A 115,343-nucleotide genomic window follows, 5' to 3' on the forward strand; every position below is an offset into this window, starting at 1 on the left:
GTTTGAAGAAGAAAAAGAAGAAAGAACTTTAATCATTATGCCGAGATTGGTAGAAGAAATTATGAGAGAAGAAGTATTCTCTCAGGACATTCCTTTTATCTTTTCATCAGCGACTTTATCTGAAGAACAATCGTTTAACTATATTGCCAAAAGCTTAGGGGTCGATGATTTTCTTTCCTTCACAGTAGAATCACCATTTGATTACGAAAATAATATGACTGCCTTGGCACCATTCTTTGAGACAGGTGACCATCAGCAAAAAATGGATTATATGATTGCGCAATTAAATAAGATGCAAGGCGGTAGTTTACTTCTTTTTTCAAAGAAAGAAGAGTTAGCATTGTTTAAAGACTATGCAGAAGGAAAACTTAACTACCCGATTTATTTTGAAGGAGAAGCAGAAATTAGTACGCTCGTTTCAAAATTCCAAAATGAAGAGCAGTCCATTCTTGCGTCAGTGCATTTATGGGAAGGTTTGGATATTCCTGGTGTATCGCTTGAAAATGTCTTTATCTATTCATTGCCTTTTCCACCTAATGACCCAGTGTTCCAATCAAAAAGAGAACAAACAAGCAAGGCTTTTGAAGAGGTGGACATGCCTTATATGTTGCTGCGCATGAGACAAGGAATTGGCCGTCTTATTCGTACAAATGAGGATCATGGTACAGTGCATATATTACTCGAAGATGATCAACCTGGAGATGTGAAAGATAAAGTGTTTAAAATCCTTCCTGTGGAAGTGAATATACGGTAAAAATGAAAAAGGAGAGACTTGTCTGGTCTCTCTTTTTTGTTCTACTGGTCGATTTTTATTACTATATGGATCGTTTAATGATTCTTTTCTTAAATTTAAGCGAAAACACGAATGATTAACTTAGAATGAAGCGCTTTTAGGCCAATATAGTGATATTAAACAACAAGTTTTATAGAAAGGAATATGCTAAAATAAACCTAGAAATAAGAAGGGGGAAAGATGAAGATGAATGCGACGATGTTAAACATTGAAAAAGAGTTTTTAGCGTTTGTTAAAAAAATGATGGCTTATAAAGAGGCTGTTTCACTCATGTACTGGGATTTAAGAACCGGTGCGCCGAGAAAAGGTGCCGAGCAACGATCTGAAACGATCAGTATGTTATCTTCTGAAATCTTTGCAATGTCAACGAGCGAGGAGATGGCAGCATACATAGGTAAACTAAGTAATGAAGAGGCAAAAAAAAGTCTTTCAGAACGGACAAATAGATTGGTAGAAGAATGTAAGAAAGATTATGACTTAAATAAGAAAATACCTGCAGATGAATTTAAAGAATATGTTACCATTCAAGCACATGCAGAAACGATTTGGGAAGAAGCGCGAGAAAAGTCTGATTTCGCAATGTTTTTACCCTATTTAGAAAAACTTGTGTATTATAATAAACGTTTTATCGGTTACTGGGGATATAAAGAACATAAATACGATACATTATTAGATCAATATGAACCAGGGATGACAGTAAAAACCTTAGATGAAGTGTTTGGTAAGTTACGTCAATCGATTGTTCCATTAGTGAAAGACATCGCTGACTCACTGAATAAACCAAATACAGATTTCCTTTATGATACTTTCCCGAAGGCAAAACAAAAGGAATTCACACTGCAAATTCTTGACCAAATGGGTTATGATTTTGATGCAGGTCGTCTAGATGATACGGTACATCCTTTCGCCACTGGTATTAATCCTGGTGATGTCCGTATTACAACGAGATATGATGAGAACGATTTTCGCATGGCTGTATTTGGTACGATTCATGAAGGTGGACACGCCATCTATGAGCAAAATATTTCTAAGGAGTTGGTAGATACACTCCTTTGTGATGGCGCATCAATGGGAATCCATGAATCGCAATCACTGTTTTACGAAAATTTTGTTAGTCGTCATCAAGGGTTCTGGAAACATAATTTTGAACTGCTCAATCAATTTGCCCCAGATCAATTTGACGGCATTACATTAGATGAATTCTATCATGCGATTAATGAATCTAAGCCATCTATGATTCGTATAGAAGCAGATGAATTAACTTATCCGCTTCATATTATGATTCGTTATGAACTAGAAAAGGCATTATTTAATGATGAAATCGAAGTGAAAGATTTGCCGCAATTATGGAATGAAAAATATGAAGAATATTTAGGGATTACGCCTAAAACTGATGCTGAGGGTGTCTTGCAGGACGTTCATTGGGCAAGCGGAAGCTTTGGATATTTCCCATCCTATGCGTTAGGCTATATGTACGCAGCACAATTAAAACAAAGTATGTTGAAGAGTATACCTGAGTTTGATCAATTGTTAGAAGAGGGCAATCTTACCCCGATTAGAGAGTGGTTAACTGAGAATGTCCATCGCTACGGGCGTATGAAAGAGCCTTTAGAAATCATTCAATCGGCAACTGGAGAAGGCTTAAATGTACAGTATCTTATTGACTATTTAACAGATAAGTATCGTGCAATTTATCAACTAAACTAGATATCGCTAGAAACGGGGAGTGGAAGATGAAACGTATTCTGCCCTTTATAATGATTGCGGCTGGAGCAAGTTTATGGGGAATTATTGGCTTATTTGTGAAGGGATTAGCTTCTGCTGGTTTCACTTCAATGGAAATCGTAGCGATTCGCGCTATTTTTGCTGTTTTATTTTTATTGCTGATAGGTTTTATCCATTATCGCCAAGAGATGAAGTTACACGCTGTAGGTGATGTACGGTACTTCCTTGGTACAGGCATTTGTAGCATCGTGTTATTCAATTTTTGTTATTTCACGACTATGAGTGAGATGAGTATATCCATGGCAGTTATATTTCTTTATACAGCACCTGCATTTGTGACGATTCTATCATTTATGTTTTTAAAAGAGAAAATGACAATAAACAAAATCATCGCGGTTATAATGACAATGGCAGGCTGTATATTAATTGCAGGGTTAGCTTTAGGAGAAAGTCAAATAACCATTTTAGGTATTATTACTGGTTTAGGCTCTGGTATTGGTTATGCGCTTTATACAATATTTGGTAAATTCGCACTCAACCGCTATTCTCCGTTTGCCGTAACATTTTTTACTTTTGTTATCGCAGCTGTTGTGCTTATACCAATAACAAGTTTGTGGGAGAAAAGTACACTCTTTATGCAAACTGATGTCATGCTTTTAAGTGTTGGCCTAGGGCTTATACCAACAGTACTTGCTTATATTCTTTATACAAAAGGGTTAGAGAAAACAGAAGGAAGTACAGCAGCAGTCATTTCCACAGTTGAACCTGTGGTTGCTACAATAATGGGTGTATTATTATTTAATGAAAGCCTTGTTTGGTTACAAGTAGTGGGTGCTTTGTTTATTGTCGGTTCAGTTGTTGTGGTGAACTTACCGCAAAAGAAAAGGAAGCACTATACAAGCGATGAAATCACCCAATAATGAAGCTTATTAAGGTATTTAAACATCTGAACCTATTCATTGAAGTAGGTTTAGATGTTTTTTTTGTTAGAAATGATATAGTTTGCAGAAATATCAAGAGTAAATATGATTTTAAGAGAAGGGAACATTTTTATCCTTAAAAATGGTTATTTCTTTATATAAACGGAGTAACGGAAAATGAGATTTTAGAAAATTACCAATAATATACGAATGATAATTACAAGAAATTCTCTATTGTTCGTTTTTTCTATCATTATCCTATTGAATTTTTGAAGTCGCATGATATAATGATAGTAATTCAATTTAAATAACTTAATAGTTGTCATTCATATAATAGCGGAAATATGGTCCGCGAGTTTCTACCGAATAACCGTAAATTATTTGACTATGGGTGAGCAAGTGGAGGAGTAGTCTTTTATCTGCTCTTGTTTCCACACCTTTAAAACCTAAAGGTCCTTGCTGCACTCAAGTTGAAAGTGAAGCGGATGACTTTTAGGTTTTTTGTATTATAGCCAAGGGGGATAATTATGGAGCTGCTTAAAGAAAAAATCAAACAAGAAGGAAAAGTACTTTCAGATACTGTTTTGAAGGTAGATTCTTTTCTTAATCACCAGATTGATCCTGAGCTTATGTTAGAAATAGGCAAAGAATTTGCAGCTCGGTTTAAAGATGAAGGCGTGACGAAGATACTTACATTAGAATCTTCAGGAATTGCTCCAGCTGTCATGACTGGATTATATTTGAATGTACCTGTTGTCTTTGCTAGGAAGAGAAAATCTTTGACATTGGTTAATGATTTGTTAACTGCAGAGGTGTATTCATTTACAAAACAAGAAACCAATGAGATTTCAGTATCGCAAAAATTTATAAGTGAAAATGACCGTCTGTTGATCATTGATGACTTCTTAGCAAATGGGCAGGCTGCTCTAGGCTTAGCGGATATCGTGGACCAAGCGAAAGCATCTATCGCTGGTATGGGCATTGTCATTGAAAAGGGATTCCAAGATGGAGGAAAACAATTACGCGAAAAAGGTTATAAAGTTGAATCTTTAGCAATTGTTCAATCACTTGCGGATAGCAAGGTTACTTTTACACAAGTTGAAGAGATGGAGGAATCCTCAAAATGAATCAAAATCCGTTGAAATTAGCTTCCCTAGGAATACAACATGTGCTCGCCATGTACGCTGGAGCAGTTATTGTCCCATTGATTGTTGGTGGTGCCCTAGGTTTAACAGCAGAGCAATTAACCTATCTTGTATCAATTGATATTATGATGTGTGGGATTGCCACATTATTGCAAGTTTGGAAGAATAGATTTTTTGGTATCGGTTTGCCGGTTGTTCTAGGTTGTACATTTACAGCAGTAGGGCCGATGATTACAATCGGTGGAAACTATGGTATTACATCCATTTATGGTGCCATTCTTGTATCTGGATTATTTGTAATATTGGTTGCTACTTTCTTTGGTAAATTGGTTAGATTTTTCCCTCCTGTCGTAACAGGATCAGTTGTGACAATAATCGGATTAACTTTAGTTCCTGTAGCTATGAATAATATGGCTGGCGGGGAAGGTAGTCCAGATTTTGGTTCAACGGAAAATGTTATTTTAGCTTTTTCAACGCTTCTTGTTATCTTAGTTTTGTATAAGTTTACAAAAGGCTTTGTACGTGCTATTTCGATTTTAATTGGTATTATTGTTGGAACAATTATTGCTTCTATCATGGGAAAAGTGAATTTTTCAGCGGTTGGGGAGGCGTCATTCTTCCATATGCCACAGCCATTTTATTTCGGAATGCCTACCTTTGATTTGATTCCGATTCTTACAATGATTCTCGTGGCAATGGTCAGCCTTGTCGAATCTACGGGTGTATATTTCGCATTAGGTGATATTACGAATAAAAAATTAAAAGATAAAGACTTAGCAAACGGTTATCGTGCAGAAGGATTAGCGATCGTTTTTGGTGGTATTTTTAACGCATTTCCCTACACAACTTTTTCACAAAATGTAGGTTTAATTCAATTATCAGGTGTAAAGACCAAAAATGTTATTTATGTTGCTGGTGCATTTTTAGTCATCTTAGGGTTAGTACCTAAAATCGGTGCATTAACAACAGTTATTCCATCTTCTGTGCTAGGTGGAGCCATGCTTGCTATGTTTGGTATGGTTATAGCATCAGGAATTAAAATGTTAAGCAAAGTAGACTTTAACTCACAAGAAAACCTACTCATTATCGCTTGTTCTGTTGGTCTAGGTGTAGGGGTTACATTTGTTCCAACGATCTTTGCGAATCTACCAGAAAATATCCGTATTATTACTGAAAGCGGAATTGTGGTTGGGAGTTTAACGGCAATTATTTTAAATATCGTTTTTAATATGCTTGGAAAAAAGAGTGGAGTAAATGAAGAGGAAGTTGAGCAAGCGAAAGCTTCTTAATAGGTAATGAAAAGCAGCTGAATTCAAGTCAGCTGCTTTTCTTTGCTTTAAAAAAAGACGGTTCAAATCCGATTCATTAAAACTCGGTTTGATTGTTCATTTTTGATACAAAAATGGATGATAGCAGAGGAAAAAGGATTTGCTCGTACATCTAAAGGAAATCCATCCAAGATATCCGAGCAAAACTCGTTTTATTAGATATGTACTACGAATTGCTGATACATAAGAAATTATAAACGACATACCTTTGCCTTTTGTTTCATCTATAATCGGCAAAAGCCTTTTCTGTTTAGTTATTAATGTATTTTTCGAACACTGAACCGAAGTCTTTTTCATGTAGTTGATTTTTACTTGAGTCAAGCCAATTAAATGAAAATTCTGTGAGGGCTTGGAATTGTTTTGCTAGATCTTGTTCACCGATTCTCGAATTATGTAGAACTTGCACAGCTTTATCAAGGCTATCATTGGCCATTTTTAACATAATTTTGTTTTCATACACTTTTTCAGCAATATATAATAAGGCCTTATATAAATCTTTCAATTCATCTACTTGTTTTTTATCAACATCAATACTGAATGGGACACTACCAAGATTAAATTTAATCTCTACATCTAAATCAATCTTACCAGCTGTTTCTAACTTTACGTCACTGACGTCAAATTGGAAGTAAGGATAACGCTTCATGACTCTTTTTGAAGAGATTGCGTTTTGCCCGTCAATATGAATTAAACCTAAGTTAGTAAAGCAATATTCATCACTTTTCGTCATGATAAGAAAATAGATTTTTTCATTATCTTCATGACGTACAAAATCATCTGATTGTGTTTTATCAAAATCCTCTGGTTTTATAATTTTTCCGATATCTGATAAGCCTAATGCATCTGAAGCAATTTTTTTAAACATTCTAATACGCCCCTCTGTTATATAATTAGTCGATTGTTTCCAACTTTCATTATAAGGGATATTGCATTATATTTGCATCACAGATTTGTAAAATTTTAAATAAGTATGAAATCAATTAAGGTAGAAAGAGAGAATGAAAGAAACTGTGAATGCTTAATAGCGATTTACTTAATCAACTTAATTAATAATTCGAGTTCGTTCCAGTTGCACCAATCGGGTTTGAATCTAATAATCTGTCCCCAATAATTAAGTTTATATCAATCCTACTATAAATTCCTTTGATCTCTTTATCTATATCAATTGTAAGTAGGGTGAAATGTAGCAGTTAAATATATCCCCAGTAAACAGCGACTACCCAAAATGAATAGTCGCTGTTTAATTACTGAGATTCTACTTCTTTTTGCTTCCAGTAATATTCACTAAATATATCGGCAAAGGCATCTGTACTATTATCAAGTTCTTCACGGTTATTGTCGACACCGCCGACTTCTAGGAGAATGGCGCGATCAGATAAGTCTTGGTTGTAGACACCATTGCCTACTGAGTAATCTTTCTTTAAGACTCCTCTACTTAGACCAGGGTATTTTTCCTCTACTGCTTTATTAAGATCTTCTGCCAGTTTTAAATTCTTTTCGTAATTCTTACTCTCTGCACCGACCACAAAGAAGAGTCGAGCATAACTTTTACCATTAATGTCAATAGTAGTGACATCTTTTCTCTGTGAATCTCGATGAATATCAATAATGTAAGATAAGTTTTTATTACTAGCCATTGCCTCAGAAACGAAATCTCTTGCCCTTGTATAAGCATCATTATGCTGTAATCCTTGACTATGCAATGCTTCTGTCATATTTGTTCTGTTATGTTCAACGCCGATACCCTCAGCATGTAAATCTTTTTGTAGTTTAGAACCAACTGAGATCACATTATACTTTTCATCATTACTTACAGCGTCGTCTGCTGTCTGTGCTTCTTTTATAAATGGAAGGTAAGATTCATAACTATGTGAATGATAAATATACACATTTTTTTCTTTAGGTGATGTTGTTCCATCCTGCTCGTCATCGTTATTATCATCATCGTTTCCGATAGTCTCTTTGTCTTTTATTAATTTATCCATTGGTACGTTTGTTGACTCAATTGGTAAAGTTGTATAATCTGTTCCTTTTCCAGCGATGTGAATTTTGCCATCGAAAAAGGAGAATAAAGGGAGTTCTCTACCAAGGAATGTCCGTGGATCCTCAGGCGTAATACTTGTTGCAAACTTAAAAGCAAGGTCAGAGATAGCCACTTCTTCAATCGCATCCTCACTAATAAAACTTTGGTTAGCACTTTTTAATAAGTGTAGATAAATGGAATGCGATTGAGGTCCATTGATGACAGAACTAGCAATATCAGAAGACATCTTTATTGTGACGAGTGCGACGGTACTTGCTAAAAAGATGCAAGCAATAGTAATGGAGAGAGCAGTAGTGTTAATAAATAGAAATAACTGATAGCCTTGTGATTTTTGCATATCATCCATCCTTTCTATTAAAATGCTTATGAAGAAAAAGAGAGAGATATGCTAAATTTAAGACTATCAATTTTGCCTTTTATAAAAAAATAACTATTTGTGGATATAAAAATAGTAGAGGTAATGGAAGGTTACAAAACTGCCCTTATACCCAAGTTGGAATAAAAAATGGGTGTATCTTCTAAGTCACTCAAAGTGAAAATGGAGTTGAGAGCCTCGCAAATTGGATTTGGACGTCAATAATGAGAATCAATTGGTGCGACTTAAAATGAACGTGAGCGTAAATGAGTAGCGTAAATCAATTTAAGCTACTAAAAAGAGGGAACGAGACAAGATGAGTAGGGAAAAATAAAGATAAGCTACTAAAAAGAGAAGAACCGACAAGATGAGTAGGGTAAAATCAATATGTGCTACTAAAAAGAGGAGAAGCGACAAGATAAGTAGGGTAAAACCAATATGAGCGACTAAAAAGAGAAGAATCAACAAGATGAGTAGGGTAAAATCAAAAAGCGCTACTAAAAAGAGAAGAATCAACAAGATGAGTAGGGAAAAATCAAAATGCGCGATAAAAAGAGAAGAATCAACAAGATAAGTAGGGCAACTCCAAAATGCGCTACTAAAAAAAGGAGAAGCGACAAGATGAGTAGGGTAACCCCAAAAAGCGCGACTAAAAAGAGGAGAATCAACAAGTTGAGTAGCGCGAAATTAACCCCTGCTACTAAAAAGAGAAGAACCAACAAGATAAGTAGGGCAACCCAATTCCCGCTATAAAAGAGAAGAACCAACAAGATAAATAGCGCAAACCCCGTTTAGTATAAAACCTCCTTTTAGAAGGCCACCATTGATGTGACGGACCTTGACAAACATTTGAAGGGGATTGATTCCATATGGGAGAATCAGGCTTGAAAGCTTGATAGGGTTAGCCTTTTTTACGGGCTTGTTGAGGTTGCGTGGGGGATAACTAACGGTCGTATCTGATTAATGTTAGATCATCAACGCTGTACAAGGTAGATAATCTTAGCAGCATTTAGGAAAAAAACAGCAATGAAGATCGAGCACAAAATAGTCACTCATCTATGAGATTAAGTCATGGTATAAGAATAGCTTTAGGAAGTGAACGATTAACTAGAAAAGAAAGGAGGATGATGAAGTCCTCTATCTCGATAAGTTAGGTTTTATATATAGCCAGAGGAAGGGGGGAGAGTCTTTTTTGAATAATTTTTATATTGCTCAGGGTAAATGATAATGAAAAACCTCCCACAACAATCGAGTGGGAGGTTTACTGCATTATTTCTCTTCTTTTAATTCTTTACCCATGCCTTTAAGGAAATGAATACCGAATCCGATCGCGCGATTAATATCAGGGTCATTTAAAACTTTGGCCAATTGCATAATACCAATTTTCTTTTCTTCATGTAAAAAGTTTTTTCCTTCGTCCATGCCTGATACTGCACTTTTAATGAGTTTTGTTGTTTGTTCAGGGTCAGCTTGCATAAGTGCACCAGTTGCACCCATTAATGTGTTAATCAAGTTGGTTACAGGTTCTTTTGTTACTTGACCAAGTGCTACTTTAGCAATTTGTTCTTTCCCTTTTAACATGGAATTGGCTGCATCAAGCATACCTGCTTGTTGTAATTCGCCAATAAGAGCCATGATGCTTTGTACTGCTTGATCATTTTCAGTGAGTAATGATTTTAATTCGTTAAGCTTTTGCTCTTGTTCAAGGGCTTCATTTCTCTCACGATGAATCTCAGTAATAGGCGCTGCCATAATGAATCACCTCTCCAATCTTTATTGATCTGTTAAATGAACATAGCCTTCGCGATTCCATTTACGTTGAACTTCCACACCGTTTTGTGGATTGCGTTTTTTATTACGCGGGTTCGTTTTTGGTAATGGTTTGTCGCCGGCTTTGTTATTTAAAATTTCCATACGAACTTTCGTTTGTTTATAAGCCGGTGTACGCGTTCGTTTATCATATAAAGGACCAGTTAAGAAATTGATAGCTGAATCCTTATCAACTGAATTCATTGGTAAGTACAGTTCGTTTTTCTTCACTCGGTCTGTAATTAGAACATTCAATTTAACTGCACCAAATGGAGAGACGAGTCTTACTGTCGAGCCATCCGAAAGTTTTCTTTCTTGTGCTAGTTCTTCTGATACTTCCACAAACACATCTGGTACTTTTGCATTCAGGCCTCTTGACTTATTGGTCATATTTCCTTCATGGAAGTGTTCAAGCATACGCCCATTATTAATATGGAGGTCATATTCTTCAGGGAAATATGCAGGTTCTGCCCAATCAGATAAGGCGAAACGCGCTTTTTTGTCTGGGAAGTTAAAACCATCTTCATATAACAATGGTGTGCTTGCTCCATCAAGACTTCCCCATAAGAAGCTACCCCAACCTTCTAGTACATCATAGCTTGCTTGAGAGAATAGTGGTGCAAGACTTGCCATTTCAGCAAAGATTTCACTAGGGTGTGTATATGTCCAATTTGCCCCTAGGCGATTAGCTACTTCTTGAATAATCCACCAGTCAGGTTTAGAGTCTCCTAATGTTGGTAACGCTTGGTACAATCTTTGTACACGACGTTCAGTATTTGTAAATGTACCTGTTTTTTCGAGCGATGGTGCGGCAGGTAAAATAACGTCAGCGTATTGAGCTGTGCGAGAGAAGAATATATCTTGAACAACAAAGAAGTCAAGACTAGAAAGTACTTTATCTACATGGTTCGCGTCAGAATCAACAAGTGCCATGTCTTCACCAACAAGGTACATTGCTTTCATTTCATCTTTTTCAATCGCTTGTAACATTTGAATATTATCTAAACCTGGTGTACCTGAGATCTCAACTCCGTAAGCTTTCTCAAACTTCGCACGAGCGATATCATCGGTAATATGTTGATAGCCTGGTAACCAAGTAGGTAAGGTACCCATATCACATGCACCTTGTACATTGTTATGTCCACGCAATGGATAAGCTCCAGCACCTGGGCGACGATAGTTACCTGTTGCTAATAACAGGTTAGAAATAGCAGCTGAAGTATCAGAACCACCAGTATTTTGCGTGACGCCCATACCCCAAAGGATACAAGTACCGTCAGCATCACGAATCATTTCGGCCATTTCGATGATTTGTGATTGTGATAAACCAGTCGTTTCTTCAGCATATGCTAACGTATATTTCTCTAAAACTTCATTAAAATCATCAAAGTAATTGACATTTTCCTTAATAAATTCAGCATCATGCCAACCTTGATCAATCATGTATTTGGTTACAGCCATCAACCAAACTTGGTCTGTTCCTTGTTTCGGACTGATAAATAAATCAGAACGTTCAGCCATCTCATTTTTACGCAAGTCTGCAACAATTAGCTTTTGACCGTGGTATTTATGCGCTCTTTTCACACGTGTAGCGAGAACAGGGTGACCTTCTGCTGGGTTTGCACCAACAATAATGACAAGACCTGCATCAGCAATATCTTTAATGGTTCCAGCGTCACCGCCCATACCTACCGTTCTAAATAAGCCATCAGTGGCTGGTGATTGGCAATAACGAGAGCAGTTATCGATATTATTCGTTTCAAATACTTGTCTAGCTAATTTTTGTAATGAATAGCTATCTTCATTTGTAATTTTTGAAGAAGAAATAAAGCCAATTGAATCTTTGCCGAATTCTTCTTTAATACTACCTAGTTTACTAGCTACTAGGTCTAATGCCTCGTTCCAACTAGCTTCTACAAAGCGACCTTCTTTTCTAATCAATGGTTTTGTAATTCTTTCTTCAGAATTAACAAAATCCCAACCGAATTTACCTTTGACACAAGTGGAAATCGCATTTACTGGTGCATCGTGGCTTGGTTGCACTTTCAAAATTTCACGGTCTTTTGTCCAAACTTCAAACGAACAACCTACACCACAGAAAGTACAAACGGTTTTCGTTTTTTCGATTCTTTCTTCACGCATCGCAGCTTCAACTTCTGATACAGCAAAAATCGTGCCATAGTTCGGTTCTACTTCTTTTACAAGGTCAATCATTGGTGTCATAATCTCATCATCAATCTTTGTCATGAAACCTGCATTACCGAGCATTGATTTTTCCATTAAGGCATTACATGGACAAACCGTTACACATTGTCCGCATGAAACACATGACGATTCATCAATGGATACACCTTGGTCCCAAATAACTCTTGGTCTTTCTCTTTCCCAATCAATTGAAAGTGTTTCATTTACTTGTAGACTTTGACAAATCTCAACACATTGGCCACAGGCAATACATTGATTTGGATCATAACGATAGAAAGGATGCGACATATCGACAGCCGATTTATCTTCTTTAGGCGTATAAGGATACTTTTGATGCTCAATCTCTAATAATTCAGCTGTATTATGGACTTTACAGTTGCCGTTATTATTATCACAAACTGTACAATACAGTAAATGGTTTTCTAAAATACGGTCCATCGCTTCTGTTTGTGCCTCTTTGGCACGGTTTGAACTTAAGCTAACGCTCATACCACTTTCTGCTACAGTCGAACATGAGCGCATAAGTTGACCATTTACTTCTACAATACATGTGTCACATGTTTGTATTGGGTCTACCTCTGGTAAATAACAAATCTGTGGATGTTCAATTTGATTTTGATTAATGATTTGGAGAATGGTTTGCCCCTCATGCCCCTCATAATCCACACCATTAATTGTAATGTTTACATTGGAAGTCAATTTTGTTTCCCCCTTACACTTGATCAAACAATGGTTTAAAGAGAATAAAGTGAGTGTTTCTGCTTAAACCAATAAAAAAACCACCATGTACTATACCGCTTACAAAAAGCGAGCATAATCCATGGTGGAATAGTTAAATAACAACGCTTGCTATTATACCAATCCATACCATTTTTAGTATGTAGAAAGTACCATTGATAGAAAGACAACATGAAAATATTACCCCTCCAACAATTCCACTAGTTATTATAGCGCTAAAAATTAAATTTAACAATAATGAATTTAATCTTATAACGATTACAGTTCAATAGGGTAATTTTGGTATTTTGAAACATTAAAGCAATCATCGTGCAATTTTTTTCCTATTCGCAGCCCCTTTCATTTTTTTTTTGCTTGTACTATGATTATACAATTGAGACAGAATCTTATATAAAGGGGTAAAGAAGATGTCAAAAATGGTGCATGAGTTTAATGATATCATTCGTAAATTAAGAAAAGACTTATTTGGTAAGGGACCGGAGAAAATTCACACAGTGTTTGTAGAGAATATGGCCGTTTCGACTTTATACGGTAATCTCACACCGACAGAACAATTTATTTCTCGTACAGAAGATGGCAAAGAAATGGTGCATTCAGCAAGAACAAAAATGATTCAAGATGTATATGCTGAAGGTACGCCAGAAGGAATGGAAGAACTGGTCGGCGCGACGCTGTTACATTTGTTTTCTGATATTAAAGTGGAAGAAAATATGGCGATATCTGTATTTGTATTCGATAAAAATATCATAGATTCATAGAAAGAGGAGAAAAGATGAAGCAAGTGGAAACGAGTCGTAAAATCATACGAGTGACTGGAAATAAAGCTGAAAAAATAGAAGATACCATTGTTACCGAATATGCTGTAACGGTTAAGCTGAATGGAGAAGAGCTAGTCACAATGGTATGTACACCAGAATATATTGAGGACATGGTTATAGGTTATCTTGCATCAGAAGGTATCATAAGATCTTACAAGCATATTAAAGATATATGGGTACAAGAAAAGGAAGGGTTCGTTCATGTTACAACTGATCGTACAAATCCTTATATACAAAACTTCCAAAATAAAAGATATATTACTTCTTGTTGTGGTATGAGTAGACAAGGCTTTGTTTTTGTTAACGATGCATTAACAGCTAAAAAAATGGAAGATGTTAACATTCAATTAACTGTCAATGAATGTAATCAGTTAATGGAACAATTACAAGCTTCTGCGACTACATTTAAACAAACAGGTGGTGTACATAGCGCTGCGCTTTGTGACAAAAATGGGATATTATTAAGCAGAATGGATATTGGTAGGCATAATGCGCTTGATAAGATATATGGTTATAGTTTACGAGAGGGTATCAGCATGAAAGGGAAAATCATTGTTTTCACAGGAAGAATCTCTTCGGAAATACTTTTAAAAGTAGCAAAGATTGGTTGTGAAATGATTCTCTCAAAATCTGCACCAACAGAGTTTGCTTTGCGCTCAGCAGAGGAATTAGGAATTACGACTGTTGGATTTATTCGTAATGGCAACATGAATATATATACTTATCCTGAACGAATCCTCTTATAAAAAAATACTTCGCTACACGAAAAAAATAAAAAATAGTCTAGTAAAAGTTTTTGTTTTTTGGTAGCATATAGTTTGCAATGGGTAAATGGAAGTAAGGCAAGTACTGTTTTATCTCTTTTTACAACAAACAATATAAATATGATGACTGATACTTCTGTAGGTGATTGCAGAAGGGTTAGGCAGCATTCTTTGAAATCCTTTACAAAAGTAGGGGGTGTCTGAGTGCTGCCTTTTTTATTTAGGGGGTAGTTAGAATGGGATTTAGTAAACCGCAAGAAATTATGGAACAGACGATTGCAACAGGTGTTGCAAAAACGAAAACACCACTTTTGTCGCTGTTGGTTTTAGGCTTTTTAGGTGGGGCATTTATTGCACTAGGATTTTTATTAGACATTCGTGTTATTGGAAATTTACCGGCAGAGTGGGGAAGTTTCGGATCGTTTTTAGGTGCAGCAGTTTTCCCTTTAGGCCTTGTATTAGTAGTATTGGCTGGGGCTGAATTGATTACAGGTAACATGATGTCAGTTGCGAGTGCTTTGTTCTCAAAGAGAATTAGTCTTGGGCAATTATTAAATAATTGGTTTTGGGTGTTATTATCCAATTTTGTAGGGGCACTGTTTGTTGCTTATTTCTTTGGACATGTCGTTGGATTAACAGAGACAGGTCCATATCTAGATAAAACAGTAGCGATTGCTGGTGCAAAAATTGATGATACATTCTTACAAACATTTGTTTCAGCGATTGGTTGTAACTGGCTCGTATGCCTAGCTGTTTGGTTAGCTTATGGTGCTCATGATTTTGCAGGTAAAATTTTGGCTATTTGGTTCCCGGTTATGGCATTTGTTGCGATTGGATTCCAGCACGTTGTTGCCAACATGTTCGTTATTCCAGCTGCGATTTTTGCAGGTTCGTTTACTTGGATAGATTTCATTGGTAATATCATACCTGCCTTTTTAGGTAATGTAGTTGGAGGGGCTGTTTTTGTTGGCCTAGCTTACTTTGTCTCCTATAAACCAAAAAATGAAACAAATGCTCAGTTGAAAAAAGCTTCATAATAGAAACACAATCATCATAGCTTACATAAAATAATCTATTAGAGATATTGGATGTGAGCAAATGCAGCAATATTATTGTGATTATTGTAAAACGCTATATAAAGAACAAGGGGTTTGCCGTGTTTGTGGTCAAATCATTGATAAAACGATTATCATTGATGTGCATAAGCAAGGCAATAAATAAGCAAATATAATTGGTAAAGTTTGCGTAATGCCAAGAGAGCCACTTTAAGATATGATAAAAGGGCACAGCAACTCCTTCAAAACACATCTTTCTGAGCCGAATGAGATAACTCATTCGGCTTTTTTTAATGCAAAAAATGAACGAGAAAGATTAAAAACCAATCAATGCATAAATATCCTTATTAAGGAAAAAATACCCGTACATAGATAGAAAGGGAGTTCCTTATGCCAGCTATTTTATCCATCTCAGAAGTACCCCCACCAAATGGAATTACTCAAAATGAAGTGGTAGCATTTGCACGCCACTTATTTGGGCAATCTTTCAAAGATATCGATCGTTTACTAAAAGTATTTCAAAATGGACAAATTGAAAAACGTCATTTTGCCAAAGAATTAGATTGGTTTAAAGAGGACCATAGCTTTGCTGATAAAAATGATGCCTTCATTGAAACGGGAGTTAAACTTGGGTGTGAGGCGATTGAAAAATGTTTAACAACGAGGGAGTTTCTAAATCAACCTATTAAGTATCAAGAGATAGATGCGATTTTTACGATTACTAGCTCAGGTTTAGCTACACCATCGTTTGAGGCAAGAATAATGAATCTATTACCCTTTTCTGAGCAAACAAAAAGGATCCCAATATGGGGTTTAGGCTGTGCAGGTGGTGCATCGGGTTTATCGAGGGCTTATGAATATTGCTTAGCTTATCCAAAAGCAAAGGTTTTAGTATTAACAATTGAATTATGCAGTTTAACTTTTCAAAGAAATGATCGCTCTAAGAGTAATCTTGTTGGTACTTCTTTATTTGCTGATGGTGTTGCCTGTGCATTAATCGCAGGTGATGAAAGTGGTTATCGAAAATATCAGAAATTGCCTGCCATCCCCCATATATACGGGACACAATCAACGACAAAAAAGGATTCGCTTGATGTAATGGGTTGGGACGTAAAGGATGATGGTTTATATGTCATATTCTCAAGAGATATTCCCACAATTATTGAAGGCTGGCTGAAGCCAAATGTACAGAAATTCTTAAATCAATTCTCATTACAAATAACCGATTTGCAACATTTTATTGCTCATCCAGGTGGAAAAAAAGTGATTGATGCTTATCAAGCGTCTTTACACATTCCTGCTGAGATGACCGCCACTTCATTAGATGTTCTAAGGGAGTTCGGCAATATGTCATCAAGCACAATATTATATGTCTTGCGAAGGTTTTTTCTACTTGGAAAAAAGGATGATATAGGTTTGGCAACTGCCTTAGGGCCAGGTTTTAGCTCGGAATTACTTTTATTAAAATGGAGGTGAATTAAATGTTTTTTTATTTTCTTCTATTTGTTATTACTCAACGGTGTATAGAGTTAATCGTCGCAAGATTCAATGAGGACTGGATGAAAAAAAGAGGTGGCATTGAATTTGGTCAAAGTCATTATCCACTAATCGTTATGGTACATAGTTTGTTTTTTATTGTTCTAACAGTTGAGGTAATTGTGTTCGGCAAAGGATTATCTCCTTATTGGTATTATTTACTGCCATTATTTATACTCACACAAGTAATAAGAATATGGGTGTTATCTTCCTTAGGGAGGTTCTGGAATACAAAGATTATTGTTTTACCTCATGCAAAAGTGGTAACTAAAGGACCATATCGTTGGCTAAAGCACCCAAACTATACAGTCGTTGCCATGGAGTTTCTTATTATGCCTCTATTGTTTCAAGCTTACTATACTGCACTTGTTTTCACTCTGTTGAATTTCTTTATTTTAGCCATTCGTATTCCAGTTGAGGAAGAAGCATTAAAAGCATTAACGAAATATGAAGAAGCCTTTCCAATGAAGAGAGATGAAGAAATAGGAAAAATTTGAAAAAGGTTTATTTTAGTATTGAAAATCATTCTCGATTATGATAAATTATTAATTGAAGATGATACTTATTCTCAATTAATGAAAGGCGTGATACATTTGACAGCTCTTTTTGTGGTTGGCACTATCGCTGTATATGGTGCAGTAATGAAATATGTGTTGAATGGTGTTACAAAGTCAGAAGCAAAATCTTAAATTAGCGTTTACCCCTTTATTACATATAGGAAGAAGCCTTAGTGAGTGAGGCTTCTTCTTTTTTTTGGTGAAAATACCAATTTTCCTAACGAAAGGTTCACTTTACCCCATATTTATAATATATTAATACCTATATAGGAAAAAAGCTTGCGCAATTGTAATAGTAGTAAATTGATGTGACAAGGGGATTAATTATGGTTCAAACAGTGGGTAAACAACTTAGTCAAAATGAATTAATTGAAAGAATAGCAGCCTTATCATTGTTTTTTGAACAAAATGGAGATAATGTTTCTGCTTCAAGAGCAAGAGACCTCGTCTATAAATTACGAGATTCACAATACGCGATTGCATTTTGTGGACATTTCTCTGCGGGTAAATCGAGCATGATCAATAAAATTGTGGGAGAAAACTTACTGCCATCCAGCCCTATCCCAACAAGTGCGAATTTAGTTAAAGTGAAATCTGGAGAGGATTATGCCAAGGTGTATCTAAAGGAAGGGATGCCAAAGCTCTATCCTGCACCTTATGATTATGAAAAAATTAAAAAATATAGTAAAGATGGCGACCTCATTCATACTGTAGAAATTAGCCATTCGGAAACAAATTTGCCAAAAGATACGGTTATTATGGATACACCAGGAATTGATTCAACAGATGATGCACATAGAATTGCTACTGAGTCGGCTCTACATTTAGCTGATATGGTCTTTTATGTGATGGATTATAATCATGTGCAATCAGAACTCAATTTCTTATTCACTAAAGACTTAACTGCAGCGGGTAAACAAGTATACTTAATTATCAATCAAATAGATAAACATCGAGAAGAAGAATTAAGTTTTCAACATTTTACTGAAAGTGTAAAGGATTCTTTCGCCTCGTGGGGCGTTCAACCTGAAAGAATCTTCTATACATCGTTGAAGAAACCAGAGTTACCACATAATGATTTTTCTGCTCTTCAGAAATTCATCTACGAGCAAATTGGCCAAAAAGATAGGCTCTTACCACAATCTGTTCTTCACTCATTACAGAAGTTAACTGAAGATCATTTTATCTACTTAGAAGAAAAAGACGCTCATGACATAGCAGCTAATGAGGAAATTTTAGCAGCTCTGCCTGAAGATGAACGAGCGCTCGTATTTGAAAAGATTGAACAATTACAGTCACATAAACAAGCATTGCAGCAAAAAAAATATCAGGCAGAAATTGATTTGAATCATGATATGGAAGATATCTTAAATAATGCTTATTTAATGCCGTTTCAAACGAGAGAATTAGCTGAGAATTACTTAGAATCGATGCAACCTGGCTTTAAAGTGGGCCTATTATTTGCGAAGGCTAAAACTGAACAAGAACGGAGTACAAGGCTAAGTCTTTTATATAACGATTTAAAGGAAAAAGTCCAATCGCAAATTGAATGGCATGTGAAAGAGTTATTCTTAAAAAAATTAAAAGATGATCACATACATCATAATGAGTTACAGTCACAAGCTCAAAACATTCATATCAATATACCAGAAAGCCTGTTAAAGACAGCTATTAAAGAAGGGGCGAGGCTCTCAGGTGATTATGTTTTGCAATATACAAGGGATGTGTCTGATGCTGTAAAAAAGGAAACGAAGAAACAAATAATCAACTGGAAAGAGTTGTATTTGAAAGAGTTAGAAGAGTTAGCTAATGAAAAAATTCTCGCAATGAAAGATGAATGGGATGCTTATGCTCGTTTCGGTGAGGCACTTAATATATTACAGGAAATTAAAGCAAAACAATCAGAGCAAAAAGCAGAAATTAAGAAGCTATTGGCAGGAGAGCTAGACCATAAAAAAGTTTCAGCTTCCGTCCAAGAGTTAATGAGACCAAAGGATGAAGATGTCCAAATTATTCGTGAAGGTGAAGAAGAGTTTGTTGATAATAAACAAGTAGTGACTACTCATTCAATTGTTGAAAAAGAAATGAACCAAGAAAATAATCATGAAGCTGATATCGAGGCACTAATTAGTAAGCTCGAGCATACCGCAAAAGAGTTACGAGATATCCCAGGTTTCCACAAAATATCAGCAGAGCTATTAGAGAAAGCTGACCGACTACAATCACGTAGTTTCACTGTTGCTTTGTTTGGTGCCTTTAGTGCTGGAAAATCTTCGTTTGCCAACGCATTAATTGGTGAAAAAATCTTGCCGGTATCGCCAAATCCAACAACTGCTGCCATTAATAAAATTATGCCTGTTACTGCTGAGTACCCTCATGGTACAGTTAAGGTATTTGTAAAAAGTGAAAAAGTCATGTTTGCAGATATTAATCGTTCACTACAAGTCTTTAATCAACAAGCGCAATCATTTAGTGAAGCCATAGGGAAGATAGATGTGATTTTAAAAGAGCATCACGACTTTGATGCACATGAAAAAACGCACTTTGCCTTTCTTGCAGCCTTTGGCAAAGGTTATAATAATTTTCAGGAAAAGCTTGGGAAAGAAGTGATCACAGACCTCACAGAACTAGCAGATTATGTTGCTAAAGAAGAAAAATCATGTTTTGTTGAGATGATTGAAGTATATTATCAATGTGATTTGACTGACAGAGGCATTACACTCGTTGATACTCCAGGTGCGGATTCCATTAACGCACGTCATACAGGAGTAGCTTTTGACTATATTAAAAACTCAGATGCCATTCTTTTCGTGACGTACTATAATCATGCTTTCTCCAAAGCCGATCGTGAGTTCCTTATACAGTTGGGCCGGGTTAAAGATGCGTTCGAACTTGATAAAATGTTCTTTATTGTCAATGCCATTGACCTTGCAAGTGATGAAGAGGAGAAAAACGATGTCTTGCAATATGTTCATGATCAGCTCATTCAATACGGCATTAGAAGACCAACATTACATGGGTTATCGAGTTTACAGGCATTATTCGAAAAACAATCAGGCGAAGAACATTCTTCTGGAATGAAGGATTTTGAAGAAAGTTTCTATCGTTTCATTAATCACGATTTGATGTCACTTTCATTATCTGCTGCTGAACTTGAGTGGAATCGAGTAATGAACCAATTGCGCACATTTATCGAATCTTCTAAAGAAAGTAAAGAAGCCAAGTTAGCAAAAAGAGAACTTCTGACGAAAGAACTAGCGATTATTAAAGAGAAAATTGCTAAAGATGATCTTGATTTATTAACTCAAGCATTAAATCAAGAAGCGGATGAACTAGTGTTTTATATCAAACAAAGAGTTTTCTTACGATTTAATGATTTCTTAAAAGAATCTTTTAATCCAGGACAATTAAAAGAGGATGGCCGTGATATGAAAAAAGCGCTCCAAGTAGCTTTGGAGGACTTTTTACAAAGTTTCGGATATGACTTTGCCCAAGAATTACGAGCGACGACCATTCGTCTAGAAGTATTTATAGGAAAGTTATTACAACAAACCTACGAGAAACGAAGTAACCAAGTAAACCAATTGAATCGCGATGTAACCTTTAGTCGTCCAGAAAATCCTTCTTTTGAAGGGGTGAATTTTGAGTCTGCTTTCAGTAACGTGGATCGCACTACATTTAAAAAAGCAATGAGTTATTTTAAAAACCCTAAGAACTTCTTTGAGAAGAATGAAAGAAAATTACTAGCAGAAAGTCTTGAGGAAAGCTTGCAAGAACCAACAGATGTATATTTACATGAATCATCTAAACAACTCAAAGATTATTATGATGAAAAACTTTCAGCCGTTTATCAACAACTACTGTCTGATTTAATTGCTGAATCAGAAGAGTATTATAAAGGGTTGTTAGCAACATTATCTCAAGACTTCCCAATTGAACAGCTAGTTGCAACAGAAGAACGTCTGAGGGCCTATTAAGGCATTGGAGGTGACATGCTTGAAAGATGTGAATGCCTTTCATGTATGTGCAACTTGTGTAAACTTCTTAGCCGTTAAAAATGAAAATAGAATGAGATATTTTTGTGAACGTTTAGGTTATGAAACGATGCCTAATTACAAGTTTAATTGCTGGGAGCCTAAGGATCATGTGAAAAGACTTATTGAAAAAAGAAAGGGTGACGGGGATGAACAGCTTAGTTAACGTAGAATGGCTCTTCCAACATCTAAAAGATGTGAGAGTGATTGATTGTAGATTTAACCTCGCTAATCCTGAAGAAGGAATTGAGCAGTATCGCACCGGTCATATTCCCGGCGCTGTTTATTTTCACCTAGAACAAGATCTATCATCAAAAGTAGAAAAGCATGGGGGTAGACACCCACTGCCTTTAGCAGAGCAATTTGTCCAGAAGGCAGAAGCGGTCGGAATAACGAATGATACAAAAATTGTCGTTTATGACAACGGGGAAGGGTCATTTGCTGCTCGTTGTTGGTGGGTGTTTCACTATTTTGGTCATGAGCAAGTATATATTTTAGATGGCGGCTTTAAAGAATGGCTAGCTTCAGGTCATCCTACTGAAAGCAAGGTTCAGTCATTTGGTCGCGGCGAATTCACAGCAACCATTCAAACGGACATGGTTGCCGATTACAAACAAGTAAAAGAAGCAATTGAGTATTCGAATAATGAAGTGGTGTTAATTGATTCAAGAGAAGAAAAGAGATATCTCGGTTTGATTGAACCGATTGATAAGAAAGCAGGTCATATACCTGGAGCAATGAATAAAGTTTGGATGGACACTTTAAGTGAAGGCAAGTTTAAATCAATTGATGAGCAAAAGCAACGGTTTTCAGAAATTGAGAAAGACAAGCATATTATAGTTTATTGTGGTTCAGGGATTACGGCCTCTCCCAATTATTTAGCATTAAAAGAAGCTGGTTACAAAAATGTAAAGCTCTATCCTGGTAGCTTTAGTGATTGGATTTCTTATGACGAGCATCCCATTGCTACGAAAGAGAATTAATTTTTTATAGGGAAATCCGACCTCGTTGTCACCTTAACTGGTTGCGATGACAACGGATTTTCCTCTTTTTTTGCAGCAATAAATCCGTTACTGAGCGAAAACCATACATTTTTTACATCTATGTTATAATAATGATACTTTAGATGGAGGAGGAACAATTTTGAACGAAAATCAACAACCACAAAACCCGCGATTCCTTCTTGTAGATGGGATGGCTTTATTATTTCGAGCTTATTTTGCAACAGCTGTTACTGGTCAATTTATGTATAACTCTAAAGGAACGCCAACCAATGGCATATATGGATTTATGAAGCATTTCTTAATGGGTGTGAACCATTTTAACCCTAGCCATGTTGCCGTTTGTTGGGATATGGGCAGTAAAACATTCAGAACAGATATGTATAACGGGTATAAATCAAATCGACCGGAAGCACCGATTGAATTGGTCCCACAATTTGAGCTGGCGAAAGATATGGTCGCGAGCTTTGATATTCCAAATATCGGTGTGACAGGTTATGAAGCAGATGATTGTATCGGCACGCTTTCACAGGTTTTAAAAGAAGAAGCAGAGGTTGTGATTCTTACAGGGGATCGTGATATTTTACAGGTATTAGATAAGAATGTATCGGTTGCCCTTTTGAAAAAAGGGATGGGTAATTATGAAGTCCACACACCAGATAGCTTTTATGAAGAGAAAGGGATACAACCAAGGCAGTTAATCGATTTAAAAGCATTTATGGGTGACCCAAGCGATAATTATCCTGGGGTAAAGGGGATTGGTGAGAAGACTGCACTAAAACTCTTACAAACATACGAGCATATAGAAGGCGTATTAGAGAACATCGAAGCACTAACAAAAGGGCAAAAAACTAAAATCGAGCAAGATTTGGACATGCTACATTTAAGTAGACAATTAGCAGAAATTAAATGTGATGTTCCTGTTGAATGTACTTTATTAGAAGCTGAATGGAAATATAACGTAAATAAAGTTAATCAGAAGCTAGAAGAAATTGAACTAAGAGGTATTGCTAAATTACTGCGTCAACCTGCAGTGATTTAACGTTTAAGTCATTGGGAATAGTCATTCCTGATGGCTTTTTTTGTTATATTAAATTGCGTTTTTCCCACCTAAACTTTCCGGTTCATCGTATATTGCACTTCCTCTCAATAAATTTACCAAAATTATTATAGCAAGTATTTAAGAAACTAACACAAAATGTATGATAGATCATCCATTTAAAGGAGACGTTATGATGAATTATAATGCTGGTGATATTGTTTATGTTTTTTATCGTAATCCGCATACACAAGATGTAGCTAATATTCAGGCTGCTGCGGTCGTCAATAACCCAGAGCGACCAGGTGAGTTAGCATTGTTTTTATATGAAAATTATTATCCATTAACAGAGGAAGTGGCTGTTTTCTCGAATGAAGCAGAAGCATATGAAACATATGGGAGCTATTTTAATGATACCCTCCAAGGAGGGATAGACGATTGAAGCCATTCGAGCCAAAACTTGTTTATTTTGAACCGAACGCGCTGGATTATCCACTTGGCCAACAATTAAAGAAGCGGTTTGAAAGTACGGATGTAGAAATAAGGTATACAACCTCCCATAATCAAGTCAGAAATTTACCAGGGGACAATGATTTTCAAAAATATCGTGTCGCTAAATCTACGTTAGTTGTCGGTATAAGGAAAACGTTAAAGTTTGATACATCAAAGCCCTCAGCAGAATATGCGATTCCATTCGCGACTGGATGTATGGGACATTGCCATTATTGTTATCTACAAACAACAATGGGAAGTAAACCTTATATTCGCACATATGTAAATGTAGACGAGATTCTAACTGCTGCTGATGAATATATGGCGGAAAGAGCACCAGAAATAACAAGATTTGAAGCATCTTGTACATCAGATATTGTTGGCATTGACCATATTACTCACACATTAAAAAAAGCGATTGAACATTTTGGGCAATCAGAATATGGTAAATTGCGGTTTGTGACAAAGTTTCATCATGTCGATCATTTATTAGATGCGAACCATAATGGTAAAACACGTTTTCGCTTTAGTGTGAATGCTGATTATGTGATTAAGTTTTTTGAACCTGGAACATCAAGATTGAAAGATCGTATAGAAGCTGCTGGTAAAGTGGCGAGAGCTGGTTATCCACTCGGTTTTATTGTGGCACCTATTTATTTACATGACGGTTGGCAACAAGGATATTATGAAATGTTTGAACGGTTAGAAGCCGAGTTGCCGATTGAAGCAAAAAAAGATTTAACTTTTGAATTTATTCAACATCGTTTTACTAAGCCGGCGAAACGAGTAATTGAAAAAAACTATCCAATGACAAAACTTGAACTAGATGAGGAAAAAAGACGATATAAATGGGGAAAGTATGGGATTGGAAAATATGTTTATAAAAAAGAAGAAGAGGAAGATATAAAGGAGACGCTCTATCAATATATGGTAAAATTCTTTCCTGAAGCAAAGTTAGAATACTTCACTTAATATTGTAGAAACTTGTCGGAAAATAAGCTAAAATATAGGTATTGAGTAGGAGAAAAAGAGGGGACTGGCGCGACCATTGAAATCGTTAGAAGAATATTTATGCCATTTAGAAGGTAAAGGATTTCAGCTTGAAGAAGATAGTATAGGCTTTATATACTTCGGTAAACATTACACAAATGCACCAGATGAATTAGTTAATACAGCAATAGAGATGACATTAAAGGCGCAAAAATCATTTGATGGCAGTTTTTATTTATCACTGTTAGAGCGTTTTATGGGAAATAATATACCGAACCGCAAGGAAGCAATTAACTATATGAAAAAGAGTTTGCATATATCTATTTAAAACATAAAAAATGAACAAGCATGATGTGGAGGCTGAACTGCGCCCCAATTTTTAGACATATGAGCTAACAATTGGAGGTACAGTTCATTTTTTATTCGATTGAATTCTCAGTAAAACGTTCTTTTTGTGGCCACTCAGCTAATATCATACCAAGTAGGATGAATAGGCAACCAAATATGGCGATGATCGATAAACGGTCTCCAGCAAAGATATAGCCTGTCAGTGCAGCGAAAACAGGCTCCATTGCAAATATAACAGCGACTCTTGTTGGAGAGGTGAATTGCTGGAAGTGTGTTTGTGCTAAAAAGGCCAGCCCTGTAGCTAAAATACTTGTAATGAGTAAGGCGAATATAACCTCTTGCCTGAATAATAATTCACTATCGTAAGACCATCCCTCATAGAAAAAACCTGATAAAATAGAGAGTAAACCCACAGTTGTTACTTGGATAATAGTTAAAATAATAGCTGAATGAGCCTGTGCAAATAAATTTGTTAATATAATATGGAAAGCAAAGCCTAATGCACAAATGAATACAAAACCATCACCTTTATTAAATGCAGAGATATCTTGTGCTGTTAGTAAGTAAAGTCCTAATGTAGCGACAAATACGCCAATAAAAGCATTACGAGTAATCTTTATGTTTAATATAAAAATTGATAATATAGGGACAAGAATCACACTCAAACCAGTAATAAAACCTGCTTTACTAGAAGAAGTATAATGAAGCCCAATTGTCTGAAATGTATAGGCGATAAAGAGACACAAACCTAACAAGATACCTGCCATTAGTGTACGTTTAGTTGGTCTTTCCCACTGCTTCCTATAAAAAATAATCGCCATTATGGTTAAGAAAAATGCAGCAATAAGAAAGCGAATACCATTAAATGAAAAGGCGCTAAGAGATTGGAGAGCATTTTGTATAAGAACGAAAGTAGTGCCCCAAATGAACGCAACAAGTAGAAGAGAGAAGTCTGCCGTTTTAGTTGACTGCCACATTATTTTTTATTTCTCCGAATAGCCGCTCTTGCCAATTCGTCCGCCGTTTTATTTTGCATACTTGGTATCCACTTCATAAAGAAAAGATCGAACTGCTTACTTAATTCAAGTGCCTCATCAAGAAGGGGAGCAAACTTTTTATTACGGGCAAATTCCTTTTCCATACTCGCATTTACCACTTGTGAATCCGTGCGAAAGGAAACGGTTCGATAATTATTTTCTATGCAAATTCTTAATGCTAAAATCAATGCTTGAAACTCTGCTTCATGGTTCTCCATATTTCCAAGTGGAATACTATGCCTCTCTACATTTCCGTTCGCTTTTATAAATATACCTGCACCACTCGGACCAGGATTACCAGCACTTGCACCGTCTATATATACTTCAATCAATGCAATTCCTCCTTTTGTGATAAAATAGTGGGAGTTCTTTGTAATGCGATGAAGGAGAAATGTTCATAATAATCGTATAACATTAAAGAGATATTTTGCTACAGAAAAACATATGATGAAAAATACAAACTACAAGTAAGTGTAGCATACAAGCACCTTATTTTTGAATCATCATTTTATTAAAAGGCGTGTTAAAATAAATGAAATATCAATTGATTGCAGCTTATAAACTAAAAAATAACGAAAGCTATTTATTTTCTTCCGAATGGTTAGATGGTGAGTCTGCCCTTGATATAGGAGAAGAGTTTTCTCATCATCCTAAATGGACGGAAATAAAGTGTTTGGATGAAAACGGTACATCTTGGACCATAAAAGAATTAAATAAGCTATTAGAAGAAGTAGAAGAAGAACCGCATGATTTAGTGATTTATTTTGATGGTGGCTTTTATGACGAAACGAAGACCTCAGGCTTAGGGGCCGTTATCTACTATCGACAAGGAAAGAAAAAGTATCGTATAAGAGCCAATGAATGTTTTCACGAGTTAGAATCAAATAATGAAGCGGAATATGCTGCCCTTTTCTTTGCTCTTTCACAATTAGAAGAATTAAATGTCAGTCGACAGACTTGTGAAATAAGAGGAGATGCAAAAGGACTATTAATGCAATTAGCTGGCGAATGGCCTTGTTATGAGAAAGTATTAAATGATTGGTTAGATCGGATTGAGGAAAAGGTGAGCCTATTATCATTAAATGTAACGTACACTCCTATTGTAAGAAAAGAAAATCAAGAAGCACATAAGTTAGCGACCCAAAGTTTAAACGGGAAAAAAATCTATAGTAAAATGCAGTTGTTATAGGAAGGAAGGTTTATTGTGGATGAGAAAAAGAAATTAGTAAAAGAGGTTGATCAAGTCATTGATTTTTATTGTGAGGATTGTTTTTTATACAAATATCATCGCAAAGAATATGGACGAAACTTTGCTCACCGATTTTGTATAACCAAATGTACCGTAGGAGAAAAAATCCAAAGTATTGGCAAAAATTTTACATAATAAAAGGCTGGCAATTTTGCCAGCCTTGATTATATACAGATTAAAGTTTTACAACGTTAGCAGCTTGAGGTCCGCGGTTACCTTCAACGATTTCGAAAGAAACTTCTTGACCTTCTTCTAAAGATTTGAAGCCTTCGCCAGTGATAGCTGTGAAATGTACGAATACATCGTCTCCACCTTCAACTTCGATGAAACCGAAACCTTTTTCATTGTTAAACCATTTTACTTTACCGTTTTGCATGTGAACTTTTCCTCCTAAAACTTTGAAGGCTCCAAGCCTTCAGAAAAAATTTTCATCCAACATAAACATACTGCAATATTGTCATGGAATATAGGAAATATATTCTGTTAAATGATGTATTAAATATACAATACTAATCGAATTCCGTCAAGAAATCTGAAAGTTTTTTCTTTAAAATATTGTAAAAATTTCAGTTTTTTCAAAAGGGTGTGGATGAGCACTACTATGTTGGGTTATCAAATAGATATTTTGGTGATAGAAGTAGCTTTTTTTAGAAGAATATAACCATCCTAAATGATTGGTTGAAGTAAGAATGACAAGCTTAGATACATGTTTTGTATTATGCGTTATTAGGAAGAAAGTGTCATAATTAAACGCGGCATTCATATGATAGGTAAATCAATCAAAGAAGGTGGCCATATGTATCGTTTTCGCATCGATGAGAGGGAGTGGATTTTGCGTTTTTCTATTAATGTGGATGCTGATGATATAGAAAAGAATATTATTTTTCAATCGATTGTTAAAATGGGACATGAGATTTTACACTACAATCATGGGGATTCCTTTATTTTATATGACAAAGATATCGGTGCGATCATTTTTTCAATTGAGACGATCCCATCATATATCCTCACCGTTGCCAACATTATAAATGAAGTCGATTGGTTTCAAATAAAAAATGGAATCGTTTCGAGGAAAAAAGATCAGCAGTAGTGATACTTTAGTCTCTTATGAGAAAAAAATTGTTCTGAAGTTGATAAACGAACCTTAGTTTGATGCAGTTAATAATATAAATGGAGAAACCCGCTGTTTGCGGGTTTTTTCTGTTTTGTCATGTTTACTTATTGACGATTTTTTCACCATGAGTTAAAATGTTGCACATAGGAAACTTTTATAGATTTAGTTAAAAAAAGTGTATCGATTAAAAAAGTATGCATATAATCAAATAAGGAATATAAAGGGAGAGAAGGGTAGAGATGAAAAGAATATTAGTTACTATGTTTAGTTTAATGGTGCTTACAGCTTGTTCAAGTAATGAAGCAGGAAATACCGAAAATGATCAATTGAAAGTAACAACGACTATTGCTCAAATAGCTGATGGTATTGAGCATATCGGTGGTGAACATGTGGAAGTAAATAGTCTGATGGGACCAGGCACAGACCCACATCTTTATAAGGCTACGCAAAGTGACATTAGTCTTCTTCAAGATGCAGATTTAATTATGTATAATGGCTTGCACTTAGAAGGCAAGATGCTTGAAGTGTTAGAGAAAATGGGCGAGAAAACCACTGTTGTGGCAGTAGGCGATTCATTAGAACCATCTAACTTACTAGCGGATAAAGATAATCAAAATGCGGTAGACCCACATATTTGGTTCGATATTGATTTGTGGATAGAGGCATTGACTACAGCAAAGGATGCATTGATTGAAGTAGATCCTGAAAATAAAGATGATTATGAAGCGAATGCAGAAGCATATTTTACAGAGCTGAGAGAATTAAAAGCATATGCTACTGAACAAATTCATTCAATTCCTGAAGCGAAACGTGTTCTAGTCACTGCTCATGACGCTTTTAATTACTTTGGTAATGCTTATGATATGGAAGTTATGGGTTTACAAGGGTTAAGTACAGACGCTGAATATGGTTTAGGGGATGTGCAACATTTAGTGAATACAATTGCTGATAGAGAAATCAATGCCGTTTTTGTAGAGTCAAGTATATCCGAACGTTCAATTAATGCAGTGATTGAAGGAGCGAAGGAAAAGGGCCATACGGTAAGTATAGGGGGAGAATTATACTCGGATGCTATGGGAGAAGAGGGCACTGAACTGGGCACTTATGTTGGTATGTATAAACATAATGTAGATACGATTGTTCAATCATTAAAATAAAGATTGTTTTTATGTAAGTGTATATAGGAGTGATTAGAGTGACAAATCCAATAGAAATAAGAAATTTAACTGTAGCCTACGATAAAACAGCAGTACTAAAGGATGTTCAATTCTCAATACCAAAAGGCAGTTTAACTGGAATTGTTGGACCAAATGGTGCCGGAAAATCCACTTTGATTAAAGCGATATTGGGCCTAATTCCTAAAGTGTCAGGTGAGATTAAAATATACGGAAAACATTACAAAGCAAAAGATCGTCTTGTTGGTTATGTGCCCCAACGAGGGTCAGTGGATTGGGATTTTCCAACAAGTGCATTAGATGTTGTCTTAATGGGAAGGTATGGCCATATCGGTTGGTTTAAACGACCAGGTAAAGAGGATACGATACTCGCAAAAGAAAGTTTGAAGAAAGTGGGAATGGATTCTTACGCCAATAGGCAAATAAGTCAATTATCCGGGGGGCAACAGCAAAGGGTATTCTTAGCTAGAGCGCTCGTTCAAGACGCACAAGTTTACTTTATGGATGAACCCTTTGTCGGTGTGGATGCAGCAACAGAGAAAGCGATTATACAATTATTAACAGACCTTAAAGATCAAGGGAAAACGGTCATTGTTGTTCATCACGACCTACAAACAGTTGAAGAATACTTTGACCATTGTATTTTATTAAATAAAGAAGTCATTGCATCTGGTGTCACTGAAGAGGTTTTTACAGTAGAACAATTACACCAAACATACGGGGGCAAGCTAGCTTTTTTAGATAAAGGAAAAGTAATGGTGGAACAAAAGAGGTGACATGAGTGATGGAACAAATAGGGCAAATGCTACTAGCAGCAAATACGCAGTGGGTGTTAATTGGTACGCTTCTTCTAGGGTTAGCTAGTGGTATTTTAGGGAGTTTTGCCTTACTAAGAAAACAAAGCTTAATCGGAGATGCTGTTGCACATGCTGCATTACCAGGAATATGTATAGGGTTTATGTTAACAGGAGAGCGGTCGCTCATCATCCTTTTAATAGGAGCAACCGTTACAGGTTTAATAGCTGCTTATTGTATTCAATACATTGCCTCCGCGTCTATTTTAAAAGAAGATACGGCCATTTGTTTAATTCTATCCACGTTTTTCGGCGTAGGTATTGTCTTACTAACGAAAGTACAGCAAATGCCTTCTGGCAATAAGAGCGGTCTAGATTCTTTTATCTTTGGTCAGGCAGCAGGAATGGTTAGTAGTGATGTGAAATTAATGGCAGGGGCAGCAGCATTATTACTTATGGTGACCATTATTTTCTTTAAAGAATTTAAACTAATTACCTTTGATGCGGAATTCGCTAAAGGCTTAGGTTTACCGGTTAGCGCGTTAAACTTTTTATTTATGACCCTTTTAGTAGCTGTTGTTGTAATCGGTATCCAGGCAGTCGGTGTCATTCTGATGGCGGCATTACTTATTACACCTGCAATATCCGCCCGTTATTGGACGAATTCACTTAGTAAAATGGTCATAATTTCTGGCATATTCGGAGCGATATCAGGTGTGATTGGAACTTTAATTAGTTCACTAGATAGAGGGATTCCAACTGGCCCCTTTATCGTAGTAACTGCTACGATTATCTTTTTTATATCCATTCTGTTTGCACCTGCCCGTGGTATCATCACGCTTAAAATCAAACGGAGAATGACCAATCAAAAGCTTCTTCGTGAACAAGGGCAGGTGAAGTAGATGAGTTATGAAATTTGGATTATTATTGTCGCATCATTAGTGGGCATTACTTGTGGTGTAATCGGCTGTTTCCTTATTTTACGGAAGTTGGCGATGCTTGCTGATGCAATTAGTCATACGGTCTTGTTGGGGATTGTGCTTGCTTTTCTAATCAGTCAATCAATGAATGGAATTTATATGCTCATCGGTGCTGCAATAGTTGGTTTATTTACGGCTATGCTTATCCAATTTCTTAATCATAAAGGCATTCAGGAAGACGCATCAATTGGCGTCGTGTTTACCTTCTTTTTTGCTATTGGCGTGATACTTATTACAGTGTTTGCTGATAGTGTTCATTTAGATGTCGATCATGCTTTAATGGGTGAAATTGCCTTTGTTCCATTCGACATGGTGGAAATCGGTTTTTTACCACCGCTTCCAAAAGCATTCATCATGTTATTGAGTATACTGATACTAAATATTATTTTAATGATGTTATTTTATAAAGAACTAAAAATTACATCTTTTGACCCTGCCCTTGCAGCGGCTATTGGTATTCCAGTTATGTTTATTCATTACTTATTGATGGGCATGGTTTCAGTATCAACTGTCGCTTCATTTGATAGTGTCGGTGCCATACTTGTCGTAGCGATGTTAATAGCACCAGGTGCTTCTGCTTATTTATTAACCAATAAACTAAGTCATATGCTGTGTTTAAGTGCATTCTTCGGAGTACTAGCAGCGATTAGTGGTTATTATGTAGCTACCTGGATTGACAGTTCAATCTCTGGTTCAATGGCGATGATGAGTGGGGTTCTATTCGCGCTCGTGTTTATCTTTTCACCAACAAAAGGACTGTTAGGTAAAAAGATGAATCATAAACGTTTTCGATCAGAATCTACTGCCCCTTAAATCGTGTTCATATGTGAGAAAGGCTGTTATTTAAAATAGCAGCCTTTATTCTACTTTTGTTATATAAGAGTTTACGAACGGGAATGTAATAAATCATTTATAGTAATCCCTCTTAAGTATATCGTACTCTTACTTCTTGCTTTCTTCACATTTTTTAGTAAGATAGAAACATAATATTTTGATAGAAAAGAGAGTAAGAATGAAACTAATTATTGCAGAAAAACCAGACCAAGGAGCTACACTCGCTTCCGTTTTCCCCAAAAAGAAACACCAAGGCTATATCGAAATTCTTCCTAATCCAATTTTGACAGATGGTGGCTTTATCACATGGGCTATCGGGCATTTATGTCAACTCTCTCCTCCTGAAGTGTATAATACAACTTGGAAAAAATGGACATTAGATACACTCCCTCTTCTACCTAACCAGTTTCAGCACGAAGTCTCCAAAGATAAAATAAAGCAATTCCAGGTTATTAAAAAGCTCTTATCACATCCAGAGGTGAATGAAGTCATTCATGCGGGAGATGCGGGGAGAGAAGGAGAACTGATAATAAGAAACATATTGCGTCAAGCAAAATCAAATTTGCCAATGAAGAGATTATGGATTTCTTCATTAACGCCGAATGCCATTAAAAAAGGCTTTCAACAGTTATTAAATGAAGAAGAAACGAGAAACCTTTTTTTCGAAGCTTATACAAGATCATGTGCTGATTGGGTTGTCGGAATGAATGCTTCTAGATTATATACGTTATTATTACAACAAAAAGGATTCTCAGATGTATTCTCGGTTGGTAGAGTACAAACACCTACATTAGCATTGATTGTAAAAAAGGAGCTTGAAATTGAATCATTTGTTTCTGAACCTTTTTGGGAAGTAGAAGCAACCTTCAAGATCACCGGGAAAAAATATAAGGGGAAATGGGAAGATAAGGGTAATAGTCGTATTATGGACAGCGCATTAGCTGAGAAAATTGCTTTGTTTTGCCAGGGGAAGGAAGCAACAATAGCAGATATAAAAAAGGAAAAGAAAGAATTCCTACCGCCTCAATTGTATAATTTGTCAGCACTTCAAGCAGAAGCGAATCGGCGTTTTAAATTCTCACCTAAGAAAACACTTGATATTGTTCAAAAGTTATACCAAAAAGGATGGGTTTCTTATCCTCGTTCCGATTCAAGGCATATTACCACGGAGGAAGCAAACACATTACCACAAATTTTGGCTCGTTATGAAAAAATAAAGGATTTTGAGGATTTCTTTCCTTTACCGTTTTCCTCCATCGTTCAGAATAAGCGATATGTGGATGAAAAGAAAGTCACTGACCATTATGCCATTATTCCGACTGAGCAAATTCCAGACTTCTCCAAACTTGCATCGGAGGAGAAAAAACTTTATGACCTAATTGCGAAAAGTGTCATCGCTGCCCATCATAAGAAAGCAATAATCGAGTACTCGACAATTAAAACCTTGGTTGATGAGCGAGCGATGTTCATTTCTAAAGGAAAAGTAATTGTTGATCAAGGCTATCGCCAAGTGATTTCTCCAGTTGAGAAAGATAAAGATGTGAATCTTCCCTTATTAGATAAGGGAGATAAAGGAATAACAGAAAAAACAGAAGTAAAGGAGAGTAAAACACAGCCTCCTAAAAGGTACACTGAAGGTCAATTAATAACGTTGATGAAGACAGCAGGAAAACATATTGATGATAAAGAACTGGAACAAGTATTAACACAGACAGAAGGACTTGGAACTGAAGCAACAAGAGCGGGCATTATTACGATGCTAAAAGATCGTGGTTATATTGATGTGAAAAAGAATATGGTCTATGCTACTTCAAAAGCCAAGGTTCTCATTATTGCGGTTGGTAAAGAGATATTAGCGTCTCCTGAAATGACGGCGAAATGGGAGCAACGCTTAAAGCAAATCTCTAAAGGAGAGGCATCACCTAAACAATTTATGGATCAAACAAGTCAAATGGTCCATCATTTAATTGCGGCTACGAAGGAAGTAACGAATGAATGGATATTCTCTGAAGAAGATAAACAACAATTTATCCCAAAAACATTTAAGAAAAAGCGACAATCCTCATTAGGCAATTGTCAATTATGTGATGGTCAAGTAATAGACAAGGGTAAATTTTTTGGTTGTAGCAACTATCAGAAAAAGAATTGTACATTTACCTTATCTAAGAAAATTCTCGGTAAGTCAATGACACAAAAAATAGTGAAACAACTATTGAAAAGTGGTGAGACTGATGTGCTGGAAGGTTTCCAAGGGAAAGACAAATTGTTTGCAGCAGCATTGATGTGGGATAAAAAGGAAAATAAAATTAAATTTAAGTTTCCAAACTAACTCTTTCCGTCTATTCCCATATCTTCCTTGTTTCATGAGGATTCTTATAGTAATATTTTAAGTAGTGGTTTTTCATTTGCGTTATAACAGCTTATGAAACCACTATCATTATGCTTTTTTTGAACAAGTAAGCGGCTATACTGTATGTAACAAATATCGTTTATCATAGATGTTAGCCTTTTTTGGGAGGATCCACATGCCAACACCTAGTATGGAAGATTATATAGAACAAATCTATTTATTAATTGAAGAAAAAGGCTATGCACGCGTTTCTGATATCGCAGAAGCACTATCTGTCCACCCTTCTTCAGTCACTAAAATGGTGCAGAAATTAGATAAAGATGAATATCTCGTATATGAAAAATACCGTGGTTTAGTATTAACGACAAAAGGAAAGAAAATAGGCAAACGCCTCGTATACCGCCATGAGTTATTAGAGCAAATGCTTCGAATTATTGGTGTGAAAGAAGAACATATCTATGAAGATGTTGAGGGAATTGAGCATCATTTAAGTTGGGATGCTATTGACCGCATTGGTGATTTAGTACAGTTTTTCGAAGAGAATAAAGATAGAGTAGAGTCATTAAGAGTGGTACAACGAAAAAATGAAGAAGAATAAAAGCAGAGTTATGGAGGGTGGATAACTCTGCTTTTTTTACATTAATATAGACAGAAAATTAAATTTTTTATATCACATAATGTAAAAATAGGTATAAAGAGAGCTAGGTGAATATTTGATGGCTGAATTTGATTGGAAAAAGGCATCGGCTACAGAATGGGATAAGCGATCGGATAGTTGGCATAAGAGATCAGCAAGTATGTGGAATGAAGGGAGCCGCAAGGAAATTATCCCTTTCTTCCTGCAGTACTTAAAGGCGAATAATCATGTATGTGACCTTGGTTGTGGTGATGGAATGGGGGCTTATAAGCTTTCAACACATGCCATCAATGTAGTCGGGGTCGACGTATCTAATGAAATGCTTATAAAAGCAAATCGGGTGAACCAAACGAATGATAACCAATTCATCAAAGGGGATTTAACAGAACTCCCTTTTGTTGAGCATCATTTTGACGGGGTGTTGGCAATAAATTCTATGGAATGGACAGAAAATCCGTATAATGCAGTGAAAGAGGCTGTGAGAATATTGAAGCCGGGTGGTTATGGGTGTTTTGGGATACTGGGACCAACTGCAGGACCTAGAAACAATAGTTTTCCTAGGTTACTAGGAGAAAAGGTCATTTGCAACACGATGATGCCATGGGAGTTTGAACAGCTAATGCAAGGGCTCCCAATGAAAAAAGTGGCAGAGCAAGGTGTTTATAAAAAGGCTGCAGAGTCATTACCTAAAGGCGGATTACCTCTTCCATTGCAGCAAGCATTATCATTTATGTGGATTTTTATTTTCCAAAAGGAGTGAGCTTATGAGTAGGTACTCATTATCAGAGTTTGTTGAGAAAACAGAGCAAGAAGATAGAGGTCAGGGATTATTTGAGTTAGAAACGGATCGGTTATTAGAAGTGAACTTACAACAGCAGATTTGGGCAAAAGCTGGCTCCATGATTGCGTATGAAGGTCAAATCAAATTTGTTCGCGAAGGGATTTTAGAACATGGAATTGGGAAAATGTTTAAACGTGCTTTCTCTGGGGAGAGCACAGCTCTTATGAAAGCAACTGGCAGGGGGAAACTCTATTTAGCGGATCAAGGAAAGAAGATTTCTATTATTCGCTTTCATAATGATACATTATGTGTGAGTGCCAATGATTTATTAGCGTTTGAGCCAAGTTTGAAGTGGGACGTCAAGCTTATGAGAAAAGTAGCAGGCATCGTTTCAGGTGGGTTATTCAATATTCGCTTAGAAGGAGAGGGAATGGCTGCAATAACGACTCATTATGAACCACTAACACTAAAGGTAACTCCTGATAAACCGGTATTAACAGATCCCCATGCAACGGTCGCTTGGTCTGGCCATTTGCAACCGGAATTCGTTGCGGATGTCTCATTCAAAACATTTGTAGGCCGTGGTAGCGGTGACTCAGTGCAAATGAAATTTTCAGGCGAAGGTTTTGTCGTTGTCCAACCGTATGAAGAAGGTGGCTATGTGCAGCAGAATTAGTTTACATGCAATGGATGTTTGTATAAGGGTATTTAAAAGGGCCTCAAAAGAGAGGCGCTGCTCATGGGCGATTTAAAGTGACAATAGGGAGTAGAGCAAAAAGGGGAAAACACCGCTTTTGATTAAGGAAAATGACCTGATCATAATGCAATAACGAAACTCAGATCTTAAACTACTGTTTCCCAAGGGGAGGAATTAAGAATCTCTCAATAATAGTTCTCCTATTGCAAGAAACGGAGTAATCAAAATTATTGCCGAGATGCTATTTTGACCGTTTTTGTCAGAGTAGAATCCTCTTAATTGTCAACGGCATAGTTCTTCAAAATCAATTCCCATTCACAATGTATGCAAAATAAAAAGTAGCCAATCCGTATATTCTACGGATTGGCTATTTTTAATCCCATTCATAAGGTGTTTCTTGATAAACATAATAATTTAACCAGTTGGAGAATAATAGATGGGCATGCGAACGCCATTTGTTTTTTGGTGTCTTGGTTGGGTCATCATTGGGATAATAGTGATTCGGAATGGTTATGGGCAATCCTTTTGCTCGATCTCGCTCATATTCTTCAGCAAGTGTCGTTGCTTCATATTCAAGGTGACCGGTAATCATAATTTGTTTACCTTCATTGGCGCTCATAATAAAAGCACCCGCTTGAGGTGATGCAGCAAGAACCTTGACCTTACTATGATTCTTTAACTCTTCTAATGATATATCCGTATGCCTTGAATGGGGTGCGACAAAAGAGTCATCAAAACCGCGTAATAAGTTTTCTGACCAATTTTCTACATCATGGTCAAACACGCCGAAACATTTTTCCGGTAGCTCAAACTTATCAATATTGAAATGATGGTAAAGTGCTGCTTGTGCGCCCCAACAAATATGGAGTGTACTCGTGACATTGGTTTTTGTCCAGTCCATTATTTCTTTTAACTCTTCCCAATAATCGACTTCTTCAAAGGAAAGTAATTCAATCGGAGCACCCGTAATAATCATGCCATCAAATTTTTTTTGTTTGATTTCAGAAAATGTTGAATAAAACTGCTCAAGATGTATGTGGCTTGTATTTTTTGATTGATGTGTAACTGTTTTCAACAAGGTAATATGAACTTGAAGCGGTGTATTACCTAATAACCTTAATAAATGGGTTTCTGTTTTTTCTTTTTGCGGCATGAGGTTTAGTATAAGTATGTTTAATGGGCGAATATCTTGCCCCTTAGCGCGACCTTCATCCATAATGAATATTTGCTCTTCCTCGAGAATTTCCCGTGCTGGAAGTCCTTGTGGAATGGTAATTGGCAAGTGATCATCCCCTACTGTGTGAAATTTCAATAAACTTATTATAAAGACGTTTAACTTATTGAGCAACCTGAAAACCTTAAAATTATAATTAATTTGAAAATTTCTCGTCACATATCATTATTTAGATTTAGGAAGTGATACAATAGTAACGCTTGCAATGACAACTGGTATAGAGGAGAGGAAAAGCGATGGGGAAATATGTGAAGTCAGATATTGAAATTGCTCAAGAAACAACGATGAAACCAATTCACCAGATTGGGGAAAAGCTCGGACTTACAGCCGATGATCTAGAGCAATTTGGTAAATATAAAGCGAAACTTACAGCCGAAACACTTAAAAGAGTGGAAGATAAGGAAAATGGGAAATTAATTCTTGTTACAGCCATTAACCCCACACCTGCAGGCGAAGGGAAATCAACTGTTACTGTAGGTTTAGGTGATGCATTAAGTCTGTTAGGGAAAAAGTCGATGATTGCCATGAGAGAACCCTCTCTAGGTCCAACAATGGGCATTAAAGGTGGTGCGACAGGAGGGGGATATTCACAAGTCGTACCGATGGAAGATATTAACCTTCATTTTACAGGTGATATTCATGCGATTACTACAGCAAATAATGCCTTATCTGCCTTAATCGATAATCATATCCAACAAGGAAATGATCTTAAAATTGACCAGAGAAGAATTATTTGGAAAAGAGTGATGGATTTAAATGATCGTGCGCTAAGAAATGTCATTGTTGGTCTGGGGGGACCTGCTCAAGGTATTCCGCGAGAAGATGGTTTTGATATTACAGTGGCCTCTGAAGTAATGGCAGTACTATGTTTAGCGAAAGACCTACATGATTTGAAGAAAAGATTAGGCAAAATGATTATTGCTTATAATATTAACAAACAACCGGTTACGGTGGCTGATTTAGGTGCTGAAGGTGCTTTAACCCTTTTATTAAAAGAGGCGATAAAGCCTAATTTAGTACAAACTCTTGCACATACACCTGCACTTATACACGGTGGACCATTTGCGAATATTGCACATGGTTGTAATAGTGTGATCGCGACAAACACGGCATTGAAGTTAGCTGATTATGTTGTAACAGAAGCGGGATTTGGCGCCGATTTAGGAGCAGAGAAATTTTTACATATAAAAGCGAGAAATATGGGTGTAAGTCCTGATGCAGTTGTCATTGTGGCGACGATTCGTGCACTTAAGATGCATGGGGGCGTCGCTAAGGAAAATCTCAGCTCAGAGAACACGGCTGCACTAGCAAAAGGATTTTCTAATTTAAAAAAGCATGTTGAAACAGTTCAGAGTTTCGGATTGCCTTTCGTTATTGCACTTAATCGCTTTAATGGTGATTCTACAGATGAAATTGAGACTTTTAAAGAGTTGTGTGAGGAGCAAAATATACAATGGTCACTAACAGAAGTGTGGGCAGAAGGAGGAACTGGTGGCTTACAGTTAGCAGAGAAAGTGTTAGAGCAAATTGCAAAAACAGACCAATCGTTTACGCCACTTTACCATTTACATGACAGCTTAGAACAGAAAATTGAAACAATTGCTAAAAATGTGTATGGTGCAAGTGGAGTTGAGTTTACATCGAAAGCAAAGAAACAATTAGCCGATTTTGAACGCTTTGGCTGGTCTCAGCTCCCTATTTGTATGGCTAAAACCCAATACTCATTATCCGATGATGCAGCAAAATTAGGTCTTCCTTCTGACTTCACAATAACTATAAGAGAATTAAAGCCCTCTGTAGGTGCCGGTTTTATTGTGGCATTAACAGGAGCGGTTATGACAATGCCTGGGTTACCTAAAGTACCTGCAGCGATGCAAATGGATGTGGACCAACAAGGACAAGCGAAAGGATTATTTTAATCAATATAAAGGGGAACTGATACATTGTTTGACCCAATAGCTTTTGATAATATGAAGGTTGTTTTAGAGGGGCATATTTATGATTTTGATTTAACGGGTGAAATGAAGATAATCGATCGAAATGATTGGATGAATCTAGCAAAATTTAGCCGACGCTATGACATCACATTTACGGATACAACCGTTACTAGCACTTTATCAGCAAAAATTACCTTACAGGCCAATTTGCAGCAAATTACGGCAGAGTTGCAACCTGCGCACCCATTTACAAATGAAATCGGTGCTCATCTATCCATCACTTTTATCCTGCAAAAACAGGAAAAAAATAAGTTAGAATCAGCTTACGAGCAAGTCGTTAAACAATGGGGGAATCGCCGTACCGTTCAACAACGATTAATGAAGGTAGAGAATGAATGGACGCAAGAGATAGTGGTCAATTTTGACAGACTGATAACAGAAGAACAATTAGAAGACTTACTTGATTTAATTGACCACACACAACAAACATTAATAGTATTAGATCAATATTAGAGGTTTGAGACAATAGGTGAGATGGTATTCTTACACGGCAACGCTAAAAAGCGGAGCTTAGTAGAAAAATCCAGTTCCTGTTGTCTCGACTTTTTTTATAAAAAATTGTATGAGTAAAGTTGATAAGCATGAATATATCACGGATCGCCATTTTTCATGTTACAATTAGCTATTAGAATAGTTAATAGCCTAACCGCAATATAGCTGGTTTAGATAGATTAATGAATGGATGGTCGAAATGAAAAATATATCTTTAGAAAATATAACAAAAACTTACGGTGAAAAAGAGCTATTTAAGCAAATTAATTTTACTATCGGAGAAAATGACCGCGTCGGCTTAATTGGTGTAAATGGAACAGGAAAGTCATCACTGTTAAAAATCGTCGCTGGTATTGATTTGCCTGATGCTGGAGAGATTATTGCGCCTAAGGATTATTCAGTCTCCTATGCTGAACAAGAACCTAAATTAGACGAACAATTGACTATACTTGAACAAGTATTTGCAGGCGATTCTCCTTTACTCGTTCTTTTAAGAGAGTATGAGCAAGCATTAATCGCTTTGAATGAACATCCAGATCATAGCGAAGTACAGGAGCATCTTTTCCAATTACAAAAAAAATTAGATGCTAATAATGGATGGGAAGCAAGTACAAATGCCAAAACCATCCTAACAAAACTAGGTATTGCCGACTTTGAAAAAAAAGTTGGTGAATTGTCAGGCGGACAAAAAAAACGGGTAGCGTTAGCACAAACGTTGATACAAGATAGTGATTTATTAATTCTCGACGAGCCAACGAATCATCTTGATCATGAATCGGTTCAATGGCTAGAAGAGCATCTTACCCGATACCGGGGAGCGATTCTGCTTGTGACACATGATCGCTATTTCCTTGATCGTGTGACAAACCGGATGTTTGAACTTGATGCGGCACAATTATACAGTTATAAAGGTAACTATGGAGCATTCCTTGAGGCGAAAGCGATCCGAGAGGAGAATGAGGCGGCTGTAATTGATAAACAACGGAATTTATATCGTAGAGAGTTAGAGTGGATGAGACGCGGTGCCAAGGCGCGAACTACCAAACAAAAAGCGCGCATAGATCGTTTTGATCAATTAGATGAAAAATTGACAAATGTTACTTCAAGTGAAAAATTAGACATGTCTTTAGGTGGTAGTCGTTTAGGAAAGCAAGTATTTGAGTTGAAATCAGCGACAAAATATTATGGTGATTTAGCTATCCTAAAAAACTATGACCTGCTAGTGAAACCAGGTGACCGACTAGGCATTATTGGTCAAAATGGGACAGGAAAAACCACTTTTCTAAATATTTTAGCCGGCAAGTTACCGTTAGACAAAGGTGAGAGAATCATCGGTCAGACGGTTAAAATCGCTTATTACACACAGGAAAGTGAAGAAATGGATGAGAGCAAAAGAGTGATTGAATACTTAAAGGAAGCGGCCGAAGTAATCGAAACCACTGACGGAAAAACGATATCTGCTGCACAAATGCTTGAGCGTTTTCTGTTTCCACCTTTTATGCATGGTACATTAATTAGAAAACTTTCAGGTGGAGAAAAACGTAGATTATATTTATTGAAAATCTTAATGACTTCACCGAATGTGTTGCTTTTAGACGAGCCGACAAATAATCTTGATACACAGACGTTAACGGTGCTAGAGGATTATTTAGAAAGCTTCGCTGGTGTGGTGATAACGGTTTCACATGATCGTTATTTTCTCGATAAAGTCGCCACTCAATTACTTGTATTACAAGGAAATGGGGAAATAACTAGTTATTATGGGAATTATAGTGAATACCTTGAAAAATCAAAACAAGCATCAAGTAAAAAAGCGGAAGAGAAAAAGATAGTAGAAGTAAAGGAAGAAAGTAAACCAAAAAAGAAAAAGCTTTCCTATAATGAAGCAAGAGAATGGGAGCAAATCGATGACAAAATGGAAGCGATTGAAAGTCGTTTGAAAGAAATCGATGAGGATATGAACAATATTGGTAGTGATTTCGAGAAAGCTCAACAGCTCATGGATGAACAAAAAAAGCTAAATCATGATTTAGAATATCTAATTGAACGTTGGAGTTATCTGTCTGAATGGGCAGATGCTTAATCAATGTAGATAAATGAAAGTAGACGATGATTTATGTTAGAATAATTATCATGAGAGAATAATTAAAGTAAAGGGTGATTTCATTGATTATAAAAGCGATTGAACCTACACCAAGTCCAAATACGATGAAGGTGATCTTAGATAAAGAACTGCCTATGGGGACAAGCAATAATTACAAAGTAGGTCAGGCTGAAGGTGCGCCGGAAGTTATAGTTGATATCTTAAAAATAGATGGGATTAAAGGTGTCTATCATGTAGCCGATTTTCTTGCAGTCGAACGAAATGCGAAATTCGATTGGAAAGATTTACTTCCTCAAGTGAGAGCAGCCTTTGGCGAAGAAGCTGAGAGTGCTGGGGGAACGGAAGTAAATGAACATTTTGGTGAAGTACAAGCTTTTGTGCAAACGTATAAAGGCATACCGATGCAAGTGAAATTAACAGATGGTACAGAAGAAAAGCGCTTTGGCTTACCGGAACTTTATGTTAAAGCTGTAGGTGATGCACAAGCACCTGATGATAATGTAGTCATGGTAAGAAAGTGGAAAGAACTAGGAGTGCGTTATGGTGAATTCGAACAAGTAGGTAAAGAAGTAGTGGATGAAATTTTAGCTGCATACCCAGAGGAAAGAGTAAAAACACTCATCACTGCAGCCCAAAGTCCAGAATCAGAAGAAGCATTGGCACCAAGAGTCCGTCTTAAACTTACTCCAGCTGATTTAAAAGAGGAGGACTGGCGTATACGCTATCAAAAGCTTGAGCAAATGGCTGATCCTTCCTTAGATGATTTAGATGTACTTGACTTTGCCCTTCAAGATGAAAAAGCGTCTGTGCGAAGATTAGCAACTGTGTACTTAGGGATGATTGAAGACGTTCAAGTGCTACCTTATCTATATAAAGCGCTAACAGATAAATCGGTCACAGTGAGAAGAACGGCGGGGGATTGTTTATCAGATCTAGGCTTCCCAGAAGCTTCTGAAAAAATGATGGAAGCATTATCTGATAAAAGCAAGCTGGTTCGCTGGCGTGCAGCAATGTTCCTATACGAAGTAGGCGACGAAAAAGCGCTTCCTGCCTTAAAAGCAGCTGAAAATGATAATGAATTTGAAGTAAGTCTGCAAATTAAACTAGCAATTGAAAGAATTGAGCAAGGCGAAGAAGCAAAAGGATCTGTATGGAAGCAAATGACAGAATCACGAAAGAATGGATGAGTTAGAAGGACACCTGCATGCGCAACATGCAGGTGTCCTTTTTCAATCATTATCAGTATACGATGAAGAGTAGTTAAATTTTTTTGTGTTAGAACTGAGCATAAGCAGGGTTCAGTACAAAAGAAACGAGATCAAAAAGTAGAGATAGAGACATAGATATAGAAGGTTTTTACATCAGCAGGAATAGTGTTATGTCGTGTTGTGTGCGTGCCTGCATGAGTTGAGTGAAAAAGAGTGGGTGAACCGGAATTGCACGTCGACCAGGTTTGAAAAAGGGAATGAGAGCTATGCAAACAGGTTTTGCAAATTACTCAGGTTTGCAAATAGGGTAGAGAGCAGTGCAAACAGGTTTTGCAAGTCACTACTCAGGTTTGCAAGTGAGGTTGAGCGCTTTGCAAATTGGATTTGGAAGTCACTCAGATTCGCAAATGAGGTTGAGAGCAGTGCAAATTGGATTTGCAAGTCACTCAGATTCGCAAATGAGGTTGAGAGCAGTGCAAACAGGTTTTGCGAGTCACTCAGATTCGCAAATGAGGTTGAGAGCAGTGCAAACAGGTTTTGCGAGTCACTCAGATTCGCAAATGAGGTTGAGAGCTATGCAAATTGGATTTGCGAGTCACTTAGATTCGGAAGTGAGGTTGAGCGCTTTGCAAATTGGATTTGGAAGTCACTCAGATTCGCAAATGAGGTTGAGAGTTATGCAAATTGGATTTGCAAGTCACTCAGGCTCGCAAATAAATTTGAGAGCAGTGCAAACAGGATTAGCAAGTCACTCAGGCTCGCAAATAAGGTAGAGAGCTATGCAAACAGGATTTGCAAGTCACTTAGGCTCGCAAATAAGGTAGAGAGCTATGCAAACAGGATTTGGAAGTCACTCAGATTCGCAAATGAGGTAGAGAGCTATGCAAACAGGATTAGCAAGTCACTCAGATTCGCAAATGAGGTTGAGAGCAGTGCAAACAGGATTTGCGAGTCACTCAGATTCGCAAATGAGGTTGAGAGCAGTGCAAATTGGATTTGCGAGTCACTCAGATTCGCAAATGAGGTTGAGAGCTGTGCAAATTGGATTTGCGAGTCACTCAGATTCGCAAATGAGGTTGAGAGCTGTGCAAACAGGTTTTGCAAGTCACTCAGATTCGCAAATAAGGTAGAGAGCAGTGCAAACAGGATTTGAGTAATAAGAGCAGTTTCAAATATGATTAGAAATATATCTGAACGTCTAGGGTTTAAACAAGAAGGTATAAACTGTGACGCTGTGTTCATCAACGGATGTTCTAACAATACTGTCCATTATAGTTTGCTTAGAAAAAAGAGGAAGGGCAATCAATAGTCACTTCGGATAGTAGCAATTTTTATGGCTAATTGACTAACCTCAGGCAAAATTTATAGTAAGACTATTCAAATATGGGCTCTTTCGTTTGTTAGTTAATTAATGTGTCTGGGTATGCCTCAATTTGAGACGTGCGATACCACCGCACTTTTGGTGTTATCTGAAAAAAACACATACATCAACACCTCAAAAAAGGTGGAATCCAGCCATAGACTTAGAAGCATCCTCCCAGTCATAAATATCTTGGATTTCCAATTATTCAATCGTCTACCATGAGCTATTCCTTTTATATCGGAGAACGATAACTTTGCAATATAGGCTTGAAATATAGTATGCTTACTGTGCAATCATTAGTAAAGGAGGGAAATATTTATGTCTATGGCTTATGAAGAGTATATGAAACAAGTTGTGAAGCCGATGAGAGCTGAGCTTGTTCAGGCCGGTTTTAGCGAATTAACAACTGAAGAACAAGTAAACGATTATATGGAGCAAGCAGAAGGTACAACATTAGTTGTCGTGAATTCTGTTTGTGGCTGTGCAGCAGGATTAGCAAGACCTGCAGTGACACAGGCTGTATTAAATGCAGAGAAAAAACCAGACAATTTAGTGACAGTTTTTGCTGGTCAAGATAAAGATGCAACAGCGAAAATGCGTGAATATTTCACAGGTATTGAGCCGTCTTCTCCATCTATGGCCCTTCTTAAAGGGAAAGAAGTGGTACATTTTATTCCACGTCATGATATTGAAGATCACTCTATGGAAGAAATTATGCACAATTTATTAGCAGCGTTTGATAATAAATTATAAAAAGGATCACACGATAAAAGGTGATTGAATGCAGCAGTTAGGAGCACTCTTATCCTGACTGTTGCTTTTTAATTTCAATAAAATAAGTAGGTGTTTTGATGTTTGTTACAACATCAGCAAGGACAAATCCTGACGAAACCAATAAGGCAAAACAGGTAGCAATGACGCTGAACCTTCCCTTTTTACATAGAAGAAAAAGAACAATAAAGAGTATGGTCAATCAATACGAAACGAACGGAATTGTCGTTGGAAAAGAGCGAATGGAACTATATAAAGTAGGTGAGGAAAGACCTTTTTTCTTTCATCCTAGTTCAGCAATGTTCCGCCTTAAGCGTTTGCAAAAAGGTGAACATGATCCTTTGATAGAAATTTGTCAACTAAAAGCGGGTTCTTCTTTTCTTGATTGCACACTTGGGCTAGCTTCAGATAGCATTGTGGCAAGTTATGCTGTAGGTGAGACCGGGAAGGTAATTGGGTTAGAAGCAAGTAAGGTGATAGCGTATTTCGTTGGTCAAGGTCTGAAAGAATGGCCAAATGATAACGTAATCATGAAAAACAGTATGGAAAGAATCGAAGTAGTTCATGATTTAGCCATCGATTACTTGATATCTGTACCTGATTCTTCCTTTGAATGTGTCTATATTGATCCCATGTTTGAAACAACGATAAAAGAATCGTCTAATATCAATGCATTACATTCGATTACATACAAAGGTGATTTAACTGATGAAATGATTATTGAGGCGAAGCGCGTGTCTAAAGAAAGAGTGGTATTGAAGGATCATTTCCGTAGTGAAAGATTCCAAGCCTTTGCATTTCAGCAAATCAAACGTAAATCAGCGAAATTCCACTACGGTGTGTGGGAAAAAAGATAAAAAGATTGCTGTTGCCTTCCTAATGGCTACAGCAATCGAAACGAATGGTAAACGTTTTTTAATCAGTGATGCACATATAAACAAAGTAAGCAAGTAGTACTAAACCACCAACAAGCGCAATCCAACTAGAATCCATTATGTACCTTCCCCCTTCTTATATTCTTATTTGTATATATCCCCCAAAAAAGCAGCAATTAATCATGAACCAATGCCCAAAAAGTGATAAAATATGGTAGAATAAAAGAAAAATTTTGTGAGGCAATGAACATGAATATTCAAATGGCAGCGAGAATGGAGCAATTCCAAGAGAGTATTTTTTCGGAACTAGCTGAAATCAAGCAACGGAAACTAGAAGAAGGCATAAAAATAATCGATCTTAGTGTCGGTAGTCCCGATTTACCACCTCCTCCCATTATAACAAAGATGATGGGCGAAATGGCAAGTGATCCAAAGCTTTATGGTTACACATTAAAAGGGATTCCAGAGTTTCATGAGGCAGTGGCGAATTATTACAGTAGAAAATACAGCGTAACCCTTGATGCGAAGGAAGAAACCACGTTACTGATGGGCTCACAAGATGGTTTGGTCCATTTACCAATGGTGCTTTGTAATCCTGGTGATATAGTACTCGTTCCAGATCCTGGTTATACAGCGTACGAAGCAGGTGTGAATCTTGCAGGAGGGCAAATGTATCGTATGCCGTTAAAAGAAGAAAATGATTACTTACCTTCTTTCGCTGATATTCCAAAAGAAGTTAGTAAAAAAGCAAAGTTAATGATTCTAAATTATCCTGGAAATCCGGTTCCTGCCCTGGCGACAAAAGAATTTTTTGGACAAGCAATCGATTATGCGAAAGAAAATGACATTGTCATTCTCCACGATTTTGCTTACTCTGAATTATATTTTGAAGAGGCGCCAATTAGTTTTTTATCAGTTGATGGTGCGATGGATGTAGGGATTGAAATGAACTCGTTATCTAAAAGCTTTAATATGGCAGGGTGTCGTGTGGCTTATGCTGCAGGAAATCGTAAAGTTATTTCTCTTCTAAGTAATCTAAAGTCTAACCTTGACTATGGCGTTTTTTATCCTATTCAAATGGCTGCTGTACAGGCGTTAGCTGATGATTCGTCCTTTTTAGATGAATTGAGAGCGGTCTATAAAAAAAGAAGAGATTCTTTTGTTCTTGGATTACGAGAAGTAGGTTGGGATGTGGCTTTACCTAAAGGGTCGATGTTCGTATGGGGGAGATTACCGGTTGGAATGAAATCTAAGCCATTCGCACTTGAATTAATTGAAAAAGCAGGAGTTGTTGTAACACCTGGAATTGCCTTTGGTGAATGGGGCGAAGGTTATGTACGCATGGGTATTGTCCAATCAGAAGAAACATTATTAGAAGTTGTTTCCCGTATTGAGAAAAGTGGCATTTTTAAATAAATAATGACAGTCATCTGAGGAGGAGATACACTTGCCGAGTTGGTTAAGAAAATCATTAGTGGTGATGGTGACAATCTTTACATTTGGATTGGTGACACCAACGAGTTTATTACCTATTCAGCATGATGAAGATAAGTCGCCAAGAAAAGCAGTTTTAGCTGAAAGCTTACCAGATGTAAGTGTAGAAGAAACTTCACAAGTTTCGAGGGAGGATTTTATAAAGGAAATGGTTACTTCCGCGGAAAAGCATTCATTCGAAAAGTTTGGTGAAAAAATTAAACCGGTCATTGAATCAGAATTTCAAATCGTCATACTCCCTAATATAGAAAAGGCGATTTCAGAAGTTGCAGAGCAGTATACAGAGGAGAATCTGCATCATTTGAGTATCACTGAAACGGCCTCTGCGGGCGTTTCAGAACGAATTTTTCATATAGCAGATGAGACAAAGCAAAAAGATGTCATTCGTTTTCATGTCAGAAGAGATCATCCACCGCAGCAAGGTTATTGGTTTAATTTCCATTATCATACTGCCTATGATCAATTCCAAACTCACCATGAACTTGGATCCATCTATTGGGATAAAAATACCCCGCCAAAATGGATGAGTTAATTTCAAAAATTGAAACTTTTCTAGTACATATTCGTATATACTAGGTGAGGAACGATAGTATATAAAGTTGATCAGGGGGAAAAATTCACTATGGAAATTATCGATGGAATCCTACATACCTATTCTAGTTTCTTTGATTGGGATATGTGGGTTGAGGCATTATCTCGACCAGATGCATGGGTGCTGATTGGCACATTGGTCATTTTAGAAGGCTTGCTTTCAGCCGATAATGCGCTTGTCTTAGCAGTAATGGTTAAGCACCTACCACCAAAACAACGAAAGAAAGCACTTTTTTATGGGTTACTTGGCGCTTATTTCTTCCGTTTTTTAGCGATAGGTGTAGGTGTATTTTTAATTAAATTTTGGTGGATAAAAGTGTTAGGAGCCGCTTACTTAGGCTGGTTAGCTATTAAATATTTTATCGACAAAAAGAAAGCAGAAGAAGCAGAAGACGAAGAAGCGTTGGAAGGAATCAATCAACGAGGCTTATTAATTCGTCTGTTCGGGACATTTTGGGGAACAGTTATTGCCGTTGAATTAATGGATATTGCTTTTTCAATTGATAGCATTTTAGCAGCACTAGGTGTGAGTCAAGAAATATGGGTACTTCTTGTTGGTGGTATGCTAGGTATCATTATGATGAGGGGTGTTGCAGGAGTATTCTTAAAATTAATTGACCGTGTACCTGAACTTGAAACAAGCTCTTATATTCTTATTCTATTAATCTCTTTAAAGATGTTGTTAAGTGCAGGAGGTATTCACATTGATCATATGTATTTCTTTGGTGTACTTGTGATTGTTTTTGCAATTACTTTTATTGTACATGCGAAGAGAAAACGTACTGAAGCAGCAGGCTCATAAGAAAAAGGGATGAATTGCTTCATCCCTCTTTTTTCACTCCATCAATCTCTTCCAATATCTGATAATAATTGCAATTATTTCTGGGTCCCCTCAATTAAATTTTTCCGAAATTAAAAAAAGGAGTTGGCGTATGAGGTTATTTACAGATTTATCTCAAGCTGCACTAGATGAGTACTTTTTTAAAGAACCGACGACATTTAATAAATACACACCGAAGAATGAGCTTGCATATGCATTAGCAGCTACCCTTTATATGCCTGCAACACGTCCTGCTATCCATCAAGATTTGATTAATAAAAAGCACGCTGGTCTAACATCAGTTGTCATTTGTTTGGAAGATAGTATTGGTGATCTGGAAGTGGAAGTAGCGGAAAGGGGGTTGCAGCATTCATTACATAAACTTCGACAAGATATTTCTAGAGGCTTTATTACATTAGAAGAATTGCCATTGCTTTTTATTCGTATAAGAAATAAAGAGCAGTTAGTCCGGTTAATCACTTTATTTAAAGAGGAATGGCAGTTACTAACTGGTATTGTCATTCCAAAATTCTCTTCAATCGATGGTGAAGAAATGCTGCAACTCGTAAGTGATTTACGAAATAGTGGCCATGAATTATATGCGATGCCAATCCTTGAAACGAAAGAAGTTCTATTTAAAGAAACAAGAATGGAAGAGTTAAAAAAACTAAAGGGAATATTCGATAAGTACGCTCATTTTATTTTGAATATCCGGATTGGGGCGACAGATTTTTGTGGACTATTAGGAATAAGAAGAAACACATCCACTTCAATATATGATATTGCTGTATTGAGAGATTGTTTAGCAGACATTATGAACTTTTTTCAAAGGGCACCTAATCATTACTTACTTTCTGGACCTGTTTGGGAGCACTTTGTTTCTAAAGAAAAAGTTAACTTACTAAGTAATCAAACGGAGCAAATCATGGAATCCTCGTCATTTATGAACAAACTGCCGAAAGAGATGAGAGGATTCATAGCAGAAATATTGCTCGATATTAGTAATGGTATCATCGGAAAAACGATTATACATCCCACGCAAATTACGCCGGTACAAGCTTTAAACACTGTGACTTATGAAGAATACAATGATGCAATGGATATATTAAATCATTCAAATGGGGCCCATGGTGTGATGAAAAGTGCCAGTCAGAACAAAATGAACGAAATGAAGCCCCATTATGATTGGGCAAAGAAAATAGAGTTAAAATCAAGAGTTTACGGGGTGCTAAATGAACAATACAACACAATTGATTTCTTCCAACAGTTATCACATGATAGACGTCATCGAGCCCATGCAGGTGAAGCTAAATATCAACTATAATCCTTACCATTTTAAATTCGATGAATTATTCCAGATGGCAGCAAGAAAGAATAAAAAAAGATCCTTTTTATTCGTTAGTAAAGTGCTAGGAAAACATCTGCCTATCTCGCCGGCAAAAGGGTTAGCAACGGGACTGTTATTAGCAGAAAGCTACCTAAAGGATGTGGAAGGGAAAAAGCTTTCGCCGTCATCACCCTTTGTGGATGTACTGAAAAATAAGCAAACGAAATTTAGTGATTCAGCATTTATTGGCGATCAATATTCCCCCATCATTATTGGTTTTGCAGAAACTGCGACAGCGCTCGGTCAGGCATTTTTTCAAGCGTTTAAGAATGCAGATTATTTTCATACAACGAGAGAAGATCTTTTAAACGTTGATTCGATCATTCATTTTGAGGAAGAGCATTCACACGCTACTTCTCATCGTTGTTATATCGATGCCAATTTGTTGCAAAATAGTCGGGAAATTATATTAGTAGATGATGAAGTGACGACTGGAAAGACAGCGCGAAATATTATCACATCATTACATGATAAGTTTCCGAGGAAGCATTATACTGTTGTTTCTATTCTTGATTGGAGAAATGAGACCAACAAGAATGCATTTATTGAATTAGAGGAAGCGTTAGATATCACTATACGTCATATATCCCTTCTTGCTGGAGAGGTTGAAGTAGATGGGAACCCCGTTATTAAGGAGGAAGAAAGTGTAGACCTGTACCATCCATCTACAGAAATGGATGAAATTTACATAGAAAAAGAATTACCTATGCTGTTTGCTTCTAAGTATTATCCTACGACAAATCAAAAGTCTCCCTTCCACACTGTTCCTTATATTGCTGAGAGTGGTCGATTCGGTTTGGATAGTAAAGTGAACGTTTTATTAAATTCAAAAGCAGAGAAGGTTGCAACATTTCTTGATCAAAAAAGAAAGGGTAAACATATTTTATGTATCGGCACAGGTGAGTTTATGTATTTGCCAATGAAAATAGCTAGCTTAATGGAGGGGAGTGTAAAGTATCAAAGTACAACCCGTAGCCCTATTCATGTCCATAATAAACCATCCTATGGTGCACGCTTTGGTATGACTTTTCCTAGCCCTGAAATGGAAGAAGTGGTGAACTATATCTATAATATTCCACCGGAAACATATGATGAAGTATTTATCTTTTTTGAAAGATTAGTAGATGAACAGGTTTTAAGCAAGTTTTTACAACAGATAAAGATACCAAGTATTCAAGTCGTCTTTTTGAAAGGAGTGAGGTGATTTGACTATTGTCGCCAGGCAGCCTATGTTTGGGTCATATGACCCGAGAGAGGTCACCTTTCTTTTAAAGGATTTAAGTCATATCCGTTTAGAAGATACAACAGAAAACAGAGAACACGCCATTCAATCAGGTGCTCATTATAGTGAAACCTTACCAATAGAATACCAGCCACCAAAAGCGTATATCGATCTTTTCTTTCGTTCTTTAGACGAATTTAAAGAGAAAGTGTCTTTAAGTATAGCGGTTGTAGCAGAACAGATTTATGCAGCTAAAGGCAAACAGACAGTTTTGGTTTCACTAGCGAGAGCAGGTACACCAATAGGCATTTTAATCAAAAGATATTTGTTTTTTAAATACCATGTAGATTTGCCACATTATAGTATTTCTATTATTAGAGATAGAGGAATCGATGAAAATGCCCTTCACTATATTTTAGAAAAACATTCAAAGGGAATGATTCAATTCGTAGACGGTTGGACAGGAAAAGGTGCCATTTCGATAGAATTAACAAATGCATGCCACTTATTCTTTCATAAATATGGGGTGAAAATTGATGATACATTGGCTGTTTTAGCTGACCCTGGCCATTGTACAACCGTATTTGGAACGAGGGAAGACTTTTTAATTCCGAGTGCTTGCTTAAATTCGACTGTCTCTGGACTTGTCAGCAGGACGGTCTTAAATAATCAATGGATTGGTGAAAAGGATTTTCATGGGGCGAAATATTATCATCATATGATTGATGAGGATTTATCAAACATCTATTTAGACACAATAACTCAACAATTTCAAAAAGTTGTTTCTATAGCAAAGCAGGAAGCAAGTAAAATAGTGGATGGAAATTACGGAGCGACCTTTTCAGGTATGAATGAAATACTAAGAATCCAAAAGGAGTTCGGGATCGAATCTTCTCATTTCGTTAAACCAGGTGTAGGTGAAACGACGAGAGTAGCTTTAAGAAGGGTACCTTGGAAAATACTGATTAAAGATAAAAAGAGTCCTTATCTAAAGCATTTGTTTGCACTTGCTGAGGAGAGAAAGATTGAATTGGTTCATTATCCACAAATGAGCTATACATGTTGTGGGCTAATTAAGAAGGTTATCCAATGAGAGGAGGAATTTTTGCCTCAGATTTAGATCGGACATTAATCTATTCAGAGACAGCGATATCGCAATTGGAAGAAATTCCAAGTAAAACTGCAACCGTTGTTGAATATAAAAATAATAAAGCTTTATCTGTGATGAGTGATCGTGCCATAAAATTATTACAACAAATTCGCAATACCCTTCTGTTCGTGCCAATTACTACACGAACACGGCAACAATTTGAGCGGATTGAATTTCCTTTTAGCCATCGTTATGCAGTTGTTGCCAATGGCGCACAAATTCTATATAATGGTCAGCCTTTGCTTAATTGGGAAGAAAGTATCAAGCGAGAAGTCTATGATAAGAGTGGAACGAAAGAGAAGCTATTGAATCATTTATTCCCATTTAAGATAGAGGGTAGATTGCGTGAAGCAGATGGTTGGTTTTTCTACTATGTGCTAATGGAAACATTGTCAGATTGCCAATTGGCTGAAATACGCCTAACTGCAGAAGGGCTTGGATGGCGTATTTCTTTGCAAGGTAGAAAATTATATTTTATACCCAATGCGATTAGCAAAGGTAGGGCACTACAGTATATCGTAGAAAATGAAGGGGCCCAATATTTATTCGGTGCAGGAGATTCATTATTAGATTATGACTTTTTAAAAATTTGTGATGAATCATTTGTTCCTGCTCATGGAGAACTGGCTCAACATTTAAAAAAGTCTTCTCATTGGTTAACAAAGGAAAAAGGGATGCTGGCAACAGAAGAATTCCTTACTAAAATACTTCAGACAGTTACCAATCCTGCGGACCAGAGCGAAAGATCCGATTTACAACAGAAAATACAACCAATCCAGCTGTGATAAAGAAAATAAAGATCATGCTCGTGTAGAAAATGGACTGGTGAACTGTATAGGTGAATAATGAAAGAAAGGCTGCCAAAAAGAGTAAATCAAGCATTATAAATATTGAGGAATTTAAAGTTTGTTCTAGTATTTTTAATTCTGAATCGATATTAGGTAACTTGGAACGCTTCGCTAACATTCTCATTTTTAATCCATCCTTTGATTACATTTATCCTTTCGTTTGAAGCAAATACAGGTATCCTTAGTAATGCAACTATATGCATAACCACAGTAAATGGTGAAAATGGCAGAAGCCCTTATTCAATAGCTTCATATCGTAACTAATTATGTTAAGATGAAATGGATACGTGTTTATAATCATTGTTTCTAAAACAACAATATATATACAAATTGAACCTGTAAGACGAATGTATTAAAGGGAAGGGATCAGTCAATGAATGTCACTCATAGTCATGTGAAAAATATCCGAATGGCAGTTACATATGAAGGGTATAAAGAAGCATTAAAAACGCCACTAAATGAAAGGCCGATGTATGAGGTGGCCAATCGTACACTTACTTATAATCAAATCTTTCTCCGGTTATTAGGTGTACCATTAGACGAGGATGCCTATTATAATGAACTGTTTGACCTAGCTCATGATCCAACGTTCGATATTTCAGTAATCGGTGAAGACCATTTAGACAAATCGATGAATAATGAACATTTTAAGTCTATTCAAAAGGTTATTAATATCCATAGAGATCAGCAGCTTTCAATTAATCGATTTGTGGCATTTTTAGATGGGGAAGGATTACTACTTCGTTCAGAACTACCAGCTATTCAGCGTAAAATCCGCGAAGCATTAATGGAAACATTACAACTTTTCTCTGATAAAGAGGAAGGTGGGCTTAAGCATAATGATTTGCGTAGAATCTTAACAGATCTTATTAAATGGTCTCATAACCATTTGGGAGAAAGCTTAACCAACGCTGATTTAACAGTAAAGCTCCCGAAATTTATTTGGTATGGACCTTATAAAAAAACGCATGCTTACTTTATTTACTATTTACTTTCGCTCGGTTGTGATGTGATTTACATATCACCTAGTGGAGAAGATGCGTTTGCCTCGTTTCAATTAGATTGGGCAAATACTCCGGTGCATCATTTTCAAAATAAGAATGAGGCTGAACCTTTTCCAACTGAAAAGCGACGAAGAAAATCGACCGTTGCCTATCGTGCATCAAAAGAAATAGAATCAATACTTAATCAAGATGGATCAGGTATTTTTAAGCCATGGCAATTACGAGAATATTTGCCCGCGTCGCTTACGTTGAAAACAACTTATGATGAACTTTTTCTACTTGTTAAAGAAAAGGCGATGATTCGCCCTAATTTTGAAGTGGCAGGCAAGGTTGTGAAAATTCCGCACGTATTTGCAAAAATTCAAGGTGTCAGTAGAGACCGCAAAGAATACTGGGAAAGGCTTCACACACTTGAGGAAAACGATCATAGTTATTTAATCCGCTCTTTTCCTTTTTCAAAAGGGGTGAGCAGCGATTATCGCTACCATTATCGTAATGCACTTGATCAAGACGGATTAGTTGATCCAGATAAAGTGATGAATGCTCATTTTTGGACTTACAAGCATTTACCTAATGGCTTACAGCAAGGGATAGCCTATGCGATAAGAAAAATTTGTGAAAAATCATTATTAAAAAAACAAGCAAATGAATCTGAAGAAGATTTAAAGGTTTATATTTTCGCTCAAAGTATGCAACTCCAAGCTAAGATGCTTCAACTCATTCAACGTTTTGATTATTCACAAGATGTACCTAAGCTTATCTTATATAACAACGAATTAAATGGCTTAATGAGTCGCCATGATGCCGTATTGCTACTTTTAATGAATCAGTTCGGTGTGGATATCACTGTTTATAATCCAGCAGGACATAATGATATTGAGAATTATATTGATGAGCGTTTATATGATGTTCATTGGTTGGAAGATGTCATTTTTGAATTAGAGTATAAAGAACCATCTTTCATAAAATCTGCACTAACTAAAATTTTCAAGAAGTTATAAAGGAGTGAAATAAATGAATTCATCTGGTATGCAAACGAATTTGGATGTCATTTCAACAAACCCAGAAGACAAGTTAACAGAAGCATCTGCAAGTCAAATTAAACTAGCTTTAAGAGAAAATAAAGAGGTTCAACAACTCTCTGCCTCAATAGACGAGCGCGATCAAATTCAAATTTTAGAATTTGGTAAAGAACCAGCTGAGGAAATATCCAAGTTTTCTGATCAAATTCTCGGCAATATGAGAACAACAAAAGTAGAGGATTCCGGAGAATTATTGAAACAGCTAGGAAAAATTATGGATCAGTTTGACCCGAAAGATTTTGAGAAAGAAAAGCCAGGTTTCTTTGATAAACTCTTCAAAAAGGGCGAAAAACTCATTGAAAAGCTGTTTGGAAAATACCAAACAATGGGCAAGGAAATCGATAAAATTTATGTTGAAATCTCTAAATATCAAAATGAAATGGTTGAAGCAACTACTACGTTAGATAGGATGTATGAGGAAAACTATCAATATTACCTTTCACTTGAACAGTATGCTGTTGCTGGTCAGATGAAATCTGATGAACTGAAAGCCAATCAATTGCCACAATTAGAGCAAAAAGCAATTGCAGGTGATCAAATGGCCTCTATGCAATTAGATACTCTAAGAAATGCAGTCGAATTATTAGATCAACGAGTGTATGATTTAGAAATGGCGAAAATGGTTGCATTACAAACGGCACCACAAATCCGCATGCTTCAAAGAGGGAATACGAAATTAATTGGGAAAATTAATTCAGCTTTTGTGACGACGATTCCAATCTTCAAAAATGGTCTTATTCAAGCGATGGCAGCGAAAAGGCAAAAGCTCGTTGCTGATTCGATGAGTGAATTAGATCGCAGAACAAATGAAATGTTAGTTAGAAATGCGCAAAATATATCACAACAAAGTACAGACATTGCAAGACTTGCTGGTGGACCAAGTATTAAGATTGAAACAATTGAACAGTCTTGGGATATCATCATGAAGGGGATGCAAGAAACAAAGTCGATTGAGGAAGAGAATCGCAAATTAAGAGAAGAAGGAACGAAAAAATTAGAACAATTGCAAGATAATTTTCGCAATATGAAGAACAAGAGATAAAAAAACAAAGGGGAGATAAACAATGGCGATTAGTTTACAAAAGGGACAAAGAGTAGATTTAACAAAAGGGAATCCAAGTCTTTCAAAAATACTTGTTGGTTTAGGATGGGATCCAGTAAAGCAAAAAAGTAGTGGTGGACTATTAGCTGGTCTCTTTGGAGGCGGTGGGGGTGTCGATATCGATTGTGACGCTTCGGTTATTTTGCTTGGGGATAACGATAAATTACGTAGCAATAATGATGTCATTTATTTTGGTAATTTAAAAAGTGGTGATGGAAGCATTCAACATACCGGTGATAATTTAACAGGCGATGGAGATGGTGATGATGAACAAATCCTTATCGATTTGAGTCGTATTCCAAGTCATATCCATAAACTTGTATTTGTTGTTAATATTTATGATTGTGTAAAACGAAAACAACATTTTGGTATGATTCAGAATGCTTTTATTCGCATTGTCAATTCAAATAACCATCAAGAGTTAATTCATTTTAACTTAACGGAAAATTATGATGGGAAAACAAGTTTAGTTGCTGGTGAGATTTACCGCCATGGTCAAGACTGGAAATTTGCAGCGGTAGGGAATGGTACGCAAGCTGCTAGCTTAAGCGATATTGTTCGTTCTTATTCATAAGTGTGTGAGATTAAAAGGGCTGATCTTTGATTAGTCCTTTTTATATTTAATGAAAATCTATGATATAATTAATAGACTAGTAATGATACGATTAATGATAGAAAAAGGAGGAACAGCTATGAAAAAGTGGATATTTACAGGCTTATTTTTAGTTGTTTCCTTAACATTAATGGGAAGTTCACAAGCCGATATCGGTGCGATTCAGTTAAAGAACTATCCATATTCTTCAGACCTAAAGCAAGCAGTGGATCTCACATCAGAAGATTTGTTAGGAGAGATTGTCTTATTACCAACAGAATCTTTTGATGAAATAGAAGCAGCGGCCATCATATCCCGCTTGGACCAATTACCGTCTACCTTATTACAAAAAATAGACAATCAAAATATTAAGATTAAGCTTTTTTCAGGCAGGTTGACAGAGAATCCTAGCGTAAGACATCTAACTGGAATGATTCCACGTGGATATACTTCATCAACGACATGGGATCAAGTTCCAGGCATTGGTGGAGGGAAAACAGTGCTTGTAAAAATAGGCTATAGTGACCAAGGGATGGACCATGGCTCCGTTAATTTGGAATTGCATGAGCTGGCACATTCCATTGATCGTTATATCTTTGAGGAAATCCGTTCGAATAGCCAATTTATTCGTATTTGGCAAGAAGAGCAACCACAATTATTTCCAAATGATTCCTATTTCTCTACGTTTTCCGAAGAATATTTTGCTGAGAGTTTTGCCCTTTATTTTTTGAATGTAGAAACGAGAAGTTACTTGTATGAAAATGCGCCAAAAACGTTTTCTTTTATTAGACAAATGGCGGGCCATAATCATTAAGATATAAAGTTTAAGAGGTGAGTATCATGGAGAAACATCCAGAACAGGCATATTTAGACATGCTACAACATATTTTAACAAATGGACAAAAAAAACAAGATCGTACTGGTACTGGAACTTTAAGTGTTTTTGGCTATCAAATGCGTTTCGATTTAAGTCAAGGATTCCCATTATTTACAACAAAGCGTGTACCGTTCCGTTTAATTGCAAGTGAATTACTCTGGTTTATTAAAGGTGATACAAACATTCGCTATTTATTGCAGCATAATAACCATATTTGGGATGAATGGGCATTTAAAAAATGGGTTGAATCAGATGAATATAACGGTCCTGATATGACAGACTTTGGTAGACGTTGTTTAATTGATAGCGAGTTTAATGAAATCTATCAAAAAGAATTACAACAGTTTTGTGAAAGAATCCTTACTAACGATGAGTTTGCAGAAAAATACGGAGATTTAGGAAATGTATATGGAAAGCAATGGAGAAATTGGACTGCTTCAACTGGCGAAGAGCTTGACCAGTTAAAAGATGCGATAGAACAGATAAAAAATAACCCTGACTCAAGACGAATCATTGTGAATGCATGGAATCCTGAAGATGTGATCAATGCAGGTGGAAAAGGAAGCAAAGCCGCATTACCTCCTTGTCATGCCATGTTCCAGTTTTATGTCATAAATGGAAAGTTGAGTTGCCATCTATTACAACGCAGTGGCGATACCTTCTTAGGGATTCCATTTAATGTGGCTTCCTATTCGTTACTCACTCATTTAATTGCTCATGAGTGTGGTTTAGAGGTTGGTGAGTTTGTTCATACAATCAGTGATGCCCATATTTATTCGAATCATCTTGAGCAAGTACAGGAACAATTATCAAGAACACCAAAGGCATTGCCGCAACTACGAATTGATAACAATAAAACCTCGATTTTTGATATAGAAATGGAAGATTTAGCAATTGAGGGCTATGATCCTCATCCAACAATTAAAGCCCCAGTTGCCGTTTAAGTAGAAAAAGCACTCTTCATGGTATGAGTGCTTTTCTTTTGCTGAGAAGCTTTATTATTGGATTTTCTTTTCAAGTGCAGAGAATTATATTAAACTTATAATTAATTGCTAGTGCCGATTGGAGGATATGAAAATGATTTCATTAATTTGGGCAATGAGTGAGAATAGAGTGATAGGAAAAGATAATCAGTTACCGTGGCATTTACCAGGGGACTTGCAGTTTTTTAAAGAGACGACGTTAGGTCACCCTGTTGCGATGGGGAGAAGAACATGGCTCTCACTTGGAAGACCACTACCAGGAAGAGAAAATATTGTCATTACTAGGAATACAGATTTTTCTCCAGAGCAAGCAACAGTATTAAATTCGATTGAACAATTAATTACATACAGTCAAGAAAAACAGCAGGAAGTTTTTGTCATTGGTGGAGCGCAAATTTATCAATCTACTTTACCTTATGCAGATAAGCTCTATATTACTAAAATTCATGCTGAAATCGAGGGTGACACAAGCTTTCCATCATTCGACCTCACTGAATGGAAACAAGTGTCCGTCGAGAAACGAAGCAAAGACGAAAAAAATGCTTACGATTACGAATTTCAAGTGTATGTTAGAAAATAAAATAGACGGCTTCTTTATGGAGTCATTAAAAACACGAAGAGGCTTCGTGTTTTTTTCATGGTCTCCTATGAAGTGTTTGCTCTTTATCTATTTGCCTACCCTAAAACAGGCAGGGAGTAAGAAAATGCATTATGCGACGTAACTATAAACGTTAAGCTATCAATCTTTTATTTTGATTATTTAAGAATGTCCAAAAACAATTATGTGTTATGGGTGGGTACGCCTACAGTTTTCTTTTTTCTGGTGATTCTTGTAAGAAAAAATAATTTGTACCAGTTGTCTCCTTTTTTCTTCTGACTCTTGCACGTAAAATGACATTGCCAATTTGCTCTTATACCATGAATAACGAGAAAATCACACTTGAAAAAGCGTTTATCCAGTTTTTACTTCTAAAAAGGCGTGCAACCCATTATTGGTCGGTAACAATTTTAAGTGTATGTACTCCATGTCTTATGTCCGATTCACTATAATCTCCTCATCAATTTTTTTCTAGGAAGTAAATGATTAAACCTCCATTTATTGGAAATGAAAAATCAGAAATAAAGTAACCGTTTTCATTTTTAAAAAAACATGAATTTTTAAAAAATTGTGCATCAATCTATTATTCTCATGTTATAATGTACAAATTACAAAAGGAAAAGGGATGAGTTGACAAATGGAACAGAGAGCAGTGAAAGAGAAAATGGTGCAATTGGAGGATATCTTGATTGCGTACCAGCACTTAAAGGATATCGTTGCCCATACACCGCTGCAAAAAAATAATCGCTTGTCTGAAAGATATGAGTGCAATGTGTATATTAAACGGGAAGATTTGCAACATGTACGCTCTTTTAAACTAAGAGGTGCCTATTATTCAGTGATGTCATTACCAGAGGAACGTATAAAGAACGGCGTTGTTTGTGCGAGTGCAGGTAATCATGCACAAGGGGTGGCCTATGCTTGCCATCGATTAGGTATTAATGGAAAAATCTTTATGCCGGCAACTACACCTAAACAGAAGGTAAGCCAAGTTGAATTATTCGGCAAAGATTCAATTGAAATTATACTTGTAGGCGATACATTTGATGATTCATTCGCAGAGGCTCAGGCGTGCTGTAATCAGGAAGGTCGCACATTTATTCATCCCTTTGAAGATGAGCATGTGATAGCTGGCCAAGGAACTATTGCTGTTGAAATGCTTCATGATTGCGATGAACCAATTGATTATGTTTTCGCAAGTATTGGCGGGGGCGGATTGATGTCTGGTTTGTCCACGTACATTAAAAGTGTGTCACCTTTAACGAAAATGATTGGTGTCGAGCCTGAAGGAGCTTCTTCGATGAAGGAATCCGTTCAACAAAATCAAGTGGTGGCTCTAGATGAAATTGATAAATTCATCGACGGTGCAGCAGTGAAAAGAGTGGGCGAGATGACATTTGATATTTGTAAACGATATGTAGATGACATTATTAGTGTCCCAGAAGGAAAAGTTTGTACAACAATATTAGAATTATACAATGAGCATGCAATTGTTGCCGAACCAGCAGGAGCATTATCAATTGCAGCTTTAGATTTTTATAAAGAGGAGATTAAAGGAAAGTCAATTGTATGTGTTTTAAGCGGTGGAAATAATGACATTGAAAGAATGCAGGAAATTAAAGAACGATCCTTATTGTACGAAGGATTATTGTATTATTTTATTGTTAATTTTCCACAAAGAGCAGGGGCATTACGAGAGTTTTTAGATGAGGTGCTTGGTCCTACGGATGATATTGTAAGATTTGAATATACAAAGAAGAACAATAAAGGTAGTGGTCCAGCTCTAGTCGGTATTGAGCTAAAGAATCGACGTGATAATCATAGTTTAATCGAGCGCATGAATAGAAAAGGATTCTCTTACCAAGAAATTAACAATGATGAAAATTTGTTTCATCTTTTAGTCTAATGATTGTTAGGAATTAATTGACTTTTCTTTTAAAATAACGCTATAATGGGGATGGCTTGAACAACAGTTTAAGGGGATGTTTTTCATGTTTTCAAACATAGGTTTTCCAGGACTTATTCTTATTCTTGTGCTGGCACTCATCATCTTCGGTCCAAAGAAATTACCCGAAATTGGTCGCGCGCTTGGTGATACATTAAGAGAGTTTAAGAAATCTACGAAAGAATTAGCCAATGACGATGATGCTGAGAGAGAGACAATGAATAAAAAGGCCTAATCGATAGGGCTACATATAGTTATGAAAATGAATAATTGTGAAAATTAGAAACATGTATTAGTCAAGGTAATCAACTACTTTTGACCTAACCACATGTTTCTCGTTTTTTGTGTGGGTTTTCCATTTTGTTCGTCTTAAATAGTGGACAGAAGTGAAGCAAGATTCAACAGGTTAAATGAAAACGAAGCAGGAGTAGGTTATGAAACAAGAAGAATTGAATTATATTGAGCATCTAGAGGAATTAAGAAAGCGGTTAATTCTTTGTATAGTGGCATTTGTATTGTTTTTTATTGTCGGTTTTCTGTTCGTCGATCATATTTACCAATGGTTTGTCCGTGATTTGAAAGAGCAGTTAATTGTACTTGGTCCGAGTGATATCATTTGGGTGTATTTTACGATTGCTTCTGTTATTGCCATAGCTGGGACAATACCAGTTGTAGCATTGCAATTATGGCAATTTGTTAAACCTGGACTTGTGCCTAAAGAGAGAAAAGTTACATTAGCTTACATTCCAGCTCTTTTTGCATTGTTTTTAGTTGGGCTAAGCTTTGGTTATTTTGTCATTATGCCTACATTGTTTAACTTTTTGACGGGGTTAAGTGAAGGTATGATGGAAATGAGTTTTACGGTAGATAAGTATTTTCAGTTTATATTTCATATGACGTTGCCTTTTGGAATACTATTTGAATTGCCAGTTGTGGCGATGTTTTTAACATCCCTCGGGATTATTAACCCATACGTGTTAACAAAAATCAGGAAATATGCTTATTTTGTTCTTGTAGTGATTTCTGTTATTATTTCACCACCTGATTTAATGTCAGATATTATCGTTAGTATTCCGCTTCTTGTCCTATATGAAATCAGTATTACCTTATCAAAAATCGTTTATCGCAGAAAGTTAAAGAAAGAACAATTAGAAGCATTGGAAAGCTCCTCATCATAATTTCATTAAGCGCAAAAAATCTAGAAGAATTATTAAACGAAATGATGTATAATACGATTAAACGGGTGAAAATGAGGATTGATATTTTGATATGTAAAAGCCTAGAGTTCAGAAATGTATTTGGACAGAAGGTGAAGATTACAGAGATTCCTTTAGTGGATAAGGATAGTCCTTGTTTTTTCTTAGTACACATTCGACTACAGCAGTTTGTAACGAAAATTTATCATACGGAACATTGTAAGACAACTGTGTACTCATTTAAAGAGTATTTAAAACGTGTGATGAAGTGGTCAGATGTTGAGATGGTATTTCAAACAAAAGAATTAAAAAGCAATGCATGATAGATCCCGTAAAGGGGTCTTTTTTTAGTGTAGTGAACAAGTTGAGAAAGTTATAAAGAGGGTCCACATAGATATAAAAGCTAATATGCCTTTCAAAATCATGTATTTTTGTTAACATTTATTTTGAAATCTATTGTTTTGTTATTGATTATTTGTCCAGTTTACCTAACTAAAAAAATCATAAAATAGATGTAATAATCTTTTTTATTGTAATTTTGAGAGTATAAAGACGTTTCAACATAAATCTTTTAATCGTAGTGATATACATGTATAATGAAGGTTGAATTGCTATGATAGGACGTGAATGAATGACTAGAATAAAAATTGTAACGGATTCAACTGTTGACTTATCAGCTGAAATGATTACAAAGTTAGATATAGCTGTTGTACCATTAACAATCAATATTAATGGACAATCTTATGAGGACCGTGTCGATATTACGCCCCAAGAATTTCTGGATTTAATGCGACAGTCTGATGAGCTTCCTAAAAGTTCTCAACCTGCAACAGGGACATTTGTAGAATTGTATGATCAACTAAACAAAGATGGTTACGATGAAATTATTTCTATCCATATGACTGGAGGAATGAGTGGGACAGTTGATTCTGCTCGAACGGCCGCAGACATAACAGAGGCCAATGTGACTGTTATTGATTCTCGGTTCATTTCAAAAGCGTTGGCATTTCAAGTCATAGCTGCTGCTGAACTCGCAGATAAGGGAGAAGATTACAAGCGTATTATCCAGAGAATTCAAGAAATTCAAGAAAATACGAAACTTTATGTTGTTGTAGACACTTTGGAAAACCTGATTAAAGGTGGAAGAATAGGCAAAGGAAAAGGTTTAATCGGCTCTCTATTAAATATTAAACCGATTGCTTCTTTAGCAGATGGCGTGTATACACCCATAACAAAGGTACGAAGTCACTCTCAAGTGATAAAGTTTTTATCCAAACAATTAGTAGAAGATGCAAAAGGAAAGACGATTAAAAGTGTAGGAATTACCCATGCGGGTGGGTTAGAATTAGCAAGAAAACTGAAAGAAGTAATCAGTGAATTAACAGGATTTAATCATGTAACAATAGAGGATACAACACCAATTATTAGTACCCATACCGGTGAAGGCGCAATTGGTTTTTGTTATCACATCGAATAACCTTTAAGCAGTAAATGCCTCTTCTATTCGATTATTAGAAGAGGTATTTGCATTATTTTCCTTTGTTCACATAGATGTCATACTTTTTTCTTCATTCAAACAATTTCGTTTGTTACATTAATGTTGAATTGATAAATACATAAAAGCAGGTGACAGTGTTGAAAAAATTAGTCGCGGTTATTGGTCTTTTTACAATTATTCTAGCCGCTTGTGGCCAAAGTGGAATAGAAAATGCACTAAACTATGATGTGGAAGATTTTAATTATACTAATCAAGACAATCAAGCTGTAGGTTTAAGTGATTTAGAAGGGAAAGTTTGGATAGCTGATTTTATTTTTACTAGCTGTGAAACGGTCTGTCCACCAATGACATATAATATGAGTCAATTGCAAGATAAGGTTAAAGAAGAAGGGATTGAAAATGTAGAGTTTGTTTCTTTTAGTGTGGATCCAACTGTGGACAGTCCTGAGGCATTAAAAGATTTTGCGAACAACTATGAAATAGACTTTTCAAACTGGCACTTTTTAACGGGCTATACCCAAGAAGAGATTGAAAGCTTTGCTGTTGATTCTTTCAAGTCATTAGTAAAAAAACCAAAGAATGATGATCAAGTCATTCATCAGACTTCAATTTATTTAGTCGATCAAAATGGTGTGGTTATGAAGGATTATGATGGTGTATCCGATGTTCCTTATGAAGAAATCATTGCCGATATAAAAAAAATACAATAATTTCATTAAACAGATCTTAGAAGCAAGTCCAAGCCTAAAGTGTAAACTCAAAGCTTGTTCTTGCTTCTTTTTTTGTGCTAATATATTTACCTCTTTAAGTATTGCTTTTAACTTTATTTCATAAAATTATCAAGTGAAAAAATGTCTCTTCTGGTCCCATAGATAGTATTTTATTTAAATTATTCTCTTCATTTAAGTTTAATAGTGGTTAAAAGAGTATAATTTAATATTATTAAGTAATCACACTTTTTTATGTGAATACCACAACATGATATAATGAAACATACTTTAATAAAGAGGTGAGAAAGAATTGAAAAGAATATTCACCTTATTACTATCAATCATGGTTCTATTGGCGGGTTGTAATACCAATGCGATGACAAGCGATAATGAGGCCGCTGAAGCAAAACAAATGGAGGATTTAACTAAACAAGATATTCCTGCAGAATTTTTTCCCATCGATTTAAATGTCGTATCAATCGGTGATTCATTGACCCAGGGTGTAGGCGACACGACTGAAAGTGGTGGGTATATACCCTATTTGGAAAAGCTCTTAGAGGAGCATCGGTCGATTAATTATACAAGTTTTATTAATTATGGTGTAAAAGGGAATCGGTCAAACCAATTATTAGAACGGCTTAATATGGACAAAGTAAAAAATGCGGTAACAGAATCGGATCTCGTTATTATTACTATTGGTGGCAATGATATTATGAAGGTAGTCCGATCTAATTTTACCAAATTAAATGTCGCTGCTTTTGAAAAAGAACAAGATGTTTTTGAAGATAATTTAAATACAATTCTACATACCATTCGAGAATATAATCCGAACAGCACAGTTTTATTAGTGGGGTTATATAACCCTTTTTTAGAATGGTTTTCGAGTATTAAAGAGTTAAGTTTGATCATGCGTCAGTGGAATATAGCCAGCCAACAAGTACTAGGTGAGTATGAGAACATGTACTTTGTAAATGTGGATGATATTTTTGAAACGAGTGAAGAAAATCTACTATTCACAGATCATTTCCATCCTAATGATCGAGGATATGAATTAATGGCAGGGAGAATTTATCAAGTTTTAGATCAAATAGGAATTAAGTCTGTCATTGAAAATAAAGAGAATTAAGGGGGAGCTTCATTGAAGGGGAATAAATGGAAAGTGCTTTTCTTAGGGCTACTGGGTATAATCATTCTATTTGCGCTTATTTTATTTATTATGGTTAGTATTCCAGCGAAGGATGACCCTTATGAAAGTGTGCAATTAAATGAGGCGGATTACGCTCCATTTCATATATCAACAAATAAAAATGATTTAAACCTCTTAATTAATCATTACTTAGAGGAAGAAATTTTAGACGGAGGACTGGACTATGAAGTAAGGTTAGATGATGAAGTGAATTTATACGGCACCTTACCGGTATTCAGTCAACAGTTGCGTTTAAGAATGTCTTTTGAACCCTCTGTATTACCAAACGGGGATGTTGTATTGGAACAAAAGGATTTATCCATCGGCCAAATGGATTTACCGATATCCTTCTTACTCAAACTCATTAATAATCATTATAAAACACCAGATTGGGTAGTCATCCAACCAAATGAAGAGAAAATCTATGTAGCGTTAACAGAAATGGATCTAAAAAGTGATATAAAAGTAAAAGTGAATGACTTCAATTTAGAAGAAGATGATATTGACTTTACCTTATTAGTACCGGTAAAGTAAGCATTAACCTGTAGCGAGTACTCTTATTGAGTAATATACCTGCTACAGGTTTTTATATGAACGAATAAGAAAAGTTCTGGCAGTTATTGAATAAGTACCATTAGTTCTAATGGTGGATCTCCTGTCACAGAACCAAAGATATAGATAAGATGTTGCTTTTGAGGCTGTAGGGGAAAGCGAAACGAAGTGAGATAATCTCTATAAGGGTAACCGTAAATACAGCCTTGAAGCATACTAGGCGAAAGATTCACCCATTTACTCGATTGCTTGTATTGTATGAGTGGCAATTCCTCACTTTTAGGGGCTAATATTACCGGTTTGAATGATGGACCATCAGCTACCAGATGAATAAATTTTGCATTGAGTGAATTTGGTATAGCGATACTAGTTGGTATATCAGTATATTTCATGTCATTTGCTTCACCTGAGAGTGCGATATTATGCAATGTTCCGGGGAGGACTTCAATTTTTCTACTAAGTAAAGATGAGACCATGACGTCAGTTGGATAAATATCAATATGGTAACTAGAGGCAGGTAATGCGAGTTTATTAGTCAATTGTTTATAAGAAATTTGTTTGTATATCTTGACACCATTTATAAAGATATCTATCATTTTGCTACTTGAAGAAAGATGAAAGAATTGGATATAGCCTAATGCATCTAAGTTCTGATTCAGTAGTTGATTGGCAGATGACGACATTTTTTGTAAGACCTTTTGCTCTGAAGTTGATTGCTGCATTTTAAATAAGCCAACCTCCTTACTTATGATTTTTCATTATTGTATTCATCGAAATGTTTAATGCGATAAAAAATTATCGCGAAGAGGATTTCGGAGAACATAAGTAGTAATTGAAGGTTGTTTATTTGCATCTACATCCACTTTTCTTTATCTTAGTGTTACAAGCTATTTCTTTAAGAGCTAAGGAAAATAAAAATGAGGTGTGACAAGATGGCGAATAATAATGAGGAAAAAGCGACATTTGCCGGTGGTTGTTTTTGGTGTATGGTCAAACCATTTGATGAGTTACCGGGCATTAAAGCGGTAATATCTGGTTATACCGGCGGTGATAAAGAAAATCCAACTTATGAAGAGGTTTGCTCGGAAACGACTGGTCATTATGAAGCGGTGCAAATCACGTTTGATCCAACGATTTTCCCGTATGAAAGATTACTTGAACTGTATTGGCAACAAATTGATCCAACCGATACTGGTGGTCAATTTTACGATCGAGGCCAATCTTATCAGACGGCTATTTTTTATTATAATGAACAGCAGAAACAATTGGCCGAAGCTTCAAAAGAAAGATTGGAGAAAGAGGGGCCTTTTAAAGATCCAATCGTGACAAAGATATTACCAGCAAAAGCTTTCTATCCTGCAGAAGAGTATCATCAACATTATTATAAGAAAAATCCAACTCATTACCAGGCCTACCATCAAGGCTCAGGTAGAGCAGGATTTATTAAACAAAATTGGGGTGGGAAAAAAGATGAGTGAGAAAAAAGATTTGAAGAATAAATTAAATGAGATGCAATTTTATGTCACACAAAATAATGGTACGGAACCGCCATTTAGAAATGAATACTGGGATGAATTTAGAAAGGGAATATATGTTGACATCGTCTCAGGTAAGGCATTATTTAGTTCAACTGAAAAGTATGATGCAGGCTGTGGTTGGCCAAGTTTTACCAAACCAATAGAAGAGAAAGAAGTATTAGAAAAAGAAGACTACAGTCACAATATGGTTCGAACAGAGGTTCGCAGTAAGGAAGCTGATTCTCACTTAGGTCATGTGTTTAATGATGGGCCAGGTGAAAATGGATTAAGATATTGTATTAATTCGGCCTCTTTAAAATTCATACCCTATGAAGACATGGAGAAAGAAGGCTATGGGCGTTATCTGAAATTATTTGCTGAAGATGCTTAATATAAGTGTATTTAGACCAAGGAGGATTCACTTTAGTTGAATCCTTCTTTTTCATTTCCCAAGAAATCTTTTTCCGCTTGTGGAAAGGTTTTGAAAATGGTAAATTTATTGTAAAGTAAATATTATTTAAGAGGTGATGGATGCATCCATGAATGATCAAATGTTTAAAAAGAACTATTCGATGCAAACCTTACATAAAGCATTACAAATTCTACGATCTTTTTCTTATGAGCATAAAACTTTGTCATTAACAGAATTACATAAACGTACGGGCCTATCTAAACCTAGTTTGCAAAGATTGCTTTCTACACTTGTTTATGAAGGCTTATTACATAAAAATTCAGAAACAAAAAGATATCAGTTAGGATTAGAGTTATTGTTTTTAGGTCATTTAGTAGAAAAAAACACAAGTTTTTTAAACATAGCTGCCCCAGTAATGAAAGAAATGTGGGTAAAAATAGAAGAGTGCATTAGTTTAAATGTGATTGAAAATGAAAAAAGAAAGTGTATAGATTTTATCGCAAGCAGTCATCAACTACAAACGATGATTACGGTGGGACAAGAATCACCACTATATGCAGGCGCTTCAGCAAAGATATTATTGGCTTATTTCCCAGCAGACATCCAAAAAGAGTATTTAGCAAAAATCCAATTCGAACCTCTTTCAAGTACGACGATTATTGATAAAGATGTATTATATGAGGAGCTACAATCTATTCAACAAAGAGGATATGCCAAAAGTAATGGTGAAAGAGTGAAAGGTGCGATTTCATATAGCGCACCGATATTTAATCCTCAAAATGAAATTTTAGCAAGTATATCTATTACCATCCCGTCTGTTCGTATTGATGATTATGAAGAACAAGAGCTAGTTGAAACTGTCATTGAAGGAGCCAGGATTATAACAGGTAAGATACAGAAAAATTAGACTGATGTTATTTATTTCAATATCCCCCCATAATCATTTAATTTATCGCGCCATATCGAATGTACATGTGTTTGTTTTTTATTGGCAACCCCCTCTTTACTATAGATTTCTATCCAAATTTGCGGCCCATCAATACGAAAGTAACTACCCGGTCGCTTGATTGAAGTTGAACCAGCCCAAGCAATCGTCGTTTTCTGTAGTTGTTCCTGAGATAAATACGTGTGTAGCAATGCCTTTCTTGCTTCATAAGGTGCATGAGCGACCCATTCCTCAATCAAGTGTTTTACTTGTATTTGTTGCTCCGTGTTTAGATTTTTTATAAGTAAACCTTCCTGAGTGGGGAACGATTGGTCATATCCGGGGCCAAGTAAAATGTCGTTAAACTCGTCATTAAGTTTACTTTGCTGTTTTTGCTCATTACATAGAGATAATAAGAGTGCATGGACAGCATTTACTTTTGCATCCATTGGATGATACGTACGATTATTTATTTGAAACATACGAGGTTGCGTCCCCGTAAACTCAGGGGTAATCGTTGTTTTAGAACGGTTAATGAAAATATTCTCTGCAAGATGATGCCCTGTTAGTTGAATCATCCAAGGTTTTGTATAGGAAGGGTTTCCATGTATAGAGATATAATATTCTTGTGCCCCCCATTTAAATGGAGGGTTCTTGATTGTTGTTGATAAAAAGTAATCAGCTTTAATGATTTCTGTCATATGTTCAAAGCCAAGCGGACTGAGATTTGCTTGAAGTAATAGCATGGCGAGTATAAAACTTTGTGTATTTAGTTCAGATAAGGGGACGCCATTTCTACTTGCTTGATTAATAGGTAAATTAGACCATTTATGTGCAATTGCCTTATTTAGTGGAAGAATCATCTCTTCTTTTTGTTCTTCATTTAAACTTTCGAAAAGTTGATGTGCAAGTTCAACTGATTCTTCCTTACTTGTGATATGGGGTTCATCTAAGAGATGGTTGAGTTGTTCAAGAATGTAATCTTGTTCATGTAATTCTGCTGCTGTTGGAGAAAAAGAGGCAAGCACATGATTGGAATATATGAAGGCTATGAAAACGAGTGATACTAAACATCGATACATGAGAAAAACTCTCCCTGTCCTTTTTTGTTAATGTGTGTAAAGCAAGGAGAGCTCATTCACTTATTTTGAAAAACGGTCTAGTTCGTACCCTCGGTTATGATCGTTGAAAGAAATATTTCCGCTTTACCTGATTCATTAAAGATGGATTTTTGCTTGGATACAGTAAATGTAACTTGATGAATACCTTTCTCTAAACCGCTTGATATATATAGATGTCTTTCTTTTTCTAAAGGCCACCACGTTGATAATGTTCGTACAGGTTGACCGTCAATATAAATATCTAGCATGCCTCCTGCAGGGTGACTCTTCACCTTCATCCCGAGAAAAGTTCCGGAGAAGGAAAATTTGATTGTTTCTCCAGCATTTTCACTGTACCAGTAAATACCTTTATATGGATGGCTGGCATGTGTGTAGGCAGAAGATTGTTGTAAGGCGATATTCACGTCATCATGAAGAGGAGCAGCTAGAACAGCTATTTGCGTATCCTGATTCATCAACTTTTGTGTTTCTTGAAAAATCGCTTCGGCATAAAGTTGATAGCCTCTATCGTTTGGATGTACAAGGTCTGTGGTTAATTCAAAAGCAGAATAAGTTGATTCACTAAATACAGGGCGTAAATCAATATTCTTAGCTAAATAATGGGCTGAGATGTCTGTGATCTTTTGAATGAATAATTCATTATCTAAAGGTGATTCCGTTAATGTATATATTTCTGTATCAGGATAATCTTTCTTTACTTGTCTAAGAAGTCCCTCATAAAATTGGGCAAACTGCTTTTCGTTCATATATTTTCGGTCATTTTCCCCGAACACAATAAAAGTTAAATCGATGCTTCCAAGGTGCGGAGTGGCGTTCAGCTTATTTAACCCTTCAAAAGCAGTGCTTCCGCTTTGTACAACCATATGACGCTTAAAATCAACATCATATGTATCTTTCATTTTATTTTCCCATATTTGAAACCATCTTTTATTCGGCTCTGATGCTCCTGATCCTCTACCAATACTATCACCAATGATTAAATAGTTAATTGTTTTTTCGCTTCCTACTTTTTCATAAAAATTCTCTACTGATTGATCTCCCTCCACTTTAGGTTCTTGAAAGAATTGAAATAAAAATATAAATCCAATACATAACATGGAACATAGGAGGAGTGATTTTCTTTTCATTCTTTGTACTCCTTTAAATATGACAATTTTAGATTACCCCATTTATCTTGTAATTAAATTGTATGAGATGAAAACGCTTTACGTCTAGAGGAAAAAGAAAAAAACTGACATTCTAAAAAAATTGGGCAAAAACACATGCAGGACAAGAACCTATGTCATATGATGATTTTGAAAATGCCTAAAACAAAAAGAGGAGTGAAATGATTATGAATTACGGATATGGATGCGATCCTTGTGCTCAACAAGTTCAACCTTATTATAGTTATCCAGTAGGTGGATACGGTGGTTGTGGAAATGGAGCATTCGGTGGCTTTGCGTTAATTGTAGTATTATTTATCTTGTTAGTAATCATCGGTGCTAGCTGGTGCGGTAACTGGTAATAATAAAGAATAAAGAATAAAGAATAAGGAGGGGCTTTTAGGAGTCTCTCTTTTTTTTCATCAACATATTTGTCAGTGAATAACAAATGGAAAATCGTTGAGCGATTATTAACAAGATTTCATGTATCCTGTCGAAATGAGATGAAAATTACGGTAAAATAGAAAGAAAAAAGTGGATGTGTACATTGATGTTTCCTAAAAGATTACAATCAGGAGATGAAATCAGAATCATTGCTCCTTCAAGAAGTATGGCTGTCATAAAGGGTGAACAAAGAAAATTAGCAGAAGAACGGTTAGCTAATTTAGGATTTAATATAACATATGGTCAATATGTCCTCGAACATGATGATTTTTTTAGTACAAGTATTGAGCAAAGAGTGGCAGATATACATGATGCGTTTGGTGACCCGAATGTTAAAGCGATTATAGCTGGTATAGGCGGTTATAATACCAATCAATTATTAAAATCAATTGATTATTCATTAATTAAAAACAACCCAAAGGTTTTTTGTGGGTATAGTGATATAACAGCATTGCTAGCTGCCATTCATCATAAGACGGGCTTAATTACATACTCCGGCCCTTTCTTTGCTGATTTTGGTATAAAATATGGGTTTGAATATACACTCAATAGCTTCCTTCAAGCAGTAACGACTGATGGCATGTATGAAATTGAGCCTGCGGATAAATGGAGTGATGATCCATGGCATCTGGAGCAAGATGAAAAGCAGTATATAGCATCCGAAGGCTATCTTGTACTTCAGCAAGGAGAGGCAAGCGGAAAATTAATAGGTGGAAATTTATCAACATTAACGTCATTACAAGGGACAGAATATATGCCTTCATTGAAAGATGCGATTATCTTTATTGAGGATAATGAAGAATCACATCCCTTTCTTTTTGAACGGGGGCTGCAATCTCTGCTACAGCAAAAAGAGGCGAATGAGATAAAAGCGATCCTTATCGGGAGATTTCAAAAGGAATCACAGGTTACTGAATATTTCTTAAAGAAAATGATTGAATCGAAAAAGGAAATGAGCGGCGTTCCAATTATTGCTAATATTGACTTTGGACATACAAATCAAGCTGCGACGATTCCGTTTGGATCGTATGCCACCATTAAAGCGGAAAAAGAAGATGTGGAGATTTTTGTAGGTGAATAGATAGGGAAAACAGTGTGCCCATGAAATTGGGTATACTGTTTTTAATACACAAATCAAGCTGACTTCACACTTAGAGCCTTCATCAAATCCCTCATTTCAGTTCATAACAATGGCAACTAAAATATTCTTTTAAATCTTTAAGAAAGTTTTACATTTCTCAAACATACAATTGAAATAAAAACATAAATCAATCTGATTCGCCCGCTCCAAAAAAATAATAATACTTCATTGCTCGTTTACCTCACATGTTATTGGTAGGTTTTAGCGGGTTTTCTTTATGTACTTTTGAATGCTCGATTAGTAAGGGGGATGGGGATGGACCGCACATATTTAATCAAACCTGTAATAGATGCAGAGTATCCAATGATTGATTATGGCAAAGGTGTATATTTGTACGATAGTGAGGGGAAGGAATATCTCGATGCTTCATCTGGAGCGATTACGGCAAATATCGGTCATGGAGTTCAGGAAATTATTGATGCAATGACAGAACAGGCTAAGCGAGTATCTTTTGTATATCGCTCACAGTTCACAAGTGAGCCAGCTGAAAAGTTAGCCAAGAAAATAGCTAGTTTATCCTTCCCAGAGTTGAATTGGTGTTTCTTTGTCAATAGCGGGTCGGAAGCAACAGAAACGGCCATGAAAATTAGTATTCAATATTGGCAAGAAAAAGGTGTGATGACCAAGACAAAGGTTTTATCTAGATGGATGAGTTATCACGGAATCACATTAGGTGCACTTTCTATGTCAGGGCATACTGGGAGAAGAGCGCGGTTTATTCCCCTATTGGAAGATTTTCCAGTGATTCAACCTCCTTATTGTTACAGGTGTCCGTACAATAAAGAAGCTCCTGAGTGTGGTTACCTCTGTGCAAATGAGTTAGATAATATTATTAGAAGGATAGGGAGTGAGCATATTGCTGCCTTTATAGCGGAGCCGATTATTGGGGCATCGGGGGCAGCTATCACTCCACCGCAAGATTATTACAAGATTATTAAAGAGATTTGTGAGCGCCATCAAATCTTATTTATTGCAGATGAAGTAATGACTGGATTTGGACGCACAGGCACAATGCTCGCTTGTGAGCAGTGGGGTGTTGAACCAGATATCGTTACATTAGGTAAAGGGATGGGTGCGGGATACACGCCGATTGCTGCTACTTTAGTCGGTGATCATGTGATGGAACCGATTGTTTCAGGTTCTAAGACAATTATGGGGGGGCATACTTTGAGTGCTAACCCTCAAGCCTGTGCCGTTTCACTCGCTGTCATAGAATATTTAGAAAAGAATAAAATTATACCTGAAGTAAAGAAAAAAGGTGAATATTTAAAAGCAAAGTTGTTACAACTACAAAAAAGTTTCTCATTTATCGGGGATATAAGGGGAAGAGGTTTAATGCTGGGGATAGAGTTTGTCCAGAACTTTGTAGAAAAGAAGCCATTCCCTAGGGCAATGAAAGTAACCGAAAGTATGATTAGTATTGCTCAACATCATGGGTTACTTGTTTATCCTGCTGGTGCAGGTTCAGACGGTGTGAATGGGGATGCAATTATGATTGCCCCCCCTTTGAATATTACTTATAAAGAAATGGATGACTTAATTCAACGCTTGCAAGAAACCTTACAGCAATTTACGAACTTTTATTTAAACGAAGTCGAGTTAAAGTTAGAAGGTGATGAAGAGTGAAACAGGCACTCAATAAAGTTTCATCTATTGAAGAAGTGGATCACTTATTTTTTGATGGTATGACATTAATGTATGGTGGTTTTGGTGGGGTAGGATCACCGCCGACACTGATTGAAGCGATTAAGCAAAAAGGGGTCTCACAGTTAAAGCTTATTGGTAACGATACTGGGTTTCCTCATATTGGTATTGGAAAAATCGTTAGCCTCGGCCGTGTATCTCACATAATTACTTCTCATATCGGCTCTAATCCGATTGCAGGCCAATTAATGACAGATGGGAGGCTGGCGGTTGAATTTTCTCCACAAGGGATACTGGCAGAGCGTATCAGAGCAGGCGGTATGGGGTTGCCAGGAATTTTATCAGATATTGCCATCGATAATGATATCGTACAAAAGGGCAAGGTTTTTTGTGAAATCGGTGAAAAGCGCTATATGGTTGAAACGGCGTTAACAGCGGATATTAGTATCGTTTATGCTAAGAAGGCAGATACATTTGGTAATCTCATTTTTGATAAAAGTGCAAGAAATACGAATCCACTTTGTGCGATGGCAGGAGACATTACCATTGCTGAAGTAGAAGAAATTGTTCCAGTTGGAAGTTTACAGGCAGAAGAAATCATTACGCCTGGTGTATTTGTTGATTATATCATTCAATCTGAGGGGGTGGACTGGAAATGGGCTTGGCAATAGAAACGCGTAATCGTATGGCCAAAAGAGCAGCTGCAGAAATCCAATCTGGAATGGTTGTGAATCTTGGCATAGGTATACCCTCATTAGTACCTAATCATCTCCCTCGAGATTTTGCCGTCATGTTTCATGCAGAGAATGGCATTATTGGGATGGGACCGAGCCCAATCCATGGTGAAGAAGATGAAAACTTATGCAATGCTGGTGGATTTCCTGTTTCTTTAGTTGCAGGTGGTTCTTATTTTGATAGCGCGCTCGCTTTTGGCATGATTCGTAGGGGTAAGGTGGATTTAACCATTTTAGGATCATTACAAGTGAGTGAAACCGGTGATTTAGCTAATTGGATTGTCCCGGGTAAAAAGGTACCGGGGATGGGGGGTGCGATGGAGCTTGCCCAAAAAGCGAAAAAAGTGATTGTCGTCATGAATCAAACGGATAAACACGGTCAATCAAAAATTGTGCAAAAATGTAGTCTTCCTTTAACCTCAACTGCTTGTGTCAATATGGTTATTACAGATATGGCAGTTTTTTCGGTTGAGAAAAATCGTGGATTAGTTCTTCATGAGGTCTTTAAACCTCATACTATTGATGAAGTATTACAACTTACTGATGCCACTGTGTCACTCCATGACAAGATTATTTTTTCATAGGGCAAAGGAAAATACTTAGCATTAGCGAATAACTGAAAAGAAAGCACTTTTTTTCCTTCTTATACATGATTCAAGCTTTTTCACCATCGACGATATCTTTAAAGGAGTGGGGCTTCGATGAATGAAGATTTAAAACTCAAAGACTGGTTAAATGAAAATCGAGCGAGGGGTACACGTTTTTTACAAAGGCTTGTTCAAGAAAAGAGTACGCGTGGACACGAGAGTAGTGCACAAGCAATTATTATCGAAAAATGCCGTAAATTAGGGCTTGCCCTCGATATATGGGAAATTGGAGATGAAGAGCTGCTTAAACATCCTGCTTATTGTTCTGATAGAAAGGATTATAGTGGTAATCCGAATGTAGTCGCTGTTCTAAAGGGCAAAGGAGACGGCAAATCAATCATTTTAAATGGTCATATTGATGTTGTACCAGAAGGGGATATAAATGACTGGACAGATGATCCGTATAGTGGGCATATCCAAGAAGGTAAAATGTACGGTAGAGGTACAACAGATATGAAAGGTGGAACAGCCGCATTACTACTCGCTTTAGAAGCGATTATTGCTTCAAATATTAAACTGAAAGGTGATGTTATCTTTCAAAGTGTGATAGAAGAAGAAAGTGGAGGAGCAGGAACATTAGCAGCTGTTTTACGAGGTTACCAAGCGGACGGCGCGATCATCCCAGAGCCTACTAATATGAAAGTATTTCCAAAGCAACAAGGCTCAATGTGGTTTCGTGTATCTGTGAAAGGTAAATCAGCACATGGTGGCACCAGATATGAAGGAATCAATGCCATTGAAAAATCGATGTTAATCATAGAAGGACTTCAGCAGCTAGAGAGAGTGCGAAATGCGAGAATTGACGATCCTTTATATAAAAATATACCCATTCCTGTGCCAGTGAATATTGGCAAAATTAAGAGTGGAGATTGGCCATCCTCTGTACCGGATATAGCTATAATTGAGGGCAGAATCGGTGTAGCTCCTCATGAGAGAATGGAAGACGTAGAAAAAGAATTAGAAGCGGCCATTGATGAGGTGTGTGAGAAAGATGGATGGCTATCAGAAAATATCCCAAGTATTGAATGGTTTGGAGGCAGGTGGCAACCGGGGAATCTAGAAAGTGATCATCCATTAATCACTACTGTCGGTAAAGCTTTTGAAAGGGTGACAAATAAAGAAGCAATCATTGAAGCATCTCCGTGGGGAACGGACGGAGGCATCTTATCAAACGTTGGTCATACACCGGTTGTTGTCATTGGTCCAGGTGTCACAGCTTCTGCTCATGATGCTAATGAATATATTTTTTTAGACGACGTATTTGAGGCTGCTGAGGTCATTGCCCTCTCCATTGTTTCATGGTGTGGCATGGTTGAAGAGTAAATAGATAGTTGCTTAGGTTAGTTGTTGGTTGCAGTAGGGTAAATAATAGATAAACAAACATTATTAAAAGATTAGTAGGAGGCAATTTAGATGCAGCAATTATTATGGATTAACGGAAAACATAAAAATACGCAAACATTAAAAGCACTAAAAAGTCCTTATAACCAAGAGGTAATAGCAGAAATCGCTCAAGCTTCATCAAATGAAGTAGAAGAGGCGATAGAAGCAGCAAATGAAGCGGCGAAAAAAATGAGAGAAATGCCTGCTTATCAAAGAGCAGAGATATTAGAATCAGTTGTTGAACAATTAAAGGCGCAAAAACAAAATTGTGCTGAGATTATTGCAAAAGAAGCAGCCAAACCGATAAAAGCGGCATTAGCAGAAGTAGAGCGGACCATTATGACCTATCGATTTGCCGCTCAAGAAGCAAGGAATATCCAAGGTGAAACAATCCCTATGGATGCGGCTCCAGGAGGAGAGGGAAGGGTGGCTTACACCGTCCGCGAACCACTTGGGGTTATTGCTGCGATTACCCCTTTCAATTTTCCTATGAATCTTGTTGCTCATAAGGTTGGTCCTGCAATTGCAGCTGGAAATGCTGTTGTGCTTAAACCAGCAAGTCAAACTCCGCTATCAGCCTATAAAATCGCCGAAATGTTTCAAGAAGCAGGTCTTCCAGCAGGTGCGCTCAATGTTGTTACAGGGAGCGGGAGTGTAATCGGCGATGTTTTCACCAGTGATGAACGAATTGCGATGATTACTTTTACGGGCTCGCCTGCAGTTGGAAAATCAATTAAAGAAAATGCTGGTTTAAAAAGGGTGACGCTTGAATTAGGATCCAATTCAGCTGTAGTTGTTGATGAACATACAAATATTGAAAGAATCGTACCTCGGATTGTTGCTGGAGCTTATAATTTTCAAGGTCAAGTGTGTATTTCCGTACAAAGAGTCTTCGTTCATCAAAATGTTTTTGCTTCTTTTGTGAAAGCCTTTGTCGCTGAAACCAAAAAGCTTCATTTAGGAAACCCCCTCGATGACCGAACAGATGTATCAGCTTTGATATCTGAAGACGATACAGTGAGGGCTTCAGCATGGATTGATGAAGCGATAAGGAATGGTGCCGAGTTAGCATATGGAGGAAGAGAAGAAGAGGGTGTACTGCAACCAACTGTATTATTAAATACAAGGTTGGATGATAAAGTTTCTTGTGAGGAAGCCTTTGCCCCTGTCGTCCATATTAATGAGTTTGCTTCATTTGATACTGCACTTGATTGGGTGAATCAATCTAAATATGGATTGCAAGCAGGTGTGTTTACAAATGACTTGCAAAGAGCGTTTCAGGCTGCGAAAAAGCTGCACGTTGGCGGTGTGATGATTAATGATTTCCCAACATTTAGAGTAGATCATATGCCATATGGAGGCGTGAAGGAAAGTGGAACAGGTAGAGAAGGAATAAAATATGCGGTGGAAGAAATGACTGAAATGAAACTAGTAAGCTTTCGCTTAGAGTAGGGAACCAAATGAGTAACAGAATATGAAGGCTCGGCGAAAGCCGGGCTTTTTCTATAATGGAGGGCGAAAAATGGTAGAAATCATACAGGAAAAACTGTGTACAAATCATTACGTAATGGACGTTGTAAAGGATTTCTATAATAAACGAATAAGGATTGATGATTATCGTGGTGATATGTGCGCAATCATAAAAAAAATAACTGAAGTTTCCGATGAACATGAGATTGAAAAGGTAATAATTAAAGCAAGAAAGGAGGATTTTGAAACGCTGATACAGAATGGTTTTCTATGTGAAGCTACCATAAATCGCTATTTTCTTGGGTCTGATTTATTCTTTTTCTGTAAGTATTATCAAACAGAAAGAAGAAGAAGTGATGACTGGATAAAAGAAGATGAGATTGTTGAAAATGTTTCTAAATTGTCAAAGGGGTTTCAAATAAATATCCCACCCGCAGACTATCAATTAAGAAGAATGACAGAAAATGATGCCAAAGGGTTGGCTACACTTTATCGGGCTATATTTGAAGTATATCCAACGCCTCTTCATGACCCCGAGTATATTAAGAAAACAATGAATGATGGTACGATTTATTTTGGTTATGTTTATGCAGATGAAATTGTAAGCGCTGCTTCAGCAGAAGTAAATAATGAGTATAAAAACGCAGAGCTAACGGATTGTGCTACTTTAGTGGAACATCGTAAGCATGGACTAATGAAAGTGTTATTACAGAGATTAGAGAAGGAACTTGCAAATGATGGAATCTATTGTGCTTATTCGATTGCTCGTTCTTTATCTTTTGGTATGAACGCAGCCCTACACCAATTAGACTACGTCTATCGTGGAAGGTTAGGAAAGAATTGTTATATTTTTAATAAACTCGAGGATATGAATGTTTGGGTAAAAGATTTATCAACAACGATTTTAAAATAATTTGCCCAAAAGTTGGCAGTGTATGACAAATTTTCGGCACCTCATCTGTATTTATGGAATAGAGGGGGAATGAGATTGACAAGCGAGTACGGTATTTCTAAAGAGGTCTTATCAGCAATTTTAAATAGCATAGACGAAGGGATTCATGTTGTTGATCAACATGGCTATACGATCTACTACAATGAGATAGCGGCCAAACATGATGGTTTAAAAATAGAAGAAGTGTTAGGAAGACCACTTTTAGACGTTTTTCCCTCGTTAAACAAAAATACGAGCACATTGTTTAATGTCATGCAAACTCAGCAACCAATGATCAATGAACAGCAAAGTTATGTGAACTTATATGGAAAACAGATTGAGACCGTCAATACTACTTTACCGATCGAGCTTGATGGGAAAGTTGCTGGTGCGGTTGAAATTGCGAAAGATTATTCGCGAATTAAAGAACTGAATGATAGTTTGATTGATTTAAGATCAAAAGTAAAAAGTAAAAGAAAATCAGCAACAAGTCATTCACATGCAACCAAATATACCCTTGATAGCTTATTAACAGAAGATGAGAAAATGATAGCGGTAAAAAACGAAGCAAAAAAACTAGCGCGTTCACAGTCACCGATGCTTGTAATTGGGGAAAGTGGAAGCGGAAAGGAATTATTTGTTCAAGGAATACATGATGCATCACTCTCGGCAAATGCTCCCTTTATTGCACAAAACTGTGCTGCTATTCCAGAATCTTTATTAGAAAGTGTCTTATTCGGGACAACGAAAGGAAGCTATACTGGTGCCATGGATCGGCCAGGATTATTCGAGTTGGCTGATGGAGGCACATTATTTTTAGATGAAATTCATGCGATGCCTATTGAGCTACAAGCGAAGCTATTACGTGTGTTAGAAGATGGTCAAGTGAGGAGATTAGGAAGCACAACAAACACATATGTGAACTTTCGCGTCATTGCGGCAATGAATATTCACCCTCAAATTGCCCTAGCAGAAGGGAACATACGAGCAGACTTATTCTACCGTTTAAATGTACTCACGTTTGAATTATTACCTTTAAGAGAAAGGAAAAAAGACATTGTTTTCTTAACTGAACATTTCATTAAGCAATATAACGAGCAATTTTTAAAAAATATTACTGGTCTAGACCCACAAGTACAGCAGTTTTTTTTCAAGTACAAATGGCCAGGAAATGTCAGGGAACTTAAGCATACGATCGAATATATGATGAATGTGTGTAATGGATCAGTCCTGACTATTCAAGATCTCCCTCTAATGCTTAAACAATATGTACAAGAAAAGAAAGACACTACTAAACAAACTGACTTTGCCCTGCGTCCCGCTTTAGCCAAATTGGAGAACCAATTAATAGAGGAAGCCATCAACCAGACAGAGGGAAATATATTAAAAGCAGCTAAATTGTTACAAATTCCAAGGCAAACGCTTCAATATAAACTACAAAGGCTTGAAGTGATATCAGGTGCTAAAGATGATATGGGATGACTAAGCTTTGACATAATAAATGTTCTTCTTAAAGTGCCGAATAATCGGCATTTTTTTATGACCACCATTTTTTAAAAGCCCTTCTATTAGCTGTTCCCTCCATTTGTATCCACTGTGTAGGTGTTCGCATATCTTATTCTTAGAATGAAATAGTTGGCATGGCTTTTGCATAATAAAATTGACGACTACTTTGAAGGGGGAAATCATGTGAAACAGTTTTTGTATAAGCCAAAAAGGCATTGGAAGGATATCGAACTTTGGAAAGACGTACCTGAGGAAAAATGGAACGATTGGTTATGGCAACTAACCAATACGATAAGAACGTTAGATGATTTAAAAAAGGTTATTGATTTAACGCCTGAAGAAGAAGAAGGGGTTAAAATATCAACGAAAACCATTCCATTGAATATTACACCTTATTATGCCTCACTTATGAGTCAAGATGATCCACGCTGTCCGATTCGCATGCAATCTGTACCCATTTCAGAAGAAATTCATAAAACCAAATATGATTTGGAAGATCCACTTCATGAGGACGAGGATTCGCCTGTTGCTGGATTGACTCATCGTTATCCAGATCGTGTCCTCTTCTTAGTAACTAATCAATGTTCTATGTATTGCCGTTATTGTACAAGGAGAAGGTTTTCCGGTCAAATTGGCATGGGTGTGCCGAAGAAACAATTAGATGATGCAATTGAGTATATTAGAAACACACCTGAAGTTCGTGATGTCCTCATATCTGGAGGAGATGGTCTATTAATCAACGATAAAATACTTGAGTATATTTTAAAAAGCTTGCGAGAAATTGATCACGTGGAAATTATTAGAATTGGTACAAGAGCACCTGTCGTATTCCCGCAAAGAATCACGGAGAATCTATGTAATATTTTGAAAAAGTATCATCCAGTCTGGTTAAATACCCATTTTAATACATCGATTGAAATTACTGAAGAATCGAAAAAGGCTTGTGAAATGTTAGCAAATGCTGGTGTGCCAGTAGGTAATCAATCAGTTATTTTGGCAGGAATCAATGATAGTGTAGCAATTATGAAGAAACTGATGCATGACTTAGTTAAGATTAGGGTAAGGCCGTATTATATTTATCAGTGTGACTTATCTGAAGGGATTGGCCATTTCCGTGCACCTGTTTCAAAAGGGTTAGAGATTATTGAAGGCTTGCGAGGTCATACTTCAGGATATGCTGTGCCAACCTTTGTGGTCGATGCGCCAGGAGGAGGAGGGAAAATTTCTCTTCAGCCGAATTACTTGATCTCACAAAGTGCTGATAAAGTAGTCTTAAGAAACTTTGAGGGAGTAATTACGACTTATCCAGAGCCTGAAAACTATGTCGCAGGTAAAGCTGATGATTATTTCCAAGGTGTATATGGAGATATGGAAGATATGAAATCAAAAGTAGGTATTGCGGGCCTATTGAATGATGAAGCATTTAATCTTGTCCCAGAAGGATTATCAAGATTAAATCGTCGTGATAATTATGACCATGATCCATCTCATAGTAATTTGAAGAATCGTAGGGAAAAACGTGACGAGTTAAAAGAAAAGAAATACCAAGCAGAACAAAAGAAAAGGTCAGAGTCGGAAACGGCAGCTTCTAATGAGTGAGGTGATAACAATGCAAAGCCATTGTACATGGTGTGATAGTAAGCATATTGAAGAGACAAAAGCCAGTGTGTTTTGGGAGCTCCCAGATGGCACAAAAGCAATAGAAATTACCCAAACACCATCTATTTTGTGCCAAGACTGTGATATGGAATATCAACCTGATGAACAAGTTAAAGAAATTGAAGATCAACTTTTTTTAATTGATACGAAAACAATAGATAAGGAGATTTCTTTTGCTGAATTGATGGCTAGACCACGATTGCTTAAGAGAAATTATTTTGATTTCTCTCATTTAGATTAACCTAATGCTTGATTTGTTATTAACTTTCCTTCATGATGTAGAAAAACGGATTAAAGGAAGTTGGTACGATGGCAAAATCTTTTTATCATTTTTTAATGACCTACCGCCATCCTGAACCAAAGGATGAAATAAGTATTTTTGCAAACGATGCTTACCTTGATCATAGTTTTCCTAAAATGTCTAAGAACTATCAAGAAATCAGTTCTTACCTTGAGTTAAACGGATCTTATTTAGCAACGATGACTGTCTTTGATGAAGCGTGGGAACTATATAATCATAAGGGATAAATGCTTAGTATTACCCAATTTCTTCTCCTATGATTCTATTAACAATGGTGTAGACTTACGTTTCATATAAGAAAGTAGGAAGTAAATTTAAAAGTACCTTATAGAGTAGATACGTAAAACAATCTACCTAAAGGTGCTTTTTATTTATCATTGACTTGGGTAATGACCACCATGTTTTATACCCCGAGCAAGTAACATAATATCTTTGATAGAATCAAGGACCATAATCATCATAAGAAGTGAAGGACATGTTTATTTAATGGATTGACTCATAATAAATGCAAATATAATATTAAGAATAAATTGACAATTACAAATAGTTTTAATAAAATGTTAGTTAATAAGCTATGCATACACCCAAATCTTCGTTAAGAGGGGTGATAGGAAAGAGATATTTTTAGAAAAAGGCTGTAGGAATAGGTTGATGTCTAAACGCCCGTTTGCCATACCCTAATCATAAGACGAATAGATTAGTATTTTTTACCTTGTTATATAACGTCTACATACATGTATAAATGTATGGGGGAGTTTGAAGTTTCTATACCGTAAAAGAAGGTGGGAATTTAAACTAAGGGTGAATGAAACTTATTATAGAACTTATCTCAAGAGTTTTCCCGAAAGAATATTTTTTTTAAGTTTATATATAACATCTATATACATGTATATATGTGAGGAGAGTTATGATGACTATTAATCGTGAAAGTTATATCCCTTTGTATAAACAAATTGCTCAAGACCTTCAAAGGAAGATTGAGAATAACATCTTTGAGCCAGGTCAGAGATTACCTAGTGAACATGAATTAACGGAAGAATATGGGGTAAGCAGATTAACGGTTCGTAAATCAATAAAACTTTTATTGGAAGAAGACCTAATTATCATTCAACAAGGAAAAGGTATGTATGTTAAATTTCCAATCATTCAGACGGACATTATGAACGATGTATTGGACGTGCAAAACTTTAGAGGGTTTTATGAAACTTTAACAGGTCAAGGTCTAAATGTGAAAATAAAATTAGTTAAATACGGTGAAGAAAAGATTTCAAAAAATATTGCCGAAGCACTAGAATGTTCGATGGATACTAAGATACGTACAATATACCGAATATTTTACTTAAAAGATATGCCGATCGCTTTTAACATTACCTATTTATCTCCTGAATTAGTTTTTACAGAAGAGATGATTGAAGAAGTGGAGGACCAACCATTAAGTACATTATTAAAAACAAGCAAAGATAATTCTCAGCTAGGTCTTGAGGAAATAAGATGTTCAATAGGGGTACGTCCTGTTACGAAGGAAATAGCAAATAGGCTAAACGTCCCTAATAACCAACCTCTAATGACATTAAGCAGAGTATTTTACTATAAAGATGCTTCCCCTCTTGTAGCAGGGCTCATGTATCTAAATACAGACTGTTATCAATTCACCATTAGAAGTAACAGTAAAGATAATAATGATAAGCCAACTTTAGAGATGTTATCAATTTACTGAAAAAAATAAATTTAAAATTAGGGGGGAATATTTTAATATGAAAAAAATGAAAGCGCGTTCATTCGTTGTTGTTTTGCTAGTTACATTAGTAATGCTAGTTTTATCTGCGTGTAATTCATCAGATGTTGCATCTTCGTCTGAAAAAGCAAAAGGAGAAAATGATGGCTTACCAGAGAATTATCCTCATAAATCTATTGATGCACTTGTTGGTTTTGCTCCTGGTGGTGGTCAAGACCTAATTATGCGTACAACAGCACAAATTTTTAATGATGCAGAGATAATAAAACAATCTTTTGTCGTCACAAATAAAACAGGCGCTGGAGGTCGTATAGCAAGTGAAGAACTAGCGAGGCAAAAAAGTGATCCTTACAAGTTAATAGTGATTCCTGAATATGGCCCAGGTTGGGACCCTAGACTTAGTTTAAAGTTTTCTGATTTTCAACCCATTGCTTCCCTGGCTACTAGTGAACTATTTATCTATGTCCATAAAGACTCTCCATATGAAACGATAGAGGAGTTGTTAAGTTCATTAAAATCGGAAAAAGATGTAACGATTGGTACGCTCGGTCCAATTGATGGTGGTGAAGCCTTTAAATGGGATCTAATCAAACAAGGGGCAGGCATTGATAAATTAAACTTCGTTCCAATGGAAGGGGCTTCTGAAGGCTTGACGGCTGTACTCGGTGGCCAAATCGATACAACCTTAGGTGTACTTCCATTAATTAATGACTATATCAAAACAGGTGAAGTGCGAGTGTTAGCTGTCCTTTCAGAAGAACGCTCCAAAGATTTACCAGATGTCCCTACTTTAAAGGAATCGGGAGTGGAGGTTGCTTTCCATCGATATACAGGAATATGGACAGGTGGAGACGTTTCAGCTGAGGTTGTTAATTATTGGGCAGAAAACCTAAAGAAAATGACTGAAACAGATAACTGGAAAACATTCTTAAAGAACCGAGGTTTGTCTCCTTATTATCTAAATACAGAAGAATATACAAAATTAGTTGAAGAAGAAGGGGTGGAGTTTAAAAAATATTTGGAAGATTTAGAAAAATAATTTCAGTTTTAAAAAGAATTTGAAAGTAAGCAATTCAATATCATTTATCATTCCTCTAAAGGAGGTTTCGTATGTTCGTTGAGCGCTATTTTGGTTTGTTTTTATTGTTTATTAGTATTGTTTTTCTCATCATGTCGTTTGGTTTACCAGTATATTCGACTAATCTGGGAGCGGTTGGAGCAGGCTTTTTTCCACGAATCATTTCCATATTAATATTCCTGTTTCTTTGCTTCCACCTTATTCAGGTAATGAGACTAAAGAAAAAAGAGTCAGAAGAAGAAGTGGATAAAAAAATCCGATTTCAACAAGTTTTCCTTATCCTCCTTCTTGCAGTGACGATTGGATTATCGTACTTCATTGGAATGCTAGCAAGTATAGGGGTTTTTATGTTCACCATTTTAGCATTTGTACAGAAAATACCTTGGTTTAAAGCGTTTACCTTTACCATTGTCGTTTTGATTTTGATGTATTTGATTTTTGAATTGTGGTTAGATAGTCCGCTGCCATTGGGTATTTTTGGATGAAAAATAATTGATTTCTGGGGGTGAGATTTTGTTATCGGAATTATTAACTGGATTTACAACGATGCTTTCAAGTCCAGAAGCAATGCTGTGGTGTTTAATTGGTGTAACTTTAGGCACAATCATCGGTGCATTACCTGGCTTGGGTCCTATTACCGGCATGGCCCTTCTGTTACCTTTAACGTTTAAGATGGACCAGTTAAGTTCTTTAATTTTATTAATGAGTATTTATTTAGGATCGATGTATGGGGGACGGATTAGTTCAATCTTAATCAACGTACCTGGTGATGGTGGCGCCATTGTGACAACATTCGATGGTTACCCATTGGCGAGAAAAGGAAAAGCCGGGTATGCCTTAACATTAAGTGCGATTGCTTCATTTGTTGGGGGCGTTTTTGGATTTGCGGGTATGGTATTTTTAACCACCATCCTTGCTAGATATGCACTCATGTTTGGACCCACGGAATATTTCTCACTCATCTTATTTACGTTAATTGTAGCTTGTGGGTTAACGCAAAAAAACCCATTAAAACCAATTATCGCTACATTGTTAGGACTATTACTATCAACTATCGGAACAGATATGGTTACAGGTGAGGAACGTTTAACTTTTGGCTTTGTGGAATTATGGGATGGAATGAATATCGCTGTCATCGGTATTGGGCTTTTCGGTATTTCAGAAGTACTGTTTAGGCTTGAAGAGAAAGTAACTACAAGAGGGATGAAGACAGATATAAAATTCTCCTCTTTATTTCCAAAAGTAAGTGAGGTTGTTAGTAACACGGGTTCGATGATAAGAGGATCAATTATCGGATTTATCGTAGGGGTTTTGCCGGGACCCGGTGGTCTTCTATCCACGTTTTTGTCTTATACTGTCGAGAAAAAACTGTCGAAGAAACCTGAGGAGTTTGGAAAAGGTGCCCCTGCTGGATTGAGTGGTCCAGAAGCTTCCAATAATGCGTCAGTAGGTGGTGCACTTATTCCTACATTTGCTTTAGGTATACCTGGTTCCGCTTCTGCAGCCATATTGATGGGGGGACTCCTTATGGTTGGCTTACAGCCTGGGCCGCTATTATTTGAAAATTCTTCAACCATCGTGTGGGCATCTTTTGCAGGCTTTTTCATTGCAAATGTATTGCTGTTAGTATTAAACGTTGCTTTTGTGCCAGCCTTTGCCTTTTTAATCCAAAAAATCGAACTGTTCCTAGTTCCATTTATTGCTGCATTTTGTTTTATTGGTGTTTATATGATTAATTATAGTTTTTTTGATATCTGGCTTATGATTATTTTTGGACTGCTTGGATATTTTTTTAGAAAAACGAATTTCCCTTTAGCACCGTTCTTTTTTGCATTTATTTTAAGACCAATGCTTGAGGATAATCTTAGGAAAGCAATCTTGACTGCCACAGGTGATTTAACCGTATTCTTTAAAAGCCCGATCTCACTATTTTTCCTAATAGCAACAGCTATCGTTCTAGTACTTCCACATATAAGGAAAAATAAAACAGAAATAGATTCTTCTTCTAAAAACATGTAAATAGAATTAGGAATCGTCATCGTTTGGTTTTATATAAGATGTATATAGATGTCTACACATAATTAGGAGGGAGTATATATGGTGATAACGAGTGAATCACAAGAATTACTAACTAAAATGCGTGACTTTATTTATAATGAGCTGCTTCCATATGAAAAAGCAATGAATATTAAGACGGAAGAGGTCATTCCGAACGAAGCTATTCGATGGGTGAGAAATAGAGCCATTGAATTAGGTTTTTATGGGATTACTCTACCACACGAATATGGTGGTCAAAATGTAAGTTTAAAAGAGTTATGTTTACTGAAAGAAGAACTAGCTCGGTCAGGGTCTGCTTTATGGGGATTTGTTTTAGGTGAAAAAGGCGGTGTCCTAAGAATCGGGCAGATGCTTGAATCATTCACAAAAGAACAGATTGAGAAGTATGTCAATCCATTAATTAGAGGGGAAACGAGTTGCTGTTTCGCTTTAACCGAGCCAGGAGCAGGTTCAGATGCAAGAGCAATCCAAACGACAGCCGTAAAAGATGGAGATGGATACATTTTAAATGGTATCAAGCACTTTATTAGTGCAGCACCGTATTCAGATTTTGCTATTGTCATCTGCAAAGAAGTCGTTGAAGAAAAATTTGCTGGCATAACGGCCTTTTTAGTTGATAAAAAAACAAATGAAAAACCGGGTTATGAATTAGGTGAGACACAAATTCCCATTTCAGGAGAACGTGGAACAGGTGAACTGATTTTTAATAATTGTCGAGTACCTTCTGAAAATATTCTTGGAGCATCAGGGAAAGGATTTTTACTTGGAATAAAAAGGATCAGTCAAAATCGAGCCATTTGGGGTGTTACATATATTGGGGTGGCTCAAAGAGCATTAGATCTATCGATTGAAAGAGCAAATGAACGAAAGCAGTTCGGACAGTCAATCGGTGAGTTTCAAGCTATTCAACATATGCTAGCTGATATGGCGACAGAAATTTATGCAGCAAGGTGTATGGTGTACGATGCTGTCGACAGAATGGAGAGTGGCGATGATAATCGAGCAACTGCCTCAATGGTAAAACTGTTTACATCTGAAGTGGCTGGACGTGTGTTGGATAAAGCCGTGCAAATCTACGGCGGCCAGGGGCTTTTGAAGGGCCATCCAATTGAACAAATGTATCGCACCGTAAGAATGTTTAGAATTTTAACTGGTACTTCTGAAATTCAGAGGAATACAATCGCGAAAGAATTGTTACAGACAAAGTAAAAATAAAATAAAGGATAGGTGATTCTGATGAGTATAGAGACTATTCAAGGTTATATGAATAAAGCATTAAAACGATTTGAAGAACATCCTGCAGTAACATTCATGTCAACAAATGAAACCTTAACCTACCGTGAATTACGTAAAGAAATAGACAAAATTGCCAGTTTTTTAGTCCGTTTAGGTGTGAAAAAAGGGTCGCACGTTGCTTATCTTATTCCAAATAGTATAGAATTCGTTCTATTTAGCCAAGCTGTTGCTCGCTGCGGTGCAACTTCAATTCCAATGGGGGTTAAGTTAGGCGTTCGTGAGGTTGACTTTATTTTAAATGATTCTGATACGGATTTTGTCATTATGGCAACGGAAATGCATATGAAAACAGTATTGAAATATGTAAATGATAAAAAAGAGCAGCATCAATCCGTAAAAGTAATAGGATTGGCGGGTTTTAATCTACAATACCCTGAAGAATTTACTACGGTAAGCAGACAAGAGATTCAAAAGGTCGAAAATGTGTCGTCATTCCCAGACATGTTACCGGAGGATATCTCTATGATTTCCTATACCGGGGGGACAACAGGCAGACCAAAAGGTGTTATGCACTCTCAAGGAGGGAAAGCTGCTGCACTTATTGCAAGCTTCATAGAGTTTCCAATGGATGATCGCGATAAAGTGTTATTGACGACCCCGCTTCAGCATTCAGCTGGAAGTTTAATGCTACGGGCTTTAGCTGGTGGAGCGCATATTTATATTGATACTTTTAAGCCGGACACATTTTTAAAGACGGTACAAGACAAAAAGATTACAGTTACATTCACGGTGCCAACCATCATTTACAGAATCATCGACAAAGCGAAAAAGGTGAAATTCGATGTTAGTTCTTTACGAAGCATTCACTACGGTTCTTCGCCAATTTCTTCCGAAAGATTAAAAGAAGCGATGGAGCTGTTTGGACCGGTATTTGTTCAGCAATATGGAGCAACTGAAGCGAACGTTCTTATCACAAGGATGCACAAATTCGATCACTTACGAGCATTAGAGACAGGGGCTAAGTTTCTCCAGAGTTGTGGAAAACCTTGTTTAATGACCGAGATTCGAATAATAGACGAGGAAGGTCAAGATGTTAAAGCATACGAAAAAGGAGAAGTGATTTTAAAATCTCCGTACTTAATGGAAGGCTATTATAAAAGGCCCGATTTAACATTAGAAGCAATCAAAGATGGCTGGTTTCATACAGGAGATATTGGACAATTCGATGAAGAAGGTTTTTTGTATATCGTTGATAGAAAGAAAGATATGATCATCTCAGGTGGAATGAACGTCTATTCTGTTGAAGTTGAAAAAGTTGTTAATCAACATCCTGCAGTTGTTATGAGTGCATGTATAGGCGTACCTGACCCAGATTGGGGCGAACTAGTAACAGTTTTTGTTGTTTTACGCGATGGGGAGAAGTGTTCCGAAGAAGAAATTATTGAGTTCTGTAAAGCAAGGACGTCTAGTTATATGATTCCTAAAAAAATCTATTTTAAAGAAAATTTACCATTAACTCAAATAGGAAAAATTGATAAAAAGGAATTGAAAAAGGACTTCTGGAAAGATAAAGAAAGACAAATAAATTAAAAAGTATGAGAAATCATATCTCATCCCTTAATCTAGGAGGTATATTAAATGTCAGGTACTGTTCCGACAAGTCATTTATCCAAGCTCCCAAAGAATGCTACTCCTGTAACAAAAAAAGCCAACAAGGATTTTTTCGAATCTCTAGATTTTGAAAACAAGCAAGATTTTGAAGATGCAGATAGGGGTCTAATTGCTCCGTGTGAAAATAGGATAGAAAATTTAAATATCCAAAATCAGCCATCTCCTGATACTGTAAATCCAAGCTTGTGGAGAAATGTACAATTACAGGCAAAATCAGGTCTTTATAAAGTCGTTGAAGGTGTGTATCAAGTTCGCGGACTTTCGTTAGCTACAGTGATTTTTGTTGAAGGGAAAAGCGGAGTCATTGTCATTGATACTTCATCTAGTAACTCTGCTGCAGATGCGGCCATTGAATTATATTTTAGTCATCGACCTAAAAGGCCAGTTACTGCAATTATCATCAGCCAAAGCCATGCTGACCATTTTGGGGGTACACATTCAATTCTTCAATATGCTGAAACATCTACAATTCCAATTATTGTCCCTGAACATTTTACACAAGAGATGTTCAGTGAAAATGTCCTATTAGGTCCAATAATGTCTAGGCGTGCATCCTATCAGTTTGGTATAGGGTTACCAGTGGGAGAACAAGGGTTTTTATCCGCAGGCATCGGAACTGTTTTCCACTCAGGTAATGGTTTTGAAATGCCCAATAGAGAAATAAAAGAGGAGATTGAGCAATTAACTATAGATGGTATCAACTTCGAATTCCTGTTAACACCAAATACGGAAGCACCTGCAGAAATGCACTTTTATATTCAGGATTACAAAGTATTATTTGTATCAGAAAATGTTAATAAAACAATGCATCAAATTTATACGATTAGAGGGGCAAAAACTCGCGATACGCTAGAATGGGTGAAGGCAATCGATAAAACCATCGATCTTTCTATAAGTAAAGAGATTGATGCATTAGTCATGGCACATGCCTGGCCAGTATGGGGAAAAGAGCAAGCTTTTGAACATTTAGTGTTACAACGTGACCTTTACAAATATATCCATGATCAAACCATTCGCCTAGCCAATCACGGGTATACAATGGAAGAAATAGCAGAAGAGCTCAAGCTTCCTGAGCCGTTGGACCAATATTGGGGTAATCGAGGATACTATGGTACTTTAAAGCATAATTCTAAAGGGATTTATAATTTCTATCTAGGATATTATAGTGGCCATCCTTCTGATTTGGATCCACTTCCGCAAGTTGAATCAGGTCAAAAATATGTCAGTTACATGGGTGGCTCTGCTCATGTGGTCAAACAAGCGAAAGCTGATTTTGAAAACGGGCAATATCGTTGGGTTGCTCAAGTATTAAAACATGTAGCGATGGCAGAACCAGATAATAAGGAAGCAAAAGAGTTATTAGCAGACACTTTTGAACAATTAGGATATCAGGCCGAATCAGCTAATTGGCGTAACGCTTATCTTATCGGTGCGTCAGAACTAAGAAATGGGACTAGGAAGAAGGGAGCAATAGCAAAAGGTCATTCGGGCATGATGCTTAAAATGCCGTTTGATGAATTCTTTAAATTACTTTCTGTAAGATTAAATGGTCCGAAAGCAGCAGATAAAAAAATAATCATGAATGTTTCTCTATCAGATGAAGAGGAGAAATACACCATTTATCTCGAAAATTGTGTATTAAATAAGAGAAATAAACTAGATGATAATCCAGATCTTTCCTTCATTAGTAATAAGGCAACATTTTATGCGATAGTAAGTGGAATCCTTGACCCAAGGGAAGCCGTTACTTCAAACAAACTAGAATTATGTGGAGACCAAACAAAATTGGATGAATTTTTAAACCTACTCGATCATTTTGATCAGTTTATAAATATTGTAACTCCTTAATGGATAGGGCAGAAATGCCCTATTTCTTATCTTAGGCAGTACCAAGGTATCTCTCTAATCTCATTTATAGAAAGCTCAAAAAGGATAGGTTGATATGTTAGATAAAAAATATAATCCTTTCATTTCGATTAGATCATACAAATTACAAACACTAAAAAAAGATTTCATTTCAGCAATGACTCTTTTTGTCATGCTTGTCCCCCAAGGAATGGCCTATGCGATGTTAGCGGGCCTCCCATTAATAATGGGTCTATATGCATCAACCTTACCATTAATCATATATGCAATATTTGCTTCTTCTAGGCATTTATCCGTTGGACCAACTGCGATAACCTCATTACTGGTTTTTTCAGGCGTATCTTTACTTGAAAAACCGGGCACCTATGAATATATCACTCTTGTAATCTTTTTAGCTTTGATGGTTGGGGTTTTTCAGCTTCTCTTAGCTGTGTTGAAAATGGGGAGGATTGTTAACTATATTTCTCCGTCGGTTTTGGGAGGCTACACCTCTGCCGCTGCCATTATTATTGGATTAAGTCAATTAAAGCATTTATTGGGAATAACATTAGGAACTTACCTACAAATACACTTAATATTTATAGATTTAGTCAATGGGATTCCGAAGATACATTTTTTAACACTTTTGATTGGGGGATGCAGCATAGTATTTTTACTTGTACTAAAAAAAATAAATGCTAGAATTCCGGGTGCGTTACTATTGATTGTTTTTTCTATTATAAGTGTCTATGCCTTTGATTTACATGAACGAGGTGTTCAAATTGTGAGAGGCGTACCAAGTGGCTTGCCGATTCCGGTTTTTCCAACAATCACGCTAGATGCAGTTAGGCAATTAATCCTTCCTGCACTTACCATTGCGCTATTAGGGTTTATGGAGTCACTTTCTATAGGAAAAACAATTGCAGAAAAAGAAGGTTATAAAATAAATCCTAATCGAGAGCTAACCGCTTTAGGATTTGCCAATTTTTTCGGGTCCTTTTTTCAGATATTACCAATTAACGGTAGTTTTTCAAGAAGTGCAGTAAACTATCAAAGTGGTGGAGTTACACAAATGGTATCCATATTTACAAGCTTACTCGTTATAATCGCCCTCCAATTTTTTACTTCTTATTTTTATTATCTGCCTAATGCAGTATTAGCTGCAGTTATCATTGTAGCGGTCTATAAATTAATAGATTTCAAGCAAATAAGGAAATGGTTTAATATAAAGGCAGTTGATGGTTGGAGCTGGTTAGTTACTTTTACTGCGACATTAGTTATTGGCATTCAATGGGGAATAGTTATTGGGGTTGTTTTTAATTTCAGCATTTTATTAATTAAGATATCTAGACCTAGGGTCATAGAAATGGGATATTTAGAAAAGGAGAAAGTATTTCGAGATATAAAACGATTTCCAAATGCAAAAACGCGAGATGATTTGATTATCGCACGAATAGACTCTTCTATACATTTTTCAAATATTTCATATTTAGAGTATAAATTAAATGAGCTTTTATTGATAAAACCTAATGCTAAATTAGTCATTGTTGATTTTTCGGGAGTAAATGATATAGATGCACACTCTTTTAAATCTTTAGAAGAAATGATAGAACAATTAAAACAAGAAAAGGAGATTTCTTTATACTTTGTCGGTATGAAAGGACCAATCAGAGATACGGCAGCAAAAGCAGGATGGACAAAGAAGTTTGCCAAGGAGCTTAGTTATTTCTCTATAATACAATTACTTGAAGATAAACAAATAAAGTTTTATGCTCAACGAGAAAGTGGTGATTCTTTTCTCTATATGAGGTGAAAGACTGTTCATCACATGTGAAGAGGCTAATTAAATATGGACTTTAATCAAAACAGTATAATCTTCTTTTGTTTGCCCTAGACGCTGAGAAACAAAAGATAAGAAAAATAGAAATGGTAATAAGGTTATAAACTTGAAGTAGATAACAAATAGGTAGTAGTGCAATTCAAAATAGATGAAGAAGAAAAAACTGAGTGAGGTAAAATCTTATTCAGTTTTTTTGCGTAAATAAACATATGATGAAGATTGCCCTAAAAAAATTTGGACGGCCCTGTATACGAGCGAAAATGCTTTTTCATGCATATACTATCTTAATTAAAAGTCACGACTATATTGGAAAGGATGAGGGCAATGGTTAATCGTAAAAAACCGAAATATGAAGTTGGTGATACAGTCGTGATTACAATTTATGGAACGGTAGGGAAAGTAACAGATGTAAAATGGCTTGATGGTATGTATGTTTATGAAGTGAATAAAAGTGATGGTCTCTATTTGGAGTCAAGTTTACAGCCTCTTTCAGAGTTTGAAGGAGATGTAAGTGATAAGGAGCATGTAGATATTGAGTACCAATACTTTTTTGGGGACCTTGTCCAAGTGAAAGGATATGGTACTGAGATTTTTAAAGTAGTCGGCTTCCGTACCGAGATTTGGCGTTATAAGGAAGATGCATGGGAAGACGTCATTTATGAGTTATCTCGAATATCTGACGGAGAGTGGCTTGAGGCTGGTGAAGAGGAACTTTCCTTATTATCTGATGCCGAACAGGCTGACGAATTTATAGAAAAATTAGGGATGTTGTTTCTTATTAACCAACAAGCATTGAACGAAATAAAGAATTCTGAGGATGTTTGTTATCAAGATGTTGATTCAAATCTAATGGATCGTACTAACGAAGAGAAACAAATCATAGATGGTTTGCTAGACATATATAATGACTATTCTTTTTTGTACAACTTTTTTCAAGATGAAGAATATAAAAAAGCAATGAAAATCATCTTGAAAAAGCTAGAAACCATCACAACAAAAGTAAAAAAAGTTAATCTTACAAAAGATGAAACAGTTGAATAATTGCCACTGACATGACAGGAATGCCTACTAGTAAAACAGCGATGAATAAAAAATGTAATAATCGATCAAATAGTTGTAGACATTTTCCTTCTTCATTATTTATATCTTCTACAAAACGATCGCAGACTGCTGTGAATTTTTCCATCTAATCAACCTTTCAAAACTAGTGATAGAAAATATTTATGTACTTTTACTAGATTTAATGACAAAAGAATAAAAAAATATTTTTCTATTGAAATGTTGCATGTTTCATTAATGTGTCACATACAATTTGTACAAAGGGGGAGTCGCATATGAAGGAAATTGAAGTTTTTATTGATACTGAAGAAATTGCTGAATTTTTCTTTCATGAGTTGACTAAAAGAGGGTTCGTTCCTGTAGAGCAAGAAGTAGATGAATTAGCTGATATTACATTTGAATACTTAATCAAAAAGTGTATTATCGATGAAGATGTAAGTTTTGATTCGGAAGAGTAAGAAACAAGATAAACAAAAACCCAACCAACTATTCATGTTCCTTTATGGAGCTATAGTTGATTGGGTTTTTATATTTATACAAAGAATCTTTCTAATAGTTTATGACCTTCTATAAATGATTGTAGAAATGCATAATATCTATTCTCTTCTCTCCGCTCCAAGCTATTCGAAATAATTCCATCTACACCTAATAATTGCATTTGCTTGAACTGTGATGGGGTAACTATCGTCCAGGCATAGATCGTATATCCATAATGTTGTGCTTGTTGAATGAATGAATGTGTTAAATTCGTATAATGAATCGATAAAAAACTAATTTCTGTCTTATACGTATACATTTGAATAAGATTAATAGGCGCGGTTAAGACAAGGCCAATGGGAAAGTCAGGAGCGCGTTGTGTAAATTGCTGTAATGTATCAATATGAAAGGATTGGATTTGTAACATTTTTTCAGGGACACCAGCATTTACAGTTTGTTTTAGCAGAGTTGCCAATTGATCTACAATTTCTGGAGTTTCTGTGCCAGGTTTTATTTCTATTAACAGAACGATCTTTCCAGCAAACTCATCTAACACTTCTTGTAATAATGGAATTTTCTCTTCAGAAAAACGTTGACTGTACCAACCGCCCGCATTGAGTTTTTGTAACTCTGATACTGACATATTTCTCACTAAACCTTCACCATTTGTGGTCCGGTTAACAGATGAATCATGTATGACGACAATTTTTTTATCTTTACTTAAATGGATATCTAATTCGATAACATCAAAACCATTGTTTAGCGCAGAATGAAAGGCGGCCATTGTATTTTCAGGTGCTGAAGCAACGTCTCCACGATGTGCAATTTTTGTATAGTTTTTGTATGGGAATAGCCAATGTAATGAGCTGCATATGATGGAAATACAAACAAACAACAAAAAGAATTTATGGAATTGAATCTTCTCTCGTTTCAAATTATCCCTCCCTTTTGTACCATCACTATGTTTAATACTAGTTTATGAAAGAAAAATAAAATTGTAAGCGTTTTCAGAATAAAATTTTTCTTTAATCGACAAAAATAGGCGAATTTCTTTGAAGGAAATAAACGTAGAAAAAGCTAATATATTGTTTAAAATAATCATTTATTGGAGGGGTATATATGATCAAGACTTTTGTAAAACCAAGAACAAAAGAATATGATGTTACCATTTTTCAAACTCCAAAATATAGAGAAACACGGGGCTATCGAGAAGTCTACCGAACACTTATTGGAGGTGCAAATCATGAAGAATGTTTATCAAATGTATTTAAGCAATTTAATGTCCTTGATCGCATGCCGTTTGATTTCCAAGGGAGATTTTTATCAACGGGAGATATTTTATATATTGATGAAGGGAGAAGAGGGCAATATTATTATCAATTAAAGTCGGGTGGTTGGGCCTTAGTGAACCGAATAATGGTTAGGTAATAAAATGTATGTTCTTCCTTTTTCATTTCCATCATCACTCATCCTATGCTATATTTTAGATAATGAACGATTAATAGATGGAGGAATATGATGAGTGTACATATTGGAGCAAAAGAACATGAAATTGCAGAAACAGTTTTACTACCAGGTGATCCATTAAGAGCAAAATATATTGCAGAAAACTTTTTAGAAGATGTAAAGTGCTATAATGAAGTCCGCAATATGTTTGGTTATACAGGCACTTATAAAGGTAAAAGAATATCTGTTCAAGGTACGGGAATGGGCGTTCCTTCCCTTTCTATTTATGTGAATGAACTGATTAATAGTTATAATGTAAAAAACCTGATCCGTGTAGGTACATGCGGAGCCATCCAAAAAGATGTGAAAGTAAGAGATGTGATCCTTGCGATGACTGCTTCCACGGACTCACAAATGAATCGTTTAACTTTTGGTGGAGTTGATTATGCACCTGCAGCTGATTTCGATCTATTGCGCAAAGCTTATGACAGTGGAGTAAGTAAAGGATTGGAATTGAAAGTTGGGAATGTTTTTACAGCTGATATGTTCTACAATGATAATGCTGAACATGAAAAATGGGCACAGTACCAAATTCTTGCTATCGAAATGGAAACAGCAGCACTTTATACGTTAGCAGCTAAGCATGCAAGAAAAGCTCTTTCTGTCCTTACAGTGAGTGATCACATTATTACTGGTGAAGAAACTACATCTGAAGAAAGACAAACGACTTTTAATGAAATGATTGAAGTAGCATTAGAAGCAGCAATTTCATAAATCGTACATGTTAGCGAGTGATTATTTTTTTCATAGTCACTCGCTTTTCTATTACCTTAAGGTAAAAGTTAAAGCAAATGTATCATCCGTATGAAGGGATGTATTTTATAAAGACATCTTCTCGGTGAAACTTAAATCATGCTGAATGTGTTAGTCACTTCTCTTACTAAGATAAGAATTGTTATTTCCCTCGTTTCTCTAGTGATCTGTAGCTACTTAAAGTGGTCCTCTTCTCATTTGTTATTGGTAGAATCACTAATAGTAAGGTTCATAGACTATGCCTTTCTCTTCTTTCGCAATTTATCATATAAAGTGTTATGATAGACGTTGACATAAAGAAAGAGAATAGGGGAAAAGTAATGAAGAAAGTACTTGCAGGAACAGTTACAGTTGCTCTTTTTCTTGGAGGCTGCAGTCAATTAGATCCTTATTTAGAAAAAATACCTTTTCTATCTAATTCGGAACCAACTTCAGTAGATGAGCCTGTAGAAAAAGAAGAGGACAATCAGCAAGAAACAGAAAACAATCCAACTGAACAACCTCCCGAACAAGATGAACAAAATGAAGATGACCTAACATTAGCTTCTCAATTTTTTAATCAAATTGAAGATGTGGATGGAAAACCAACAATAGCAAACCCAACAAACTTGATGGTAATGGTGAATAAAGACTTTGCTTTACCGGCAGATTATGCTCCTGAAGACCTTGTTCGTGCAGATGTTGAATATTCTTTCGGAGATCAAGATATTGAGAAAAGTTACCTTAGAAAAGAAGCCGCAGATGCATTAGAAGAATTATTCTCTGCAGCTAAAAAAGAAAATATAGCGTTATTTGCTGTTTCTGGGTATCGTTCATATGATCGGCAGGAAGCAGTTTTCCAAGCAGAGGTAAATAGCGTAGGTGAGGAAAAAGCTTCAGAAGCAGTGGCTCTACCTGGAAGTAGTGAACATCAAACAGGATTAGCGATGGATATTTCAAGTCCTTCAGTCGATTACACGTTAACACAAGATTACGAAGATACAAAAGAAGGTAAATGGCTAAAAGAGAATGCACATAAGTACGGATTTATTTTACGTTATCCAAAAGGAAAAGAAGAAATAACAGGATACAAATTTGAACCTTGGCATTTTCGCTATGTTGGAAAAGAAGCAGCGAAAGTCATTTTTGAGAAAGATCTAACATTAGAAGAATACTTTGAGTCGGTAAAAGAAATTTAAGTACGCTTCTTCATAAAAATGTACCAAAAAGCGATTAATGGAATAATAGGGAAAAGAAAAAAGTATTGAAAAAAATGATCAATACGAAATAAATAACAACTCAATGGCAGGAATAAAACGAAACTTAATAATGCTTGACCATAAGAATGATTAAATATTCCTGAGATAAGAAAGATAATAGATAAAGCAAAACAGCACCATAGTAATATACCAGGAATCATGCATTCATTCTCCTTTCATCATTTATGTAATGATTATGTGGGGTTTGGGGAAATTAGAAGTGAACAAATGAGATTCACTTTGTAGAAGGAGACTTTCCCCATTTAATCGATACATAATAAAAGAAGCTTGAATTCTTAAGATGAAAGGAATACATAAGAAAATTCTTCCTCTTTTCCAAAGAAATAAGATATAATTTTCAGTACAGTAGTATAGTTATTGATACCGATAACGCCAATATAAAATCTTAAACTTGAGTAAGCATCACAGCTTACAGTGATGAAAGTGGTGAAAGGGTTGTCTAATGAAGTAAATAATGATGAAGAAAAACAAGAAGTAAAGGATAAGCCTAAGCTAATAAAAATGAAGTTATTCCCGTTTATTATGCTTGTATTCATCCTTGTTTTTGTTACAGCTGGAATCACCACATTAGCATTGTCTTTCGGTGACGAGAAGGCCGTAAATGTAGGAACGAATGAAAGAAGTGAATTTTCAAAGTTATATAAAGCCTATGATTCATTGAACGAAAATTATTTCCAAGAAATTGATTCGGGTGAATTAATTAATGGGGCCATCAATGGGATGCTAGATTCTCTAGATGATCCATATTCTGATTATATGAATGAAGATGAAGCTGCTAATTTCCATCAAAGCATCTCCTCTTCTTTTGAAGGAATTGGCGCAGAAATTACAGAACAAGACGGACAAATTGTCATTGTTTCACCATTAAAAGGTTCACCTGCAGAAGATGCTGGTCTACAACCAAATGACCAAATTGTATCTGTTGATGGAAAGAGCTTGCAAGGAATGAGTTCTTCAGAAGCAGTCCTATTAATAAGAGGCGAAAAAGGTTCAAAAGTAGAACTGGAAATTGGTCGTGGTGGTAACAATGAACCGATGAATGTAACAATTACGAGAGATACAATCCCTCTTGAAACGGTATATGGCGAAATGTTAGAAGATGATATTGCTAAAGTCCAGGTTACTTCTTTTTCTGAAAATACAGCGCAAGAACTCGTTGATGTATTAAGCGATTTAGAGGAAAAAGGAATGAAGGGTCTAGTTTTAGATTTAAGACAAAACCCTGGCGGATTATTAGATCAAGCAATTGAAATTTCGAGCTTATTTGTACCTGAGGGAGAAATCTTATTCCAAATTGAAGATCGTAATGGAAATAGGGAGGCCGTGCAAGCTCCTAATGGAAAGCAAATGGAGACGCCTCTAGTCGTAGTTATTGATGAAGGTAGTGCTAGTGCTTCTGAGATATTAGCAGCTGCCGTTCATGAATCAGCTGATGTAAGTCTAGTCGGTAAAAAGTCATTTGGTAAAGGAACTGTACAACGTGCTCAAGATTTTACTGACGGCTCAAATATGAAATTTACAACAGAAAAATGGTTAACGCCAGATGCAAATTGGATTCATGAAAAAGGTATTGAGCCTGATTATGAAGTTTCCTTGCCTGAATATGCTTCCTTGCCTTATATTAATCCTGAGAAACCATTAAAAAAATCGGAATCATCAAGTCAAATTAAGGCAGCACAGCAGATGTTAGAGGCACTGGATTATGAGCTTGATAAAAATGATGGATTCTTTGATGAAGAGACAGAAGCTGCAGTGAAAGCATTCCAAAAGGATAATAAATTGGAAGAAACGGGTGTCATCGAAGGTGAAACAACCGTGAAACTAATGGAAGCTTTACGTGAAAAACTACTAGAGAACGATACCCAAATCAAAAAAGCAATAGAAGTTTTAAAAGAAGAAATGAAAAAATAACTCATTCTAGTTACTTAAACAACATATGAAAATCGTTTAAGCGACCTTACCCCTATAATTTATTGGGTTAAGGTCGCTTCTTTTTTTAATCAAAATCAACAAATGATATGCTTCTTTTTTTTGAGAGATGTTAGTTTTGACAGTTAATTTTCAGGCTGGGAGAGAATATGATGAGTTTACGCTTCATTGAAAGACAAATTAAGTGAAACGCCTCGCAAAAGAGGGTTTACATGTCATTCAGATAACCCGAGATTAGCACTAAATAGAAAATAGCAAACGGAGGCTTTAGTTGTTGAGCTTTAGTGTAAATTTAAAATATTTATTTCGATTGACGAATTTATTTGAAAAAGACTGATGTTTTTTTAAAGGTTTTATGGTAAATTAGCAATATTCTAAAATTGTATTGAAGATGGAAAGAAGGATGTGTGATGTACGAAACGAGTGAATTAAGTAACGATAAGGAGGAAAGTAGAAGTAAGCGCCTCATGCTGGCCGTTATTCTGGGATTGTTATCTGCTTTTGGGCCATTATCCTTAGATATGTATCTTCCGGCATTACCTAATCTAGCAGATGATCTGCAAACAAGTGCATCCTATGCACAATTAAGCTTAACAGCATGTATGGTTGGTTTAGCTTTAGGACAAATTTTTGCCGGGCCAATTAGTGATATGGTTGGCCGTAAGAGGCCGTTAATAGTTGGACTTATTTTATATTGTCTCATTTCAGTTGCCTGCATGGCCTCTCCAAACGTTGAATTGTTCATCATATTAAGGTTTATTCAAGGATTAGCCGGGGCTGTAGGAATTGTTATATCAAGAGCCGTAGTTCGAGATTTATACAGTGGCACACAATTAACTAAATTTTTTGCCACACTTAGTTTAATAAACGGGGCAGCCCCTATTTTAGCACCCGTTTTTGGTGGCCAACTATTAGCGATTACCTCTTGGAGAGGTGTATTTTTTGTTTTAACATTAATCGGGTTTCTTAGCTTATTACTGGTTATCTTTTCATTACAAGAAAGCTTGCCTGCTGAGAAAAGGTTAAATGGAGGCGTTTTTGTTTCCTTTAGCCGTTTCGGAAAAATCGTAAAAGACCGTAAATTTATGGGATACGCTTTATCTCAAGGTTTTGTTGGTGCTGCAATGTTTGCTTATATTTCTGGATCTCCCTTTGTATTGCAAAACATTTATGGTCTTTCTCCGCAAATGTTTAGTGTTTGTTTTGCAATGAATGGAATTGGCATTATTTTAGGCAGTCAATTAACGGGAAAACTTTCAGAGCGAATACATGAGGGAACTTTATTACTCGGTGGATTGATGATTGCTTTAGTTGGAGGGGTTACATTACTTCTAAGTGAAATTTTTCATCTAGGTATTTGGGGTGTTCTTATTCCGTTATTTTTAGTTGTTTCTGCTGTTGGGGTCGTTAATACATCAACTTTTTCGTTGGCAATGGCTTCACAAGGCGAAAATGCTGGTAGTGCTTCAGCCTTAATTGGCTTAATGACGTTCTTGCTTGGTGGTATGGCTGCTCCGTTAGTTGGAATAGCTGGTGAATCTTCTTCATGGCCAATGGCATTTATTATTGCTAGTGCAGAAATCTTAGCTCTATTATCTTATTTGTTTCTAGTTAAAGGGCGTATTGTAAAAGAATCGAAAGGATAACCAACATGATTAAACGATTACAAGATTATTATAATCAGTTTCATCGCACGATATGGATTTTACTAGTTGGTACAATCTTATCTCGCGGGGCGGCATTTATGACGTTGCCTTTTTTATCTATATATTTAGTGAATCAGGACTATCCTTCGTTTTTAATTGGCCTCATTATCGGGATGGGTCCATTAATGTCGACAATAGGTGGTTTTATAGGGGGGCATTTATCTGACCAATTTGGAAGAAAGCCGATTATGCTTGTTGCATTAATTGGTACAGCAGCCGCTTATTTTGGCTTTGCTTTGTCCGCCTCAGCTCTTGCTTTTTTGCTACTCAATGCTTTACTTGGTTTGTGTAATTCCTTTTTTGAACCAACTGCACAAGCATTGATGGCCGATTTAACAAAAAAGGAACAAAGAATGAAAGTATTTTCCTTAAGATATGTCGCCATTAATATTGGGGCAGCTGTTGGCCCATTAATCGGGGCTGTATTAGCATTAACAAATGCGTCTCTCACTTTTTATATTACTGGTGGTATTTATTTAGCATATATGTTCATTTTATTGTTTACGATTCAGCGTGTTCCTCGTTTGGAGAATAAAGAAAATGTGACCTTACCTGTTGCCTTTCACATTGTAAGGAGGGATAGGTCGCTATTGTATTATATTCTAGGTGGTATTTTACTTGCGATAGGTTATTCGCAAATGGATTCAAACTTACCACAACACTTTGATAACCGATTGGAGAATGGCGTCGTCATTTATTCATTTCTTTTATCCATTAATGCCATCCTTGTAATTATATTACAATTACCTTTTGCAAAACTGATGGAAAAGGTTCGCCCTTTAAAATCTATGATTATTGGTTCGGCTCTTGTAGCTATTGGGTTATTCTTTTTTGCTATATCCACTCATTGGATAATGGCAGTTATCGGTGTAATCTTATTCACCTTTGGAGAGATATTATCATTTCCAGCAAGTAGTATATTAATTGATCAATTAGCTTCAGAGGAATTACGTGGCACGTATTTTGGTGCTGCTCAGTTCAGGAATACAGGAAGTTTTATTGGTCCAATGATTGGTGGATACTTGATTGGTATCAGCGGGGGAACGATTGCCTTCTTTGTGATCGCCGTCATTTGTTTATGTAGTATTATTTTCTTTTCAGCAGGAATTAAAAAAGAAGTGATTGTGACAGTTGAAAAGAAATTAAGTTAAGCATCGAACAAACTAACAACACGCAATAATGGGTTGTTAGTTTGTTCTTTTTATATGAAAAAGCCCCCTTACGTTAGAAAGGCAAAAATGTAAAAAACTATTTCCTCTTTTTTAAAGTATAAAGTTGTTCATCTATCCCTACAATGAATGAATAAGGAAAAATAAGGAGGATGAACCATGAGAAAATATGTCATCATTTTGTTAGCTTTGCTATTAGCAGCATGTTCATCTGGCATATCTGAGAAAGATAACCGTCAAAAGGAGAAGGGAACAACATGGAACAATTCAGATCCAAAAACATTTTTACTTGTTGGTGTTGATTCTAGAGGAGAAGCAGATTCAAGATCTGATACAATTATGTTAGCTCGGTATGAACCAAAAGAAGAAAGAGTTAAACTAGTCTCTATTATGCGTGATAGCTATGTAGAGATCCCGAATTATGAAAAAGGATACCATAAATTGAATCATGCCTATTTTTTAGGAGGAACGGAATTACTTTCACAAACAATCGAAGAAAATTTTCAAATAAAGATTGATCATTCAGTTGTCATTGACTTTAAAGGATTTGCAAATATCTTAAATATTGTTGCTCCAAATGGACTGGAAGTTGATGTTCCTGCAGCAATGATTGAAGATATGAATATGAACATTGAGCCAGGTAAAAACTTTTTGAATGGTGAGCAACTATTAGATTACGTTCGATTTCGTCATGATGATGAATACGATTATGGAAGAGTAAAGCGACAACAGGAAGTGCTTGCTTTATTAAAGGAAGAACTAAAAAACCATATGACATCTATTGAAGGAATCGCCAAATCACCTGAAATGATGAAAATGATTATGGCAAATGTTGATACAGATTTACATATTGATCAGATGTTTGCGATGGCGACCTCTGTATTACTGAATCCAATAACAGATATAGAAACAATGCGGATTCCGGTAGATGATTCATTTGTTGATAAAAATTCTCCGCATGCTGGCGCTGTGTTAGATATGGATTATAAAGAAAATATCTCCGCCCTCAGGCAGTTTTTTAAAGAGAAGAATGTTACGGAGGTCAATGGGCGACCGTAATATTTGTGCCATTCTCTTCTATCCTTTACAATGGTTCAATGAAAGAGGTGGTTTCCATGAGGCAGATTGTTCAAATGAATGATAAAATGAAGAAGGAGGTCGTTCAGGTCGAACAAACTTGTGAAATGTTAATCGCTGAAATGCTCAGACATTACAAACAACATGAACACTTGGTGATTGAATTCATTCGCTGTAAAAAAGGAAAAGAAGCACAACATGATGAATGTTTAGAAAGCGACTACCAATCTTTTATTGAAGTAGGATTAGAAGAAGAGGATGAATATTTCCCACATGGATATATTCCCGTATGGAAATGTAAGCAAGAAGAGTTCCAAAAAATAGGCTATATCACCGACGATACGTATGAAATATTAAAAAACAAACTCAGTAATATGATTGAAGAAACAATTGCAGAATAGACTTTAAGGGGAAAAAATAAACATGAGTACAGAGATCTATATATTAGCTGGATTTTTAGGGAGTGGAAAGACAACACTGTTAAAGCAGTTGCTACAGGATGAAAAAGCGAACGGTAGAAAAGTGGCTGTATTAATGAATGAATTAGGAAAAGTATCAATCGATTCAGATGCAATAGATGAGGACATTCCGTTAAAAGAATTATTGGATGGCTGTATTTGTTGTACCATTCAAGACAAATTAGAGGGACAGTTACAAGGTTTATTAACGGTTGAAAAACCAGATGTCATCTATATTGAAGCGACAGGAGCGGCACATCCAGTGGAAGTGTTAGATGCTGTGCTTTCACCACTTTTTGCTAACTCAATTGTCCCTAAAGGTATTATCTCAATCCTTGATAGTGCAAGATGGTTAAACAGAAAAGAATTGACACCGCAAGTGCTACAGCTTTTAGTTGAGCAAATTAGACATGCAGATTGCCTACTTGTTAATAAAATTGACTTGTTATCTGAAGATGAACAAGCAAATGTCATCCAAGAAGTTCAAAGTATTAATTCGACAGCTTTTACATTGTTAACAAAAAATGCAAAAGTACCAATTAAACGAATAAGAGAATTGTCCTTATTGCCGAAAGAAAAACAATCTAGTAGCAGGATTGGCACAGATTTACATTTGAGCACCTTTGTTTATCAATTTAAAGGAGCTGTAGATCAATCTGCTTTTGAGGATTTTTTGAGAGAATTACCTGACACGCTCTATCGAATGAAGGGATATATTAAGTTCTCATCTTTAGCCTATCCACAGCTTTTCCAATTTTCATACGGGATGCCTGTATATTTTCAAGAAGAAATGAATATTCCTTTAAACATGGTATTCATCGGAGAAAATATTGATTGGGATAAAATCGAAAGCGGACTACAATCTCTAGAAAAACCAAAAGAATATATTGATTAAAAATAAACTGAGTAGGATTTTGTTCTTACTCAGTTTTTTTTGCGCAAAACCATCCAAGTCTTTAGCTGTTAACAAGTCGAGAGGCGTTATTCTAGAAGCTACTCTCCTTATTGTGTTTCAGATGGACAAATCCACCCAAAAGTTACTATACATAAAAATGCTCATGTTTAGGCAAACTTTACGATGAAACCTAATAAAGAAGAGTGATAAAAGATGAAAAAGTGGTGCATTGTCTCCTTGTTTTTAATGCTTTATTTAGTGTTCCCTGCAAAGATGTATGGTATGGTGGATGATGAAATTGGATTACCTATCCAGATATTGCCTTGGAAAGAAGCGAAAGAACATTTACCGAAGTTTAAGAAGTTTACTGTGCTAGATGTCGATACTGGTAAGCGATTTGATGTCCAACGAAGAGCTGGTAGTGAGCATGCAGATGTTCAACCATTAACGAAAGAAGATACAAAGACAATGAAGGAAATTTATAATGGAAAATGGAGTTGGAAGCGAAGAGCAATTATCGTCATTAGTGATGGAGAATGGATTGCTGCTTCCATGCACGGGATGCCACACGGGGCAGGTGCTTTATCGAATAATTTTCCAGGTCATTTTTGTATTCATTTTTTTGGTAGTACGACACATCGTACCAATTCAATGGATTTATCTCATAAATTGATGATTCTCAAAGCTGCAGGTAAACTTGATGAGTATATGGCTATATCTGATCCGGAAAAAGTATCAGCTGCCTTTATAGCAGGCTTGAAACAACAAGATGCTTATCTCCTGTCTCTTGTCGCATTAAACAAGATAGATGACAAAGCGATCCGTTCGATTGAAAATGTTAAGTTAACTTCAATTGGTCACATAGAGAAAGGAAATACGGCATTAGTAGTTAATCTTCCCATTCAAGTGGATTGGTATATAAAGAGTAAAGGCAAGAAGAGCTATCGCGGTTCCATTCGTTTAGTAAGATTCTCTCCACTTGATCCATGGCAGGTCGATGCTAAGAATTTTTTGTTGAAAAATCGCATTTGACTTTAAATGAGCTAGGCAAATGACAAGATAAAAAAAGGCGTTCATGATCGTATCGATTTTGAACGCCTTCTTCATTACTACACCCTTATTTTTTATTGGTTTTCTCCAAACTTAATAAACGTTTTTTCATCTTCTATTAGGCCACATGCGCCGCATTGAATTCTTACTGTTGGACCATTATATTTTAAATGGAAAGCTGTTAAATTTTCTGCTGCGTATTCCTCCAGTACAGAGCCTGATTGTGGGTCAAGCTTAACTGAACGCGGATGTTGTTCAATAATATTAAAGCGTGAACGGTTTGTTTTACATGATGGACAGCAATATGGTGTAGTCATAGACTAGCCCCTTCCTATTAATGAATTACTTTTATTTTTAACGTTCAATTGAAATTTATGTATGAATCAAGTAGATTCAATATGAGAGGAGTGAATTAAAATGAATAGTAAGGATCTTTTACAAAGCTACCGTTCATTATGGAAAAATAGAGCACTGGCAACAGGTGAAGAAAATCCGGATATTGTGTTAATGATAGCAATAGAAAAAGAATTAAGAGATGAAAATGCTCACCCGCGAGTAAGAAAAGATAAACAAAAAAAGTTAATTGCTGCGATTAAAAGAATTAATGACTCCTCCCTTTCTTCTGATATGAAAGTCGCACTCATTGATATACATTTTAAAATTTTCGATACAATCGATTGAATGTTTTCACACTTTTAACACAACCATCCGGTATCCTTGACTTATAAAACATTAAAACTGGGGAGAAACTTTATATGCGTTATTACAAGGCGTTCATATTTTCCTTACTGATTTCTTCTTTCTTAACTGGTTGTAGACAAGAAGAATTCACTAATATACCAGCTGATCGGGATATTGCGATAACAGTAAATATTAAGGAGATGAGCCTATCATTTATAGACATACAGGCGCAAAATACCATCGGTTCATGGAAGGTCAATAAAGCATACACAGGAGGAAGTGTACTATCAGATGGCGACACGCTGTTACTGTATGGTGAAAAGTTAAACACGATTGATCTTTATTCATTATCTAAAGGGGAACTGATTCATCAGTGGACGATTGGTGAGGGTGTTGTAGATGTTGAGGAACTAAGACCTGATACAATAGTTGCTTTAGATGAAAGAAAAAATAGCGTCCGTTTTTTTAATAGTAATGGAGAAGAAACGAGTCATATTGACATCTTTGATCGACCACTAGAGATGAAACATGATGAAGCTCGTGATGAACTCATCATTATAGGGTTTGATGAAAATCTTCTTACAAGTATTGATTTGGAAACAATGGAGATAAAAGAAAACTATGAAATACATACACATGCAACAGGTTTGTTCTCATTAGATAACGAAATATGGGTTGGTGGACATGGTGAAGGATTAGATATTGAAAAATATGTACATGTTTATGATAGAGAGACCGGAAAAGCATTAAGGAAAATTAGTGTTCCTTCGATGCCAGTCGATTTTACCAAAGCTGATGAGTCGATATTTGTTGTGAGCCATGGAACCAATTTGCTGTATAAGTTAAATGAGGCTGGTGAAGTAATAGGTGAAATGAGCGTAACAGCTAACCCTTTCACAATTGAAACCTTTAGCGATATAGTATTAGTCGCAGGGTATGATAGCTCTGAGTTACAATTTATCGATTCAGAAACAATAAAACTGAAAGGATCAGTAGAAGTAGGCGAAGGTCCGTTTCAAATTTTGCTTAGGGAGAACGAGGATTCATGAGAAAAGTAAATATATTAATTATTGATGATGAACCAGATATGAGAACATTGATTGAGATGTATTTGGAGAATTCGGGATTTAAATGCTATACAGCTGAGAGTGGTGAAGAAGGCTACATGATATTGAAGGAAGCTGAAATTGATTTAGTCATTTTAGATATTATGATGCCAAATGAAGATGGATATGAAGTTTGTCAAAGAATACGTACTAATTCAGATATTCCAATCATTTTTCTTTCGGCAAAAGGAGAAGAATGGGATAAAGTGAAGGGGCTACAATTAGGCGGGGACGATTATATTGTTAAACCACTTAGTCCAGGAGAGCTTGTTGCTAGAATACATGCAGTCCTTCGGAGATCTGGAAAAGTGAAACAAGAATCAGAGCAAATAAAAATAGGAAAGTTATCAATAGATAAAAAAGCGCGGAGAGTCCTTGTCGAAGAGGAAAAAATATCTTTAACATTAAAAGAGTTTGAAATGCTTTCTTATTTAATTCAACATGTTAACCAGGCTCTTTCAAGGGAGCAGCTCCTTGAACATGTGTGGGGAATTGAATATGATGGTAGCCTACGAACGGTTGATACCCATATTAAAACATTAAGGATGAAATTGGGTATAGCAGATTACATTCAAACCGTATGGGGGGTAGGTTATAAACTAGAGGTACCAGACAAATGAAGTACCTTACCGACACATTAGCCAAAAAGTTATGGTTAACGGTGACGATAGCGATACTTATCACAATTGTTTATTCCTACATATTATCTTATCTGTTTTATGAGAAATTATATGTCGAAAATGTAGAAGATACATTATTAGAAGAAGGATTAGCCTTAGCGTCTGATTATAAAGGTGGAGAAATAAGTACAGACTTAAAGGAAAAAGTAGCTTGGTACAATGATAAATCAGAAACCGATATCATCATGGTAGATAATCCTAGGGAATTGAGCGCATGCTTTCCGTTTGAAATGAAATATGATTCGCTCATTAACGGAGAAGAACGAGAGCAATTATTAAAGGGAAATCCAATTTACAAAACGGGTTTTGAAGAAAGGTTTGATACTCGTATTATGGGTGTCATTATCCCGTTATTAGATGATAATCGCCTCGCTGGTATTATATATGTCTATTTACCGTTAGAGAAAATTTCTGATATTACACAGGATTTCGCTTATCTTTGGATGCTTGCCGCGCTCATCTTTCTTCTATTCGCCATTATGACAGGTACTTTCCTCATTAAAAGAATGACTAGCCCGTTAATGGAAATGAAGTTAGCAGCTGAACAAGTGTCTAGAGGGAATTACAATGTGCACTTATCGACAAATCAACAAGATGAAATTGGTGAACTGGCTAGTGCTTTTAATTCAATGGCCACATCTATTCAAAAAGAAGATGATAGAAAGAGAGAATTTCTTGCTAATGTGTCTCATGAATTAAGAACACCGATTAGTTATGTCAAAGGATATAGTGATGCACTAAAGTCTGGTCTTGTAACAAATGAGGAAGATCAAGAAAAATATCTTGCTCTCATTTATCGGGAAGCAACTCGGATGGAGAGACTTGTCGGTGATTTATTAGATTTGTCAAAACTTGAAACAGATGACTATCGTTTGGTGAAGGCGCCAATACCCTTAGCCCAGCTTTTGGAAGATGTCGTGCAAAAGTATAGTCCGCGAATTAAAAGAAAAGGCTTATCTATAGAAGTTGATCTCGATCCTGATATTATTATTATTGCGGATGAAGGAAGAATCGAACAAATTATGCAAAATATTTTTGATAATGCGATTAGGTATACTGATGAGGGCACCTTATTACTTGATCTTTTCCAAACAGAAGATGGCTGTTGTATTCAATTGGAAGACTCTGGGATTGGGATACCTGAAGAAGACTTAGATAAAATCCGGCAAAGATTTTACCGAGTAAATAAAGCCAGGACAAGAGCTGATGGAGGTACAGGGCTTGGTTTGGCTATTGTGGAGAAACTCGTTCATTTACATGGAGGGCGCTTGCTTATTCAAAGTGAATACAATATTGGGACAACGATACAAATTATACTTCCGATGGTAAATGATCATTAATTTTTAAAGGCTACTCTTTCTATAAAGAAGAAGAGTGGCCTTTTATGTAGAAGGATAAGGATGTATTTCCCTTCCTTTTCATAGGCAAATGAAAATAGGTTTATATGCTACAAACCGCCTTACAACAAGGTTTTTAGCCTTTGATATCATTTCATTATAGTTGCATAATAAATATCACGAATGTTACCTTCATGTAATAAACGTAAAAGAGAAAAAGACTTTTTTAAGTTGTCAAGTATAGTATTCTAGTATATAAATGGAAACACGATAGTGTCATTACCAATTAATGATAAAAAAACCTATTCTCTAAAAATCAAAAAAACCTACTAATCATAACGTTTTTTCTTTCTATTATTAGATAGATCCATGCAAGAATGATTCATTGCTATTTCCTCCCAAAAATATTACAAAAAAACCTATGATATGATTATGTCACAGCAAGAAACAACAAAAAACATCCATTAGGGAGGAAATAGATTATGAGTAAGAAAGTTATTTTTTCAGTAGCGGCAGCAGCTGCATTACTAGTATCAGCACCAGGTTTAAACAAGGCAGAAGCGGCAGAGCCAGCTCAGGTAAAAGTAGATACAAAGGCTTTTGTCTATCAAACTTCTAATATGTTAAACCAAGATTATATTAATAAAGTGATGCAAGATTGCATGGGTAAATATAATGTGAATTGGAATCAAGAAGATATTCAAAATATCTTAAGTCAAGCGAAAGAAAAAGCACAAGCAGCATTAGAACAAGGTAAAGCGCATGCAGCACAACCAGAGCAAGCGGAACAGCCAGCTAAAGAAGCAGCACAACCAGAAAAACAACCGGCTAAAGAAGCAGCACAACCGGAAAAACAACCAGCTGAAGAAGTAGCACAACCAGAAAAACAACCAGCTGAAGAAGTAACTGAAGAAGCACAAGCACCATCAGAAGAAGCTTCATCTGAAGTTAGTGCATATGAACAACAAGTCCTTGATTTAACAAATAAAGAGCGTGCAAATGCTGGTCTTCCTGCATTAAAACTTGATGTGGAGCTTAGTAAGGTAGCGCGTGAAAAATCTCGTGATATGCAAGCAAAAGGGTATTTCGATCATAACAGCCCAACATATGGTTCTCCATTTGATATGATGAAACAATTTGGTATTTCTTATACTTCAGCAGGTGAAAACATTGCCCAAGGTCAACAAACACCAGAAGAAGTAGTACAAGCATGGATGAATAGCCAAGGTCACCGTGAAAACATTCTTAACTCTAGCTATACTCACCTTGGGGTAGGTTATGTTGAGAACGGTAATTACTGGACTCAAATGTTCATCGGTAAATAATAATCGGATAAATATGCTTAAAATTATCCTTCAAGATGAGCAACACCTGTATCATATGATGCAGACGTTGCTCATCTTTTTATTATTCCTTTATAAAAACCAATACATATTCAGACTTTATGATTTGACTTATTGTAGCAAAGTGAGGTTTATTTATGAATATCTACCAATATAGTTTGAGTTTATGTGCATGAATTTGATGGATACC

The 115,343-nt window shown here is 36.2% G+C and carries 113 protein-coding genes and 1 riboswitch (1 of these 114 running past the window's edge); of the genes, 99 read left to right on the forward strand and 14 right to left on the reverse strand.

Annotation, left to right across the window (positions count from 1 at the left end):
• The 5 genes from MKX29_RS18185 to MKX29_RS18205 all read left to right on the forward strand — a co-directional run.
• A protein-coding gene (locus MKX29_RS18185) for an ATP-dependent DNA helicase (RefSeq protein WP_341106905.1) crosses the window boundary here: on the forward strand, nucleotides 1-754 show its 3' portion. The gene continues 1,178 nt to the left of window position 1, outside the view; only the last 754 of its 1,932 coding nucleotides appear in the window; its start codon lies beyond the left edge, outside the window; it ends in the stop codon at nucleotides 752-754.
• A 225-nt stretch (nucleotides 755-979) separates the two neighbouring features.
• Entirely contained in the window at nucleotides 980-2,500 is a 1,521-nt protein-coding gene (locus MKX29_RS18190) for a carboxypeptidase M32 (RefSeq protein ID WP_341106908.1), read from the forward strand.
• Between the two features lie 26 nt (nucleotides 2,501-2,526).
• On the forward strand, nucleotides 2,527-3,438 hold the full coding sequence (locus MKX29_RS18195) for a DMT family transporter (protein WP_341106910.1): 912 nt from the start codon (nucleotides 2,527-2,529) through the stop codon (nucleotides 3,436-3,438).
• A gap of 306 nt (nucleotides 3,439-3,744) precedes the next feature.
• A riboswitch (purine riboswitch) is annotated at nucleotides 3,745-3,846 on the forward strand.
• A gap of 119 nt (nucleotides 3,847-3,965) precedes the next feature.
• Complete coding sequence (locus MKX29_RS18200; RefSeq protein ID WP_251161891.1) at nucleotides 3,966-4,565, forward strand: xanthine phosphoribosyltransferase; 600 nt, start codon at nucleotides 3,966-3,968, stop codon at nucleotides 4,563-4,565.
• Nucleotides 4,562-5,872, forward strand: coding sequence for a nucleobase:cation symporter-2 family protein (locus MKX29_RS18205; RefSeq protein ID WP_224937483.1), 1,311 nt, complete (start codon nucleotides 4,562-4,564; stop codon nucleotides 5,870-5,872). Before MKX29_RS18200 ends, MKX29_RS18205 begins: the two co-directional genes overlap by 4 nt.
• Before the next feature lie 289 nt (nucleotides 5,873-6,161).
• Here MKX29_RS18205 and MKX29_RS18210 read toward each other — a convergent pair whose 3' ends face one another.
• The 4 genes from MKX29_RS18210 to fdhF all read right to left on the reverse strand — a co-directional run bounded on the left by MKX29_RS18210 (nucleotide 6,162) and on the right by fdhF (nucleotide 13,023).
• The gene (locus MKX29_RS18210) at nucleotides 6,162-6,776 is read right to left on the reverse strand and encodes a PH domain-containing protein (RefSeq protein ID WP_224937484.1); all 615 of its coding nucleotides are present in this window, start codon (nucleotides 6,774-6,776) and stop codon (nucleotides 6,162-6,164) included.
• Between the two features lie 379 nt (nucleotides 6,777-7,155).
• Complete coding sequence (gene spoIIP, locus MKX29_RS18215; protein ID WP_289434039.1) at nucleotides 7,156-8,292, reverse strand: stage II sporulation protein P; 1,137 nt, start codon at nucleotides 8,290-8,292, stop codon at nucleotides 7,156-7,158.
• A gap of 1,287 nt (nucleotides 8,293-9,579) precedes the next feature.
• Nucleotides 9,580-10,062, reverse strand: a complete 483-nt coding sequence (locus MKX29_RS18220) for a DUF1641 domain-containing protein (protein ID WP_224937488.1) — start codon at nucleotides 10,060-10,062, stop codon at nucleotides 9,580-9,582.
• Between the two features lie 21 nt (nucleotides 10,063-10,083).
• A complete protein-coding gene (gene fdhF / locus MKX29_RS18225) occupies nucleotides 10,084-13,023 on the reverse strand; it encodes a formate dehydrogenase subunit alpha (RefSeq protein WP_224937489.1) in 2,940 nt (979 codons plus the stop codon).
• 446 nt (nucleotides 13,024-13,469) lie between these two features.
• On the opposite strand from fdhF, the gene MKX29_RS18230 reads away from it, so the two are divergent.
• The 14 genes from MKX29_RS18230 (at nucleotide 13,470) to MKX29_RS18295 (ending at nucleotide 25,676) form a co-directional block, all read left to right on the forward strand.
• Entirely contained in the window at nucleotides 13,470-13,820 is a 351-nt protein-coding gene (locus tag MKX29_RS18230; RefSeq protein ID WP_095372820.1) for a DUF2294 domain-containing protein, read from the forward strand.
• 14 nt (nucleotides 13,821-13,834) lie between these two features.
• Nucleotides 13,835-14,626, forward strand: a complete 792-nt coding sequence (gene fdhD, locus MKX29_RS18235; RefSeq protein ID WP_341106918.1) for a formate dehydrogenase accessory sulfurtransferase FdhD — start codon at nucleotides 13,835-13,837, stop codon at nucleotides 14,624-14,626.
• A 254-nt stretch (nucleotides 14,627-14,880) separates the two neighbouring features.
• The gene (locus MKX29_RS18240; RefSeq protein WP_224937491.1) at nucleotides 14,881-15,681 is read left to right on the forward strand and encodes a formate/nitrite transporter family protein; all 801 of its coding nucleotides are present in this window, start codon (nucleotides 14,881-14,883) and stop codon (nucleotides 15,679-15,681) included.
• A 61-nt stretch (nucleotides 15,682-15,742) separates the two neighbouring features.
• Complete coding sequence (locus tag MKX29_RS18245; RefSeq protein ID WP_263624244.1) at nucleotides 15,743-15,865, forward strand: hypothetical protein; 123 nt, start codon at nucleotides 15,743-15,745, stop codon at nucleotides 15,863-15,865.
• A 224-nt stretch (nucleotides 15,866-16,089) separates the two neighbouring features.
• Nucleotides 16,090-17,175: a type III polyketide synthase gene (locus MKX29_RS18250; protein ID WP_341106921.1), complete on the forward strand. Its 1,086-nt coding sequence runs from the start codon at nucleotides 16,090-16,092 to the stop codon at nucleotides 17,173-17,175.
• A 5-nt stretch (nucleotides 17,176-17,180) separates the two neighbouring features.
• Entirely contained in the window at nucleotides 17,181-17,732 is a 552-nt protein-coding gene (locus tag MKX29_RS18255) for an isoprenylcysteine carboxyl methyltransferase family protein (RefSeq protein WP_281202333.1), read from the forward strand.
• Between the two features lie 18 nt (nucleotides 17,733-17,750).
• On the forward strand, nucleotides 17,751-17,924 hold the full coding sequence (locus tag MKX29_RS18260; RefSeq protein ID WP_157733949.1) for a hypothetical protein: 174 nt from the start codon (nucleotides 17,751-17,753) through the stop codon (nucleotides 17,922-17,924).
• 194 nt (nucleotides 17,925-18,118) lie between these two features.
• Nucleotides 18,119-21,769 (forward strand): dynamin family protein, encoded by a 3,651-nt coding sequence (locus MKX29_RS18265; protein WP_341106924.1) that lies wholly within the window; start codon nucleotides 18,119-18,121, stop codon nucleotides 21,767-21,769.
• A 28-nt stretch (nucleotides 21,770-21,797) separates the two neighbouring features.
• A complete protein-coding gene (locus tag MKX29_RS18270) occupies nucleotides 21,798-21,992 on the forward strand; it encodes a hypothetical protein (RefSeq protein WP_341108303.1) in 195 nt (64 codons plus the stop codon).
• Nucleotides 21,976-22,809 carry a sulfurtransferase gene (locus MKX29_RS18275; protein WP_341106926.1) on the forward strand — a complete coding sequence of 278 codons (834 nt, stop codon included), beginning with the start codon at nucleotides 21,976-21,978 and terminating at the stop codon, nucleotides 22,807-22,809. The genes MKX29_RS18270 and MKX29_RS18275 overlap by 17 nt, the downstream gene beginning before the upstream one ends.
• Before the next feature lie 157 nt (nucleotides 22,810-22,966).
• Entirely contained in the window at nucleotides 22,967-23,869 is a 903-nt protein-coding gene (locus MKX29_RS18280) for a 5'-3' exonuclease (protein WP_224937648.1), read from the forward strand.
• Between the two features lie 190 nt (nucleotides 23,870-24,059).
• Complete coding sequence (locus tag MKX29_RS18285; protein ID WP_224937496.1) at nucleotides 24,060-24,308, forward strand: transcriptional regulator SplA domain-containing protein; 249 nt, start codon at nucleotides 24,060-24,062, stop codon at nucleotides 24,306-24,308.
• Nucleotides 24,305-25,330 carry a spore photoproduct lyase gene (gene splB, locus MKX29_RS18290; RefSeq protein ID WP_341106931.1) on the forward strand — a complete coding sequence of 342 codons (1,026 nt, stop codon included), beginning with the start codon at nucleotides 24,305-24,307 and terminating at the stop codon, nucleotides 25,328-25,330. The genes MKX29_RS18285 and splB overlap by 4 nt, the downstream gene beginning before the upstream one ends.
• Before the next feature lie 76 nt (nucleotides 25,331-25,406).
• Complete coding sequence (locus MKX29_RS18295) at nucleotides 25,407-25,676, forward strand: DUF6123 family protein (RefSeq protein ID WP_224937498.1); 270 nt, start codon at nucleotides 25,407-25,409, stop codon at nucleotides 25,674-25,676.
• Nucleotides 25,677-25,767: 91 nt separating this feature from the next.
• On the opposite strand, the gene MKX29_RS18300 is transcribed toward MKX29_RS18295, so the two are convergent.
• Entirely contained in the window at nucleotides 25,768-26,673 is a 906-nt protein-coding gene (locus tag MKX29_RS18300) for a DMT family transporter (protein ID WP_341106934.1), read from the reverse strand.
• A complete protein-coding gene (locus MKX29_RS18305; protein ID WP_341106936.1) occupies nucleotides 26,673-27,065 on the reverse strand; it encodes a reverse transcriptase-like protein in 393 nt (130 codons plus the stop codon). The genes MKX29_RS18300 and MKX29_RS18305 overlap by 1 nt, the downstream gene beginning before the upstream one ends.
• 200 nt (nucleotides 27,066-27,265) lie before the next feature.
• Here MKX29_RS18305 and MKX29_RS18310 point away from each other — a divergent pair, with 200 nt between their 5' ends.
• A complete protein-coding gene (locus MKX29_RS18310) occupies nucleotides 27,266-27,922 on the forward strand; it encodes a reverse transcriptase-like protein (RefSeq protein WP_341106938.1) in 657 nt (218 codons plus the stop codon).
• A gap of 15 nt (nucleotides 27,923-27,937) precedes the next feature.
• Entirely contained in the window at nucleotides 27,938-28,117 is a 180-nt protein-coding gene (locus tag MKX29_RS18315; protein WP_095372834.1) for a zinc-finger domain-containing protein, read from the forward strand.
• Nucleotides 28,118-28,157: 40 nt separating this feature from the next.
• Here the strand turns inward: MKX29_RS18315 and cspD are convergent, their stop codons facing one another.
• Entirely contained in the window at nucleotides 28,158-28,358 is a 201-nt protein-coding gene (gene cspD / locus MKX29_RS18320; RefSeq protein WP_053476725.1) for a cold-shock protein CspD, read from the reverse strand.
• A gap of 387 nt (nucleotides 28,359-28,745) precedes the next feature.
• On the opposite strand from cspD, the gene MKX29_RS18325 reads away from it, so the two are divergent.
• The 9 genes from MKX29_RS18325 (at nucleotide 28,746) to MKX29_RS18365 (ending at nucleotide 37,323) form a co-directional block, all read left to right on the forward strand.
• The gene (locus tag MKX29_RS18325; RefSeq protein WP_251161879.1) at nucleotides 28,746-29,072 is read left to right on the forward strand and encodes a hypothetical protein; all 327 of its coding nucleotides are present in this window, start codon (nucleotides 28,746-28,748) and stop codon (nucleotides 29,070-29,072) included.
• A 263-nt stretch (nucleotides 29,073-29,335) separates the two neighbouring features.
• On the forward strand, nucleotides 29,336-30,253 hold the full coding sequence (locus tag MKX29_RS18330; RefSeq protein ID WP_341106942.1) for a metal ABC transporter solute-binding protein, Zn/Mn family: 918 nt from the start codon (nucleotides 29,336-29,338) through the stop codon (nucleotides 30,251-30,253).
• 38 nt (nucleotides 30,254-30,291) lie between these two features.
• On the forward strand, nucleotides 30,292-31,047 hold the full coding sequence (locus MKX29_RS18335; RefSeq protein ID WP_341106944.1) for a metal ABC transporter ATP-binding protein: 756 nt from the start codon (nucleotides 30,292-30,294) through the stop codon (nucleotides 31,045-31,047).
• 8 nt (nucleotides 31,048-31,055) lie between these two features.
• The gene (locus MKX29_RS18340; protein ID WP_281202399.1) at nucleotides 31,056-31,967 is read left to right on the forward strand and encodes a metal ABC transporter permease; all 912 of its coding nucleotides are present in this window, start codon (nucleotides 31,056-31,058) and stop codon (nucleotides 31,965-31,967) included.
• The gene (locus MKX29_RS18345; protein ID WP_224937505.1) at nucleotides 31,968-32,858 is read left to right on the forward strand and encodes a metal ABC transporter permease; all 891 of its coding nucleotides are present in this window, start codon (nucleotides 31,968-31,970) and stop codon (nucleotides 32,856-32,858) included.
• Nucleotides 32,859-33,057: 199 nt separating this feature from the next.
• Nucleotides 33,058-35,208: a DNA topoisomerase III gene (locus MKX29_RS18350; protein ID WP_281202343.1), complete on the forward strand. Its 2,151-nt coding sequence runs from the start codon at nucleotides 33,058-33,060 to the stop codon at nucleotides 35,206-35,208.
• A 196-nt stretch (nucleotides 35,209-35,404) separates the two neighbouring features.
• A complete protein-coding gene (gene mntR, locus MKX29_RS18355; protein ID WP_095372840.1) occupies nucleotides 35,405-35,827 on the forward strand; it encodes a transcriptional regulator MntR in 423 nt (140 codons plus the stop codon).
• 118 nt (nucleotides 35,828-35,945) lie between these two features.
• A complete protein-coding gene (locus MKX29_RS18360) occupies nucleotides 35,946-36,626 on the forward strand; it encodes a class I SAM-dependent methyltransferase (RefSeq protein WP_341106947.1) in 681 nt (226 codons plus the stop codon).
• 4 nt (nucleotides 36,627-36,630) lie between these two features.
• A complete protein-coding gene (locus MKX29_RS18365; protein ID WP_095372842.1) occupies nucleotides 36,631-37,323 on the forward strand; it encodes an AIM24 family protein in 693 nt (230 codons plus the stop codon).
• 394 nt (nucleotides 37,324-37,717) lie between these two features.
• Here MKX29_RS18365 and metA read toward each other — a convergent pair whose 3' ends face one another.
• Nucleotides 37,718-38,626, reverse strand: coding sequence for a homoserine O-acetyltransferase MetA (metA, locus tag MKX29_RS18370; protein ID WP_224937508.1), 909 nt, complete (start codon nucleotides 38,624-38,626; stop codon nucleotides 37,718-37,720).
• Nucleotides 38,627-38,814: 188 nt separating this feature from the next.
• Here metA and MKX29_RS18375 point away from each other — a divergent pair, with 188 nt between their 5' ends.
• The 29 genes from MKX29_RS18375 to MKX29_RS18515 all read left to right on the forward strand — a co-directional run bounded on the left by MKX29_RS18375 (nucleotide 38,815) and on the right by MKX29_RS18515 (nucleotide 68,207).
• Nucleotides 38,815-40,497 (forward strand): formate--tetrahydrofolate ligase, encoded by a 1,683-nt coding sequence (locus tag MKX29_RS18375; RefSeq protein ID WP_341106950.1) that lies wholly within the window; start codon nucleotides 38,815-38,817, stop codon nucleotides 40,495-40,497.
• 24 nt (nucleotides 40,498-40,521) lie between these two features.
• Nucleotides 40,522-41,028 (forward strand): hypothetical protein, encoded by a 507-nt coding sequence (locus tag MKX29_RS18380; protein ID WP_341106952.1) that lies wholly within the window; start codon nucleotides 40,522-40,524, stop codon nucleotides 41,026-41,028.
• 238 nt (nucleotides 41,029-41,266) lie between these two features.
• Entirely contained in the window at nucleotides 41,267-43,150 is a 1,884-nt protein-coding gene (locus MKX29_RS18385) for an ABC-F family ATP-binding cassette domain-containing protein (RefSeq protein WP_341106954.1), read from the forward strand.
• Nucleotides 43,151-43,233: 83 nt separating this feature from the next.
• Nucleotides 43,234-44,358 carry a conserved virulence factor C family protein gene (locus MKX29_RS18390; protein WP_341106956.1) on the forward strand — a complete coding sequence of 375 codons (1,125 nt, stop codon included), beginning with the start codon at nucleotides 43,234-43,236 and terminating at the stop codon, nucleotides 44,356-44,358.
• A gap of 338 nt (nucleotides 44,359-44,696) precedes the next feature.
• Nucleotides 44,697-45,152, forward strand: coding sequence for a hypothetical protein (locus MKX29_RS18395; RefSeq protein WP_341106958.1), 456 nt, complete (start codon nucleotides 44,697-44,699; stop codon nucleotides 45,150-45,152).
• A gap of 108 nt (nucleotides 45,153-45,260) precedes the next feature.
• A complete protein-coding gene (locus tag MKX29_RS18400) occupies nucleotides 45,261-45,509 on the forward strand; it encodes a hypothetical protein (protein WP_341106960.1) in 249 nt (82 codons plus the stop codon).
• 551 nt (nucleotides 45,510-46,060) lie between these two features.
• Nucleotides 46,061-46,495: a BrxA/BrxB family bacilliredoxin gene (locus tag MKX29_RS18405; protein ID WP_224937519.1), complete on the forward strand. Its 435-nt coding sequence runs from the start codon at nucleotides 46,061-46,063 to the stop codon at nucleotides 46,493-46,495.
• A 98-nt stretch (nucleotides 46,496-46,593) separates the two neighbouring features.
• Nucleotides 46,594-47,370: a class I SAM-dependent methyltransferase gene (locus tag MKX29_RS18410; protein WP_341106962.1), complete on the forward strand. Its 777-nt coding sequence runs from the start codon at nucleotides 46,594-46,596 to the stop codon at nucleotides 47,368-47,370.
• Between the two features lie 267 nt (nucleotides 47,371-47,637).
• Nucleotides 47,638-48,804: an LL-diaminopimelate aminotransferase gene (locus MKX29_RS18415; protein ID WP_341106965.1), complete on the forward strand. Its 1,167-nt coding sequence runs from the start codon at nucleotides 47,638-47,640 to the stop codon at nucleotides 48,802-48,804.
• Nucleotides 48,805-48,829: 25 nt separating this feature from the next.
• A complete protein-coding gene (locus MKX29_RS18420; RefSeq protein WP_373370919.1) occupies nucleotides 48,830-49,414 on the forward strand; it encodes a YpjP family protein in 585 nt (194 codons plus the stop codon).
• Between the two features lie 90 nt (nucleotides 49,415-49,504).
• Nucleotides 49,505-50,275, forward strand: a complete 771-nt coding sequence (locus tag MKX29_RS18425) for a TerC family protein (protein WP_224937523.1) — start codon at nucleotides 49,505-49,507, stop codon at nucleotides 50,273-50,275.
• Between the two features lie 130 nt (nucleotides 50,276-50,405).
• Entirely contained in the window at nucleotides 50,406-51,617 is a 1,212-nt protein-coding gene (locus MKX29_RS18430) for an HpcH/HpaI aldolase/citrate lyase family protein (protein ID WP_251161867.1), read from the forward strand.
• Entirely contained in the window at nucleotides 51,526-52,884 is a 1,359-nt protein-coding gene (locus tag MKX29_RS18435; protein WP_341106969.1) for a phosphoribosyltransferase family protein, read from the forward strand. Before MKX29_RS18430 ends, MKX29_RS18435 begins: the two co-directional genes overlap by 92 nt.
• A gap of 25 nt (nucleotides 52,885-52,909) precedes the next feature.
• A complete protein-coding gene (locus MKX29_RS18440) occupies nucleotides 52,910-53,995 on the forward strand; it encodes a cysteine protease StiP family protein (protein WP_341108306.1) in 1,086 nt (361 codons plus the stop codon).
• Nucleotides 53,992-54,837: a hypothetical protein gene (locus tag MKX29_RS18445; RefSeq protein ID WP_289434023.1), complete on the forward strand. Its 846-nt coding sequence runs from the start codon at nucleotides 53,992-53,994 to the stop codon at nucleotides 54,835-54,837. The genes MKX29_RS18440 and MKX29_RS18445 overlap by 4 nt, the downstream gene beginning before the upstream one ends.
• 436 nt (nucleotides 54,838-55,273) lie before the next feature.
• A complete protein-coding gene (locus MKX29_RS18450) occupies nucleotides 55,274-56,905 on the forward strand; it encodes a YceG family protein (RefSeq protein WP_341106972.1) in 1,632 nt (543 codons plus the stop codon).
• A gap of 28 nt (nucleotides 56,906-56,933) precedes the next feature.
• Nucleotides 56,934-58,028, forward strand: coding sequence for a toxic anion resistance protein (locus MKX29_RS18455; RefSeq protein ID WP_370873270.1), 1,095 nt, complete (start codon nucleotides 56,934-56,936; stop codon nucleotides 58,026-58,028).
• Nucleotides 58,029-58,050: 22 nt separating this feature from the next.
• Nucleotides 58,051-58,662, forward strand: coding sequence for a TerD family protein (locus MKX29_RS18460; RefSeq protein WP_341106976.1), 612 nt, complete (start codon nucleotides 58,051-58,053; stop codon nucleotides 58,660-58,662).
• Nucleotides 58,663-58,780: 118 nt separating this feature from the next.
• The gene (locus MKX29_RS18465) at nucleotides 58,781-59,494 is read left to right on the forward strand and encodes an anthrax toxin lethal factor-related metalloendopeptidase (protein WP_224937530.1); all 714 of its coding nucleotides are present in this window, start codon (nucleotides 58,781-58,783) and stop codon (nucleotides 59,492-59,494) included.
• 26 nt (nucleotides 59,495-59,520) lie between these two features.
• Nucleotides 59,521-60,501: a thymidylate synthase gene (locus MKX29_RS18470; RefSeq protein WP_224937531.1), complete on the forward strand. Its 981-nt coding sequence runs from the start codon at nucleotides 59,521-59,523 to the stop codon at nucleotides 60,499-60,501.
• Nucleotides 60,502-60,634: 133 nt separating this feature from the next.
• Nucleotides 60,635-61,120, forward strand: a complete 486-nt coding sequence (locus MKX29_RS18475) for a dihydrofolate reductase (protein WP_095372864.1) — start codon at nucleotides 60,635-60,637, stop codon at nucleotides 61,118-61,120.
• 655 nt (nucleotides 61,121-61,775) lie between these two features.
• Nucleotides 61,776-63,044 carry a threonine ammonia-lyase IlvA gene (gene ilvA, locus MKX29_RS18480; RefSeq protein WP_224937532.1) on the forward strand — a complete coding sequence of 423 codons (1,269 nt, stop codon included), beginning with the start codon at nucleotides 61,776-61,778 and terminating at the stop codon, nucleotides 63,042-63,044.
• Between the two features lie 85 nt (nucleotides 63,045-63,129).
• On the forward strand, nucleotides 63,130-63,318 hold the full coding sequence (locus MKX29_RS18485) for a twin-arginine translocase TatA/TatE family subunit (protein ID WP_095372866.1): 189 nt from the start codon (nucleotides 63,130-63,132) through the stop codon (nucleotides 63,316-63,318).
• A gap of 199 nt (nucleotides 63,319-63,517) precedes the next feature.
• A complete protein-coding gene (tatC, locus tag MKX29_RS18490; RefSeq protein WP_224937533.1) occupies nucleotides 63,518-64,261 on the forward strand; it encodes a twin-arginine translocase subunit TatC in 744 nt (247 codons plus the stop codon).
• 86 nt (nucleotides 64,262-64,347) lie between these two features.
• A complete protein-coding gene (locus tag MKX29_RS18495) occupies nucleotides 64,348-64,602 on the forward strand; it encodes a DUF2535 family protein (RefSeq protein WP_095372867.1) in 255 nt (84 codons plus the stop codon).
• Between the two features lie 308 nt (nucleotides 64,603-64,910).
• On the forward strand, nucleotides 64,911-65,756 hold the full coding sequence (locus tag MKX29_RS18500; protein ID WP_224937534.1) for a DegV family protein: 846 nt from the start codon (nucleotides 64,911-64,913) through the stop codon (nucleotides 65,754-65,756).
• A 155-nt stretch (nucleotides 65,757-65,911) separates the two neighbouring features.
• Entirely contained in the window at nucleotides 65,912-66,487 is a 576-nt protein-coding gene (locus tag MKX29_RS18505; RefSeq protein ID WP_289434019.1) for an SCO family protein, read from the forward strand.
• 310 nt (nucleotides 66,488-66,797) lie between these two features.
• Entirely contained in the window at nucleotides 66,798-67,613 is an 816-nt protein-coding gene (locus MKX29_RS18510; RefSeq protein ID WP_281202359.1) for an SGNH/GDSL hydrolase family protein, read from the forward strand.
• A 12-nt stretch (nucleotides 67,614-67,625) separates the two neighbouring features.
• Entirely contained in the window at nucleotides 67,626-68,207 is a 582-nt protein-coding gene (locus MKX29_RS18515) for a YpmS family protein (protein WP_251161860.1), read from the forward strand.
• 83 nt (nucleotides 68,208-68,290) lie between these two features.
• Here the strand turns inward: MKX29_RS18515 and MKX29_RS18520 are convergent, their stop codons facing one another.
• Nucleotides 68,291-68,947 carry a DUF4397 domain-containing protein gene (locus tag MKX29_RS18520; RefSeq protein ID WP_341106984.1) on the reverse strand — a complete coding sequence of 219 codons (657 nt, stop codon included), beginning with the start codon at nucleotides 68,945-68,947 and terminating at the stop codon, nucleotides 68,291-68,293.
• A 210-nt stretch (nucleotides 68,948-69,157) separates the two neighbouring features.
• On the opposite strand from MKX29_RS18520, the gene msrA reads away from it, so the two are divergent.
• The 3 genes from msrA to MKX29_RS18535 all read left to right on the forward strand — a co-directional run bounded on the left by msrA (nucleotide 69,158) and on the right by MKX29_RS18535 (nucleotide 71,061).
• Nucleotides 69,158-69,703, forward strand: a complete 546-nt coding sequence (gene msrA, locus MKX29_RS18525; RefSeq protein WP_224937539.1) for a peptide-methionine (S)-S-oxide reductase MsrA — start codon at nucleotides 69,158-69,160, stop codon at nucleotides 69,701-69,703.
• Complete coding sequence (gene msrB / locus MKX29_RS18530; RefSeq protein ID WP_251161857.1) at nucleotides 69,696-70,133, forward strand: peptide-methionine (R)-S-oxide reductase MsrB; 438 nt, start codon at nucleotides 69,696-69,698, stop codon at nucleotides 70,131-70,133. The genes msrA and msrB overlap by 8 nt, the downstream gene beginning before the upstream one ends.
• Nucleotides 70,134-70,281: 148 nt before the next feature.
• Nucleotides 70,282-71,061, forward strand: coding sequence for an IclR family transcriptional regulator (locus tag MKX29_RS18535; RefSeq protein WP_224937541.1), 780 nt, complete (start codon nucleotides 70,282-70,284; stop codon nucleotides 71,059-71,061).
• Between the two features lie 11 nt (nucleotides 71,062-71,072).
• On the opposite strand, the gene MKX29_RS18540 is transcribed toward MKX29_RS18535, so the two are convergent.
• Both MKX29_RS18540 and MKX29_RS18545 read right to left on the reverse strand, forming a co-directional pair.
• Complete coding sequence (locus MKX29_RS18540) at nucleotides 71,073-72,161, reverse strand: DUF3500 domain-containing protein (protein WP_341106991.1); 1,089 nt, start codon at nucleotides 72,159-72,161, stop codon at nucleotides 71,073-71,075.
• A gap of 77 nt (nucleotides 72,162-72,238) precedes the next feature.
• Nucleotides 72,239-73,327, reverse strand: coding sequence for an SGNH/GDSL hydrolase family protein (locus MKX29_RS18545; RefSeq protein WP_251161855.1), 1,089 nt, complete (start codon nucleotides 73,325-73,327; stop codon nucleotides 72,239-72,241).
• Nucleotides 73,328-73,533: 206 nt separating this feature from the next.
• On the opposite strand from MKX29_RS18545, the gene MKX29_RS18550 reads away from it, so the two are divergent.
• The 21 genes from MKX29_RS18550 to MKX29_RS18650 all read left to right on the forward strand — a co-directional run bounded on the left by MKX29_RS18550 (nucleotide 73,534) and on the right by MKX29_RS18650 (nucleotide 97,709).
• Nucleotides 73,534-73,707, forward strand: a complete 174-nt coding sequence (locus tag MKX29_RS18550; RefSeq protein WP_095372875.1) for a YjcZ family sporulation protein — start codon at nucleotides 73,534-73,536, stop codon at nucleotides 73,705-73,707.
• A 188-nt stretch (nucleotides 73,708-73,895) separates the two neighbouring features.
• The gene (locus MKX29_RS18555) at nucleotides 73,896-74,870 is read left to right on the forward strand and encodes a S66 peptidase family protein (RefSeq protein WP_341106994.1); all 975 of its coding nucleotides are present in this window, start codon (nucleotides 73,896-73,898) and stop codon (nucleotides 74,868-74,870) included.
• Nucleotides 74,871-75,185: 315 nt separating this feature from the next.
• Nucleotides 75,186-76,556: an aspartate aminotransferase family protein gene (locus tag MKX29_RS18560; RefSeq protein WP_251161854.1), complete on the forward strand. Its 1,371-nt coding sequence runs from the start codon at nucleotides 75,186-75,188 to the stop codon at nucleotides 76,554-76,556.
• Nucleotides 76,553-77,245, forward strand: a complete 693-nt coding sequence (locus tag MKX29_RS18565) for a CoA transferase subunit A (RefSeq protein WP_281202364.1) — start codon at nucleotides 76,553-76,555, stop codon at nucleotides 77,243-77,245. The genes MKX29_RS18560 and MKX29_RS18565 overlap by 4 nt, the downstream gene beginning before the upstream one ends.
• Entirely contained in the window at nucleotides 77,230-77,892 is a 663-nt protein-coding gene (locus MKX29_RS18570; protein WP_341106997.1) for a 3-oxoacid CoA-transferase subunit B, read from the forward strand. The genes MKX29_RS18565 and MKX29_RS18570 overlap by 16 nt, the downstream gene beginning before the upstream one ends.
• A 117-nt stretch (nucleotides 77,893-78,009) precedes the next feature.
• Entirely contained in the window at nucleotides 78,010-79,278 is a 1,269-nt protein-coding gene (locus tag MKX29_RS18575; RefSeq protein ID WP_281202366.1) for a peptidase, read from the forward strand.
• A gap of 90 nt (nucleotides 79,279-79,368) precedes the next feature.
• Nucleotides 79,369-80,790 carry an aldehyde dehydrogenase family protein gene (locus MKX29_RS18580; protein WP_251161852.1) on the forward strand — a complete coding sequence of 474 codons (1,422 nt, stop codon included), beginning with the start codon at nucleotides 79,369-79,371 and terminating at the stop codon, nucleotides 80,788-80,790.
• Nucleotides 80,791-80,860: 70 nt separating this feature from the next.
• Nucleotides 80,861-81,721: a putative beta-lysine N-acetyltransferase gene (gene ablB / locus MKX29_RS18585; protein WP_341107000.1), complete on the forward strand. Its 861-nt coding sequence runs from the start codon at nucleotides 80,861-80,863 to the stop codon at nucleotides 81,719-81,721.
• A 75-nt stretch (nucleotides 81,722-81,796) separates the two neighbouring features.
• Entirely contained in the window at nucleotides 81,797-83,221 is a 1,425-nt protein-coding gene (locus tag MKX29_RS18590) for a sigma-54 interaction domain-containing protein (RefSeq protein WP_341107002.1), read from the forward strand.
• 207 nt (nucleotides 83,222-83,428) lie between these two features.
• Nucleotides 83,429-84,844, forward strand: a complete 1,416-nt coding sequence (gene ablA / locus MKX29_RS18595; RefSeq protein WP_095372884.1) for a lysine 2,3-aminomutase — start codon at nucleotides 83,429-83,431, stop codon at nucleotides 84,842-84,844.
• A gap of 10 nt (nucleotides 84,845-84,854) precedes the next feature.
• Nucleotides 84,855-85,145, forward strand: coding sequence for a YokU family protein (locus tag MKX29_RS18600; RefSeq protein WP_251161849.1), 291 nt, complete (start codon nucleotides 84,855-84,857; stop codon nucleotides 85,143-85,145).
• A 68-nt stretch (nucleotides 85,146-85,213) separates the two neighbouring features.
• Complete coding sequence (locus MKX29_RS18605) at nucleotides 85,214-85,432, forward strand: YozE family protein (protein WP_095372886.1); 219 nt, start codon at nucleotides 85,214-85,216, stop codon at nucleotides 85,430-85,432.
• Nucleotides 85,433-86,115: 683 nt separating this feature from the next.
• The gene (locus tag MKX29_RS18610; protein ID WP_224937554.1) at nucleotides 86,116-86,922 is read left to right on the forward strand and encodes a GntR family transcriptional regulator; all 807 of its coding nucleotides are present in this window, start codon (nucleotides 86,116-86,118) and stop codon (nucleotides 86,920-86,922) included.
• Between the two features lie 37 nt (nucleotides 86,923-86,959).
• The gene (locus MKX29_RS18615; RefSeq protein ID WP_341107005.1) at nucleotides 86,960-87,979 is read left to right on the forward strand and encodes a tripartite tricarboxylate transporter substrate binding protein; all 1,020 of its coding nucleotides are present in this window, start codon (nucleotides 86,960-86,962) and stop codon (nucleotides 87,977-87,979) included.
• A 71-nt stretch (nucleotides 87,980-88,050) separates the two neighbouring features.
• Entirely contained in the window at nucleotides 88,051-88,503 is a 453-nt protein-coding gene (locus tag MKX29_RS18620; RefSeq protein WP_251161846.1) for a tripartite tricarboxylate transporter TctB family protein, read from the forward strand.
• Between the two features lie 28 nt (nucleotides 88,504-88,531).
• Complete coding sequence (locus MKX29_RS18625; protein ID WP_341107008.1) at nucleotides 88,532-90,037, forward strand: tripartite tricarboxylate transporter permease; 1,506 nt, start codon at nucleotides 88,532-88,534, stop codon at nucleotides 90,035-90,037.
• 78 nt (nucleotides 90,038-90,115) lie between these two features.
• Complete coding sequence (locus MKX29_RS18630) at nucleotides 90,116-91,285, forward strand: acyl-CoA dehydrogenase family protein (protein ID WP_341107010.1); 1,170 nt, start codon at nucleotides 90,116-90,118, stop codon at nucleotides 91,283-91,285.
• A gap of 27 nt (nucleotides 91,286-91,312) precedes the next feature.
• Nucleotides 91,313-92,902 (forward strand): class I adenylate-forming enzyme family protein, encoded by a 1,590-nt coding sequence (locus MKX29_RS18635; protein WP_341107013.1) that lies wholly within the window; start codon nucleotides 91,313-91,315, stop codon nucleotides 92,900-92,902.
• A 48-nt stretch (nucleotides 92,903-92,950) separates the two neighbouring features.
• Nucleotides 92,951-94,831, forward strand: a complete 1,881-nt coding sequence (locus MKX29_RS18640) for an alkyl/aryl-sulfatase (RefSeq protein WP_341107015.1) — start codon at nucleotides 92,951-92,953, stop codon at nucleotides 94,829-94,831.
• Nucleotides 94,832-94,925: 94 nt separating this feature from the next.
• Nucleotides 94,926-96,641, forward strand: a complete 1,716-nt coding sequence (locus MKX29_RS18645) for a SulP family inorganic anion transporter (protein WP_341107018.1) — start codon at nucleotides 94,926-94,928, stop codon at nucleotides 96,639-96,641.
• A 351-nt stretch (nucleotides 96,642-96,992) separates the two neighbouring features.
• Nucleotides 96,993-97,709 carry a hypothetical protein gene (locus MKX29_RS18650; protein WP_095372895.1) on the forward strand — a complete coding sequence of 239 codons (717 nt, stop codon included), beginning with the start codon at nucleotides 96,993-96,995 and terminating at the stop codon, nucleotides 97,707-97,709.
• On the opposite strand, the gene MKX29_RS18655 is transcribed toward MKX29_RS18650, so the two are convergent.
• Nucleotides 97,684-97,854: a hypothetical protein gene (locus MKX29_RS18655; RefSeq protein WP_157733954.1), complete on the reverse strand. Its 171-nt coding sequence runs from the start codon at nucleotides 97,852-97,854 to the stop codon at nucleotides 97,684-97,686. The two genes, MKX29_RS18650 and MKX29_RS18655, sit on opposite strands and share 26 nt — an antisense overlap.
• Before the next feature lie 148 nt (nucleotides 97,855-98,002).
• Between MKX29_RS18655 and MKX29_RS18660 the strand changes: the two genes are divergently transcribed.
• Nucleotides 98,003-98,185 carry a YozD family protein gene (locus tag MKX29_RS18660; RefSeq protein WP_095372896.1) on the forward strand — a complete coding sequence of 61 codons (183 nt, stop codon included), beginning with the start codon at nucleotides 98,003-98,005 and terminating at the stop codon, nucleotides 98,183-98,185.
• Between the two features lie 74 nt (nucleotides 98,186-98,259).
• Here MKX29_RS18660 and MKX29_RS18665 read toward each other — a convergent pair whose 3' ends face one another.
• Nucleotides 98,260-99,138 (reverse strand): glycerophosphodiester phosphodiesterase, encoded by an 879-nt coding sequence (locus MKX29_RS18665; protein ID WP_341107020.1) that lies wholly within the window; start codon nucleotides 99,136-99,138, stop codon nucleotides 98,260-98,262.
• A gap of 185 nt (nucleotides 99,139-99,323) precedes the next feature.
• Here MKX29_RS18665 and MKX29_RS18670 point away from each other — a divergent pair, with 185 nt between their 5' ends.
• From MKX29_RS18670 to MKX29_RS18715, 10 genes are all read left to right on the forward strand, one after another.
• Complete coding sequence (locus MKX29_RS18670) at nucleotides 99,324-99,632, forward strand: YodL domain-containing protein (RefSeq protein WP_224937564.1); 309 nt, start codon at nucleotides 99,324-99,326, stop codon at nucleotides 99,630-99,632.
• Between the two features lie 90 nt (nucleotides 99,633-99,722).
• The gene (deoD, locus tag MKX29_RS18675; protein WP_095372899.1) at nucleotides 99,723-100,424 is read left to right on the forward strand and encodes a purine-nucleoside phosphorylase; all 702 of its coding nucleotides are present in this window, start codon (nucleotides 99,723-99,725) and stop codon (nucleotides 100,422-100,424) included.
• Nucleotides 100,425-100,783: 359 nt separating this feature from the next.
• On the forward strand, nucleotides 100,784-101,641 hold the full coding sequence (locus MKX29_RS18680; RefSeq protein ID WP_224937565.1) for a M15 family metallopeptidase: 858 nt from the start codon (nucleotides 100,784-100,786) through the stop codon (nucleotides 101,639-101,641).
• A 498-nt stretch (nucleotides 101,642-102,139) separates the two neighbouring features.
• A complete protein-coding gene (locus MKX29_RS18685; protein ID WP_341107023.1) occupies nucleotides 102,140-103,633 on the forward strand; it encodes a lmo1851 family serine protease in 1,494 nt (497 codons plus the stop codon).
• Between the two features lie 428 nt (nucleotides 103,634-104,061).
• Nucleotides 104,062-105,297, forward strand: a complete 1,236-nt coding sequence (locus tag MKX29_RS18690) for a multidrug effflux MFS transporter (protein WP_341107025.1) — start codon at nucleotides 104,062-104,064, stop codon at nucleotides 105,295-105,297.
• Nucleotides 105,298-105,302: 5 nt separating this feature from the next.
• Nucleotides 105,303-106,508, forward strand: coding sequence for an MDR family MFS transporter (locus MKX29_RS18695; protein ID WP_281202380.1), 1,206 nt, complete (start codon nucleotides 105,303-105,305; stop codon nucleotides 106,506-106,508).
• Nucleotides 106,509-106,685: 177 nt separating this feature from the next.
• Entirely contained in the window at nucleotides 106,686-107,585 is a 900-nt protein-coding gene (locus MKX29_RS18700) for an LCP family protein (RefSeq protein WP_251161835.1), read from the forward strand.
• Nucleotides 107,586-107,641: 56 nt separating this feature from the next.
• Entirely contained in the window at nucleotides 107,642-108,004 is a 363-nt protein-coding gene (locus tag MKX29_RS18705) for a hypothetical protein (protein ID WP_341107028.1), read from the forward strand.
• Nucleotides 108,005-108,026: 22 nt separating this feature from the next.
• Nucleotides 108,027-108,956 (forward strand): CobW family GTP-binding protein, encoded by a 930-nt coding sequence (locus MKX29_RS18710; RefSeq protein ID WP_341107030.1) that lies wholly within the window; start codon nucleotides 108,027-108,029, stop codon nucleotides 108,954-108,956.
• A gap of 213 nt (nucleotides 108,957-109,169) precedes the next feature.
• On the forward strand, nucleotides 109,170-109,988 hold the full coding sequence (locus tag MKX29_RS18715; protein ID WP_341107032.1) for a hypothetical protein: 819 nt from the start codon (nucleotides 109,170-109,172) through the stop codon (nucleotides 109,986-109,988).
• 92 nt (nucleotides 109,989-110,080) lie between these two features.
• On the opposite strand, the gene MKX29_RS18720 is transcribed toward MKX29_RS18715, so the two are convergent.
• Entirely contained in the window at nucleotides 110,081-110,323 is a 243-nt protein-coding gene (locus MKX29_RS18720) for a DNA alkylation repair protein (protein ID WP_095372909.1), read from the reverse strand.
• 100 nt (nucleotides 110,324-110,423) lie between these two features.
• On the opposite strand from MKX29_RS18720, the gene MKX29_RS18725 reads away from it, so the two are divergent.
• The 5 genes from MKX29_RS18725 to MKX29_RS18745 all read left to right on the forward strand — a co-directional run bounded on the left by MKX29_RS18725 (nucleotide 110,424) and on the right by MKX29_RS18745 (nucleotide 115,135).
• Entirely contained in the window at nucleotides 110,424-110,687 is a 264-nt protein-coding gene (locus tag MKX29_RS18725) for a hypothetical protein (protein WP_341107034.1), read from the forward strand.
• A gap of 74 nt (nucleotides 110,688-110,761) precedes the next feature.
• Nucleotides 110,762-111,736: a YncE family protein gene (locus MKX29_RS18730; RefSeq protein ID WP_251161831.1), complete on the forward strand. Its 975-nt coding sequence runs from the start codon at nucleotides 110,762-110,764 to the stop codon at nucleotides 111,734-111,736.
• Nucleotides 111,733-112,413: a response regulator transcription factor gene (locus MKX29_RS18735; RefSeq protein ID WP_224937575.1), complete on the forward strand. Its 681-nt coding sequence runs from the start codon at nucleotides 111,733-111,735 to the stop codon at nucleotides 112,411-112,413. The genes MKX29_RS18730 and MKX29_RS18735 overlap by 4 nt, the downstream gene beginning before the upstream one ends.
• Nucleotides 112,410-113,813, forward strand: a complete 1,404-nt coding sequence (locus MKX29_RS18740; RefSeq protein WP_341107038.1) for a sensor histidine kinase — start codon at nucleotides 112,410-112,412, stop codon at nucleotides 113,811-113,813. The genes MKX29_RS18735 and MKX29_RS18740 overlap by 4 nt, the downstream gene beginning before the upstream one ends.
• A gap of 479 nt (nucleotides 113,814-114,292) precedes the next feature.
• Nucleotides 114,293-115,135 carry a CAP domain-containing protein gene (locus MKX29_RS18745; protein ID WP_341107041.1) on the forward strand — a complete coding sequence of 281 codons (843 nt, stop codon included), beginning with the start codon at nucleotides 114,293-114,295 and terminating at the stop codon, nucleotides 115,133-115,135.
• Nucleotides 115,136-115,343: the final 208 nt, after the last annotated feature.

Origin of the sequence: Cytobacillus sp. FSL R7-0696, from assembly GCF_038006865.1 — a bacterium.
Taxonomy (GTDB): domain Bacteria; phylum Bacillota; class Bacilli; order Bacillales; family Cytobacillaceae; genus Cytobacillus; species Cytobacillus kochii.

Bases quoted from the DNA above. Each gene is read 5' to 3' on its own strand.
- MKX29_RS18455 (WP_370873270.1), top strand. From the start codon at position 56,934: ATGCAAACGAATTTGGATGTCATTTCAACAAACCCAGAAGACAAGTTA.
- MKX29_RS18740 (WP_341107038.1), top strand. From the start codon at position 112,410: ATGAAGTACCTTACCGACACATTAGCCAAAAAGTTATGGTTAACGGTG.
- MKX29_RS18210 (WP_224937484.1), bottom strand. From the start codon at position 6,776: ATGTTTAAAAAAATTGCTTCAGATGCATTAGGCTTATCAGATATCGGA.
- MKX29_RS18410 (WP_341106962.1), top strand. From the start codon at position 46,594: ATGTTTGTTACAACATCAGCAAGGACAAATCCTGACGAAACCAATAAG.
- spoIIP (WP_289434039.1), bottom strand. From the start codon at position 8,292: ATGCAAAAATCACAAGGCTATCAGTTATTTCTATTTATTAACACTACT.
- MKX29_RS18200 (WP_251161891.1), top strand. From the start codon at position 3,966: ATGGAGCTGCTTAAAGAAAAAATCAAACAAGAAGGAAAAGTACTTTCA.
- deoD (WP_095372899.1), top strand. From the start codon at position 99,723: ATGAGTGTACATATTGGAGCAAAAGAACATGAAATTGCAGAAACAGTT.
- MKX29_RS18555 (WP_341106994.1), top strand. From the start codon at position 73,896: ATGTTTCCTAAAAGATTACAATCAGGAGATGAAATCAGAATCATTGCT.
- MKX29_RS18475 (WP_095372864.1), top strand. From the start codon at position 60,635: ATGATTTCATTAATTTGGGCAATGAGTGAGAATAGAGTGATAGGAAAA.
- MKX29_RS18535 (WP_224937541.1), top strand. From the start codon at position 70,282: ATGAATGATCAAATGTTTAAAAAGAACTATTCGATGCAAACCTTACAT.
- MKX29_RS18685 (WP_341107023.1), top strand. From the start codon at position 102,140: ATGAAAGTGGTGAAAGGGTTGTCTAATGAAGTAAATAATGATGAAGAA.
- MKX29_RS18330 (WP_341106942.1), top strand. From the start codon at position 29,336: ATGAAAAGAATATTAGTTACTATGTTTAGTTTAATGGTGCTTACAGCT.
- MKX29_RS18520 (WP_341106984.1), bottom strand. From the start codon at position 68,947: ATGCAGCAATCAACTTCAGAGCAAAAGGTCTTACAAAAAATGTCGTCA.
- MKX29_RS18655 (WP_157733954.1), bottom strand. From the start codon at position 97,854: ATGGAAAAATTCACAGCAGTCTGCGATCGTTTTGTAGAAGATATAAAT.
- MKX29_RS18605 (WP_095372886.1), top strand. From the start codon at position 85,214: ATGGCAAAATCTTTTTATCATTTTTTAATGACCTACCGCCATCCTGAA.
- MKX29_RS18385 (WP_341106954.1), top strand. From the start codon at position 41,267: ATGAAAAATATATCTTTAGAAAATATAACAAAAACTTACGGTGAAAAA.
- MKX29_RS18430 (WP_251161867.1), top strand. From the start codon at position 50,406: ATGAGGTTATTTACAGATTTATCTCAAGCTGCACTAGATGAGTACTTT.
- MKX29_RS18600 (WP_251161849.1), top strand. From the start codon at position 84,855: ATGCAAAGCCATTGTACATGGTGTGATAGTAAGCATATTGAAGAGACA.
- MKX29_RS18400 (WP_341106960.1), top strand. From the start codon at position 45,261: ATGCAAACAGGATTAGCAAGTCACTCAGATTCGCAAATGAGGTTGAGA.
- MKX29_RS18690 (WP_341107025.1), top strand. From the start codon at position 104,062: ATGTACGAAACGAGTGAATTAAGTAACGATAAGGAGGAAAGTAGAAGT.
- MKX29_RS18695 (WP_281202380.1), top strand. From the start codon at position 105,303: ATGATTAAACGATTACAAGATTATTATAATCAGTTTCATCGCACGATA.
- MKX29_RS18670 (WP_224937564.1), top strand. From the start codon at position 99,324: ATGATCAAGACTTTTGTAAAACCAAGAACAAAAGAATATGATGTTACC.
- MKX29_RS18435 (WP_341106969.1), top strand. From the start codon at position 51,526: ATGAACAATACAACACAATTGATTTCTTCCAACAGTTATCACATGATA.
- MKX29_RS18645 (WP_341107018.1), top strand. From the start codon at position 94,926: ATGTTAGATAAAAAATATAATCCTTTCATTTCGATTAGATCATACAAA.
- MKX29_RS18205 (WP_224937483.1), top strand. From the start codon at position 4,562: ATGAATCAAAATCCGTTGAAATTAGCTTCCCTAGGAATACAACATGTG.
- MKX29_RS18720 (WP_095372909.1), bottom strand. From the start codon at position 110,323: ATGACTACACCATATTGCTGTCCATCATGTAAAACAAACCGTTCACGC.
- MKX29_RS18360 (WP_341106947.1), top strand. From the start codon at position 35,946: ATGGCTGAATTTGATTGGAAAAAGGCATCGGCTACAGAATGGGATAAG.
- MKX29_RS18710 (WP_341107030.1), top strand. From the start codon at position 108,027: ATGAGTACAGAGATCTATATATTAGCTGGATTTTTAGGGAGTGGAAAG.
- MKX29_RS18460 (WP_341106976.1), top strand. From the start codon at position 58,051: ATGGCGATTAGTTTACAAAAGGGACAAAGAGTAGATTTAACAAAAGGG.
- msrB (WP_251161857.1), top strand. From the start codon at position 69,696: ATGAGTGAGAAAAAAGATTTGAAGAATAAATTAAATGAGATGCAATTT.
- MKX29_RS18560 (WP_251161854.1), top strand. From the start codon at position 75,186: ATGGACCGCACATATTTAATCAAACCTGTAATAGATGCAGAGTATCCA.
- MKX29_RS18725 (WP_341107034.1), top strand. From the start codon at position 110,424: ATGAATAGTAAGGATCTTTTACAAAGCTACCGTTCATTATGGAAAAAT.
- ilvA (WP_224937532.1), top strand. From the start codon at position 61,776: ATGGAACAGAGAGCAGTGAAAGAGAAAATGGTGCAATTGGAGGATATC.
- MKX29_RS18550 (WP_095372875.1), top strand. From the start codon at position 73,534: ATGAATTACGGATATGGATGCGATCCTTGTGCTCAACAAGTTCAACCT.
- MKX29_RS18220 (WP_224937488.1), bottom strand. From the start codon at position 10,062: ATGGCAGCGCCTATTACTGAGATTCATCGTGAGAGAAATGAAGCCCTT.
- MKX29_RS18715 (WP_341107032.1), top strand. From the start codon at position 109,170: ATGAAAAAGTGGTGCATTGTCTCCTTGTTTTTAATGCTTTATTTAGTG.
- MKX29_RS18440 (WP_341108306.1), top strand. From the start codon at position 52,910: ATGTTTGGGTCATATGACCCGAGAGAGGTCACCTTTCTTTTAAAGGAT.
- MKX29_RS18350 (WP_281202343.1), top strand. From the start codon at position 33,058: ATGAAACTAATTATTGCAGAAAAACCAGACCAAGGAGCTACACTCGCT.
- MKX29_RS18255 (WP_281202333.1), top strand. From the start codon at position 17,181: ATGTTTTTTTATTTTCTTCTATTTGTTATTACTCAACGGTGTATAGAG.
- cspD (WP_053476725.1), bottom strand. From the start codon at position 28,358: ATGCAAAACGGTAAAGTAAAATGGTTTAACAATGAAAAAGGTTTCGGT.
- MKX29_RS18705 (WP_341107028.1), top strand. From the start codon at position 107,642: ATGAGGCAGATTGTTCAAATGAATGATAAAATGAAGAAGGAGGTCGTT.
- tatC (WP_224937533.1), top strand. From the start codon at position 63,518: ATGAAACAAGAAGAATTGAATTATATTGAGCATCTAGAGGAATTAAGA.
- MKX29_RS18230 (WP_095372820.1), top strand. From the start codon at position 13,470: ATGTCAAAAATGGTGCATGAGTTTAATGATATCATTCGTAAATTAAGA.
- fdhD (WP_341106918.1), top strand. From the start codon at position 13,835: ATGAAGCAAGTGGAAACGAGTCGTAAAATCATACGAGTGACTGGAAAT.
- ablB (WP_341107000.1), top strand. From the start codon at position 80,861: ATGGTAGAAATCATACAGGAAAAACTGTGTACAAATCATTACGTAATG.
- MKX29_RS18375 (WP_341106950.1), top strand. From the start codon at position 38,815: ATGGGGAAATATGTGAAGTCAGATATTGAAATTGCTCAAGAAACAACG.
- MKX29_RS18485 (WP_095372866.1), top strand. From the start codon at position 63,130: ATGTTTTCAAACATAGGTTTTCCAGGACTTATTCTTATTCTTGTGCTG.
- MKX29_RS18265 (WP_341106924.1), top strand. From the start codon at position 18,119: ATGGTTCAAACAGTGGGTAAACAACTTAGTCAAAATGAATTAATTGAA.
- MKX29_RS18545 (WP_251161855.1), bottom strand. From the start codon at position 73,327: ATGAAAAGAAAATCACTCCTCCTATGTTCCATGTTATGTATTGGATTT.
- MKX29_RS18650 (WP_095372895.1), top strand. From the start codon at position 96,993: ATGGTTAATCGTAAAAAACCGAAATATGAAGTTGGTGATACAGTCGTG.
- MKX29_RS18635 (WP_341107013.1), top strand. From the start codon at position 91,313: ATGAGTATAGAGACTATTCAAGGTTATATGAATAAAGCATTAAAACGA.
- MKX29_RS18730 (WP_251161831.1), top strand. From the start codon at position 110,762: ATGCGTTATTACAAGGCGTTCATATTTTCCTTACTGATTTCTTCTTTC.
- MKX29_RS18735 (WP_224937575.1), top strand. From the start codon at position 111,733: ATGAGAAAAGTAAATATATTAATTATTGATGATGAACCAGATATGAGA.
- MKX29_RS18310 (WP_341106938.1), top strand. From the start codon at position 27,266: ATGAAATATCAATTGATTGCAGCTTATAAACTAAAAAATAACGAAAGC.
- MKX29_RS18190 (WP_341106908.1), top strand. From the start codon at position 980: ATGAATGCGACGATGTTAAACATTGAAAAAGAGTTTTTAGCGTTTGTT.
- MKX29_RS18470 (WP_224937531.1), top strand. From the start codon at position 59,521: ATGGAGAAACATCCAGAACAGGCATATTTAGACATGCTACAACATATT.
- MKX29_RS18450 (WP_341106972.1), top strand. From the start codon at position 55,274: ATGAATGTCACTCATAGTCATGTGAAAAATATCCGAATGGCAGTTACA.
- msrA (WP_224937539.1), top strand. From the start codon at position 69,158: ATGGCGAATAATAATGAGGAAAAAGCGACATTTGCCGGTGGTTGTTTT.
- MKX29_RS18745 (WP_341107041.1), top strand. From the start codon at position 114,293: ATGAGTAAGAAAGTTATTTTTTCAGTAGCGGCAGCAGCTGCATTACTA.
- MKX29_RS18615 (WP_341107005.1), top strand. From the start codon at position 86,960: ATGAAAAAAATGAAAGCGCGTTCATTCGTTGTTGTTTTGCTAGTTACA.
- MKX29_RS18620 (WP_251161846.1), top strand. From the start codon at position 88,051: ATGTTCGTTGAGCGCTATTTTGGTTTGTTTTTATTGTTTATTAGTATT.
- MKX29_RS18195 (WP_341106910.1), top strand. From the start codon at position 2,527: ATGAAACGTATTCTGCCCTTTATAATGATTGCGGCTGGAGCAAGTTTA.
- MKX29_RS18405 (WP_224937519.1), top strand. From the start codon at position 46,061: ATGTCTATGGCTTATGAAGAGTATATGAAACAAGTTGTGAAGCCGATG.
- MKX29_RS18325 (WP_251161879.1), top strand. From the start codon at position 28,746: ATGATAGGTAAATCAATCAAAGAAGGTGGCCATATGTATCGTTTTCGC.
- MKX29_RS18285 (WP_224937496.1), top strand. From the start codon at position 24,060: ATGATGAATTATAATGCTGGTGATATTGTTTATGTTTTTTATCGTAAT.
- MKX29_RS18240 (WP_224937491.1), top strand. From the start codon at position 14,881: ATGGGATTTAGTAAACCGCAAGAAATTATGGAACAGACGATTGCAACA.
- MKX29_RS18275 (WP_341106926.1), top strand. From the start codon at position 21,976: ATGAACAGCTTAGTTAACGTAGAATGGCTCTTCCAACATCTAAAAGAT.
- MKX29_RS18340 (WP_281202399.1), top strand. From the start codon at position 31,056: ATGGAACAAATAGGGCAAATGCTACTAGCAGCAAATACGCAGTGGGTG.
- MKX29_RS18660 (WP_095372896.1), top strand. From the start codon at position 98,003: ATGAAGGAAATTGAAGTTTTTATTGATACTGAAGAAATTGCTGAATTT.
- MKX29_RS18445 (WP_289434023.1), top strand. From the start codon at position 53,992: ATGAGAGGAGGAATTTTTGCCTCAGATTTAGATCGGACATTAATCTAT.
- MKX29_RS18245 (WP_263624244.1), top strand. From the start codon at position 15,743: ATGCAGCAATATTATTGTGATTATTGTAAAACGCTATATAAAGAACAA.
- MKX29_RS18465 (WP_224937530.1), top strand. From the start codon at position 58,781: ATGAAAAAGTGGATATTTACAGGCTTATTTTTAGTTGTTTCCTTAACA.
- MKX29_RS18580 (WP_251161852.1), top strand. From the start codon at position 79,369: ATGCAGCAATTATTATGGATTAACGGAAAACATAAAAATACGCAAACA.
- MKX29_RS18640 (WP_341107015.1), top strand. From the start codon at position 92,951: ATGTCAGGTACTGTTCCGACAAGTCATTTATCCAAGCTCCCAAAGAAT.
- MKX29_RS18500 (WP_224937534.1), top strand. From the start codon at position 64,911: ATGACTAGAATAAAAATTGTAACGGATTCAACTGTTGACTTATCAGCT.
- MKX29_RS18415 (WP_341106965.1), top strand. From the start codon at position 47,638: ATGAATATTCAAATGGCAGCGAGAATGGAGCAATTCCAAGAGAGTATT.
- MKX29_RS18300 (WP_341106934.1), bottom strand. From the start codon at position 26,673: ATGTGGCAGTCAACTAAAACGGCAGACTTCTCTCTTCTACTTGTTGCG.
- MKX29_RS18630 (WP_341107010.1), top strand. From the start codon at position 90,116: ATGGTGATAACGAGTGAATCACAAGAATTACTAACTAAAATGCGTGAC.
- MKX29_RS18425 (WP_224937523.1), top strand. From the start codon at position 49,505: ATGGAAATTATCGATGGAATCCTACATACCTATTCTAGTTTCTTTGAT.
- MKX29_RS18570 (WP_341106997.1), top strand. From the start codon at position 77,230: ATGGGCTTGGCAATAGAAACGCGTAATCGTATGGCCAAAAGAGCAGCT.
- MKX29_RS18540 (WP_341106991.1), bottom strand. From the start codon at position 72,161: ATGTATCGATGTTTAGTATCACTCGTTTTCATAGCCTTCATATATTCC.
- MKX29_RS18250 (WP_341106921.1), top strand. From the start codon at position 16,090: ATGCCAGCTATTTTATCCATCTCAGAAGTACCCCCACCAAATGGAATT.
- mntR (WP_095372840.1), top strand. From the start codon at position 35,405: ATGCCAACACCTAGTATGGAAGATTATATAGAACAAATCTATTTATTA.
- MKX29_RS18575 (WP_281202366.1), top strand. From the start codon at position 78,010: ATGAATGAAGATTTAAAACTCAAAGACTGGTTAAATGAAAATCGAGCG.
- MKX29_RS18610 (WP_224937554.1), top strand. From the start codon at position 86,116: ATGACTATTAATCGTGAAAGTTATATCCCTTTGTATAAACAAATTGCT.
- MKX29_RS18365 (WP_095372842.1), top strand. From the start codon at position 36,631: ATGAGTAGGTACTCATTATCAGAGTTTGTTGAGAAAACAGAGCAAGAA.
- MKX29_RS18700 (WP_251161835.1), top strand. From the start codon at position 106,686: ATGAGAAAATATGTCATCATTTTGTTAGCTTTGCTATTAGCAGCATGT.
- MKX29_RS18345 (WP_224937505.1), top strand. From the start codon at position 31,968: ATGAGTTATGAAATTTGGATTATTATTGTCGCATCATTAGTGGGCATT.
- MKX29_RS18680 (WP_224937565.1), top strand. From the start codon at position 100,784: ATGAAGAAAGTACTTGCAGGAACAGTTACAGTTGCTCTTTTTCTTGGA.